The organism is Bradyrhizobium cajani (genome assembly GCF_009759665.1).
Taxonomy (GTDB): domain Bacteria; phylum Pseudomonadota; class Alphaproteobacteria; order Rhizobiales; family Xanthobacteraceae; genus Bradyrhizobium; species Bradyrhizobium cajani.
The window spans coordinates 115,343-230,685 of the sequence record NZ_WQNE01000006.1 but is presented as its reverse complement, the minus strand read 5'-3'; the positions used below and the strand labels follow the sequence as shown (position 1 = coordinate 230,685).

Annotated in this window: 96 protein-coding genes and 7 pseudogenes (2 of these 103 running past the window's edge); 49 read left to right on the top strand and 54 right to left on the bottom strand. The window is 58.5% G+C overall.

The annotated features are described in order from the left end of the window. The 6 genes from GPL20_RS10825 to GPL20_RS10800 form a co-directional block, all read left to right on the top strand. Window positions 1–557 carry the final stretch of an ABC transporter ATP-binding protein gene (locus GPL20_RS10825; protein ID WP_157329523.1) on the top strand. It extends 622 nt beyond the left edge of the window, so only the last 557 of its 1,179 coding nucleotides appear in the window; its start codon lies beyond the left edge, outside the window; its stop codon occupies window positions 555–557. 98 nt (window positions 558–655) lie between these two features. Beyond that, a complete protein-coding gene (locus tag GPL20_RS10820) occupies window positions 656–1,519 on the top strand; it encodes a carbohydrate ABC transporter permease (RefSeq protein WP_157329572.1) in 864 nt (287 codons plus the stop codon). Beyond that, a complete protein-coding gene (locus tag GPL20_RS10815; RefSeq protein ID WP_157329522.1) occupies window positions 1,516–2,367 on the top strand; it encodes a carbohydrate ABC transporter permease in 852 nt (283 codons plus the stop codon). The genes GPL20_RS10820 and GPL20_RS10815 overlap by 4 nt, the downstream gene beginning before the upstream one ends. Window positions 2,368–2,460: 93 nt before the next feature. Next, entirely contained in the window at window positions 2,461–3,351 is an 891-nt protein-coding gene (locus tag GPL20_RS10810) for a TauD/TfdA dioxygenase family protein (protein WP_157329521.1), read from the top strand. A gap of 43 nt (window positions 3,352–3,394) precedes the next feature. Next, window positions 3,395–3,658 (top strand): hypothetical protein, encoded by a 264-nt coding sequence (locus GPL20_RS10805; protein ID WP_157329520.1) that lies wholly within the window; start codon window positions 3,395–3,397, stop codon window positions 3,656–3,658. Between the two features lie 418 nt (window positions 3,659–4,076). Then, window positions 4,077–4,673: a hypothetical protein gene (locus tag GPL20_RS10800; RefSeq protein ID WP_157329519.1), complete on the top strand. Its 597-nt coding sequence runs from the start codon at window positions 4,077–4,079 to the stop codon at window positions 4,671–4,673. 360 nt (window positions 4,674–5,033) lie between these two features. Here GPL20_RS10800 and GPL20_RS10795 read toward each other — a convergent pair whose 3' ends face one another. From GPL20_RS10795 to GPL20_RS38755, 3 genes are all read right to left on the bottom strand, one after another. Continuing rightward, window positions 5,034–6,224 (bottom strand): extracellular solute-binding protein, encoded by a 1,191-nt coding sequence (locus GPL20_RS10795; RefSeq protein WP_157329518.1) that lies wholly within the window; start codon window positions 6,222–6,224, stop codon window positions 5,034–5,036. A 763-nt stretch (window positions 6,225–6,987) separates the two neighbouring features. Continuing rightward, window positions 6,988–8,532: a carbohydrate porin gene (locus GPL20_RS10790; protein ID WP_246250286.1), complete on the bottom strand. Its 1,545-nt coding sequence runs from the start codon at window positions 8,530–8,532 to the stop codon at window positions 6,988–6,990. Between the two features lie 961 nt (window positions 8,533–9,493). Then, window positions 9,494–9,727: a hypothetical protein gene (locus GPL20_RS38755; protein ID WP_167532973.1), complete on the bottom strand. Its 234-nt coding sequence runs from the start codon at window positions 9,725–9,727 to the stop codon at window positions 9,494–9,496. A gap of 191 nt (window positions 9,728–9,918) precedes the next feature. Between GPL20_RS38755 and GPL20_RS10780 the strand changes: the two are divergent. The 4 genes and pseudogenes from GPL20_RS10780 to GPL20_RS10770 all read left to right on the top strand — a co-directional run. Next, a pseudogene (locus GPL20_RS10780) lies at window positions 9,919–10,188 on the top strand (transposase); the annotation flags it as partial. A gap of 535 nt (window positions 10,189–10,723) precedes the next feature. Continuing rightward, on the top strand, window positions 10,724–11,404 hold the full coding sequence (locus GPL20_RS40385; RefSeq protein WP_347340025.1) for a reverse transcriptase domain-containing protein: 681 nt from the start codon (window positions 10,724–10,726) through the stop codon (window positions 11,402–11,404). Beyond that, window positions 11,304–11,969, top strand: coding sequence for a group II intron maturase-specific domain-containing protein (locus GPL20_RS40380; RefSeq protein ID WP_347340024.1), 666 nt, complete (start codon window positions 11,304–11,306; stop codon window positions 11,967–11,969). Before GPL20_RS40385 ends, GPL20_RS40380 begins: the two co-directional genes overlap by 101 nt. A gap of 67 nt (window positions 11,970–12,036) precedes the next feature. Continuing rightward, window positions 12,037–13,125, top strand: a pseudogene (locus tag GPL20_RS10770) (IS5 family transposase); the annotation flags it as partial. A gap of 123 nt (window positions 13,126–13,248) precedes the next feature. Here the strand turns inward: GPL20_RS10770 and GPL20_RS10765 are convergent. The 14 genes from GPL20_RS10765 to GPL20_RS10700 form a co-directional block, all read right to left on the bottom strand. After that, entirely contained in the window at window positions 13,249–13,764 is a 516-nt protein-coding gene (locus tag GPL20_RS10765; protein ID WP_157329516.1) for a ubiquitination-like system serine protease family protein, read from the bottom strand. 2 nt (window positions 13,765–13,766) lie between these two features. Beyond that, complete coding sequence (locus GPL20_RS10760) at window positions 13,767–15,470, bottom strand: protein kinase family protein (RefSeq protein ID WP_157329515.1); 1,704 nt, start codon at window positions 15,468–15,470, stop codon at window positions 13,767–13,769. 1 nt (window position 15,471) lies between these two features. Beyond that, a complete protein-coding gene (locus tag GPL20_RS10755) occupies window positions 15,472–16,803 on the bottom strand; it encodes a HesA/MoeB/ThiF family protein (RefSeq protein WP_157329514.1) in 1,332 nt (443 codons plus the stop codon). Next, window positions 16,800–17,198, bottom strand: coding sequence for an E2/UBC family protein (locus GPL20_RS10750; protein ID WP_157329513.1), 399 nt, complete (start codon window positions 17,196–17,198; stop codon window positions 16,800–16,802). The genes GPL20_RS10755 and GPL20_RS10750 overlap by 4 nt, the downstream gene beginning before the upstream one ends. Then, window positions 17,198–17,449 carry a multiubiquitin domain-containing protein gene (locus GPL20_RS10745; protein ID WP_157329512.1) on the bottom strand — a complete coding sequence of 84 codons (252 nt, stop codon included), beginning with the start codon at window positions 17,447–17,449 and terminating at the stop codon, window positions 17,198–17,200. The genes GPL20_RS10750 and GPL20_RS10745 overlap by 1 nt, the downstream gene beginning before the upstream one ends. A 35-nt stretch (window positions 17,450–17,484) precedes the next feature. Next, window positions 17,485–18,351 (bottom strand): BrxR family helix-turn-helix transcriptional regulator, encoded by an 867-nt coding sequence (locus GPL20_RS10740; protein ID WP_157329511.1) that lies wholly within the window; start codon window positions 18,349–18,351, stop codon window positions 17,485–17,487. An 805-nt stretch (window positions 18,352–19,156) separates the two neighbouring features. Beyond that, window positions 19,157–19,990: a class I SAM-dependent methyltransferase gene (locus tag GPL20_RS10735; protein ID WP_157329510.1), complete on the bottom strand. Its 834-nt coding sequence runs from the start codon at window positions 19,988–19,990 to the stop codon at window positions 19,157–19,159. A 468-nt stretch (window positions 19,991–20,458) separates the two neighbouring features. Continuing rightward, window positions 20,459–21,373, bottom strand: coding sequence for a branched-chain-amino-acid transaminase (ilvE, locus tag GPL20_RS10730; protein WP_157329509.1), 915 nt, complete (start codon window positions 21,371–21,373; stop codon window positions 20,459–20,461). 39 nt (window positions 21,374–21,412) lie between these two features. Beyond that, window positions 21,413–22,528, bottom strand: a complete 1,116-nt coding sequence (locus GPL20_RS10725; protein WP_157329508.1) for an aminotransferase class I/II-fold pyridoxal phosphate-dependent enzyme — start codon at window positions 22,526–22,528, stop codon at window positions 21,413–21,415. A gap of 482 nt (window positions 22,529–23,010) precedes the next feature. Then, a complete protein-coding gene (locus GPL20_RS10720; RefSeq protein ID WP_157329507.1) occupies window positions 23,011–23,799 on the bottom strand; it encodes a class I SAM-dependent methyltransferase in 789 nt (262 codons plus the stop codon). A gap of 106 nt (window positions 23,800–23,905) precedes the next feature. Beyond that, on the bottom strand, window positions 23,906–24,514 hold the full coding sequence (locus tag GPL20_RS10715) for a CDP-alcohol phosphatidyltransferase family protein (RefSeq protein WP_157329506.1): 609 nt from the start codon (window positions 24,512–24,514) through the stop codon (window positions 23,906–23,908). 7 nt (window positions 24,515–24,521) lie between these two features. Next, complete coding sequence (locus tag GPL20_RS10710) at window positions 24,522–25,304, bottom strand: phosphocholine cytidylyltransferase family protein (RefSeq protein ID WP_157329505.1); 783 nt, start codon at window positions 25,302–25,304, stop codon at window positions 24,522–24,524. Between the two features lie 134 nt (window positions 25,305–25,438). Beyond that, entirely contained in the window at window positions 25,439–26,377 is a 939-nt protein-coding gene (gene aepX / locus GPL20_RS10705) for a phosphoenolpyruvate mutase (RefSeq protein ID WP_157329504.1), read from the bottom strand. Window positions 26,378–26,901: 524 nt separating this feature from the next. Continuing rightward, window positions 26,902–27,132: a hypothetical protein gene (locus GPL20_RS10700; RefSeq protein WP_157329503.1), complete on the bottom strand. Its 231-nt coding sequence runs from the start codon at window positions 27,130–27,132 to the stop codon at window positions 26,902–26,904. Window positions 27,133–28,767: 1,635 nt separating this feature from the next. Between GPL20_RS10700 and GPL20_RS10695 the strand changes: the two genes are divergently transcribed. From GPL20_RS10695 to GPL20_RS10675, 5 genes are read left to right on the top strand one after another with little or no spacing between them, the layout of a single operon-like run. Then, window positions 28,768–29,025 carry a multiubiquitin domain-containing protein gene (locus GPL20_RS10695; RefSeq protein ID WP_157329502.1) on the top strand — a complete coding sequence of 86 codons (258 nt, stop codon included), beginning with the start codon at window positions 28,768–28,770 and terminating at the stop codon, window positions 29,023–29,025. Then, the gene (locus tag GPL20_RS10690; protein WP_157329501.1) at window positions 29,025–29,405 is read left to right on the top strand and encodes an E2/UBC family protein; all 381 of its coding nucleotides are present in this window, start codon (window positions 29,025–29,027) and stop codon (window positions 29,403–29,405) included. The genes GPL20_RS10695 and GPL20_RS10690 overlap by 1 nt, the downstream gene beginning before the upstream one ends. Then, entirely contained in the window at window positions 29,402–30,742 is a 1,341-nt protein-coding gene (locus GPL20_RS10685) for a ThiF family adenylyltransferase (protein WP_157329500.1), read from the top strand. The genes GPL20_RS10690 and GPL20_RS10685 overlap by 4 nt, the downstream gene beginning before the upstream one ends. Beyond that, window positions 30,735–32,210: a hypothetical protein gene (locus GPL20_RS10680; RefSeq protein ID WP_157329499.1), complete on the top strand. Its 1,476-nt coding sequence runs from the start codon at window positions 30,735–30,737 to the stop codon at window positions 32,208–32,210. Before GPL20_RS10685 ends, GPL20_RS10680 begins: the two co-directional genes overlap by 8 nt. After that, window positions 32,207–32,731, top strand: a complete 525-nt coding sequence (locus GPL20_RS10675; protein ID WP_157329498.1) for a ubiquitination-like system serine protease family protein — start codon at window positions 32,207–32,209, stop codon at window positions 32,729–32,731. Before GPL20_RS10680 ends, GPL20_RS10675 begins: the two co-directional genes overlap by 4 nt. 536 nt (window positions 32,732–33,267) lie before the next feature. Here GPL20_RS10675 and GPL20_RS10670 read toward each other — a convergent pair. Then, window positions 33,268–34,095: a Crp/Fnr family transcriptional regulator gene (locus tag GPL20_RS10670; RefSeq protein ID WP_157329497.1), complete on the bottom strand. Its 828-nt coding sequence runs from the start codon at window positions 34,093–34,095 to the stop codon at window positions 33,268–33,270. A 377-nt stretch (window positions 34,096–34,472) separates the two neighbouring features. Further along, on the bottom strand, window positions 34,473–34,949 hold the full coding sequence (locus tag GPL20_RS10665) for an Lrp/AsnC family transcriptional regulator (protein WP_157329496.1): 477 nt from the start codon (window positions 34,947–34,949) through the stop codon (window positions 34,473–34,475). A gap of 681 nt (window positions 34,950–35,630) precedes the next feature. Here GPL20_RS10665 and GPL20_RS10660 point away from each other — a divergent pair. The 3 genes from GPL20_RS10660 to GPL20_RS10650 all read left to right on the top strand — a co-directional run bounded on the left by GPL20_RS10660 (window position 35,631) and on the right by GPL20_RS10650 (window position 39,917). Further along, window positions 35,631–35,846, top strand: coding sequence for a hypothetical protein (locus tag GPL20_RS10660; protein ID WP_205751155.1), 216 nt, complete (start codon window positions 35,631–35,633; stop codon window positions 35,844–35,846). 1,003 nt (window positions 35,847–36,849) lie between these two features. Continuing rightward, the gene (locus tag GPL20_RS10655; protein WP_157329495.1) at window positions 36,850–38,970 is read left to right on the top strand and encodes a prolyl oligopeptidase family serine peptidase; all 2,121 of its coding nucleotides are present in this window, start codon (window positions 36,850–36,852) and stop codon (window positions 38,968–38,970) included. Window positions 38,971–39,710: 740 nt separating this feature from the next. Further along, a complete protein-coding gene (locus GPL20_RS10650) occupies window positions 39,711–39,917 on the top strand; it encodes a cold-shock protein (protein WP_208639263.1) in 207 nt (68 codons plus the stop codon). A gap of 1,318 nt (window positions 39,918–41,235) precedes the next feature. Here GPL20_RS10650 and GPL20_RS10645 read toward each other — a convergent pair. Both GPL20_RS10645 and GPL20_RS10640 read right to left on the bottom strand, forming a co-directional pair. Continuing rightward, window positions 41,236–41,802, bottom strand: coding sequence for a type II toxin-antitoxin system VapC family toxin (locus GPL20_RS10645; protein ID WP_254125164.1), 567 nt, complete (start codon window positions 41,800–41,802; stop codon window positions 41,236–41,238). A 1-nt stretch (window position 41,803) separates the two neighbouring features. Further along, window positions 41,804–42,028, bottom strand: coding sequence for a hypothetical protein (locus GPL20_RS10640; RefSeq protein WP_126261388.1), 225 nt, complete (start codon window positions 42,026–42,028; stop codon window positions 41,804–41,806). Between the two features lie 251 nt (window positions 42,029–42,279). On the opposite strand from GPL20_RS10640, the gene GPL20_RS39935 reads away from it, so the two are divergent. Continuing rightward, complete coding sequence (locus tag GPL20_RS39935) at window positions 42,280–42,411, top strand: hypothetical protein (RefSeq protein WP_256557367.1); 132 nt, start codon at window positions 42,280–42,282, stop codon at window positions 42,409–42,411. Window positions 42,412–42,506: 95 nt separating this feature from the next. Here GPL20_RS39935 and GPL20_RS10635 read toward each other — a convergent pair whose 3' ends face one another. Beyond that, window positions 42,507–43,547, bottom strand: a complete 1,041-nt coding sequence (locus tag GPL20_RS10635) for an MATE family efflux transporter (protein ID WP_347340028.1) — start codon at window positions 43,545–43,547, stop codon at window positions 42,507–42,509. 83 nt (window positions 43,548–43,630) lie between these two features. Here GPL20_RS10635 and GPL20_RS10630 point away from each other — a divergent pair, with 83 nt between their 5' ends. From GPL20_RS10630 to GPL20_RS10615, 4 genes are all read left to right on the top strand, one after another. Further along, entirely contained in the window at window positions 43,631–43,870 is a 240-nt protein-coding gene (locus GPL20_RS10630) for a hypothetical protein (RefSeq protein ID WP_157329494.1), read from the top strand. Between the two features lie 505 nt (window positions 43,871–44,375). Further along, on the top strand, window positions 44,376–44,621 hold the full coding sequence (locus tag GPL20_RS10625; RefSeq protein WP_157329493.1) for a hypothetical protein: 246 nt from the start codon (window positions 44,376–44,378) through the stop codon (window positions 44,619–44,621). 1,169 nt (window positions 44,622–45,790) lie between these two features. Then, complete coding sequence (locus GPL20_RS10620; RefSeq protein WP_157329492.1) at window positions 45,791–47,089, top strand: glycoside hydrolase family 28 protein; 1,299 nt, start codon at window positions 45,791–45,793, stop codon at window positions 47,087–47,089. Window positions 47,090–47,342: 253 nt separating this feature from the next. Next, window positions 47,343–48,344, top strand: coding sequence for a pectinesterase family protein (locus GPL20_RS10615; RefSeq protein WP_157329491.1), 1,002 nt, complete (start codon window positions 47,343–47,345; stop codon window positions 48,342–48,344). A gap of 800 nt (window positions 48,345–49,144) precedes the next feature. Here the strand turns inward: GPL20_RS10615 and GPL20_RS10610 are convergent. The 3 genes from GPL20_RS10610 to GPL20_RS39405 all read right to left on the bottom strand — a co-directional run bounded on the left by GPL20_RS10610 (window position 49,145) and on the right by GPL20_RS39405 (window position 51,982). Beyond that, window positions 49,145–49,762 carry a J domain-containing protein gene (locus GPL20_RS10610; protein WP_157329490.1) on the bottom strand — a complete coding sequence of 206 codons (618 nt, stop codon included), beginning with the start codon at window positions 49,760–49,762 and terminating at the stop codon, window positions 49,145–49,147. A gap of 664 nt (window positions 49,763–50,426) precedes the next feature. Then, window positions 50,427–51,659, bottom strand: a complete 1,233-nt coding sequence (locus GPL20_RS10605; RefSeq protein WP_246250281.1) for an NEL-type E3 ubiquitin ligase domain-containing protein — start codon at window positions 51,657–51,659, stop codon at window positions 50,427–50,429. Then, a complete protein-coding gene (locus GPL20_RS39405; protein WP_246250278.1) occupies window positions 51,656–51,982 on the bottom strand; it encodes a hypothetical protein in 327 nt (108 codons plus the stop codon). Before GPL20_RS39405 ends, GPL20_RS10605 begins: the two co-directional genes overlap by 4 nt. A gap of 665 nt (window positions 51,983–52,647) precedes the next feature. On the opposite strand from GPL20_RS39405, the gene nopM reads away from it, so the two are divergent. From nopM to GPL20_RS10580, 6 genes and pseudogenes are all read left to right on the top strand, one after another. Next, a complete protein-coding gene (gene nopM / locus GPL20_RS10600; RefSeq protein ID WP_205751154.1) occupies window positions 52,648–54,393 on the top strand; it encodes a T3SS effector NEL-type E3 ubiquitin ligase NopM in 1,746 nt (581 codons plus the stop codon). A gap of 1,084 nt (window positions 54,394–55,477) precedes the next feature. Then, on the top strand, window positions 55,478–55,831 hold the full coding sequence (locus GPL20_RS39400) for a hypothetical protein (RefSeq protein ID WP_246250275.1): 354 nt from the start codon (window positions 55,478–55,480) through the stop codon (window positions 55,829–55,831). A 1,622-nt stretch (window positions 55,832–57,453) separates the two neighbouring features. Further along, window positions 57,454–58,590 carry a nodulation factor fucose acetyltransferase NolL gene (gene nolL / locus GPL20_RS10590; protein ID WP_157329488.1) on the top strand — a complete coding sequence of 379 codons (1,137 nt, stop codon included), beginning with the start codon at window positions 57,454–57,456 and terminating at the stop codon, window positions 58,588–58,590. A gap of 359 nt (window positions 58,591–58,949) precedes the next feature. Next, window positions 58,950–59,155: pseudogene (locus tag GPL20_RS39395) on the top strand (IS481 family transposase); the annotation flags it as partial. A gap of 115 nt (window positions 59,156–59,270) precedes the next feature. Beyond that, window positions 59,271–60,083, top strand: coding sequence for a hypothetical protein (locus GPL20_RS10585; RefSeq protein WP_157329487.1), 813 nt, complete (start codon window positions 59,271–59,273; stop codon window positions 60,081–60,083). Window positions 60,084–60,109: 26 nt separating this feature from the next. Beyond that, on the top strand, window positions 60,110–61,624 hold the full coding sequence (locus GPL20_RS10580; RefSeq protein WP_254125166.1) for an ISNCY family transposase: 1,515 nt from the start codon (window positions 60,110–60,112) through the stop codon (window positions 61,622–61,624). A gap of 581 nt (window positions 61,625–62,205) precedes the next feature. Here the strand turns inward: GPL20_RS10580 and istB are convergent. Together istB and istA are read right to left on the bottom strand one after the other, a co-directional pair. After that, a pseudogene (istB, locus tag GPL20_RS10575) lies at window positions 62,206–62,948 on the bottom strand (IS21-like element helper ATPase IstB). 11 nt (window positions 62,949–62,959) lie between these two features. Beyond that, a pseudogene (istA, locus tag GPL20_RS10570) lies at window positions 62,960–64,116 on the bottom strand (IS21 family transposase). Window positions 64,117–64,270: 154 nt separating this feature from the next. Here istA and GPL20_RS38750 point away from each other — a divergent pair. Further along, on the top strand, window positions 64,271–64,492 hold the full coding sequence (locus GPL20_RS38750; RefSeq protein WP_167532972.1) for a hypothetical protein: 222 nt from the start codon (window positions 64,271–64,273) through the stop codon (window positions 64,490–64,492). 326 nt (window positions 64,493–64,818) lie between these two features. On the opposite strand, the gene GPL20_RS39390 is transcribed toward GPL20_RS38750, so the two are convergent. Then, window positions 64,819–65,262: a YopT-type cysteine protease domain-containing protein gene (locus GPL20_RS39390; protein ID WP_246250270.1), complete on the bottom strand. Its 444-nt coding sequence runs from the start codon at window positions 65,260–65,262 to the stop codon at window positions 64,819–64,821. 260 nt (window positions 65,263–65,522) lie between these two features. Between GPL20_RS39390 and GPL20_RS39160 the strand changes: the two genes are divergently transcribed. Both GPL20_RS39160 and GPL20_RS39155 read left to right on the top strand, forming a co-directional pair. After that, window positions 65,523–66,011, top strand: coding sequence for an IS5 family transposase (locus GPL20_RS39160; RefSeq protein WP_205751153.1), 489 nt, complete (start codon window positions 65,523–65,525; stop codon window positions 66,009–66,011). Further along, a complete protein-coding gene (locus tag GPL20_RS39155) occupies window positions 65,998–66,303 on the top strand; it encodes a transposase (RefSeq protein ID WP_205751152.1) in 306 nt (101 codons plus the stop codon). Before GPL20_RS39160 ends, GPL20_RS39155 begins: the two co-directional genes overlap by 14 nt. 476 nt (window positions 66,304–66,779) lie before the next feature. On the opposite strand, the gene GPL20_RS39385 is transcribed toward GPL20_RS39155, so the two are convergent. The 6 genes from GPL20_RS39385 to GPL20_RS10525 all read right to left on the bottom strand — a co-directional run bounded on the left by GPL20_RS39385 (window position 66,780) and on the right by GPL20_RS10525 (window position 70,375). Next, the gene (locus tag GPL20_RS39385; RefSeq protein WP_254125170.1) at window positions 66,780–67,058 is read right to left on the bottom strand and encodes a DNA -binding domain-containing protein; all 279 of its coding nucleotides are present in this window, start codon (window positions 67,056–67,058) and stop codon (window positions 66,780–66,782) included. A gap of 669 nt (window positions 67,059–67,727) precedes the next feature. After that, window positions 67,728–68,084, bottom strand: coding sequence for a ubiquitination-like system serine protease family protein (locus GPL20_RS10545; RefSeq protein WP_157329485.1), 357 nt, complete (start codon window positions 68,082–68,084; stop codon window positions 67,728–67,730). Next, a complete protein-coding gene (locus GPL20_RS10540; protein WP_157329484.1) occupies window positions 68,081–69,460 on the bottom strand; it encodes a HesA/MoeB/ThiF family protein in 1,380 nt (459 codons plus the stop codon). Before GPL20_RS10540 ends, GPL20_RS10545 begins: the two co-directional genes overlap by 4 nt. Continuing rightward, window positions 69,460–69,855, bottom strand: coding sequence for an E2/UBC family protein (locus tag GPL20_RS10535; protein ID WP_157329483.1), 396 nt, complete (start codon window positions 69,853–69,855; stop codon window positions 69,460–69,462). Before GPL20_RS10535 ends, GPL20_RS10540 begins: the two co-directional genes overlap by 1 nt. Continuing rightward, on the bottom strand, window positions 69,842–70,162 hold the full coding sequence (locus GPL20_RS10530) for a hypothetical protein (protein ID WP_157329482.1): 321 nt from the start codon (window positions 70,160–70,162) through the stop codon (window positions 69,842–69,844). Before GPL20_RS10530 ends, GPL20_RS10535 begins: the two co-directional genes overlap by 14 nt. Before the next feature lie 18 nt (window positions 70,163–70,180). Then, window positions 70,181–70,375, bottom strand: a complete 195-nt coding sequence (locus GPL20_RS10525; RefSeq protein WP_254125172.1) for a DUF2188 domain-containing protein — start codon at window positions 70,373–70,375, stop codon at window positions 70,181–70,183. Window positions 70,376–70,414: 39 nt separating this feature from the next. On the opposite strand from GPL20_RS10525, the gene GPL20_RS10520 reads away from it, so the two are divergent. Both GPL20_RS10520 and GPL20_RS10515 read left to right on the top strand, forming a co-directional pair. Continuing rightward, window positions 70,415–70,891 (top strand): helix-turn-helix domain-containing protein, encoded by a 477-nt coding sequence (locus tag GPL20_RS10520; RefSeq protein ID WP_246250264.1) that lies wholly within the window; start codon window positions 70,415–70,417, stop codon window positions 70,889–70,891. Next, entirely contained in the window at window positions 70,888–71,781 is an 894-nt protein-coding gene (locus GPL20_RS10515) for an ImmA/IrrE family metallo-endopeptidase (RefSeq protein ID WP_157329481.1), read from the top strand. The genes GPL20_RS10520 and GPL20_RS10515 overlap by 4 nt, the downstream gene beginning before the upstream one ends. Window positions 71,782–72,565: 784 nt before the next feature. Here GPL20_RS10515 and GPL20_RS10510 read toward each other — a convergent pair. Beyond that, on the bottom strand, window positions 72,566–72,862 hold the full coding sequence (locus GPL20_RS10510; protein ID WP_157329480.1) for a restriction endonuclease subunit S: 297 nt from the start codon (window positions 72,860–72,862) through the stop codon (window positions 72,566–72,568). Between the two features lie 113 nt (window positions 72,863–72,975). On the opposite strand from GPL20_RS10510, the gene GPL20_RS10505 reads away from it, so the two are divergent. Continuing rightward, complete coding sequence (locus tag GPL20_RS10505; RefSeq protein ID WP_157329479.1) at window positions 72,976–73,299, top strand: hypothetical protein; 324 nt, start codon at window positions 72,976–72,978, stop codon at window positions 73,297–73,299. A 509-nt stretch (window positions 73,300–73,808) separates the two neighbouring features. Further along, the gene (locus GPL20_RS10500) at window positions 73,809–75,038 is read left to right on the top strand and encodes an ATP-binding protein (protein WP_254125174.1); all 1,230 of its coding nucleotides are present in this window, start codon (window positions 73,809–73,811) and stop codon (window positions 75,036–75,038) included. Between the two features lie 489 nt (window positions 75,039–75,527). Here GPL20_RS10500 and GPL20_RS10495 read toward each other — a convergent pair whose 3' ends face one another. Further along, window positions 75,528–76,847: a type II toxin-antitoxin system HipA family toxin gene (locus GPL20_RS10495; protein WP_157329478.1), complete on the bottom strand. Its 1,320-nt coding sequence runs from the start codon at window positions 76,845–76,847 to the stop codon at window positions 75,528–75,530. After that, the gene (locus GPL20_RS10490; RefSeq protein ID WP_129144881.1) at window positions 76,847–77,098 is read right to left on the bottom strand and encodes a helix-turn-helix domain-containing protein; all 252 of its coding nucleotides are present in this window, start codon (window positions 77,096–77,098) and stop codon (window positions 76,847–76,849) included. Before GPL20_RS10490 ends, GPL20_RS10495 begins: the two co-directional genes overlap by 1 nt. Window positions 77,099–77,560: 462 nt before the next feature. Here GPL20_RS10490 and GPL20_RS10485 point away from each other — a divergent pair, with 462 nt between their 5' ends. The 5 genes from GPL20_RS10485 to GPL20_RS10465 all read left to right on the top strand — a co-directional run bounded on the left by GPL20_RS10485 (window position 77,561) and on the right by GPL20_RS10465 (window position 85,086). Then, complete coding sequence (locus tag GPL20_RS10485) at window positions 77,561–79,090, top strand: Wadjet anti-phage system protein JetA family protein (protein WP_246250262.1); 1,530 nt, start codon at window positions 77,561–77,563, stop codon at window positions 79,088–79,090. Continuing rightward, window positions 79,080–79,718: a DUF4194 domain-containing protein gene (locus tag GPL20_RS10480; protein ID WP_309143213.1), complete on the top strand. Its 639-nt coding sequence runs from the start codon at window positions 79,080–79,082 to the stop codon at window positions 79,716–79,718. Before GPL20_RS10485 ends, GPL20_RS10480 begins: the two co-directional genes overlap by 11 nt. Continuing rightward, complete coding sequence (locus tag GPL20_RS10475; protein WP_157329476.1) at window positions 79,715–83,149, top strand: SbcC/MukB-like Walker B domain-containing protein; 3,435 nt, start codon at window positions 79,715–79,717, stop codon at window positions 83,147–83,149. The genes GPL20_RS10480 and GPL20_RS10475 overlap by 4 nt, the downstream gene beginning before the upstream one ends. Window positions 83,150–83,151: 2 nt before the next feature. Then, window positions 83,152–84,321: a Wadjet anti-phage system protein JetD domain-containing protein gene (locus GPL20_RS10470; protein ID WP_157329475.1), complete on the top strand. Its 1,170-nt coding sequence runs from the start codon at window positions 83,152–83,154 to the stop codon at window positions 84,319–84,321. A gap of 231 nt (window positions 84,322–84,552) precedes the next feature. Next, window positions 84,553–85,086: a hypothetical protein gene (locus GPL20_RS10465; protein ID WP_205751150.1), complete on the top strand. Its 534-nt coding sequence runs from the start codon at window positions 84,553–84,555 to the stop codon at window positions 85,084–85,086. A 602-nt stretch (window positions 85,087–85,688) separates the two neighbouring features. Here GPL20_RS10465 and GPL20_RS10460 read toward each other — a convergent pair. From GPL20_RS10460 to GPL20_RS10445, 4 genes are all read right to left on the bottom strand, one after another. Beyond that, window positions 85,689–86,306 (bottom strand): PIN domain-containing protein, encoded by a 618-nt coding sequence (locus tag GPL20_RS10460; protein WP_157329474.1) that lies wholly within the window; start codon window positions 86,304–86,306, stop codon window positions 85,689–85,691. Next, window positions 86,281–87,459 (bottom strand): helix-turn-helix domain-containing protein, encoded by a 1,179-nt coding sequence (locus GPL20_RS10455; protein ID WP_246250259.1) that lies wholly within the window; start codon window positions 87,457–87,459, stop codon window positions 86,281–86,283. The genes GPL20_RS10460 and GPL20_RS10455 overlap by 26 nt, the downstream gene beginning before the upstream one ends. Further along, entirely contained in the window at window positions 87,456–88,832 is a 1,377-nt protein-coding gene (locus GPL20_RS10450; RefSeq protein WP_157329473.1) for a 7-cyano-7-deazaguanine synthase, read from the bottom strand. Before GPL20_RS10450 ends, GPL20_RS10455 begins: the two co-directional genes overlap by 4 nt. Window positions 88,833–88,905: 73 nt before the next feature. Then, complete coding sequence (locus tag GPL20_RS10445; protein WP_157329472.1) at window positions 88,906–89,382, bottom strand: hypothetical protein; 477 nt, start codon at window positions 89,380–89,382, stop codon at window positions 88,906–88,908. 112 nt (window positions 89,383–89,494) lie between these two features. On the opposite strand from GPL20_RS10445, the gene GPL20_RS10440 reads away from it, so the two are divergent. The 4 genes from GPL20_RS10440 to GPL20_RS10425 all read left to right on the top strand — a co-directional run bounded on the left by GPL20_RS10440 (window position 89,495) and on the right by GPL20_RS10425 (window position 91,933). Then, window positions 89,495–90,295, top strand: coding sequence for a type IV toxin-antitoxin system AbiEi family antitoxin (locus tag GPL20_RS10440; protein ID WP_157329471.1), 801 nt, complete (start codon window positions 89,495–89,497; stop codon window positions 90,293–90,295). 93 nt (window positions 90,296–90,388) lie between these two features. Continuing rightward, window positions 90,389–91,060 (top strand): nucleotidyl transferase AbiEii/AbiGii toxin family protein, encoded by a 672-nt coding sequence (locus GPL20_RS10435; RefSeq protein WP_347340027.1) that lies wholly within the window; start codon window positions 90,389–90,391, stop codon window positions 91,058–91,060. 131 nt (window positions 91,061–91,191) lie between these two features. Further along, window positions 91,192–91,461, top strand: coding sequence for a toll/interleukin-1 receptor domain-containing protein (locus GPL20_RS10430; protein WP_157329470.1), 270 nt, complete (start codon window positions 91,192–91,194; stop codon window positions 91,459–91,461). 13 nt (window positions 91,462–91,474) lie between these two features. Beyond that, complete coding sequence (locus GPL20_RS10425; RefSeq protein ID WP_157329469.1) at window positions 91,475–91,933, top strand: hypothetical protein; 459 nt, start codon at window positions 91,475–91,477, stop codon at window positions 91,931–91,933. A gap of 492 nt (window positions 91,934–92,425) precedes the next feature. Here GPL20_RS10425 and GPL20_RS40115 read toward each other — a convergent pair whose 3' ends face one another. After that, window positions 92,426–92,617, bottom strand: coding sequence for a DNA methyltransferase (locus tag GPL20_RS40115; protein ID WP_347340023.1), 192 nt, complete (start codon window positions 92,615–92,617; stop codon window positions 92,426–92,428). Here GPL20_RS40115 and GPL20_RS40255 point away from each other — a divergent pair. After that, a pseudogene (locus GPL20_RS40255) lies at window positions 92,557–92,751 on the top strand (hypothetical protein); the annotation flags it as partial. The gene GPL20_RS40115 and the pseudogene GPL20_RS40255 overlap by 61 nt on opposite strands. A 222-nt stretch (window positions 92,752–92,973) precedes the next feature. Here the strand turns inward: GPL20_RS40255 and GPL20_RS10415 are convergent. Further along, window positions 92,974–94,377: a carbohydrate porin gene (locus GPL20_RS10415; protein ID WP_254125176.1), complete on the bottom strand. Its 1,404-nt coding sequence runs from the start codon at window positions 94,375–94,377 to the stop codon at window positions 92,974–92,976. Between the two features lie 1,096 nt (window positions 94,378–95,473). Between GPL20_RS10415 and GPL20_RS10410 the strand changes: the two genes are divergently transcribed. Beyond that, on the top strand, window positions 95,474–96,181 hold the full coding sequence (locus tag GPL20_RS10410) for a hypothetical protein (RefSeq protein ID WP_246250256.1): 708 nt from the start codon (window positions 95,474–95,476) through the stop codon (window positions 96,179–96,181). 399 nt (window positions 96,182–96,580) lie between these two features. Here GPL20_RS10410 and hemN read toward each other — a convergent pair whose 3' ends face one another. The 3 genes from hemN to GPL20_RS10395 form a co-directional block, all read right to left on the bottom strand. After that, window positions 96,581–97,918, bottom strand: coding sequence for an oxygen-independent coproporphyrinogen III oxidase (hemN, locus tag GPL20_RS10405; protein WP_157329468.1), 1,338 nt, complete (start codon window positions 97,916–97,918; stop codon window positions 96,581–96,583). Between the two features lie 1,805 nt (window positions 97,919–99,723). Then, window positions 99,724–100,440 carry a sulfite exporter TauE/SafE family protein gene (locus GPL20_RS10400; protein WP_157329467.1) on the bottom strand — a complete coding sequence of 239 codons (717 nt, stop codon included), beginning with the start codon at window positions 100,438–100,440 and terminating at the stop codon, window positions 99,724–99,726. A gap of 706 nt (window positions 100,441–101,146) precedes the next feature. After that, entirely contained in the window at window positions 101,147–101,446 is a 300-nt protein-coding gene (locus GPL20_RS10395; protein ID WP_157329466.1) for a hypothetical protein, read from the bottom strand. A 183-nt stretch (window positions 101,447–101,629) separates the two neighbouring features. Between GPL20_RS10395 and GPL20_RS10390 the strand changes: the two genes are divergently transcribed. Next, window positions 101,630–102,355, top strand: coding sequence for a LuxR family transcriptional regulator (locus GPL20_RS10390; RefSeq protein WP_157329564.1), 726 nt, complete (start codon window positions 101,630–101,632; stop codon window positions 102,353–102,355). 363 nt (window positions 102,356–102,718) lie between these two features. Here the strand turns inward: GPL20_RS10390 and GPL20_RS10385 are convergent, their stop codons facing one another. The 8 genes and pseudogenes from GPL20_RS10385 to nodD1 all read right to left on the bottom strand — a co-directional run bounded on the left by GPL20_RS10385 (window position 102,719) and on the right by nodD1 (window position 114,714). Beyond that, a complete protein-coding gene (locus tag GPL20_RS10385; protein ID WP_157329465.1) occupies window positions 102,719–103,444 on the bottom strand; it encodes an outer membrane protein in 726 nt (241 codons plus the stop codon). Between the two features lie 883 nt (window positions 103,445–104,327). Further along, complete coding sequence (locus tag GPL20_RS10380) at window positions 104,328–104,573, bottom strand: hypothetical protein (RefSeq protein WP_100235599.1); 246 nt, start codon at window positions 104,571–104,573, stop codon at window positions 104,328–104,330. A gap of 663 nt (window positions 104,574–105,236) precedes the next feature. After that, a complete protein-coding gene (locus tag GPL20_RS10375) occupies window positions 105,237–105,608 on the bottom strand; it encodes a NolY (protein ID WP_100235578.1) in 372 nt (123 codons plus the stop codon). 1,996 nt (window positions 105,609–107,604) lie between these two features. Continuing rightward, window positions 107,605–108,631: pseudogene (locus GPL20_RS10370) on the bottom strand (LLM class flavin-dependent oxidoreductase). Window positions 108,632–109,109: 478 nt separating this feature from the next. Beyond that, on the bottom strand, window positions 109,110–110,219 hold the full coding sequence (locus tag GPL20_RS10365) for a branched-chain amino acid ABC transporter substrate-binding protein (RefSeq protein ID WP_157329464.1): 1,110 nt from the start codon (window positions 110,217–110,219) through the stop codon (window positions 109,110–109,112). A 305-nt stretch (window positions 110,220–110,524) separates the two neighbouring features. Next, the gene (locus GPL20_RS10360) at window positions 110,525–111,238 is read right to left on the bottom strand and encodes a MerR family transcriptional regulator (RefSeq protein WP_157329562.1); all 714 of its coding nucleotides are present in this window, start codon (window positions 111,236–111,238) and stop codon (window positions 110,525–110,527) included. A gap of 897 nt (window positions 111,239–112,135) precedes the next feature. Then, window positions 112,136–113,128, bottom strand: coding sequence for a transcriptional regulator NodD2 (gene nodD2, locus GPL20_RS10350; RefSeq protein ID WP_157329462.1), 993 nt, complete (start codon window positions 113,126–113,128; stop codon window positions 112,136–112,138). 641 nt (window positions 113,129–113,769) lie between these two features. Beyond that, window positions 113,770–114,714: a transcriptional regulator NodD1 gene (nodD1, locus tag GPL20_RS10345; protein ID WP_157329461.1), complete on the bottom strand. Its 945-nt coding sequence runs from the start codon at window positions 114,712–114,714 to the stop codon at window positions 113,770–113,772. Window positions 114,715–115,117: 403 nt separating this feature from the next. Here nodD1 and GPL20_RS39380 point away from each other — a divergent pair, with 403 nt between their 5' ends. Further along, a protein-coding gene (locus GPL20_RS39380; protein WP_246250250.1) for a hypothetical protein crosses the window boundary here: on the top strand, window positions 115,118–115,343 show its 5' portion. It continues 104 nt past the right edge of the window; the window shows 226 of its 330 coding nt (coding positions 1–226); it begins with the start codon at window positions 115,118–115,120; its stop codon lies off the right edge, out of view.

Here is a 115,343-nt window from a genome sequence, read left to right as displayed (position 1 = left end):
TGACGCATGATCAGGCCGAGGCCATGACCCTTTCGGACCGAGTGGCGGTGATGCTCGACGGTGAGTTGTTGCAGGTTGCACCACCACAAAGCATCTATTCCGATCCAGACAATCGCCGCGTTGCCGAATTCATCGGGTCGCCCAAGATCAACCTGCTTGATGGCGTGATGCGCGAACGCGGCCTGATCGACGTGGCTGGTTCGACGATCCCGATCGAAGCCGATGCGCTGGCAGGCACGCCGCTCTTGCTCGGCATCCGTCCGGAGGCTCTTTATTTCGTAGCCCACGCCGGCCAGGGAGTGCTGACGGGTTCGGTGCGAATGGTCGAGCACATGGGATCAGATCTCTTCGTACATCTCGATCTTGCCGGCATCGATCAGCCGTTGATCGCAAGGCTGCTGCCCGAGCGGGCGCCGCATATCGCGCCCGGCCAGATCTTGCATGTCGGCGCGAGACCGGATCGCATTCTTCTGTTTACACGGGATGGACGGCGCTTACGGCGGGAAGCGGATCCTGTTTGCAGACACGTCGCTCCGTTCCGCGAGGCGGTGGGATGAGCGAGCCTCGTGCTTTTTCCAACGCTTATAATCGGTGCTTAACGCGGCGTGCAGCGTCATGTCTTGGGGTCTCTCTGGCCCGTCGGCAAGCCTTTGTGATGGCACTCGTAGGATACGGGCTGGCTGGCCCTGCGGTCTTCTTTCTGCTGGTGCTGTTCTTGCTGCCGGTTGTTGGCGTGTTTTTCATCGCGCTGACCGATTGGCAGCTCGGGGCGGGCTCTTTATCCTTCATCGGCCTCGCCAACTACCGCGAGGCGTTCGCGGACGCCACCTTTAGGGCCTCCGTCGCAAACACCGCTGTCTATGTTCTGATCGTCGTGCCGGGTACGTTGCTTGGCGGCCTTACCGTTGCACTTCTAATCGAAGGCGGAAAATCCTGCCGCTCGTTCTATCGGGCCGTCCATTTCCTGCCGTTTATGGCGACGGTCACGAGTATGGCCATTGTCTGGGAGGCGCTGCTGCATCCCACGATAGGCCTTGTGAACCAGATGTTGGTCGCCGTCGGCCTTCCGGCCGCTAACTGGCTGCGCAATGAAAATACCGTCCTCCCAGTGTTGGGCGCTATCGGGATTTGGCAAAATCTCGGCTATGCGATGGTTTTGTTTCTCGCGGGGCTCAAAAGCATCCCACGAGATCTCTACGATGCAGCCGACGTCGATGGTGCCGACTTATGGATTGACCGGCTGCGCACCGTCACTCTGCCCTTGCTCGGGCCGGTCTCGATGTTCGTTGTCATTGTCGTGGCACTGCGGGCCTTGGAATGCTTCGACGCGGTGAAGGTACTGACGCAGGGCGGCCCTGGAGACGCCTCCGAAGTACTGCTCTACACGCTCTATCGAGAGAGTTTTGAGTATCTGCGCACCGGATATGGCGCCGCCATCGCCGTCGTCTTTCTCGCCATGGTCGGAACTCTCACGCTGATCAACGCCATCGTCATGGATAGAAAGGTGCATTACCAATGAGCGCGGTTGCTTCCGTCAAAGGCTTTTCCGCGCTTGCCCGGATTCTTCGCCATGTCGTGTTACTCGTCACGGGAGCGTTGATACTCATTCCCTTCCTGTGGATGATCTCACTCTCGATCAAAGCGCCGGGCGAGATATTCCACGCGTCCTTCTCCGTTTGGCCCGTGCAATTCTACGGCATCGAAAACTATGAAAAAGCACTGTCTGAAGCGCCGCTGCTCCGCTACATGGGCAACGGCCTGATGGTATGCGGTCTGATCCTGGCGCTGCAAATTCTCCTCTGCGCTCCTTGCGCCTACGCGCTTGCAAAACTGCGATTTTTCGGTCGCGACCTCGTTTTCGGCATGGTGCTTGCCGGTCTGATCCTCCCGCACCAAGTGCTTTCGCTGCCGCTATTCATCCTCGGGTACAAGCTCGCCATCCTCAACACTTACGCCGCGCTGATTCTTCCTTATGTCGTCTCACCCTTCGGCATCTTTCTGTTTCGGCAGTTTTTCAAGACCATTCCGGATGACGTCGTGCACGCTGCCCGTCTCGACGGTCTCTCTGAACTCGCTATCGTCTGGAAGGTCATGGTGCCAATGGCACTACCGGCTGTCATCGCCTTTGCAATCTTCTCGGTGGTCGGGCACTGGAATGACCTGTTCTGGCCACTGATCGCCGTACGTGATCAGTCTCTGATGCCGCCGCCGCTGGGTATTCTGGTCTTCAAGAACGAGGAGGCCGGCAGCGACTACGGTCCTCTGATGGCCGCATCCACTCTTGTGGTCCTCCCGCTCACCATCGCCTTCCTTGCAGCCCAACGTTGGTTTGTCGAGGGACTGACCGGAGGGGCCGTCAAACAATAGGCGAGCCGAGGCGATCGAAAGTCTCCTCTCGTCGCATGCACAGGCATTGCCCGAGCAAGCGCTGGAATGGTTATAGTTGGAAAAGGAACTCCGATGTTCACAATAACAAAGCTTTCTTCTGCGATCGGCGCGGATGTCGCCAACGTTGATCTCCGCAGATTGGCGGAATCGAAAGACGCCGCCGTTGTCGCTGCGCTTCGCGAAGCGCTTGAAACGCACCTTTTGCTTCGCTTTCGTGGTCAGCATCTGTCACCAAGCGAATTCGTCAGGCTTGCGTCAGCCTTCGGCCATACAAAGACGCTGAAGCGCGCCGCAGCGTCAAATAGCGCGCATTTGCCTGGCCATCCTGAAATAAAGGTCGTCTCGAACGTAGCGAATGATGATGGCCGCCCGATCGGTGACGGTGGTTCCTCTGAGAATTACTGGCACACCGATGGCACCTATCTGCCACAGCCGGTCAAGTTGACGTTCTTGTACGGACGCGAGTCGCCCAGGACAAATCCGCCGAAGACATTTTTCATGAACCTCTCCGATGTCCATGATCGCCTGCCTCGCTGCTTGACATCCTATCTGAGCCGACTGAGTTGCATCCATTATTCGCAGTATAACTTCGCTCCTGAATATGCCGAGCAAATTGCAACACTCCCCGTAGGGGCCGATCGTCGGCATATAGGGCCCAGCTTTCCGCTCGTGCGCCTCAATCCCCATAGTGGAAGACCATCCTTGTATCTCCCGCGCCAGCGACAATGCGTTATCGAAGGCTTGACGAGCGCAGAGAGTGAGAAGCTCTCTGACCTGCTATGGACATACGTCGAAGCCTATAACGATACATGGGGCGAGGTGATAGGTGTCGATGATCTCTTCGTTTTCGATAACAGTTACACGCTTCATAGACGTGAGGCGTTCGACTCTCGAGAACGGCGTGTCCTGTGGCATATCACGACGCAGGGCGAACCTCCGATTCCGTATGCGTCGGCGTCCTAATGGGTCGCGAGAGTCCAGTGATAGCAGAAAGAGTCGCGGCACAGTGAAGGTGAGCGGTGCCATCCGGCCTGTACGCTTCATCTATGCCCGCGAAGACGAGCATACCTTCGGTCCGAGACCCCAAAACTGGCGCGCCGTTTTCCGGACCACAAGTCGCGCCATCATTGGAGAAGTTGGTGGTTGCCTGTTCGCCGACAATTTCAGAGCCCGCCCCAAGATCGGCGGCCGCGCTATTTTCGAACGAGCTGTTTATGAATGGCGGCACGTTTCCTGCGGTGGTATTTTGGCGCCCGCCGACCGGCACTAACCCAACCGTCGTTTTCTTGCCTGGCGGTGGCCATCTAGCCCGGGTCGCATATGGCCACCCGGGCGCGGATCCACGGGACTTCCTCGACTTCTGGCTGCGAGAGGCCGGATGGGGGCTTCTCGCGGTCTCCTATCCCAGTGATCATCCCATCTTTCCCCGCCTCTATCCCGAGATGACCGTGAGCGACTGGGGGGCGTCGGTGACCGCGATCACCCTTAGCCTTTTGGCCCCGTGTCCGGCGCCACGGCGGGTCGTTGTAGCCGGCTGGAGCATGGCGGGACGGGTTGCCCGCTCAGTCTGTCGAGGGCTCTCCCGGGGCGGTTTGCCGCCGATCGGCTTTATCTCGCTCGCTGCGAGCGCTCCGTTTCCCGGCCTAGTGCCCGTCTTCGAGAGGGGCGAGCCGGTGACGGAGGCGGGCTTGTGGGATCTCTCGGCCGATGCGCCTGGTCTACCAACGCGTCACGCAAATTGGTGTGTTGAACTTGCTGCCCAATCGGCCGACAACGACCGCGTGGTCATCCCCGAAGATGTCTATCAACGCGACTATCGTGTAAATACCCCGCTTCTGCTGCGCGGAGAGCCGCAATATCTGCGATCGCGCAGCGCGGTCGTCTCGGTTGCAGAAGTGACGGACGAACTTGGCACTTTCGATTTTGGTTCCCATCCGCTGACGGGTGTAATAGCGCCGACGCGGCCTTCTGATGCGCGCCACGCGCTGACCGATTCACTCACCTGGGGTTTCCTGAACGCACAGCACGTCTTCGAGCGCTACGTTAGCGGATGCCCCGGTCTTTCCACTTTCCCTCCCCAGCTTTGGGAGCAGTTGCGGTTGCTCATGTTAGATTTGCCACGCCGCCTGACGCGGACTGTATCAGGCGGTCATTTCTTCTTCGTAGGTGAGCGCGGCGCCAAAGCAACAACACGTCATCTGACAAATCTCGCAACTGAAATGGCATTCCTGCAGGCCGAAGTCTCGGCCATCGTCTGCAATCAACCGGCACCACCAACAAAATAGAATGACAGCCTTCAGCCGTTCCCAAGCACTCACTCACTGGATTCATACACATTTCTGATAATGCCCGCGCGCTTCACCAGGCGTCGCTCAAGCTGGTCCGCCAGCACGAGCTGGCCCTCTGGTCGCTCGACTAGTTCGATCACAGTCGGGCCCGCTACCGACGCAATTCAAACATGGTTGACGATCTTTCGATCGTATTGGGGCGGAAGGGACGAGGTGCTCGTCTCCTCACACCAAGCCGGGCGCCGAGGTTAATGGGCGTCAAACGAAGGACTGTGGCGTGCTGCTGGTACACGCCGTCCACAAAAAAGATCAGATAGGCGGTACAAGCGCCCCAGGGAGGCGCGCCTGTACACGTCATCACTTCTTCAGAATGAGCTTGCGTGCCTCCTTGGCCGCGTCATCGAGCGCCGCTTGCGGCGAGAGTTTACTGCCCAACACCAGTTGCATCTTGTCCACGATCATCGCCGCGGCCTTCGTGCTGTTCTCGCCGGGAAATGCATACCAAGCCACCAGATTACTGAGTTGCCCCAGCGGAACGATGTAGTTCGGCTTTTCCCGATAAAGCTTCTGTAGCTGTGGATCCGACAGCGCGGCCGTGTTGATTGGTGTATAGCCGGTCATTGCCGCCATGATCGCCTGCGCCCGCGGGCTTGCGGCGAACTTGATGTATTTCCAGGCCGCTTCCTGCCGAGCGGGGTCCTTGGTTAGCATCATCATTCCGTTGCCGGCGGCCAAGGTCTTGCCGTCGTGAGCCAAGGGGATCGGCGTCATCGTAAGCATGAAATGCTGATCGGTTTGCTGTTCGAAATCTGTGAGAAGGCTGCTGGACGTCAAGTAGATACCAATCTTGCCGCCGACAAAGGACTGACGGGCGTTGTCACGCGATAAGTCCATCATACCCGAATCTGCGGCGCGCGCTACGGTTGCCATAGCGGCAAGCCCTTGCCGCTGATCGAAGGCGATATCGTCCTCGCCCTTGGTCATCATCCTGCCGCCATGCGCAAAAAGCAGTGTTTCAAAGCCCCACGCGCCATTCGCATTATAGTCCATGTAGAACCCGCTGACGTTCGGCTCCAGCTTTGAGATCTTCTTTGCCAAATCGAAAATGCCGTCCCAGGTCGTGGGGAGCTTGGCAGGGTCGGCGCCAGCGCGGGCGAGAAGGGCATTATTGTAGAACAGCACTGGCGTCGTTAGCGAATAAGGGACGGCATAAGCTTTGTCGCCGGGCGATCCGATGTTTCGGATGGCATCGGCAACACCCTGCTGGATCCAATCCGGTTCGGCCGAGATAAAGCGGTCGATCGGTACGGCAAGGCCACGATCGGCCAGCAGCCGTATATAATTTAGGCCCTGGTGCGAGACGTCGGGCGCATCGTTGATCAATTGGGCGCGCAAGGTACTTTGCAATAGTTCGTCGTAGCTCTTCGCCGTTTCGAACTTGATTGTTATCTCCGGGTGCACTTTCGTGAATTCAGCCGCGATTGCATTGTACATCGCGGAAAAATTGGCCGGCGAATAGCTCACGCGCAGTTCCAGCGCGTAAACCATGCTCGGCCTCGCTATACCAGTCGAAATCAGCGAGAACAAAGCCACCGCAAGCAGACGTCCCATCATTAGTCTCCAATCGAAAGAATTCAGCCAGCAAGCGTCCTCAACCGGCCGCTCGTCGCGCGGGGTATGTGTTTCTGCGGCATTTGCGCCGGTCAGCAGTGAACCAAGGAGCAGACGCCAGGCTTGAGCGTTTCCGATCGCTCGGCTGTCAACGACGCGTTGCCATTGGCCCTCCACATCTCATTACAACAATCAATTCTTTGGCCTCTCGAACGCGCTCGCGAACGACTTCAAGAGGTGGATAGCGACATGCAGATGACATACATCGAAAAATCATATAAGAAACGCGCAACATCTGAACATAGCGTGCTCTTGGCTTGCGTGATGATCATCGAATTGCGATTGTCGGCGGAAACAAGGGGGGACACGTCCGCGCGTAGCAAGGTCTGGTACATTGAGAGAGCGGCCAAGCCGTGGCTAGTCGGCTTGAGTGCCCGGCAAGAATTGCAGGAGTTCAGCTCGTCTCCGAAAGCAGAGGTCGCAAATACCCGCCGCGCGACCCGCTCGTTGGGGTGCTGTAAGCTAGGATCAGGCGTCGACCAAACCAATCAACTGCGAGGGGAGGCCTTTGGCGTCGCCCTCGCTTACGCTGAGATTAACTTCGTACGCATCACCGGCTCGCCCAGTCCTCCCGGGACTCTACGATTTCAGCTTATCCACTCTTGAGCGGCCTACATCACGTATAACGCGAGCTACTCCGCTAGAAGAATATCGATGTAGACGCTGAGAAATTCAGGGCATGGCCGATTTGGGGCGTATATGTGATGCTTGTCGGGTGATCGATATATGTCAGCCCCAAGCTCGCGTATATTCCGGGGCCAAGATGCGCAGTATATGTTCCGGAGATTGCTTTCGCGTCGCGATGAACGAGATTTCCTTTAGCCGCCGCAGCATCAACAGCAAATTTGCTCCAAACCGTGTCGGTAGCAACAAGCGAGATTTGATCACTGGGCCGGCTATCAAAGAGTCCCTTCGCGTAAAGCCGTAGCTCATAATACCGAGTAACCCTATTGAGGTCAGGCGGAGCGCCCATAACCGAGAATCCACCATAGATGCCACGCGATGCGGCGTCAGGGACATGGCTCTGCCAGAGTTGCCTGTCCGCAGCGACGTAATAGAGGCTATTCTCGTCAGCTCTCGGTTGGGTTGGATACGCCAAGTTCGTGTAGTGGCTGTTGTTGAAGCCAACACCCGCCCGCAACCACGTCTCGGGTAAACCGGGAGCCGCGCTGTTGCGATACCCGCTCTCGTCAAGCAACAGAATGCCCGCGTTCGCCGTACTCCAGTTTAAGCCCGTTGAGTTTGCAGATATATGCGCAAACACCCCGTCTGGACTGGTAGAGCGTTGGAATGATACCTTGTTATACAGCCGGTCATCGAAATGGTAGGTGAGGTTGAGAGTAGGTGTCGGGGCGGGCGCGAAGTTCATCCCTCCTTGATAAAGCACATTCGATGAGGGGCCGAAGACGTTCGCTCCTGGGTTCCCTCCGACCACCGTGCCGGCTAACTCATATGAGTTCATGAGGTAGCCGACTTTGAGCTCGAGCTTCCGATCGAAAAAGGTTTGGTAGTAGGCGATCGTGTTGATTCCCCATCTATCCGGGCCTCCGGGCTGCCATGTCCAAGATTGTTGCTCGGTTCCAACAATGATCTGGCCGTCCGGAATCCCATACCGGCTGAGATCATGAGTCACCATCATGTAATTTAGGGTATAGAATGTCGGATTCTGTCCGCTATATAGTTGGTTTGCGATCGTGCTCCTGGCTGCATTCGGCAGCAGGTTGTTAACGTAGGTATTTTGCGTCCAAGCAATGTATCCGATCCCAATCTCTGCCAGCGCGGATCTGATGCCTCCTTTGTCCTGAACCAAAGTATCGGCTGGACCAGGTAAGTTGACCTCCAATCCCTTTATGCGCAGGTTTTCGAACTTTGCAAAATGGTCGTCCTGGTGCCTGATAGCTGCGGCTGCGCGAGCGCCAGGACGCACTGTTCGTTTTTCAGCAGGATCATTCCCAAGTTGGATCACCTTCTTCTTTTGAAGGTTCCTCTTGGTGATCTCGCTCGGAGTGTCGCTTTTCTGATTAGGTATATTGGTCGTTTGTGCCAGCGCCGCTCCGGAAACAAAAACAGCTGCCAAGATACATGCAGCCGATAGCTTCGCTTTTCGAATGGTTCGGAAGCAGAACGCATGTCCTGATGCCGAGTAGGGCGGTTTTGTCTGATCATTTTGTACATCGTTGTTCATCTTAACGCGCATAGAATCCCCCAGACGCGGTTTGAGCCGTTGCGCGCTGTGTTTGGCATCGCGACCGCAACTGGAGGATGACAGGCATCGGATAATTCGATGTGAGTGCCTGTAAGATGCGATGGCGCTAACTGTTGGGGATGCTATTGCGAGGGTGTGCCCGTGCGACTGCGGAACGAGATCACTCTACATGCGGGCGGACTGTCCAAGTTATCGTGCGGAGGCAATCTGAGTGTGGTCAAGTGAAGGACACCCGGATTGGAAGGTTGTCCAGGGCGGGTCATGGCCTTTGGGATTATTCGACAGTGCATTCGAAGCTTAGTGCGGTATGACCTCGGCCGGAATGATGCACATTTGATCAGGCGTATATATTCGGACGTCTGCTCAGTGCCTCAGCCGCTTGTGGCGACAATAGAAACGGCTGTCGCGCAATCGGACAAGTGCAGCCGCGCCTCGGTCGGATGTGCAACCGCCTTGCGCTGGACCGTGGTATCGACGACCACCCCTTCCAGGTCCTTGGGACCGATGAGGCCGGTCTTGTGCGCCAGTTTAGACAGCCATCGAATGGACAATCTGGTTTGGGTGGCGGATTTACGGTTGGCGTGGCATCCGCGATCTTTGGCGGCGGCAGCGGTTGACCGAGCTGCTTGCCGTTGTAACAAATGCCGCAGGTCTGCCTCCAGCCTAACAGCGAACCGGGAGCGGGAGGACCGCGCTTTGTGGCAGTATCAAATGCACCGCTATTGTAAATCGTGTGATCGAAGGATAGTACGTCGAGTTATTGGGATAAGCCTGCATCGGCCATCCAGTGATGACGCCGCTGTTGAAGTAAAAGGTGTACGCAGCGCTTAAATAACTGGAGCCGCTATTGAAGCCGGCTATTCCAGATGCGTTCAAATACGACCAAGACGTAATGAGCGGATTCCATCCGTTCACCGTTTCGGAGTAAATTGAGGGAACATCAAACGGAACTCAGCAAGGTCCTCACCGGTCGCGCTGGCCGGCCCTGGAATTGCTGAGCCGGTGATTGAACCGTCGACGCAGGGCGGGCGCCATAGTTGAAATGCGACTGGCATTCGGTGACGGCTCCAAGCCGGCCGACGTACTTATAGGTCAGCGCCAAGGCGGGGTGCGCGTTGGCGATGCCAGCGAGGAGAAGAGCAAAAAGGCTGGAAAGGAGCGAAAAGCGTTTCATGGCTTTTCCTCCGTGGCTATTTCGTTGTCCGTGAACAAGCCTCCAAGCAGTTGATTGGGAGTCTGTTTTCCGGTTGCGGCGGCGTTTGAGATTGCAGGGGATTGAGGCTTCACAGCCCAAAACCCTGCAATTTCGATTTTGGATTTCCCTGCCGCTGCGAACCGTGATTTTGTGCTGCGTCGGAGGGACCGATGCGACCAAAGAAGCACAGGACGACAGGCTCGAACGATCTGTTCCGGTCCCGGCTGGACCAGATCATCAACATGCGACACGAGCTGGTTCTGCTCGCCGGCAGGGTCGATTGGGACTGGATCGACGGCGAGATCGCGCCGCTCTACAGCGACAACGGCAGGCCGGGTATCGCGACCCGCTTCATGATCGGATTGCTGCTGCTCAAGCACATCTACGGCCTGTCCGATGAGGGGGTGTGCGAGCGCTGGGTCCACGATCCGTACTTCCGTGTGCCTCGTAGCCGGTGCGTATCTGCCGGCACAACTGTGTTGAAGATGGGAGTTGGCCTCCCGGAGCCGGCCTGCAGGGGCAGGCTTCAAACCACTCCAGGCTGCTGCGTTTAAGAGACGCGGTGGTGAGCGCTGGGGAAAAAGGCGGCGGGATACGCCGTCAGGTGAGTGATGAGAAGATGAGCGCAAGCGAACCGCCGATGACGCATCGAAATGGGTCCAGACGCTGTCAAAACGGGCATGGGGATAGTGATGATCGGAAGAGTGTGGGCGACACCTGCTTACGGTCCACGCGGCAGCCGGTGTATAGGCGGCATGATCTCATCACAGGCTTCAATCCGGAACGAGGGAACCTGGTTCGGGGTGTCAAGGGGAATCCGCAAGTGGCGCACACCACGAGGGAGAACACCAATACCCGAGACAGGGACGGAGCAGCTCGTAGTAGCGCTGAAGTGGCTGTAATGGCTGTGGAGCGAAGGGGCTGCGTTACTCTGTCCGACATCAGACGCCAACCGGCTTTGTCGGGAGGAGCGTCATGACGCCGGACAAACCGTTGCCGATCACCAAGCGTATGGTCTGGGAGGCCTACCAGCTGGTGGCAGGGAATGGAAAAGCGGCGGGCGTCGATGGCCAGAGCCTGGATGAATTCGCGCAGGACCTTGGGAATAACCTCTACAAGCTGTGGAATCGCATGGCGTCGGGAAGCTATCTCCCACCTGCGGTCAAGCGCGTGGAGATTCCCAAAGCCAACGGCGGCATCCGTCCTCTGGGCATTCCGACGGTCGGGGACCGCGTCGCACAGATGGTGGTCAAGCAGTATCTGGAACCGGGGTTGGATCGAGTGTTTGATCCCAACTCCTACGGCTATCGGCCGGGCAAATCAGCGCATCAGGCGATCGAGCAAACGCGTAAGCGGTGCTGGGACTATGACTGGGCTTTGGATCTCGACATCAAAGGCTTTTTCGACACGATCGATCATGCCCTTCTGGTGAGAGCGCTTCGGAAGCACTGTCAGGAGCCCTGGGTTTTGCTGTACGTCGAGCGATGGCTGAAGGCTCCGGTGGAGATGCGATGGGACTATCCAGAAACGGGAGGCCGGAACACCGCAAGGTGGAGTGGTAAGCCCGCTGCTGGCGAATCTTTTTCTGCACTACGCCTTCGATGCGTGGATGCGTCGGACGTTTCCGAGCATTCCGTTCGAGCGCTATGCCGATGATGCAATCTGCCACTGCCGGACACGGCAGGAAGCAGAACATCTGAAGCCTGCGCTAGAAAAGAGATTTGCCGACTGTCATCTGACACTGCACCCGCAAAAGACCCAAGTGGTTTATTGCAGGGACAGCAATCGACGTGGGACACATCCGCAGATCCACTTCACCTTCCTTGGCTTCACCTTCCAACCCCGCAGGGCGAAGAATCGCTGGGGAAAGCTCTTCACACGCTTCCTTCCCGCAGTTGGCCCGCAGGCGCTCAAACGCATGCGGGAGCGGATAAGGAGCTGGCGCTTGCCACAGCACGCGCCGCTTCCGTTGACTGATATAGCCCGAATACTCAATCCGATCCTTCAAGGGTGGTGGCAGTATTATGGGCGTTTCTATCCAACGGAGATGTGGAAGCTGTTCACGTACTTTGACGAACGTCTCGGAGTGTGGCTCCGGCGGAAGTACAAGTCGCTCAAAAGGCACCGGGGACGGAGCTTGCGGCGGCTGAACAGCATTGCGAAGCGCAATCCCTCATTCTTCGTCCACTGGGCGCGCCTTGGTCACGCAACGGTTGGGTGACAAGAGCCGGATGATGCGAGAGTATCACGTCCGGTTCTGTGAGGGGCTGAGGGTGAAACTCCCTCGGCCCACTCGACAGTTCTTCACCGGCGAAGAGTTTTTCCAGCACGTTTTCCCGCATGAGCGCTCAGACCTGAGCCACTGGCGCAAGCGGCTCGGCGACAGGCTGGAGCGGTTGTTGGCCGAGAGCCTTCGGGTGGCGCACGCGAGCGGTGCGTTGCGCAGCCAGGACCTCAAGCGGGTCACGGTCGACACGACCGTCCAACCGAAGGCTATCAGCTTTCCGACCGACGCCAAGCTGCTGCATGCAGCGATCCGCGGGTTGAACCGCCTGGCGAGGAAGCACGGGGTCAGGCTCCGGCAATCCTATGTTCGCGTGGCCAAAAGCGCGGCAATGATGGCGGGCCGCTACGCTCATGCCAAACAATTCAACCGGCATCAGCGACAGCTGCGCCTTCTGCGCAGCCGGCTGGGCCGGATCATCCGCGACATTCGCCGCAAGACCGAGGGCCAGGACGCACTGGAGGAGGCATTCGCCCTGCCGCTGAGCCGAGCCACCCAGATCCGCTCGCAGCAGCAGCGCCAGCGCGGCTGGAAGTTGTATTCCTTCCATGCTCCGGAGGTCGAGTGCATCGGCAAGGGCGCAAGGCCGCCGCGCCCTATGAGTTCGGCGTGAAGGCCTCCATCGTCACCAACAACCAAAGAGCTCCCGGCGGCTTGTTCGTGCTCCACGCCTGCTCGCTTCCGGACAACCCCTACGACGGTCACACCCTTCGCGACGTCATCGAGCGCACCGAGCGCCTCACCGGCTGCCCGATCGAACGGGCCTATGTCGACAAGGGATATCGCGGCCACGACACACGAAATCCCCGCCGCGTCTTCATCTCGGCCAGAAGCGCGGCGTCTTCGGCGTCATCAAGCGCGAGCTACGCCGCCGTTCCGCCATCGAGCCCATCATCGGACACATGAAGAACGAAGGTCACCTTGGCCGCTGCTATCTCAAAGGCCGCGCCGGAGATGCCGCTAACGTTTCCTCTCGGCCGTTGGCCACAACCTCCGCCGTGTCCTGGCTTGGCTCAAAGACCTTTTGTCCCTCTTCCTGCTCTCACTCTGGCCAACGCTTAACTGTCCAGTTCAGCCCAATTCGGCTTATTAACGATCCAATATTTCGAGGTCGGCCACGGCTTGCAGCGGTGTTCGCAAGAATGGCGCGCCGATTGCCTGCGAAACGAGAGGCTGGAAAAGCGTCACGGTGGTCGGCGATAACATTCCAATTAGACTAACGCCGCCGAAAGCGACCTTTCGAGAGATCCGACCCTTCGATGGCCTTGCCGTTTCGGCAAAGCTTTCGGCAACATCGTAAAACATCCCATGGCACGCTGCCGGCAATTCGATCGGAGATCTCTTCGATCGACTGTTCACGAGCGGAAAGCGTTTCGAGCACCCGGTCGCGCAGTTCGGACTCACCGAGTTCTTCCTCGTCGAGCCACCAATCGTCGCCTCGCGGGCCAAACAAGAGGATTTTATTGCGCAAAATAATGAAATGACTCTTGCAGTCGGTATCGCGCCATACGGATGGATAAACGCTTGCTCCCTTCGGAGATTCGTATAGACGCCAAGCTGGACCAGTGCGTCGGTCTAGATTCACCGGCAGCTCAGAACCGCACCCGCACGGGCACAGCATGATTAGCCAACGCGGGCCTTTGCGATCCACAATGACAGCTTCTCCCGGCTGCTTGAGATGAGCGCTGGCTTCGGCGCGGGAGGGTACTCTGACTTTGATGCTGAAATTCATGATCACTGTCCCGCATCCCCCGATTGGTGCTTATGCTTGCCGGCTGTCGCCGCTGTAGTCTTGGCCATCGCCCGCAGAAGCTTTTGACCAAAAAAGAATGCTATTGCTCTCGACATGTTCGGTTCGTTCGCGTCGAGATCGACGTGCGGGTTGCAGCCCTTACGGACCAGGCATAGGGCCAGTGTGAGCGCGTATTGTCCGGGCTGTTGTTCAGCTGACCAGCTCAACGTCCGGATTTGATTCACCGCATTATAGAACCATTCTGCGGGATCGCCGGGCCTACAGAAGGTCGTCTGACCTCTCTTAAGAGCGCTTTCTTCATAGAGTGGCTCAATCAACTGCACGAGTTCCGTAAGCGCAAGTTTCCCTTTCTTCAGGTCCTCGATGAATCCTTCGACCAGAAGGCCTCCTTCCAGGGACGCGGGGTCATAGGTGAGTGGGTAGTGCTGTTCCAACTTCTCAAAATCAATGAGGATTGCATCACCGTGTCGGATGAGAACGTTGGTGGCGTGCATGTCGCCGTGTGCCGGCGCAACTTTCGGCGCCGTGTTGCCGAGGTCAACGAATATCTCTTTCAAGGCTTCGATGCTAGTATCAGCACCTAGCTTTTGAACTAGCGGTATCCGCCCGGTGGGCAATTCTATCAGTTGGCTTTGACCCTCGACCTGCCACTTGTCCTCAAAAAAGGCGCTCAAGGTCCGTTTCTCGTCGATGTAGTCTTGTTTCCTCCATCCTCCCAACGTCTTATCGAACAGGTTCGCAATGGCATGACCACAGCGCCCACCCCGCGCGCACGCGATCAGGGACTCTGAACCGTCGACGAAATCGCCCACGAGAATTCCTAGAGTTGATCCAAGATTGCAGCGATCCCGCCGCAAGCGGGGCCCTAGGTGGAAAGGCACATACTCAAATATGTGGCCGCAATATTTGTCGTACTCATCAATGATCTTTTTACGCGGGCCGATTTTCACGAAAAACAGATGGGGATAAGGGCCGGTTGAGCCGGGCTGCACTAACCCGGCTTCCGCTGATGCGTAAGCTTTGAAGACCGGTGCTCCGGACATACCCCCGTCAAGCAATGTCAGCCGAAGTTCCGAGCAATTCCAGAACGCTCGTTTGAGCAAAATCAGGCGCTCGGAGTGGCCATCAGAGCCAAACCGGTCGAGGAGAACTTTTTCGTCAAAGACCAAAGCGGTTTTTGGCGATGAACTTGCAGGACGATCACAGACCAAAGCTGCGATATCCACCCAAGACGACGCCGTGTCGAAAAGGTAGACGCAGGGCAGGAGAAAGCCTCGTTCTCTCTCGCGATCACTTTTAGGTATGGTCTGCCACTCGTCCGAGCGAAGATTGGCAACGGGAATTTTGCTTTCCAGCAGCGCATTCACGACCAGCTTACGCGGTGCATCCGTTTGGTGCTTATCAGCAGCGAGACGAATGTAGACCCTAACATCGTAGTCCAGCAGGCAAGGGACAAACGAACCTAACTGTCGAGGCAAGGCGTTAATCTTGTTGCCGTCCTGGGTCCAGATCACAGCATCTAATTGTGCAGCGTATGCGGGATCACCAAGCTTGGCCGGGGTCGATGGCTCGCACTGAAAGCTGCGGTCGCGGAACTTGTCCAAATCTTCTTTGGACGGCACCTCCCCGACGAAAGCGATTTTCGCGCGCGGCCGACCTTCAGGCGAAAATTCGCGTATCGCCATTTCAATCGTCCCGCGTAAACAAATCTTGCGAATCGCCGCGCGCGAGAACGCCTCGCGAGGAGCATACATAGCAATTCGGGTTGCTGGTGAACGAAACGGCCCGCAATGACGGGAGCCGGACGTCATAGATGAGATGCCTTGCCGCGCTTGGAACACCGACCATCATGGCTAAGAACATCGTGATCGCCATTGAGGTCACGGTGCCGTTGATTGAGATGACGGCGGGCGCCGGCTCATGCGCTCCTTGAATGTATTGGTCCCGGCTTCGCTCCTCGGCGTTCATCATGTCTCGTCGGACTTCTTCAGAATCTAGGAGCCCGCAGCAGGTGAAGCAGGGCAGCCTTGGAGCGAGGGCTTGGACACGGCCATGTACGCCCGCGATCTGACCAGCTCTGGCGGTGATGATGGAGCCCATATCAACGCAGGGAATTAGGTATTGATACGCAATCTGCTGAATTACCGCGCGGCTCCCATGGGAATCTGTACATGAGAAGATAAAATCTGCAGCCCGGAGCTCACGAGCAATCGCCGTTCGTGTCACATCGCCGATGATGCTCTTACACGCCGCGCCCGGCGTGATGCCTGCGACCATTTCAGCAGCCACGTCTGTCTTGAAACGGTTGACATCACCTATGCGAGAGCCAGCCACGCGGTTCAGATTCGTTGTTTCGATGCGATCGGGATCGATGAGGATGAACTTGCGCACCCCCAGATGTGCCAACTGTTCTGCAGCAATGGAGCCTGTGCCGCCGAGACCCACTATGGCAACGGTAAGTGATTCAAGATATTTTTGGCCAGCGGAGCCCAGTGCCCTGACCTGACGGTCAAATTTCAACGACGGGGGGCCTGACCCATCCGCGTCGTCGAAAAGCACTTGCAATTGAGGGCCGACCGACACGACGCGCATTGGAGTCTTTTCGCCTAGCCGACGTGCGCACCAGCCGCCAGCGCTGACGACTACCGCGCCGTGGACCGTATCAGGCGCCCGCACGGACAAGAAACGGGCCAGATGTGCCTCACCATCATCGTCTATCTTAGAGAATTCCGGCGGAGCGGAGCCGGGATGTGAGTGAACAAAGACGGCCGAAAGATTTTGGCTGGCGGCTCTTTTGCCGATCTGCGCAATATACTCCGGTTTGAGCTGCGCACTGATGAGCGACCGATCCGAATAATTTTCATCGGCAGGGAAATCGAGGCTGGATACGACAAGACGGTCCATGCCCGGCCAGGCAACGCGGGATGCCAGCATGACAGCGCAGCGTTCCGTCTCTCTGCCCACAAGCTCACCGATAATTCGGCTGGCATCTTTGTCCTGAAACCTGAGCTCCATCATCGAGGCGGGTCCAGTCGCTGAAGGATTACTCGAAAGAACTGCTCCAGCCGGTCGCGGTTGGGGTCCCATGTCTGCAGGTGCCACGAAAACCACGTCAGTGGGCGCCCCGGATTGGTATCGTAGGGCAATGGAGTTCCTTCGTTCGCATTCTGCGGAATCGCGCCATTGGGGAGCCGTAATGGCGGCGAAACCCAGAAGCAGTCGGGTCTTGCGGCGGGATAGCCCGGAGGTGCGATGAAGAGAACGTCGACCTTTCTAACGCTCCAGCCGTCGGGCAGATCGACCCCTTTAACCGTAATGAGGTAAGACGCATCGGCGCGGCGCTGAATTTCAGCCTCCTGCCGCTTGAATTCCTGAAGGTATTCCTTCAGTTGCTGGAATTGCTCGCCGATCATCAGAGTCCAAATGTCGCTGGCGGGACAGCGAAAAAGTGCTTCACGCGTTCAGTGATTCCCACAGCTTCTCCGTCGCCTACCCCCTTATCCGGCTTGTCACCTTCTTCTTCGAGGAAGAGCTGATAATTGGGGGCGACATTGGCGATCGCCTTTATCTCCGCCCCGGTAAGCGCGGTCTTGGCATTTTCGTGGCGAATCGCGTCCACGTAGAATACGTGCAGTTTTTTGTCGGATTTCTCTGCTTCAGACATATCATGCTCCTTCTAAGTGTTGTGCTTGTGATGCGTCATACGTCGTCCCTTGAACCTTCAAACTGAGCGCGGTTGGCCCATACGATCGGTTGAGGCTCTTGCGGCGATTCGATCCGCAGATGGCGCACAAAGTATGAAACCAGCGAGCGGCGGATCGTCTTGGAAAGCCGTCCATCCTGCATACCGAAGTCGGCAATGACTGAATCGCGCTGGCTCGGGGTCAGATTCGGATTGGGCTCAATCTCGATCACGACAAAAGTCTGCCAGTCCGTATCGTCCTGCGGATTCACACTGCTAACACGGCGTCCGTGAACGCGCTGGAATCTCGTCAGGACGAAATCGCGAAATCGAGAAGTTCCGTGACACCATGCGCGGGCATGCCAACGAGAACCGTCAAAGGCCAAAGAGTGCGGAGCAATCCACTGGCGAGTCGGATCGGGAGTGCGTATCGATTGGTATGTGACGTCTATCTCCGTGCCATCGCGGATCGCCCAAAGAATTGGCAACAGCATCTCAATGCGCACACGGCGGACTGGGAGGGTCACGACATCACAGGAGGGGCGAGTTCCGACAAAGCTGCCTGATCGGGAAATCGTCCCGATGGCGAGGCCCTGAATCTCGTTCAAATAAGTCTGGGTATCGGGCGCGAGAAAAAGCGGCCTAAAATGCTCGGTCGCGCGATAGACCTTTTCGTGACGATCATACTCCATGTTGTGTTTGGCCAAATCAAGGTACTTTGCGAAATCCAGCGACGCCTGTTGAACCGAGATGTTGAAATATTCGGCGACCTCACCGCGGTTGATTTTGCCGTCCCACAAGAGACGAAATTCAATGAATTCCAGTCGCCGGTCTTGTCCCCATGGCCGGGACTTGGGGACAGCCTCTATGGCCAGATCAGTCATGTGCCTGCTTGGTAGGTCGTTTAATACGATCCATCATAAAACACGACGCGTTTGGTATCAAGGAATTCTCGATTTGATCTGCTAAATGCGCCGGCTGCGCCGAGCCCTGAATCGGTGCATTGCTCGTAAGTTATTGAAAACATGCCGATATGGGGTCACACCTTTTAGACATCGTTCTGCTTACCGTCCACGTCGGGGTCCCGATCTCGTCTTCGTCGCGGGCTCGGATCGGACGGTGAATCGTCCGCATTGCGTTCTTTGTTGGTTCGTTGCGCTCTGTGATTGCGCTCCGGTTTCTCCGACCGCTCGCGGGTGCGCTTGCGCCGTTGGATCGTGATCTCGGCTTCAGGCGAGGGTCCTGAACCGCACCAAAACGCGCGACGGGCGCGCCCACCTAAGAGCGGCTAACATAGCGGCGGCGCGCGACCGGCACCGTTCGCACTAAAGCATCGGGGCCACGCTCATGGAGCAGCCGTTGTCCGCATGTTGGTGATCCCGCGAGAAGAGATCAATGCCAGGGAAGCTCGTCGCCGGCTTGGTCGGTTGCCAGCTTGTCCTGACGGGGCGACAAAGACAATCGTGAGTCGCTTTCTTCTCTGCGCGCGATTAGGCGGGGTCGCAGACAGTCCAGACCCATTCCCGCGTCAGTAGCGCGAGCCAGATACACCTCCTCTAGGGATCGGTCGACGAGCATCTGCACCGATCGCACGCAGCTGCTGCGGCTCACGCAAGAGCCCGGCACGACCGGCATCGAGCCTGGATGTGAGCCAAAGCGGGGACTTCTCGCTAGTCAGAGTAAAGCAAGTTAGCGCTTCCCCAGTGGTTGCTCCTGAGGTCGGGCTCTGCTCAAAACGAGATCGGTCAGCCAGTCAACAATGACATAACCTGACGCGTCCTGGTACCGGTCTAGGAGGGCGTCAAGTTCCTTGGCGATCGTTGCGGCGCCAGACCTAGCGATCGCCATCCTTAAATGTCCTGATTGACAGTAGCCCCGAAACTGCACTGCAGTCGTCGTCTGGCGCCATTCGAGCTTGTAGCGCTCCACAGACACCAGATCGTGCCTCGAACGGAGTTCCGCTTCGAAATCAGCTTTCCCATAACTGCCCCAGAAATCAGAGTAGTGGTCTCGGCGAAATCCAGGGATGTAGCGCTCTTGAAGGCTGACGAAATCATCGAGAAATGCGCTTTCTTCGTGCCTATGCTTGTTCTGTAGGAGCAGCAATGTTCCTGAAGGCTTCAGCACCCGTGCAGCCTCTTGGTAGAATAGAGGCCGATCGAACCAGTTGGCCGCCGTTGCTGCCGTCACGAGTTCACATGAACGATCCGGGAGCGGAAGCATCTCAGCAAACCCGGCGAGGACGTCGAGGCCACGAAACGCTGCGGATCGCTCCTTGGCAACGGCGGCCATATCGCAGTTTGGCTCAATACAGGTTAGGCGCGCAATGCTCGGAACCGACGCCATTAGCTGTCTGCTGAAAATCCCCGTACCCGCGCCCACGTCTGCGGCCGACCGCAGTGGCGCGAGTGCCGAGTGATAGTCCGTGAGGATATCAAAGACCGCGTGAGGATACCTCGGCCTATACTCGTCGTAGTTCAGAGCGGCGCCGTTATAGAGCTGCCATGTCACCCGTTCATTCATAGCGATCCTCGAGCGGAGAATTAAACAAAGGAGAGCGGCGTTCCATCGCCCGGATGGAAGCCGGGCGGGAGTAGCTTCGAATCCGACTGATTGCGGGATGGCTCCTGCACGTTCAGGCCGACGAAGACCCAAAGGGTACCCCGAATGCGGACGAATTCATCAAATCTGCGATCAATCACGCCGTCTATCGTATCAAGCAGCGCTGAAGACGCAGACTATAAATACCAGTAGGTGAAGAGCGAGAGGGCAGGTGCGCACCCATTCCGGATTGCGCAGTGGTGCCAATAGCGCCGCTCGCGATTGGCGGCGGGCCCTTTCGGAGATTCGCGACCGCACCAGCATCCGCGGCGCGTTAAGGAATTAGGATTGTCATTCCGGCAGTTGTAGAACCGCAATAATTCGACAATGACGCATCATTGACTACGGCTAGCGGCTGAGGTGAGGTCATCCCGCTTGCATCCATGTCTTTCAAAAGACAGGAGTTCGCCATGACTCGTGCGCGGTATTCGTTCCGGTGGCGATCGCTCGGTAGATCGCGATGAGCTGCCGTGTGATCGCTCCGGGTTGACCACTCCCTACCACCATGCGGTCGATCGAAGTCACAGGAGTGATTTCGGCACCGGTGCCGCAGTAGAACACCTCCTGGGCGAGGATAAGTTCCGTCCGATCGACATCGCGCTCGACGGTATCCACCCCAAGATACTCACGTGCTAACTGAATAACGGTCTGACGCGTGATCGATTCCAGTATGTCGTTGGTTCCGCTTGGCGTGATCAACTGACCATCGCGAACCATGAAAACGCACATTGCTGGCGCCTCGGCCAGTTTTCCTCTTGAGTTAAGGAGAAAAGCGATATCGTATCCATCGAGTTGGGCCTGCATCATAGCCAATCGTGAGTTGTGATAGTTTGCATTGCATTTGATGCGGGCGGGCATGACGTTGTCCGGCATTCGCATCCAAGAACTGATCTGAGCAGAAGCGCCTTCGACGGATTGTCTAGTGGCCTCGCGGGGAAAGGCCGTAATCGCAGACCCTACGGGTCCTTTTGCCCCCAACTCGCCAAGCCCATCAATGAAAGCCATCATCCGAATATGCACCGTCGTGCGAAATGCATTTGCACGGCAGAGGTGAACGAGTGCCACGATCAGCTTATCACTGGAGATCGGCTGATCGAACCTCATTGCCTTTTGTGAGAAGGCATATCGCTCGAGGTGCTCTGCAACACGGAAGAGGTACAATTGCTGGACGTTCTCGTTCCAATAGCCGCGTATTCCTTCGAACACACCAATGCCATACTTTGCCACGGGCGAGAATACATGCACCCTGGCTGCATCCCATGGGACAATTTGGCCATTGAGATACGCAAATTCTGGCGCCAACATCTTTGCCTACACCGATTGTGAGTTACCATGATCCGCGAGTTAAGTCCGACTGAGGAGTAAGGCCGCTAGAACACCCAGTCCACGTCGGAGGTCCTCGTGGGTTGACGGAGCGATCAGCGATGCTCTGATGTTGTGCTCGACGTTGACGCCAAGTGTCGCAAACACTCGCGGATGTCTCAGGATTACGCCCTTCGTGTGAGCCGCTTGGATGAATGGCTCTGCTGTCCACGGAGATGGCAAGTCGATCCAGACGTGCAAGGACGATTTGTTCGTGCGCATCACCCCTAGATGCCCAAGCATCTCCTGCGCAATGTCTTGCCGGGCCGCGATTTCCTTGGATATCTGTCCGACAATGTGACTTGCGGCACCACTTTCAATCAGGTGAGTGATAATGGCCGCCGATAACCCCGGTACAAACCAACTCGAGACGCTTGGTATTGGTCGAAGAAGATCGGCCAGGCCGCCGTCCGACGGCGCAATAAGATACGCAGTCCTCAATCCGATGCCCAAGCATTTTGAGACGCTCATCAGGTACCAAGTGAGATCAGGAGCGATCGAAGCGAGCGGAGGGGGCGCGTTGCTGGCTATAAGGCCATGCACGTCATCTTCGATAATGGGAAGAGCGTACTTGCGGGCCACGCGAGCGATCCTCTGTCTGCGCTCAAGCGACATCATCGAAGTCGTCGGATTGTGACCTGTCGGGTTGATGTAAACGGCCGCCAAATTGTGAGCTTTGCATAATGCCTCAAGGGAATCGTCACGCATGCCGTCATCGTCTATGTCAACGGGAAGAACGCTAATCCGGCCCAGCATTGCGAGTTGGCCGATCGCTGCATAAGTCAGCCTTTCCGCGGCAATCGCAGCTCCTTGGGGAGCTAGTCGCGAGAACAGGACCATTAGCGTGTTCTGAGTGCCGCCTGTCATCAGTAAGCGGTTAGAATTAGGGCGCGCACCGAGCCGGTTCCTCAACCAATCGGCAGCAGCTTGTTTGTCTCGTGCACTCCCGTGGAAGCGATGGCGTTGTATTGTGCTGGTAAGGTCCGGTGCGCGCGCCGCCGCAGTGAGGCTTCTTTCGACATGTTCGCGGAAAGCTGGCACGTGAGGAGCCCATGTTCGCGTCATATCAATCGGCGCCGTCGTTTCACCACCAGACATTTCAACTCTCCTCGGGCGACCGGTACCGCATTACATCAAAGCTGTGGCTGTTGGCCGGTTCTCCGCCGGCAAGGGTTAGAAGCGAGGTCGGGTGCGACTTCTCACCATGCGGTTGATTGCGGAATCGACGGTTCCGCTCCCTCCTGCCCCAAATGCCGCGTTCCCTGGCCAGCTGCAGCTGCTCTGTGACCAGCAGCATGCCTGTAAGACTGATCAGAGCCGGACGTAGCTGGGATTCGTTCGATGACCCCGCCGAGAGCCGCGGGCAGTGACGAGCTCCATCAGCAAAAGCATGGGAAATCTGCTGGCCAGTAGGAGCCGCTGCATAGAAGATGCTCTGCCGCTCAGAATGGCTATCACCGCACGCCGCGAATGAACGAGATCGGAGATCAAGGGTGCACCTCCGGGCGATTGAAGCTCGGCACAATCTAAGCTCCGCAGGATCCGATTGCGTGAAGAACAATTTCCGCTGCATTTCGCCCTTAGTACCGGCCGGCGTATAGGATATCTAAATGGCATCTTTCAATAAACATGTCAGCCGGCGACAGTTTGTGGAGTAGAGAGCGCAACTGTTCGTCGAATTCATCTCTTCTGTGCGTTAGTACACCTGGACAGGCTTTTGATGTGGAATACATGTATTGGACGAGTTTCTCGGAAGTCCACGATACCATGTAAGGGATGTGGCTTCCTGTGATGTTCGAAAACGTCGATTGGCGCAGAACAGCTTCGTGGTCCACACGCAATTCACGGCGCTTATCGCCACGTCCGGCGGGAAAATAGCCTCCCCACCAAGTGTGCACGAAGTCCCAGATCCTGTTCCACCAATCACTCGGTGTGGTCTCGTCGCGAACTCTTGTGATGATCGCTACCTTGCCGGACGAAAGCAGGCGACGATCAAGCGTCTCCAGAACGAGCGAGCGGTCCATCCAGTGAAAAGCACTCGCGATCGTGGCCCCTTGGTAGCCGGTCAAGCCCAGATCCATCTCCTCGGCGGTGCTTTCAATCACTGAAATGTTGAGGAGGCCGCGTTCAGATGAAAGTCGGTCGGCCTCGCCGAGCATGGCGCGATTTGGATCGACGCAGTCCACATGTGTCACGCTGGGAGCAAGTCCAAGTCCGATCTGTCCGGTACCACATCCAAGATCAAGTACTCGACTGTCAGGTGTTAGAAAAAGATGCTCGCTAAGCGATCTGAAGAGTTCGTGCGGGTACTCAGGTTGATAGCGAGCATAGTAAAACGCTGCTCCCTCAAAGATGCTGCTTGCTAACATCCAGCCCTCCTTTCGGCTGCTTAAGCGCCCAAAACCGGCATCTGACGTCTCTCGGCCAATTGCGAAGATCTAGAGCTCCGTACCCATGCGACCTGCGCCCCGCTGGTTAGCTTAGACTTCGCAATCCCAGAGCCGATGAAGCGATGACGGAAAATATCGAGAGTGCGACGTACATGGTCATATTGGGCGCTGCGATACGGATCGGCGCGACGTGTAGTGCTGCGAGTAGGATGAAAGTGCTGAGCGTGACGGGTACGAAAAACTCATCTGAAACCAACGGTCGAGCAAGGAAAATGATCGCCATCACAGGGATGTCGTATGATAATGGGAGCCCTAGAAAACGGCCGTCGCGTAAGCGGCCGAAGTTGTCGAAGTAGCTGAGCCTAATTGCTCCCGCAGCAAGGAGGGCGGTCGCGGTGACTAGGGCAAAACCCGAGGCTCCGCTGAGTTGGATTAGGATTGCCGCCGGCAAGACGGCTCCGTAGATGAGGTCAGCAAACCCGTCGAGGCTCTTTCCCATCTTGGCAACATCTGGGTGGCGATTTTTCGTGTGAGCTGCCACTATCCCGTCGAGGTGGTCGGACAGGACTGCCCAAAGTGCTGTCGCTATCGACAGCTCGAGGCGATTGGACAGGGCAAGAAAGAAACTGACGGATGAAAAGAGAAGGCCGCCAGTCGTTATGGCGTTCGCCGGATCCCAGAGGTACTTGAGCATCGAAAGTTCACCTTTTGCGAGGCATGCCTGGACCTTGCACTCCCGTGAAAAGTCGCTCTGCGATTTGCAGATCTTCAGCGGTGTCGATTTCGTACCATCTGACATGGTCGCACCGCGTAGTGGCGAGCTGCAGGCCGCGCCGTTCAACAAGGTACGAAAGAAGCTCCTCAGTGTAGGCCTGGGTCGCTCCGGACCCTATGATCTGGTCCAGCGCTGGAACAATCGTCGCCTTGAGGGTCGGAGCTGAAAGTCGCAATAGGTTCATCGTTTTGAAAAGCCGTGGCCCACTCGCCGCCAGGTTTGCTCCGGTTTGCCTCATACGGAACTCAGAGATGAGGCCGCGATCCGTCAGCAGGACTGCCGAACCTTCCATCGATTCTTCGAAGGGAACGATTGCTGCCGCGTCGGTCACCTGGCTGTGCAGCAGATCTCGCAGTACGTCCTCCTCGAAGAACACATCGCCCTCGAGGAGAAAGCAATCTCCGGAAAGCAGCGCGTCACGCGCGAGCCACAATGAATAGGCGCTTCCGGTGTGGTCGAAAGCCGATGATTCCACATAGTTGATCGCAAGCGTGCCGAAGCGATGCCCGCAGGCGTATTGAATAGCATGCTTGCGATAACCGACCACGAGCGTCACCTCTTCGACGCCGACGGCTTCCAGATTTCGGAGCGCGTTGTAGAGAATCGGCGTGCCGTTGACTTCGACCAAGGGCTTCGGCCGGAGGTCCGTCAGCGGTCGAAGGCGAGAGCCGACTCCGGCAGCGAGAATGATTGCTTTCTTGATAGTCATTTGATCGCGGCAGCCGCCGAGGTATAGGTGGTTCGTCCAAAGCGTCAGTCTATTCGACGCACATCTGGCAGTAGTTAGAGCAGCAAGCGTAGCCATTGTGGGCCTAAACCGCCTGACTTGGACCGTGAATGACCCTAATGCTGCAGTTTGTTAGGCTGGAGGTACCGCGCTTCAGCCTCGGCGAGTTCATCGTAGCTGAACAGTTCAAACAGATCTTCGAGGGGGATGATATCCGGCTCGATGGCCGCAACGTTCTCTTCAGCGAAGATGCGGCCGCAGACCCGACGCATTGCGGCGGCCGCCGCTCGCATGGAGTGATTGGCCCAAATGACCGTCGAGATGTCGACGCGACGATACTCGCAGGTCGGTGTCCGATAGTATTTCGTTGGAACGATCACGACCGGCAACCTGTTCTGCCAAGCATCTGCGAACGAAAGGATTTCGTCTGCGGAGCTGCTTCGGGAGTGAATCAGGATCGCATCGGCTCCGGCTTCCTGGTATGCGTGAGCGCGTGCGATTGCTTCGTGCATTCCGTGGCCGGCGATTAATGCTTCGATCCGGGCCACAAGGACGAGCTCGTTCGCAACTGTGTCCTTCACGGCGCGCAAGCGTCCACAGAATTCGTCAACGTCCGCGAGGGGGTGACGGTCGCCAACAAACGAGTTTAGCTTCGGAAAGCAGCTGTCTTCCAGCGCAACACCCGCCGCGCCGCGCTCACGGAGCTTGCGAGCGAGCAGGCGGGCATTGTTGAAGTTCCCGAAGCCGCCATCGCCGTCGACAAGGACCGGAAGTCGGCTTGAATCCACGATCCGCTCAACGGCGTCGACAAGATGGCTCCACGATGCTTCGTTTGCATCGCGGTAACCTAAAGAGCAGGCAATCGACAGACCGGAAGCCCACAGGCCCTTGAAACCTGCTCGCTCGGCAATTGCGGCGGACAGACCGTCGTGCGCTTCCATGAGAAAGGAGAGTGCGCTGCTGCAGCAAACCTCAGCACGCAGAGTATCAGCTCGAGTGAGATCGAGGGGTTGTTCATACCCATCAGCGAGGAGAGATGGTGAATGATCCTGCATACGAAATCCGTGCTCCGGGGCCGACGTTATCCCACTTCGAGCGTGACACGTTTCTGGCATCTTGATCAATTGAGAGAACTGGTAGGTGAGATCATGGACGTCTCGCTGCGGATGAAATGGCGTTAAGCCTGCGAACGCATTCCAGCTCAAGATTAGACAGATGCAGATGAACCGACGAATTCATTGAGTTGCGCTCTCTTTTCCGTTGTGAACTGGTCCACATAGGAAGGTCGCGGGCGCGTCCTGGATCTCTCCTCTTGTGTCGTCGTACGGAACGACTCAGGACGGCTCATGTTCAGCTGTATTACGATGTAACCCGCATCGGGCGGAAGCAATGATCGGCGAATGATTGTCGTCCGACACAGGCTGCCAAGAAAGCCTTTGGGCTGCCTAGTTGAATGCTTGAAGTGGGCACGCTGAAGAAATCGGCTGGCCGCAGTTGGACTTGCGACGATGAACGAGTGCCCCCGGCTTCGAGTGGGTAGCAGGTGCAGAAGAACGATCACATTGTTATGTTCTGCAGTTCACGGGCTGGCAATATCAAGCTCGATCTCACGCGTCACTTCGATGATGCTCTCTGGATGGCGTCCGTTCTTGAATAGAGCGTATTTCAGAGCTTCAGCGCGGTTGATAAAAAGCCCGCCAAAGGCGCCCTGTTGTTCACGGGCAACCCAGTTGCCGGCCCGATTTTTACCGACGAACACAATCGGCGGAGCGCAGTCACTTGAATGGGAGGCGAGGACCTGAATCATCATGTCCTTTCGGTGAGATGACAGCCCACATTCATGTGGAACAATCCATTTTGGAGGGCTCCGGCTAGGGACCGTAAAGCGATTGTTGAGCTTTCGTGCTACTCACATCGCGGCATTCGACAACCAGCATCTACGACTTCAAAGTGTGGCTATTGGCCCTCAGTCGGCTGTGGCCTTCGCTGGTGGCAAGTATTCATCAACCTGGAAGGATTAGCTCAAACGGGAACGGAATTCTCCTATCAGATCTGAGAAGAGAAAAGAGATTCCGCGACGATGCGCTGTCCAAGCGCGCCAGCGGCGAAAAGTACCGTGTGTGGGGCCAGGCGATGCGGTCGATACTTAGGGGGCTTTAATACGTCCTCACCACTCCGGCTGTTTGCAGGTCTTCATTGATTCGGAAGCGAGGATGTTCACCTTCGGCGCATAGTTGATTACGGCCGGCAACGCTGTCGCGAGATACGCGGTCGGGCAAGCGTCTGTCCTTCGGATTCCGACAGCTGCTAGTATGCAAGATGAGTGACGATACGCTCGTTCCCTGATCCACTGCCGTCACTCGCGTGCTTCGCGGGATTCCGCCGTCCCGCATCCTCATCGGCGCAAACTGGGTGGCAGAACGATGATCTTGTCACGCTCCGCTTTCCGAAACGGCGCGGCTTGCTAAGTTGGTCGATCGACACGTAAATCTCGCATCACGTCAAGCGTTCTGTGAAGCCGGAATTCTGCTCAATCAAGGCGGTGCACGCGTTGAATCTGCGGCCGTGAGCGCTAGCCTGAAAGAAGCTTACCCCTCTTTCGGAGGTAAGCATCGGGCTGGCCGGCCGTCGAGTGCTGCGTCCGTTCACGGTCTCTGACGATCGAAATCACCGGCGCCGGCTGCATACGACGGGTAGTCCGGCGCGGCGCTCGCGGAGGTCAGCTTCGCAACCAACGAGACAGTCATATGGAGTGTCGGTCCAGAGCAGGAGCTGGCAGTCCGTTTTTACGCATGGAGAACAATCACGCTCTCAATCCGCTGATCCGGGCCCGCGCTTTCCTTGTCCAATCGGAAGAATGCGAAACACTCTTGCCATGTGCGCGCGCCACACCCCGATCTCTGCGGTAGTCGAAAAGTCGCCTCTCCGGAGGTGCGCAACGTCAGTCCTATGTCTACCGAAGACGTTGGACCTTGGATGCGGCTGCCGCTTCGCCAGTTTGGGCTGCAACCGAGGCCGCCTCTCCAGACGCGGGTGCGCCGTGCCTTTCGAATGAGCCCGGGAACGCGGACAGATGCATGCACTGTGGGGAAGTGAACGTTCTAGCCGCAGCGCGTTTTGGAGGTAGGCCCAGTTTCTTCGGCTTCAGGTGCAAGCCACTCGGGCAGCGTAGCCTTGGATGTCGGGAAAACCGTCGCCGCGTCCGATTCGCGCCCGCCATGAGAGCTGACGCCGGCCGGCGCCGCAAGGGCGCGGATCCTGTGCCCTTCAGTCTCTCTCGTGCGCCGTTCGGCGTCGATCAGTCGCATTTCGAAGGAAATCACCGATCCTGTTCGTATAACAACGGCCTTATACGCGGGCCGGGAGCCCGCATTGTGTGATTTGTGGGAACTCGCATATCCGGCTGGGAAGCCGCGCCTGGATGCGAGATAATAGAGGCGAACAGATGAGTGACAAGCAGAACGGACACCATGAGACGTACTTCTTCTTTGTCGGCGGCAAGAAGTACGAGACCGACCAGCCGGCACTGACAGGGCTGCAAATTAAGGCGCGCGTTGCCGAGTGGGATTCCTCTCATGATCTCGTTCTCGAAGGGCACGGAAACGATCCCGATCGCGTTATCGGAGATGACGAACGGGTCTCGTTAGACAAGGACAAAGGTCCGCTTCGCTTCTCGTCGGCCCCGAAGGCGAACTTCGGCTGATGGGCGCCGCTGAAGTCCAGATCGAGGATCTGCGTCGGCGCTGGCCGGATGTGCGTACGCAAGAACTGCCGAGCGGCGCAATCCTGGTGACGATCGGTTCGATCTCGCTGCCGCCCGGCTGGAGCAGGGCTGCGACTTCGATCCGTTTTCTGGTTCCGACCGGCTACCCCTTTGCCGCACCCGATTGCTTCTGGGCGGACAACGATCTGTTGCTCGAGGGTGGACGCATGCCGTGCAGTGCCGGCAACAACAACATGATCCCGGAGGCCGCGGAGCCTGGACTCTGGTTCTCTTGGCATGTCCAAGCATGGAATCCCAACCGCGACACGCTCTCAAGCTGGATGAACGCCATCGCCGATCGCCTGAGGCGACTGCAATGAGCGGACTGCGTTTCGCCTGGCCGGCGTATCGCAAGGCCTCGGCCGACCTGCTGGCCTCAGCGCCACTCGAGAGCTGCGGGGTAGCCTATTCGGTGCACGATCCGCGCACCGACACATGGTTGGTGGACGATGTAGAGAGCGTCGCCCATTCGGCTTACGAGCATCGCGATGAGGTGTCGGCAACGCTTCGACCTGCATTCATTGTCGAAGTCGCCAACCGTGCCCGCGCGCTGGGACGAAGCGTCGTGTTGGTGCATACCCATCCGTTCGAACAGAGCCAGCCGCGATTCTCCGCAGTCGACGACAGGGGCGAGGTCGCATTGGCGGGCTATCTGCGTCGCCGGGTGCCTAAAGGCGAACACCTGGCGCTCGTATTAAGTCAGGCGGGCTGCCGAGCCCGGCGGATCGGCACGGCGCAGGAGGTGCCGGTCTGGCAGATCGGCGAGCGACTAGTCCTCGTGTCGTCTGCCAAATCCACCGAAGGCAGCGATGTGCGATATGATCGGCAGGTGCGCGCCTTCGGTGCCGATGGTCAGCGGGTAATCTCGTCACTGAAGGTGGGTGTCGTCGGGGTCGGTGGTACAGGGTCAGTGCTGCTCCACCAGCTTACTCGACTTGGCGTTCGCGATTTCGTGCTGATCGATCCTGACGTGGTCGAAACCACGAACCTCAACCGCTTGGCCGGAGCTGGTCCCAGTGACGTGGGCACGAGCAAGATCGCTGTCGCGGAAAGGGAGATACTCGCGTGCTCGTCGACCTCGCGGGTGCGGGGACTGAGAGCCGATGTAGTCGATGCGAACATCGCGGCGGAGCTTGTCGGTCTCGACTTCGTCTTCCTCTGCACTGATTCCCATGCGAGCAGAGCAGTGGTCTGCCAGGTTGCCTACCAATACCTGGTGCCCACAATCGATATGGGCACGAGCATTACCGTCCGGGAGGGTTCAGTCACCCACATCAGCGGGCGTGTGCAGATGTTGGCTCCTGAGTTGCCATGTCTGACATGTACAGGCGCGCTAGACGGAAATCAGATCCGACGCGAGATGATGAGTCCGGAACGCCGTGCGTCCGATCCCTATCTGGTGGGGGACTGCGAGCCTCAACCGGCCGTCATGTCAATCAACACGACGATGGCGTCGCTGGCGGCCACCATGTTCATGGCTGCCGTGACCTCGATGCCCGGCCAGGCTCGCTTCCAGCTTTATGAGGGTGTCAGAGGCGCGGTGCGACCGACGCAGGCGAGAAGAGTCGAGGATTGCGTCGTCTGTTCGCGTCGCGGCGCTCTCGCCAAAGGGCCCTCGTGGCCTCTTCCGGTCCGGCCGAGGGCGAACAATGGCTAAGGCGCGACCCGAAGTGCTGTGGTTCGGTACGCCACCGCCGCCCGAAATCCAGCGGGAGTTCGTGCAACGGAACCTGCACCTGCTGTGCTGCGCCTCCGCGGATGGCGTGGATACCTCAAAAGCCTGCGCCGCTGTGTTTCAGTTCGGCTCCGACATGCCGGAAGACGTAGTGAGGACCGCCGACGCCCATGTGAGAACCCTAATCGACAGCGGTTTGCGCGTCGATCTTATTGCGGACGATGACGAGACCATGGGGCGCGTGCAGGCGTCGGCGAAATCAGTCCTGAATATCGCCGGGGTCGCGGTCCGCACAGATATGCCGTCGCATTCCTTAGCAGAGAAGATCGCAAGGCACGACGCCGGTCAGAGGCCGCGCGCAGACCGCAAGATCGAAGTCGCGGGAGACCGCGAACCCTTGCGCGAAGTCGACAAGATACTCTTTAAGCGTGCATTCGCGCACTGCAGTCGGATTGTGCTGGAGGAACTCACGGGTGGGCTGTCGCAAGCTCGCGTCTTCGCCGTTCACATGACCGTTCATACGTCCAATGCTGGAGCATGGCCGCAGCCCGATTTCGCCAAACTGGATCGACGCGACAAGATCGAGCAAGAATACCGGAACTACCGCGAATACGCCGATAGATATATTCCTTTGGGCCTGAGACCGAATATTCACGATCCGGTATTCGGTGCGGAACGCGGTCTGTTGGTTGGAAGTTTCGTCGACCGATCCGAATCCTTATGGAATTTGGCGCGCCGAAATCTGGCGGCTCGGGCCGTGACGTCGCTGATCGAAGAGACTCTTGGCGGCTGGCGTGATCAAGCATACGGCAAGGATCCGGACGAGGGCTCAGTAGTCCAAGCTACGATCGACGCCGAGATACTGCGTCCTTGCAAGCTGAAGTCGCGGTATGTTGAAGATGCATTTCACTTTGGTATCACGGCGACCCCGGAGATCATTCTTGATCAGTTAGGCAAACTGCGCCAGCGCTACCGCAGTGCGCCGACGCATGGCGATCTCCATGGGGAAAACGTGCGCGTGCGCAACGACCATGCGATTGTTATTGACCTGGCGTCGGTTGTCCGCTCCGCTCCCCTGACGGTGGATCTTGCGGGGTTGGAGACCTGGCTTGCCTTTCAAATGCCACCGGAGTGCAACCCTTGGGTATATGAAGACGCCATTTGGGCGGCTGAGATTGATCGTCTTTACGCACCGGCATCGTTCTTGCATCCCCCCGGGCCTTGTGATCCGACCAGCAAGTTCTGCTGGATGTCCAGCGTGGTCCGACAGCTCAGGCGGATGGGAATCGCAATACAATCGTGTTCCACTGAATATCAGGCTGCGGTCGCCGTGCAACTCCTCAGGCGCTGTCGATGGGATGACGGTCCTGCTGCGGACCGCTTTAGGCGTACAAAAGGATACGCCGTCGCGGCCCAATTGGCGCGCGAGCTGGCGGCGAGGAAGACATGAGCATGGTTGCGAGGAAGGTGAACCTGCTCGGTTTTGCGGAATACCGAGATGAGGGAGAAAAGATGCTTGCCGCTCCCGGCGATGTGGTGGTCATCCAACGAGGCGCGCTGCGCTCGGTCCTGATGCGCTGTCCCGACGGATGCGGCGAAACGCTCGTCGTCAATCTCGATCCACGCGTAGGAAAGTCTTGGAGACTGGATACGCGGACCGACAAGCCGACCCTCTATCCGTCGGTTTGGCGAGACGGAGGATGCGGTAGTCATTTTATAATCTGGCGCGGGCAGCTCCTGTGGTGTGACCGCTTTGAAGAAGGTAACGTCGAGCCGAACTTCGACATCGTCGCGCTCGGGCGGCGCGTTCTGAAGTCGTTGCGAAGACGCGAACTGCGTAGCGCCGAGGAGATCGCTGCTGACCTCGATGAGATTACATGGGAAGTCTCAAGGGCAGGGCAGATGCTCGTGCGACGCAAATTGGCTATTTGTGGATCTGGTAAGCAGAGGGATTGGTTCGCGCTGGCGTAGGCCACAATCAGAATTCCGAGCGTGAGATTACGCCGGGCATTGCCCTTGACTGCTGGCAATCTTCAGAAGGGACATCATCCATGCGCCGCGCACCAATTGACGAAGCTGGCTGGAGGGGCTGCGCCGTGTAAAATATCATGATCAATATACAAGATACGACAGCCCTCGGGTGGTCGGCAGCGGCCGAACTCGTTGGGGCTAAGGCAGCAGGATCTTGCATTTCTCTCAACCTTGACGGGTGTTTCATCTTCCGGCCGCGCTCGCCGACAGCCTCTGCGTCCGCGCGCGGGACGGTCGTCCTGCGTGCCCGCTAATGGCCGGACGCATCGCGCAGCGGGCGACGCGTTAGCGTTGCGACAACCGCAAGCTGACCAGCCCCAGGTATCGCCGACGATCGGCTACCCACCGCCAGCTACAGGGCGCAAGGGGAACGATTGATTGGTGACGGGGTGACCTTTCTCGGGCGAATTGTCTCAACTTCGCGATCACAAGCACCCAGAGACACACAGAACGCCAGTCGCGAGTTGCTAGCTCGTCTATTCTTCGCCGAGAGTGTGGACTGATAAGGAGGCATAGGCAGCTGAGACGAGCTTGTAGCAACAGCATGCTTTCTCTTCGAGCAATTTGTGTTCATCGATCTGCAAGACGCCCCGCATCTTGCGAATCAAACCTTGCTCCTCGAAGCGGATCAAGGTTTCGGTCACCCCAGCGCGGCGCAGTCCCAGCACCGAGGACAGGTAATCGTGGGTGACTGGCAGCACGGGGGAGTCAATCGCTTCACCAGCTAGGCAAATCCAGCTCGCGAGGCGCTGTTCACGATGGTGCCGAACTCCGCACAATCCTGTCTGGACGCACTGAAATGTCAGCGCTTGCACGTACTCGAACAGATGGTCTCTGATCTCGGGATGCACTTTCATGATCCGACGAAGATCCTCGATACGAATTCTGTGCGCGCTTCCCGGAAAGACGACGATAGATTGATGCGTTGAAAGATGTCCTCCCCACAAGAAGGAGGTGCCGACCACGCCCCGATAGCCTATGACTGCCGTTTCGAGCATACTTCCCGCGGCAACAACTCGGAGCGAGACGAGGCCGCTCTCTACAAAATAGACGTGCTCCACCGGCCTTTTTGGCTCTTGCAGAACCATCCGTTCTTTCAAGACGACCGGCTCGAGACACTCCCCTATTGCCGCAAGCTCTTGGATAGAAAGACGCGCCAAGATTACGTTCTTCACAAAGGGCCGTTTTGCAGGATGCACCGGAAGAGGACGAACAGGCTCCGGTCGTGGGCCAGGCAGCTGCCTGACAGCTCTATCTTGAGAGCAGTCAAGCACTTCGAGGATGGCGTGCACGCGATCGGTCATGGTCCCTCTCCCGGCAGGAGGCCTTTGCTTGACCGTAACGAGAACATGATTGCGACTATAGCAACATTTTCATCTTGATTGATGCAACGAGTAGCTCAAGGGCGCCCAAATCCCGCGTTGAGGGGTCTGTCTTTGACGAAATTCGACCAAGCCAATGGAGGCGCTCGCGCCGGCTCGGACTCAACGTGCCACATTCTTGCTCTTGCACCTTGCCCTTAGCGGCACGATTGATTGCGTCCACGGGATTGCCGTATAAGCGGGCGCTATGTGCATCTCTTCTCTATCCCTGACTGAGATCCGAAGAAGCCGCAGGAGAGCGAAACGGTCTGGTCAACATCTCGATTGCGGGCGCGAGACGATTGCCCGCATCGAAGCAATCAATCGTTTGGGGGCAGCTCCACCGGAACAGCAAATCCAACCTTTACGCGATCCAATATGACCATGCTCTTGAAGCCCTTGATATCGCGATTTTCGTAGAAGAAGCGCCGCGTGAACTCCTCGTATTCCTCCATGGACCGCGCGGTAATGTACAGGACGAAGTCGGCATCGCCCGTGACGTAAAACCCGTGGACGACATCAACTGATGATTTGATGGCCTTCTTGAATCTATCGATGATATCGGCGCTTTCCCGCTCCAAGGTCACCAGTGCAAGCACTTGAATAGGTCGTCCGACCGCCCCTGGCGATACAACCGACACGTCGGCTTGGATGATGCCCTCCGAGCGGAGCCTCTTCAACCGTCGTTGGCACGCGGTAGGAGAAAGCCCGGCCATCTCGCCAATCACGTCTGAAGTCAGACGGTTATTCTTTTGCACGATCTCGAGGATGCGGGCATCTATCCGATCGTACTGCATAATCACCTCCGAGCCTGAGACGAATTCCGCCGCGAGATGGCCGCTCTGCGCAGGAAATCCTCGAGGGTGAAAATACGACGAAATCTTCCGTGACAAAGGCCCAACTTGATCAAAGTAGGGATGAGGGGCGTTTCCACTGGCATTCTGCGGCGCGGCAGGCAGCGAAGCCGAAGAGCCGGCCTTTCGGATGAGAGATCTGGCCTTCGTTTTCGACAAAGATGTAAACCAAAGCGAAACCGAAGCGCAATCGAGCCGGGCCTCGTGATAAATGGCGGAAACGGCATCCTGATTTGAGGCCAGCTACTAGCCCCTGACGAGCGCGCGCGAAGGCGCCGTTCTGCCTCTGAGAGGCGAACCCTTGGGGCGACTTCGTCCTCCAGCTCGATAACAGCCGCAACATGGAATCATGACTGCGATGTGCATCAACTGCGGCCGCTCCGGTACAACCTGGATCGCAAATTGCGCGCGGCTTGTTTGGCGCGAGTCAGCCGCGACCAGCACAAGCTGTAGCCTGCTCACAACCCCACCTTGCTGGAGACGCGAAGCACTGTCCTTCGCATTTTCGTGCGGTGATGTTGCTGCTGGTCGGCAGACTATGTCCGTGAGCTGGACAAGAGCCGTGTCACCGTTCCGGCTGATCAGTGCCTTATTATCGGTCGCGGCTGGACCAACGTGGCTCAGATGCCGCAGTACCGGAACCATGCCGAGGCGCTGGCCACCTACAACGAGATCGACCCCGCGGATGTCGCCCTGAAGGAGGCCGCCCGTGCAGACGAGAAGAAGGCCTATGGAGCGCTAGAGGCCCGACTGATGCACACTCAGGACAGGCTCTGGGAGCTGCCGATAGCCACAGCTTCGCTCAGCGGTCGTCCCGAACAAGAGCCCGGTGTCGGGTAGGATTGAGCAGGCGAGGAGCACAGCACGGCAGATTACGCTGTTCTGCAGCAGCACAGAGGAACGAATAGAATTAACGCCGACGCGGTTCTTGCAGGTTGCGCAAGCCTGGATGATGACCGGAAATGAGTGAACGAGCTGCATCAAGGTATCACGGGAGTGATCCATAGTGGAGGGGGCGGTGTGCAGCCAAGGCGTTGTTCCGTACCCGTAAACGACGCTTATGCAAGTGGCGTCGGCATCAGCGAGCTTTTGGTCGTTCCGCGCCGGAAAGGCTGCCCATTGCAATGGAGGCCGCAAGTCTCGTTAGCACAGAGTGGCTCGCACTCGCCTCGCGCCCGCCAGGCTGCTCCGCCAGCAGCGGACATTCTCGATCGACATCTCGCCCCTTCGTCCGGGTGGTACGCCTTTGAAGGACCACGGGCTCGTGCAGCCGATTTCCGCCGGTAGGGTCAGGACTGTTTGAGCCTGACCCTAGCGACAAAAGAACTCCTGATGACAGCTTCGTTTCGTCAACTTATCGAAAGATAGAGCCTGACCCGGCGCTTGAACCCGTCTGGTTAGAGCCTCGAGCTCAAGACGCATTGCTACTAGGAGCCGTAGTCCTTGCTTCTGCCCTTATCGTCTTGAGTGCAATCCCCTGGGAAAGGCGCTGCTCTTTGTCATGATGATCCCCGTCGACAAGTCTGCCAAATATACTCGCTCGAAGGGATCTACACAGGCGGAGCATCCGTTCTTGGTTGCTGAATCCGAAAAGACCGGTGCCATCTGACGGACTGTCCGGTCGACACGTTGTCGGTGTCTGCTTCGCAACCAGTGAAGGGAAGCGGACAATCGTGCTGAAACCGGAGCGGTTGAAACTTGCGACTCTTTAGTCGGCACGCAGCTTGCAGTGAGGGGGCGCGACATAGCGCAAGCCGCGCTGTGTCACGCGCTTGCTTGCTTTCCGCTGCTTCTGATTGACTCGGGGCGAGCCTGGCCGCTGGACGTCAGCCGGAGCAAATCCATGAAGTCATCACTCCTGTTCGCCACGCTGATGTCGATTGCCTGCTTGATCTCCACGACGCTTTCACAGGAGCGAACCGATGCGGCACTCACTGATGATCCATTCCGTTGGCTCGAGGAGATCGAAGGGCCAGCCGTAGTGGCTTGGGTTCGCGCCGAGAACGAGAAGACGCTCGGGGTGCTTCAGTCGGATCCTCGCTATCGGCACTTCTACGAACAGGCGCTTTCCATCCTGCAGAAGGATCGGATCGCAGATATTCAATTGGAAGGGCGCGGTTTGGAGCATTTCTGGCAAGACGAGAACCAGGTGCGCGGCGTCTGGCGGCGCACCACGCGTGAGAGCGATCGTGGCCAGGACCCAAAGTGGGAAGCCATCCTCGACGTGGACGCCTTGGCCGTCGCCGAGAATAGAAATTGGGTCTTTCGAGGTGCCAGCTGCCTTCCGCCTGAAGAGCGCCTCTGCCTAATTAGTCTTTCCGATGGCGGCAAGGAGGCCGTGTCCATGCGGGAGTTCGATCGCACCGCGAAGACCTTCGTTGCGGACGGCTTTAGGCTCCCGGAGGGCAAGCAGGACGTCAGCTGGGTCGATCGTGACACACTGCTTGTTGCACGGGACTGGGGCGAGGGGACTTTGACGCAAGCCGGCTACCCCTTTGTGGTGAAGGAGCTCAAACGCGCTCAGTCGCTCAGTGAGGCTCGCGAGATCTATCGTGGGGAGCCCACCGACAGTGAGACGCAGTCCCTCGTGCTTCGTGACAGCGAGCGTCATATTCATGCGACCGGCGCGGTCCGCGCAATCAGCTCTTTCGAGTCCGAATATGTGGTCTTCCGCCCCGATGGGCCCGTCAAGCTCAATCTGCCGAAGAAGGCCGAGATCGTCGCGCTCGCGTGCGGCCGCCTGCTTGTAAAACTTGACGAGGACTGGACGCCGTCCGAGGACACCCGCTTTAGGGCCGGCTCGGTGATCTCGTATGACCTCGACGAATGGAAGCAGGATCCGCTGCGCGCCAAAGCCTCGCTTGTCTTTCAACCTGGACCCCGCCAAGCCCTGAGCGAGTTAACCGCCACAAAGAAATTCTTGATCCTGACGATCCTTGAGAACGTTCAGAGCAAAGCGTTCGTCTATAAGTACGCTCAGGGAGCTTGGTCCGCGACGCCCATACCGCTGCCGGAACATACAGGTGTCAGCCTGTCAGTTACCTACGACGAAGCGGATCGGGTCAAGTTTACCGTCTCGAGCTATCTCGGACCAACTTCAGTCTGGTATTTTGATGCGGAAAGCAAAAGACTTGAGGAATTGAAGAAGACACCGTCTGCCTTCGATGCGTCCAAGCACGTCGTGGAGCAGCTCGAAGCCACTTCGCGTGATGGCACGTCAATTCCCTATTTTCTGGTGCGACCCAAGAACGCAAGGTTTGACGGCGCAATTCCGACACTTCTTCATGGCTATGGCGGTTTCCAGGTTCCGCTTCTGCCCTCTGATCTGGGACCAGGTGGGCGGCTCTGGCTCAAACAGGGCAATGCCTATGTCGTTGCGAACCTGCGCGGGGGCGGCGAGTTTGGCCCACAATGGCATCAAGCCGCCCAGGGGGCAACGAAGCAGACGACATGGGATGATTTCCTTGCCGTTGCCGAGGACCTGATCCGCCGCAAGATCACGAGTCCACGCCGGCTTGGAGTAATTGGCGGCAGCCAGGGTGGCCTCCTCGTTGGCGCGGCAATCACCCAACGTCCCGAGCTCTTCAACGCGGCGATCATCGAGGTGCCGCTGCTTGACATGCTTCGATACACCAAGCTGGGCGCGGGCGCCTCCTGGGTCGGCGAGTACGGTGACCCCGCCATTGCCGAGCAGCGTGCGTGGATCGAAAGCTACTCGCCCTACCAGAAGCTGGTGGCGGGAAAAACCTATCCCGTTCCCTTCATTCTTACCTCCACCAAGGACGACCATGTGCATCCAGCACACGGCCGCAAGGCTGCCGCGAAGCTCGCCGCGCTGGGTCAACCTTACCTGTATTACGAGAACATCGACGGGGGACACAGCGCCGCGGCCAATCTCACGGAACACGCGCGTCAACTGGCGCTTGAATACACCTATGCATGGAGGCGGCTTTGTTCTGAGTAAACTTCCGTCAACGGGCTGATCGAAGCAGATCAAATCGAGACGGTTATCTCAACGCCTACACATTGCTTCGGTGAATTCATCGGACCCGGGCGAGAGGCTGGTGAGCCGCCGGCGGCGCGACGAAGTTCGTCACATGCGCAACTTACCGGTTTGAACAGGCTCCGCTGTTGTCGAGCGGATTTGCCCATTCGCCCGAATACAACAGGACGCAGCGGATAACTTGCCAAATGGGCTTCCTTGAGGATTGTCTCGGCAGGCCCTGTTCGTCGACAAGGCGCGACGTGCGGGCGACCTGAAGACGAACAGCCAAAGCGCAGCCATGCGAGCGTCTTCGTGCCTGAGAAAACATTTCAGGCATCTTCATGCAGGCATGCTCGGATTGACATTCCTGCTCCAGGCTGCGCAAGGAGTTCGCGGCCGGCCTGTCGTTCAAGGTCGATGAAAACCATCCGCCGGCTCTGGATGAGCGCGGCATGTTCGAGGCTACGCAACTGTTCTGTAAGCCGGTGGTGCGCGACGAGTGAAGCGAATATCAAAACGTCATCTGAGCTGAAGCCTTGCGGCGAAAATGTCGTCGACGTCAGGATTTTTGTCGCTTGCACGATGCGGCGCAGCTAGACTACGCCATACAGAAAACAAGCACGTGATCAGCGGAGCGATTTTGGGCATCTCTTGCCGACCGTCTTGATGATGGGGAGACTCTTCGCTAGATCACAATGGTTCACTATGGAGATGCCGCCGTGGCAATGGGTATTGTGAAGTGGTTTAATCCGACCAAAGGTTATGGATTCATCAGGCCTGAGGACGGAAGTCCCGATGTCTTCGTGCACATCAGTGCCGTCGAAAAGGCCGGTTACACCACGCTCGAAGAGGGGGCCCGGGTAAGTTATGAGCTCAAGGCCGGGCGTTCGGGTAAGACCTCAGCTGAGGATCTCCGGGTGGGCTGATCCGACCCGCCTCCGGACACTGCTCTACAAAGTGTGTTCTCGCACCTGTCCGGCGATGCCTGTCACGGCGCGCCGGGCATTCGGCCTTGCGACCGTCTCTTCTGCGCATGGGGCTGTCGCGTAAACCGCTTGAGAGCTTCGATCTTCTGGGACCATCGACCAATCGCTGCAGCCAGAGTCACGGCTCTACCAGCCAGGTCGCAGTGCCGCTGTGGCAACGTATTTCGGCCAGCTAGCCACGTCGAGCCGTACGCTCGTGAACAGTCGGGAAAAAGTCGCGCACGCCTCGAGCCCATGAAGCGGTTGGCGGAACAGGGGCCGGATCCCGGCGGACTTTGTGTTTGGCGATGCTCTTGGCCGGGAAATACGCAAGAGGGGCGGCAATTCCTGTCTGGGCTCGAAGGCAGACCAGGACGGCACCGCTACTCCGGCAACCTTTTGCGAGAAGCTGACGGGCTTCGCTCCTGGCTGAAAGAAACGGCCAATTGTTGCATTTGGTCTTGCCCGTCGGAGCTACTATTGTCCTCAATTAGTTCAGACCACTGGCCGGCAGCGTACCGGAGGAAGTGCTGATGGACAATCCACGCGCGCCGTAGTGCCCGATGACGCGGTGAGCCGGTCGGTTCAGTTTAAGACGAGCTCCTCGCCTTCGCGAAGCACTGGGGCTTCCGTCTTGCACCTGCGCGCAGTAGCGGGGCACACGAAGGGGAAGAGGGAGAATGGCGTCGAATAGGTGAAGAAGAACGCGATCGCGGCGCGCCGAGCTGTAGAACTCAAGATGCTTTGAGGTCGCATGATGGTGACAGCCTCTCGCTGGACAGAGCGTGTAGATGCGGACCCTCACGAGACCAGCCTTCGTGTCTATGATCATCGCTTCGAGCTCGAAGGCTTCGCCTATGATTAGCGCACAGAGATCTTCGCTGAATTCCTCGCGCAAGCCATGTTCCGGCCCAATCTCGGCGCAACGTACCTTTACCTCTGCAACGCGATCGGCTGGCATCAAGGCGATTCCGCGTTCCTTCTTTTCGCGGGCAACTCAGCGCAGACGGATAGTCTTTAGGTAAGGATCTCACCAGTTCCTTGTCCAGCTTGTTGATGAGGTCCCGAAATGGAGGTCCTGCTTATCGGGCTGAACACAATAGGCTGTTCGAACCCGTCGAGACCGCCGTGCTGCTACCCCAAAGCCGGGGGGGGCTGTGCGCATCGATCGCGGCTGGCGCCGTGCAATTCGGAAAGTTCATGCTGAACCCTCGGAACCGAAGCTCGGAGGTGTCGGAAAGCGAAGGTCATCAAAATCTTTCTCAAACATTAATGAAGATCATTTCGAACGATAGAACAGCACGCGTCCAGCTGGTATCAGCTGGAGTAGAATATCACAGTCGCCGACATTCGCAGTCAGGATGACCAGGCCGAGCTTTTGCCCCTGCAGGAACAGCACGCAATCCTGAAGCGCGCGCAACTTGCCGTCCTTTTCATATCCCTGGAGGCGGCAGAGGATCCCTGATAGCAGCGCGGCTCGTCCCAGCACGTCTATGTCCGGCGCAAAGATCCGATGCGGCGGCATCGCTTTGATCTGCTTCCCGATCACATCGACGACAGAAGCGGTTCTCGCGTCGGAAGGATTGAGCGTGCCGACCGTGTGCATCAACTCCTGGATCGCGACAGTCGAATGATTGACTTGTCGCTGCGTGATCAGGTCGTCCAGGATCGGAGGCGAACGATCTTGCATTTGATCAATATAGACGCAGGTATCGAGCAGTAGCCCCTGTCCGGCGGTCAGGCCGACGCTGACGAACGGAAGTTCATCGTCGCTGCGCCGTGCCAGCGTGTCTTCCGGATTGAACCGCGCCCAAGCTCGCGCCGCATCAAAGTCGAATTCCGCCACGTTAGAAACCGAGCTTTAACGCTGGGTCGACCTTGCCCCGAGACTTCTTGAACGCTTCTGCGAAGTTGTCCTCGAGTGCGACCGTCGCCAACGCAAACTCGATCAACTCCGTATCCGCCTCGATGCCCGTCTGGTGCTTGGCCTGTCGGACCAAGGCAGGACTCACCCGGCCACCGATGCGGCTGCCTTTTTCACTCAAAAGGCCAGATCGTTCCGCCGCAAGCATGACCGCTTCAAATCGTGCCTTGCTCCCGACAAGCCCGCTGGTCGCCAGCTCACGCTTAAAGGTTTGTGTCAGTACCGAGCCACCCTTGGATGCAGTTCTTCTCCGTTTCGCCCGGAGGGGCGTGGGCTTGCTAGTCGATCTTTTTGCCATAGAACTTTACCCGTTTGTTGAACAATAATTGAATTTGACTAACATAGTCCTTCGGCTGCTTCGACAAGGCGTCTGATTGCTACGCCGGCCTCGAGGACCAAGTGGACTATCATTGGAAGGAGTTGCTGGCCGCAGCTGCGCTGTCGATGCTGCTGTCGAACTCGCGCGCGCACAAGGAGGAAGGCTCCGCGATTTGGTTCAGCTGGCAATCAGGGGCACGCCCGATCACCTAGCGCCTCATGTTTTGACGCGGCTCGCCGCAGCGAGATCGTCCCCTATGTCGTCCATCCGCTGCCGGTTCGCGAGCCGCACAGGATCGCCGGGATCGTTATGAGCCCGCAGCGTCCGCTCGACGTCGAGCGGACGCTAAGGATCTGCTTCGCTCGAGGGGCATTAGGGGGATTTCCTGCCGATCGTCGTCGATCTCCTCTTCAATGACCCCAGTTGATATTGGGAGCAGGAGCAGCATGGCGGCAGCACCTACTCGCCTGATGCTGGACAGATCGTTGCGGCCGAGTGCGTGTCCGACGCGTACGCTCACCGCCATCCCGATGCAGAATGGAATCATGAACAGGGCCGTTGCGACCTGGAAGGCAATCTGATAGGCGGCAACGGCCGTGGTGCTGATCACACCCATCAGAAGCGCCGTCGCAGAAAAAAGGCCCGATTCCATGAAAATGGCAACCGAAACCGGCGTCCCGATCACGATGAGCTGGCGCATCGATGGCCAATCGAACCGCCACAGATATCGGAGCACCTGGTAGTCGCGAAACGGGCGACACTGTGTGACGAACCAAATCCCGGCAAGGAAAGTCGCACCGTTCACGAGGCTGGTCGCAAGGCCGGCTCCGAACAAGTCAAGTTGCGGCAAGCCGAATTGGCCGGTGATCAACAGATAGGCCAGCAGTGCATTGGTCGGGATGGCGGCGAGCGTGATCCACAAGGCTGGCGTTGGACAGTTGACCGCCGCCATGAAACTGCGGATCGCCAGGAACCACAATGCCGGCAAGATGCCCGAGGCTAGCCCGAACAGATATTGTTGAGCTTGCCGCGCGATGGCTGGTTCGTAGCCGAGCGCAAGCACAATTTGCTCGCCCTGCAGCGGCAAAACCATGATCGGCGCCCAGAGAACGATTGCAACCCCATAGCCCCATGCGCACCGAGCGCCGTACCAGAGCTCCGTCCGCCGCGCCACATGCTTGGCCGCGAGCGGACCCACCGCCGAGATCACACCGGCTGCGAAGGTCACGCCGACCGACAAGATCATGCCGGCAAGCGCGGCTGCCGCCAAGGCCTCAGTGCCGATATGGCCGATCCAGGCGAGATCCGTCGCCATCATCGCGATCTGTCCGAGCCGCGTAAGCGCGATAGGGGTGGAGAGTGTTGCAGGTGCGGCGAGTTCGTCGGTGAGTTGACGGCCAGCTACCCATTTCGCCAGCCGACGAGGCCGCGATGCGAGCGGTTTCTTCTGCTGTCTTCCTCATGAACACGCTGCCCCGGATTGCGCGCTTCAGCTATCCTTCTGCCCTCGCTGACACGATCTTATCGCTGCGTCGCGTTCGCATCATCAGTGCCATGGCCAGCGATAGCATGTTCTCACAGAACAACCCACCGCTCAAAAATGTTGAGAGCATTCTGGTCGACGTCCGCAAAATCTCCTCTCTATATTGGCCGCTGCTATCACCGTCATGATTGCGACTTTAGCTGTCTCGTTCAAGACGTCGTTTGTTTCAAGCCCGACAACAGCACCGCCTCCCACGAGGTGCTGCGGGAAAACCGACGTCGTCTCTTCATAAAAACGCTCGAGCGGCATTGGCGTGCCGGTTGCTTTAATATGTGACGAAGCCACTTGTGACCATGATGCTCGTTCAGCATCCGGTTGAGGTATTCAGATGAACTTGCCCGCTTGACCGATGGCAGAGGTCTCCTGATGCGCTTTCCAAACCGTGCGCCTGCGTCGCGAACTCTGCCATCTTCGGATCGCGCCCCGGTTTGCCGGGCAGAATCTGATTGTCTTGTAAAGGGCTCGAGACGAATGGCGGTCCTCAACAAGATGGTGCACACCAGGGTGAAGGCGTTGTACCTCAGGACGCTTGTTTGCGTCAGTTTTGGCCGGCGGCTCAAGCGCCGGGCATCTGCGAGATACCGAGCCTGGGTTCGTGAAGCTAAGCGGCGGCCTTAAATCGGTGCTTTGCAGATGGTCAATGAGCTGATGCAGGACGATTGGGATCCTGAGAAAATACTCAGGCAACAGGACGAGCTCAAGGTCAAGCTGCTTCGCGCCCAATCGGTTGTCGCCGAATGTAAGGCAGGATTGGCGGATCTGGAGGGAAGGCTTGAGCGTCGAGCGGTCTCGTCGTCAATCGATGAAGGCCAGCGCAACTCTGCGGCAAACAATTCAATACGTAACGCACGACCGCCCCAAATGGCGAAGCGTCGATGATCCTGTTGACCAGGTGCTGCCGTGGCGTTTTCGAGTCGATCATGGGACCGCTGAAAGCTGCCGCCGCGCACGGTAGCGGCGAAAGGATTTGTCACGGGCTTGGCGAAGATCTCGAGACGCATGGTGTTGCGAGCGCGGCGGGCGAACTGGACAACTGGTTGCGGCACTGCCGATAGGCTAGGCTTTTTGGTTGATCGCGGTGCAGGGGATGCGCGCAGAGTAGCACCACATACGGGACGTATCGCCGCGTCTTTGGCTAGAGTTGCCCTGTTTCGGGGGCTGCTCACGTAAATGTCCTGAATCGAATGCCAAAGAGCTCTCCACCTTGAGCCAGCCAGTTCGCTCGTTTTGTCCGTCTTCAAGGCGCTTAAATTACCGGTAGACCTGTCTGGAGGGTGCGCGAGGGGGCGCATCCAATGACACGGTCGTCTGTTATGCCCGTGGGGCAAGGCATGCGAGTCACGGGCGGTCCTGACCGCGCGGAAGACGAGAGAGGGCGGACAACGGCGGTCGCCTAAGTTCGTGAGAACCCAGGAAGAGGGTTCCCGATGCGAATGCCGTCCAGTGCCGGCCGTAGCTTCGTCAGCTTCTCGAAAGCTTCTCCGAATACGGATAATTCTGGACGGAGGCTGGCATGGACTCGTAGCTCAATCGAAGCGAAGCGGATCGCCTTGGACAAAGTTTAGCTCCAGCGGCGATGAACAGTCCATGTCCCTAACCTCGCGGGCGCTCGATCTCGATCTTGCCGCCGTGAAAGCCGATCCGGCCGCGCGTTCGTCCAACGACGTGTCGCTACACGTCTTGCGGCGCGCCTTCCAGGCTGAACGGCAGCTTCGGTGTCGGGTGACCCTGTGGGCCGCTGTTAGTTCTTGGCACGCGGGTCTTTGATCGAACGTCGATGCGACCGAGCGTACGGAGTGACGCGCGGTTGACATGCCGCAAATCGGGCCGGTCGGCGCTTAAACTCTGTGAGGACGCTGAGAAGCTGTTTGGATTTTGGACGAATAGGCAAGGTGCTACGGCGCGATCGCACGGTGGAGGCCTCTGCTGCGTCTTATAAATGTCATCTTGCGCGGGCCAGTGACGCGCGCGACGGCTCGATCGAGCCAGCGCTCAATACAAGACAACGCACGCGGCAAGGATGCGTGTGACAAAGCACGAGCAGGTCGATGATAAAGCGTTTTCGCAACTGGATCCTATTGTCCATACTCACCTCCATGATTGTCTGCTCCGCCGTAAAAGCGCAAGACCGCCGAACTATCGTCGAACCTGTTGCACCTGATACGGTCTGCGATCGCCCTGTGCCTTCCGGCAGGAACGATACAGTTAGCCTTCAGGACGCCATTGAACATTGCCCCTCTGGGGCTGCAGTCTATCTCGGGCGCGGCGAGTTTCACTCAGGTCCACTCGAGATGAAATCGGGCGTGACCTTATGGGTCGGACGCGGTGCGACGCTGATCGCCATTCCCGAACCTGCCGCTTACGACAAGGGCCTCGGACAATGTGGTCGCATCGCGGAAAAGGGCGACGGCTGCCGGCCATTCATCAGCTTTTCTAAAACGCGCGGCGGCGGCATCTACGGAGAGGGCGTCATCGATGGTCAGGGCGGGGCAATGATTGGCGGCGGCGCGGAAAGCTGGTGGCAGCTAGCCCGCCGCGCCCAAGCCCTGGGCGGCAACCAGAACGCCCCGCGATTGATCCAGATCGACCATGCACAGGACATCACGTTCTCTGGTGTCACGTTGCGCAACGCTCCCAATTTTCATGTCGCGCTGAGCCGGGTCGAAGGTGCCACGTTTTGGGGCCTCACGATCGATACACCGGCGGATGCCCGCAACACCGACGGCATCGATCTTGGCGCGAGTCAGGATGTGACCGTCACCCACAGCTTGATCCGTACGGGTGACGACAACGTCGCAATCAAGGCCGGCGATAGTGGCTCAAGCAGCCATATCTCGATCATTGATAATTATTTTGGCTGGGGGCATGGCATGTCGATCGGCAGTGAGGTGAATTCCGGGGCCAGAGACATATTGGTGCGTAATCTGACGCTGGATGGTACGACCTCTGGCCTGCGCATCAAGAGCGATGTTAGTCGAGGCGGTCTGGTCGAGGGCGTGACTTATGAGTACGTGTGCCTGAGGGGCAACAAGTGGCCGGTGGCTTTCGATACAAAGTATGATCCGCGCGCACAAGGCACGAGGATTCCGGTCTATCGGCAAATCGTTCTCCGTCATGTGCATGGCGACACCGGTGTGTTGCTGATGCGCGGCCTGGACGAGCGGCATGCACTTGACGTGACACTCGAAGATGTCCGATTTGCCAATTCCGCAACTTGGCAACTTGAACATGCGAACGTCACCGCAAAACATTTCGACGTATCACCGCCGCTGCCCGGACGAGCTGCAGAACCGCTGCTGCGCGGATCGGAGGTATGCTCCAGGGCTTTCCGCGACGGCAATCGGTAAGGACGTCACCCGGTGCCGAACTCGGCTGCTGAGTTCCGCATCTGGGGCCAGATGACCGGTGCTGACGAAGGTCAGCCTCATGCCCCGAGTTGGTTGCAACTGTCCGATGGTTTGCAGGGCCGCGAATGAAGGTGACGTGCAGGTTCTGATTCGACGCGAAAAATGTGTTGACCATGCGCGGCGGCTATCCCGCGGCGCTATCTTACATCGGCTGCGTCGACGGTGCCGCGAACTCAACGAAGAGTGAGATCACATGCGAGTTTTGGTGCCGTCTGCGCTTCTGGCCGGATGTTTCTTCATCTCGGCAGCGTACGCTCAGCCAGTATCGGTGTCGCATGCCGGAAATGCAGACTATCACTCCGTGCAGCGAGCCGTCGACGCGTTGCCGGCGGAAGGCGGAAATGTCCGGATCGCGCCGGGCATCTATCGCGAGAAGGTCAAAATCTCCAAATCCGGTATTCATATCGAAGGGACTGGCAGGAAGCCGGAGGATACGGTCATTGTATATGGCGACGGCGCGCTCAATGTAGGAGGAACCGCCCGTTCGGCCACGCTGGATGCCGCGGGCGATGACTTGCGGCTCGAGAATCTGACCATCCAGAACGACTACGCCCTCAATCCGGCCAATCCACCCTCGCAGGCGGTAGCGCTGTCCGTTACCGGAGACAGGGACGTCGTTACCCGAGTCCGCCTGCTCGGTGCCCAGGACACGCTGTTTGCCGGTAAGGGACCAAATGGCAGAATGTCACGACAATACTTCTCGAACTGCTACATCGAAGGGCATGTCGATTTCATATTTGGCAACGCCAAGGCCTGGTTCAGGCAATGTGAGTTGCACGGCATCGCAAATCAAGCGGTCATCTATACGGCTCAAAGCAAGGCAGCGCCGGATGAGGACAGTGGCTATGTTTTTGATCATTGCAGGCTAACTGCCGACCCTGCTGCGGGCTATATCGCACTTGGCCGCCCTTGGCGCCCCTACGCCACAGTGGTCTTCCTGGCGGCCAAGATAGATGCCCCCGTGATCGCGAAAGGGTGGCGCGAATGGACGCCCGGCAAGACCGATACGTTGAGGACAAGCTATTATGCTGAATACCGATCCTTCGGCGTCGGGGCCAACCCCTCCGCCCGCGAGCCTCACTCCCATCAAATGACAGATCGCGAAGCTGCAAGATGGTCGCTGAGCGTGTTCTTCGGAGGAGCCACAGATTGGCTGCCAAGTGAACCATATCGATGGACGACAAAGCAACGGTGACGAGACGACAGCGATCGTCGGATGAATGACGGGGGAGTGCGGTTATCACGGCGGCGTGGGCTGCGACCGACATCGCGCTTGGCACCAAATTTGCGGCTAATCGAAACTCACCAGACGGTTACTCACGAACAGGGAAACGCGCAACTGCGTGCGATAGCCGTGTGCTTGATGAACGCGTTGCGCGGTGTGGAAGGCGTCAAGTTCACGATGCTTGCCTTGCCTCGCGGCGACGGCAGAGCTCTTGAGATAGGTGGGTGGCGCGGGGCGGTACAGCCCTGGCTATGTCAGAACCGGCCGTGAACCCCGCGATCCGTCGGGCTCTCGTGATCGATCGTTGATCCGGCGCCACCGAGCGAATAGGCTGGACCGGTCGCTTCTGCGCCGAAACCCTTCCCATACAGCCAACGAGTGTCCCCAGAAATGTTTGTACTTTCGTGTTGCCTCTCGAACAACGGAGGGATCGATCGTGCGCACCTCCTGTTGGAGCTTCGAAGTGGAACCGGCGGTAGTAGCGACTGAGCGGTCAGGAGTGGAGCCGTTTGGCATTTCCACGAACTCACCGCCGGGCCGATGCAGCCGTCAGGTCCACAGGATCTTGCCGCATCCCGTTTTCCGGCCCTTCTTCCTGACCGCTGCGCGGAACGAAGCGAGCCGGTCATCGTGTCGATTGTCCGCCATGGTCGCCCGCAAGCGTTAGCCAGGGAAGTCAAATTCCCCGCGTAGCCAGAGCAAAGCTTTGGATGGTTCCGTCCTCCAGTTCCGATGCGCCGTTGAGGCCCGCTGAGATGTTCGGGCTAGCGCTAGCGCACCACGGTCTTGAGGTACTGGTAGGCCTTGATGATCTCGACCAGGCGATCCTCCGTGGAGCGGTCGCCGCCATTGGCATCGGGATGGTGCTTCTTGACCAACGCCTTGTACTTCGCCTTGATATCGCCGAGCGTCGCATTGGCATTCAGGCCCATCACCTGCAACGCGTTGCCCTCGACATTGAAAATCTTGCGCGCCTCAGGCTCGGCCTTCGCGCGGTGGCGGGTACCGGCGCGTCCGTTCAGCTCGACGAGCGTGCAGAGGGCATACCAGTCGTCCTCGAAATTGGCAGTGCTGCCGGTCATTTTGTGTGCGCTGATGCTCTCGCCCATCTTCCAAGTGGGACGATGGCCGGTCAGCGCGTCCCTCTCGTAGCGAGCGACCGCTTCCGCGTCCATTCCCGAGAAGAAATTGTAGGACTGATTGTATCGGCGAACATGGTCGATGCAGAAGTGCCAATAGGCGCGCGCATTGTCGCGGCCCTTGGGCGCGGGATGGGTAGCCTTGTTCTTGCAGCCAGGCCATTCGCATAGCGCCGCGGGCTTGCGCTCCTGCGCCTCCTGCTTATTGATGCGAATGGAGTCGAAGATTTCGGATGTGTCGATCAACATGACCTAGCTCCGTTGGCGGAGCGGCAGTTAACAGAGCCGCTTCTATGCTAGAGACTTAGTTTGGACGGCAAGTCGGGTCTGACTCGGCCTTTGCGTCTAGTTCGTGGCATGATGTAGCGGGCACTTCCCAGCAATTGACATGCCAGGTCGCGAAGTTGATTCAGACCATCATCTCTTTGAGATTTCAGATCGACACAATCGAAATTTGCTGTCGGGTTCTGCACATGGAGGTCTTAAATGGCACGGGGGGAGTACGTTCAAAAGCCAAGCGAAGGCACTGCTCGGCGGCAACGACGAAGGCGAGCGACGTCTTCTGAATCTTCTTTCGAGGCTTTGAAGGTCTTCCGTCTTGCGTAGCGAAACAGAGGGCGCATTGCCTCGATTTGAAAGGCATTCGGAGCCGCTCCTTCACGGATCAACGCAAGTCACAACGTCTGTCCGCCGCTGACGAAGCGCCTGCTCACCAGCCCTCCCGCAACAGCCTCGCTTCAGGATTTCTTAGTCCAGAGTCTCGTCGGCCCTCACTGAAGGTTGGTCTCGACAATATCCGAGACGATCAGAGCTGCCCGTCTGGCAAAGCACCGGCGGGCTGAGACAAAGATCCGGGTTGAGGACAAGCTAGGAGTGACCAGGCCGGAGCTGCTCTAATACGGCAGAGGCCACTTCATAGGGTGAGGCCGTTCTCATTGAGCACCTTATCTCTGAGAGCCCCCTTGATCTCACGGGCGATCTCTTTGCGAACTGCGGCACCCAACTCTAGCTTGGCATCTTCGACAAGGTCAGCTTCGCCCCCGATCAAACCTTTGTCGGTGAGCTGTTGCTGCAGCCGGCTGTCGAACTCCGTCCCCATTGCAGCAAGGAGCTGGTCGTGCGCCCTGGTGTGGTCTTCGGGTGCGATGCGACTCATAACGTCGTCCCAGGGTTGCCAGTCCACCGCCAAATAGTCGGCGAATTCCGCCGCCTCTCGGTTGCGCACGGATGTCTCCGCGCTGTCAACGTCAGCGTCGGTCAGACCGGAAACCTCAAAGAAGCGCATGTTCGGGGCGACGTGTTGCAGTCCCAGCCGCTTGCGGAGCTTATTTTGATAAGCAAGAGAGACCTCAATGGCGTCGATGTCTTCGACGTTGTTGCCCGAGCCTAGCGCGTGAACTTTCTCGCGCGCAATTCTGTCCAGCGCGTCCAGGCGGAACATGACCCGCCCCAGATCGATGAGATCGGGAAGCCGGCCCTTGTTGTTATAGGCGCCGTTCTCGACCTCTGCGATGAGGCGTGCGGTCTGCATGCCGTTCCAGGTCAAAGTTCTGCGATCCTCGCAGCTCTGGTTGGCGTCCAGGACCAGTTGGAAGTAGCGCTTACGCAATTCCGGGTTTTTCGCCACTTGGCGCAGATCATTGGCCACCGACTGCCGGAATTCTTCGTTGCCAGAGTTCACGGAGTCGAACAGTTTGCCAAGGAAGAGCGCGTATTCTCGGGCGCCCGGCTCTTCAGCGACGCTCTGCCAAGCGGCCAGCACCTCTCGATCACCTTCCTGTGGATTTCCCCGGAGCCAGTTTGCGACTGCTTCAATGAGAGCATCGGCCTGTTCATCGTCTGTCTCGGACAATTCACTTTCGTCATTGCGCGAATGGTAGACGGTCGGACCGGCATAGCCCTCGGCGCTTAGGATTGTATCCAGGTTCGCGAGCACCTGCTCGGGCAGCGGATTTTCAGTCAGAATTATTCTGCCATCGGTGCCCAACTGCGTCAGGAGGTCCTCGGGCAGACTCGTCAACTGGTTTTGGCTCGCGTCGAGAAACTCCAGTGAAGCAGGGAGTGCCTCCGGCAAACGTGTTAGTTGGTTTTCGCTGACGTCGAGAAATCGAAGCGTGGCAGGAAGGACCTCCGGCAGATTGGTCAACTGATTGTGGCCGGCGTAGAGATTGGCAGGCTTGTAAGGGACAGCGATCCAAGATCCAGTGTAGTGGTCTCACCGAGAGTGTTTACTCGGCGCACCGCTTCTTCCCGATCCTCGAGCGGGCCTACCTCCGGTTCAGCAGCCCAAATCTCAAGCACCTCATCTCCGGCGCCCTCGATATGGGCGGAATCTCCGGGGTTTTCTGCGGAGCCTGCGACGACCGCGTTCCACTGCGCCGCGTCTTCGTGTTGCCCGTCCTGCTGTCCGGAAGACACAGAAGGGATGCCACCGTTGCGCTGAATATGTCCTGTCTCAAATGGATCCATCCCACCCTCCCCACGAAATTGAGCGCAATCAGCCCACGGTGACAATGCCCTAGGACCCTTAGCTTTCGATAAGCTGACAAACTGTCGCCGTAAGTGGCATCGGTCGCAACGAAGCTGGCATGACCTTGGATGCAGGATTTGATCGGTCGATCCCCGGACCGTAAGATATTTTCCGCTGACGCGTTTCCGCGCATAACAACGCAGCCGCGGCTCAAGTATAAAGCCCGCGCGTGGCGACGGTGCCTTTCTCCAACTTCCTGCGAAGCAAGAGCGCACGCGCTTCAACGCCCAACGTCCGCGTCGGTCCTCTCTCGTGCCAAGACAATCGCTGCCGTGCTGGTATTTGCCGTTAGTGGCGAGCCCAACGATCTGGGTGTTTTTGCAGCGACACCCGTCAGCTGATCGACAGGTGGGCCTGCTAAGGGCGGGGGCTGCCACCGTTGACGGATCTCCGGACTTATCTGACCAACGAGATGGCAGAGTGCGGGCAGCAGTATCGATCTATTGTCCAGGTTGGGCTCGTATCGGCCTGTGTCGAAGAGGTACTGGACGGCAGTCGCGGCCCGCGCGCTCAGACCTTCGAATGATCATTTGCTCTGCGGACCTAGCTGCTTCCCGGCCTTGGGAAGCGGGGGGTAGTCTTTGTTCTGACGATGGAGAAATTGATGAACACGGGACAGGCACAGTGGAGTGCAGGGTCTTCCTCGGCGCTTTCTGAAGACGCGGAGCAGGAAAGCTACCTCGGCGGCTTCAATCGTGCCGTGGCCAATTTGGTCGAAACCCTGACTGGGTATCGGACCCCAGCCTCCGCGCGCGCGCAGATTTTGGACAATTGGGTTGCCGAGGAGGGACAGGGCGAAGCCGAGAATAGGCGACAGGGGCGCAGACGAATCAGGAATTCGGATAGCACAGGCTCGCGCTCGCTGGATTTGTCCTCGCTCTCGCTGACCGCTCTGCCCGCCGCCCTGCCGCCAAGGTTGCTCGAGCTGCGCGCCAGGCACAACGAGCTAAGCAGCCTGCCTGCTATGTTCCCACCCGGTCTCCAGCATCTTTTCATTAGCCATAATCGCTTGACCATTTTGTCGGATGATCTTCCGGCGACCCTCACTGAGCTGGAGGTCGCTGACAACAGCTTGACCAGCCTGCCGGCAAACCTTCCGGCCGGGCTCCAGATCCTGAACGCAAACGACAACCGGCTCACCAGCCTGCCGGACGCTCTTCCGGGCGGGCTCACCTCGCTTGCGGTCAGTGGCAATCAGCTGACCGAGCTCCCCGCATCCCTCCCTTCGTGGCTCATTGAACTCAATGTCAGCGGCAATCAGTTGGCCAACCTCCCCGACCCTCTTCCGAGCACGCTCCAATCACTCAATGTCAGCGGTAACCGGCTGACCAGCCTGCCTGAAAGCCTTTTAGATGCTCTTGTGCCGAACAATAGCCTCTACTACCCGCATCTGGAGAGCCTCGAATTGGGGGATAACGCGCTGCCTGACGACATCCTCGCTCATCTGGCGGCGGCTGAAGCGCCACCGCAGCTTGCGCAGCAATCCATGCATGAGGCTGCCGCACACTGGCTCGCAGACGATGTGGCCCCGCTGACCGAATGGCAGCACTTTGCGGATGAGCCCGGCGCCCAAGACTACGCACAGTTCCTGGAGAGGCTACGAGGCACCGTGAACTACGGCAATAACGAGTTTCGACAGGCAGTGGCTGATGATCTGCGGCATGCGGCCGCCAATCCGACATTGCGCGAGCAGTTCTTTGCGCAGGCTTCCGAAGCCAACACGAGCTGCGAGGATCGCGTTACCTTGCAATGGAATGGTATGCAGACCGCGCGCATCAACGCTGACGTCAAGGACGGGTTATATGACGATCGGCTTGGCGATCTGATTCAGCGCGGCCGCGTCGCCTTCCGCTTGGAGGCGTTGGACGAGATCGCGCGCGACAGGATCAATTCGCTCGCCAGCGGCAACCCGAACGTAGACGACATCGAAGTCTACCTGGCCTATCAACATCGGCTGCGCGAGGCGCTGGAGCTCAGTCATCTCGCCCCTGACATGCGCTTCCTGGCGGTCTCTCACGTAAGCGAGGATGATGCGACGGCGGCGCTCGACCTGATCCGGGAGCGGGAAGCAAGCCAGTTCACCAACTACATGGCTAGCCGCTGGCAACCCTGGGAGACGGTGCTGGAGCGCATCGCTCCGGGCGAACATGCAGCGATGGGAGACCGGGTGGTCGAAGCCATGGGCGAAGAGTTTCAAACCCGCTTGGATCAGCGACTGGCCGAGCATGGTCTTCTAGGCGATTCAGATGCCCAGCGGGTGCTCGGAGCCCAAGTCCGAAACGAGATCGCTGGCGGGATCAAAGGCGAGGTCATGCACCGTGTGCTCGCAGAGCGCGGCCTCGAACTATGAGGTTCCCAAACCGCCGCAGCGATATCGATTATTGCTCTGTGGCGGTACCTAAAGATCGATCGTGAAGGCTCGCCCATCGCTGCCAAGGTGCTTTTGCGCCTTAAATGCGCTGCCGTCGATGAGGGTCTTTCGGCCTTGCCGAGTGACGAAAATTCCCGCGTGCCAGGCAAGGGGTATCTACGTCCAATCGAAGGCGCTTCGGGACGAGAACTCCTCGGTCGAAAAGTTGTCGAGGACGCGCAGCGGTGAAATCGTCGGTTGCGGAGGCGCTGCCGCAGCCAGCCAGCTCGGTTTGGCGAGGCAGCTAACTGTTCGGGCGAGGATGCTTGAATTCGGCGCACGATCGACAGGCGATCCCTTGTTACGTCCGTCGACGAATTTCGTCCGCTCGAACTGGAGGCGGAAGAGGTGGGGCAAAATTGGAGCGATCTCCCGTCCTGTCATCACGCGGGTGCCGATGCGAGGCCGGTCTCGCGCGCAGCAATATCCTGATCTCGTCATCTTCTCGAAAGGTTGCGGCTACAACAATCGAGAATCTGCTTCTTGCTGAACGAGCTGCTATCTGGCCGTAATCCGAGCCCTACGGGTTGCTGCATCTGTATAAACATGAGGAGAGCAGGATGGACCCGATTGACCCATTCTTCCATTCAGGAGCCTGGATGCGGGAGTACCCGCCCCGCAGGGGCGAACTGAGCAGCGAGCAGACAGCCCAAGCGAGCAGGGTGACTTTGAAGGGCGGCTGCAGGACTTGAATCTCGATCCGTCTGATGAAAGCAAGTCAACTTCACCTGATCCGGCCCCCCAAGAAATGGTCGAGCAGTCCGGCGGGAGGATTTCGGCGGTTCGATGCGGGTGCCGCCGCAACCCGCTTTTAGGGAGAGTGCGCTAGGCGGCACGCGCCGGAGCGTCGACATTCCCAGCTTTCCGCTTCCCGCTGCGGCGCGAGTGCCGCAGTCCAGTTTGCGAGATGATCTGCTCAGCAGCGCACGTTACAGCTTTCCGGACGCAGAGTCTGCCGCCTCCGCCAAGAGCGGAAAAAGCCGCGGATTGTGGTCACGCTTCAAGTCGGGAATCGGCAAGTCCCTTGGCGGGAGCAGCAGCGGAAAGTCTTCGCGCAACGCGCGGCAATCTGACGTTTCTTCGACGAATTTGCGAAATTGATTACGCCAGGCAGCCCGGCCGGACGCGCGGGCTCTCTGCGGCCGATGAGGAACTCATTGAAGATTTCCGAAACAAGGCGGCGGGTAATCTCAGCGACGGCACCATCAAGAATGCGGCAGCCGATTTGCGCCATTTGAGCGCGCGCCTGAGCGACGCCGGCAGGCCGTCGATCGCCGATCGAATTCGCCGCGAATTTGAAAACGCGCAGCTGGAAAATCCCGATGTGGAAAACCACCAGTTAGAAGCTGAGCTCGATGAGAACGTCGATGACGCATGATAGACAGACCGTCGGCCGACTTTCCACCCCTGGGCTCGCCGAGGATGTCGAGGAGTACAAGCACGAGACCGGGGACAGCAAGATCAACTCTGATCTGGTCAGGCTTGGGCTCTTCCAGCAAATCCTTGAGGCGAACAGGGCACTGGGATTGCCGCCTCCTGAGGACCCGGGTCAGCCTTCTGCGGAAGCTGCTCGGCAGGCCCACTCGCCACAGGAGCTTCCCGCAACGCCAGCCACGCCGAGCGCGGGAGCTTGGGATTGGCTTGGAGAGCAATGCACGGATCTGGCTCATCGATGCCGGCGCCGCAAAGCGGATGGCGGGCCGGGTCGTCCCAGCTGCTTCCCGCAACGCCTGCGACGCCGAGCGCGGGAGCCTGGGATTGGCTCGGCGACCAAATCCACGAACCTGCCTCACCAGCGCCGGCGCCGCACTGGGCAGCGCAAGCTCATCTGCCGCTCGAGCTTCCTGCCACTCCAGCCACCCCGAGCCACGGAGCCTGGGCTTGGCTTGGGCAACAGATGCAAGAACCCGCATCGCCTTCCTCCGTGAGGCCTCGATCGTCAAACATCTACGGCGGTCTCGGCTCCTTTGTTGATCTGGATCCACCCACACCCCACGACTTGCGTGACGATGCGCGCTCCGCGCCAGCACCTGAATTCACGGCCGCCTCGCCGTTCGCAGGACCGCTGGGGGCGACTTCGGAGCTGCGGGACATTGGAGCGATCGTTGGCGCCAACTGGCGCCACGGCTCCCAGGCGGCTTCAGACGTGCTGATGTATTGGGCAACATCAATCTGCTGCCAAACCAGTTCGGGCCAAGTCAGTTCACGATCAATGGGGAGCGCTAATCGGCGACATTTGGATCGCGCGCTCGCAGGGATATTCGCCTGATCCATCACCCGCACGCCGGTGGAATGAACGAAGCCGGGCCATCCCGGCCGTTGCATCGCCCACTGCCAATCGTAAGCGCAAGGCCAGCCGGGGAAGGTCCAGTCGATCTTGGCTATCTTATCCGGGGCGGCTGGGAGCATAGGGAGCGGTTCCTGCCGCCTTACCTTACCTCGTGCGCGTTTTGGAAGGCGAGCGCCTCATATCCTGATCGTGGCTGAAGAGGTAGCAGGCAATCTCAGTCTATCGGCGGGGCAGCTCGCGTGAGCTAGCGCTGCAGATCGAACGCATTCGTAGTCGACGAAGCACTGCGCGGAGCGCACTCGACGGAACAAGGAACAAGAACATGGCTACCAGACAAAGGTTTGCTGACGAAGGCCGCTTCTCCTGATGCGCGGGCCAAATTCCTCCGCGAGCGCGGTACTTCGCAACCTGCATTCGTTTATGTCTTCATGGGCAGTTCAGTTACTGCGCTATGGAAAGTCTCCCCGCGATGCCTTGCAAACACCTCTTCCGCTCGGTGCAAGTGCCCGCCGGATCTTGGAAGCGATTGAAGCAAGGTTGGTGGGAAAAGAAATCGATAAACCATCATATAGCTCGTTTCGCCCTTTCCTTTCGGTATTTATGCCACAGTCGGCTATTGAAGCGTAGACTCTCCGTGGCAATTGTCTCCGCCGTCGTCGGACAGGATTGTCGCGAGCTATGGATTCGGCTGATCGGAAAAGTGTGCCGAGATGTTGATGCTTCATGTAACAGCAAAGATCATGCCTGAGACAGCGCACGATCGCGATCTCGCTTTGGACTTCACCAAAGGAGTGCTCATCATTTTAGTGATCGTCGGTCACCTGATCCAATATATCCTCTACCGAAATGAAGGGTTTTGGGATTCGGCAAGTTTCAAATGGATCTACATGTTCCACATGCCCCTCTTTATGGGAATAAGCGGTTATCTTTCCTGCCGAGCGCTGCTGGAAAAGTCCTTCATGCAAGCCATGGGCGATCGTGCGATGCAGCTCCTGGTGCCTATGCTGTTTTGGTTCTCTCTCCTGGCGACATTAAAGTTGACCGTGTTTCCCCGACTGGCGAGCGCACCAGACAACGCTTTGCAGTTCCTGAATGATTTCGCCGGCACATACTGGTTCGTCTGGGCCGCGTTCATTTGTTTTCTTCTCGCTAAAACTATTTCGATCTTCAGTCATTCGTCACCATGGGCCTTGTTCGTATCGGTCATTCTGGTGGTCCTTGCACCTGTGACCTTTTCCATATTCCCTCTCATAAAGTATACGTACCCGTTTTTCTGCCTGGGATTCTCATTTGCAATGTCGAGAGAACGGTGGACGAGCATAATGCGCTCTTACAGGCCGTTCTTCATTATGTCTGTCACAATCGCGGCTATGATGTGCTTTCCGATCTGGCGCAAGGACACTTATGTCTACAACAATCTCGCTTTGGTCCAGGATTTGCAGTCGGCAAAAAATGTGCTTCTGATGTTTCTTGGCTCCGCAGCTGCCTCAGCGGTGATGATTAAGGTCCTGCTTCGATCCTGGAATATTGGTCGTTCAAATCGGGTGGTCCGCTTTATCGCCGAGAAACTGGGACCCAGCACGCTGGTGCTGTACTTGATCCAGGGTACGGTATTCCGTCTCATGGATTCGATACAGTATGGAGAATCTTGGGACGCCACGATGAGGTCGGCCGCGGCTGCATTTCTCGGGACAATGATTGTTGCTGCCGCGCTAACGGTTCGCTGGGCCGTGCGCGACATTCCTTACCTCTCCCAGCTCGTGCTCGGAGTGCCACCCCGCTCCTTGTCGGGCAGCCAAATCAATCAGGAGACTCTCGCAAACGATCGTAGCTTGCGAAACTTGTGAACCTGCTGTCCATTTATGGCGCCCCAATCTGGGTGCCTCGCCGAAAAATGTTCCAGAAGATTGCGTCTTTGCTCCACGTGATTTGCTTCCTCCGAAAGTGACGGAGTAGGGACAGCGATGAGGCGGCTTTGGATGTCGACGCACGAGATGCTGACAAAGAGTTGTTGGCGAGCGTTACAGATCGTCAGACCTCGCGGAGAATATGTGAATTCTGGAAGGCTTCGCCACCATCAAGGGCTTCCATCGCAAGTACGCCATGAGGTCTTCTGTCAATCGGCTTCCAACTATTGCACGCGGAATGACAGCCGTAACGGTGACTTCGCGCGGCAGTAGTGTGCAGGTCAATAATGCCGGCTCCGCAAGCGACCGTCCAACGCTATCATTATCATCGACACGATCAGCTCGAAGCTCTCATCTCGCCGACTTCATCGCCTACAACTATGCACGGCGGCTAAAGACCCCGAAGGGCCTCACGCCTTACGAGCACATCTGCAAATGCTGGACGTCCGAGCCAGAACGATTCAAACTCAATCCGCTCCAGCGAATGCCGGGACTAAACACCTAACAGGGCAGTTACAATCATTCAGAGTCCTCGTCAGCTTCTCGAAAGCTAAGCCTCGTAGCAAGAACGTGTTTATCCAGGTTCGACGTTAGCTGCTCAGATTTGTCAGGAGAATCGGATGGATGCGTTCAACCACCTCCACGCCGTCGAGGCCCCAGATGTCGAGCGGGCGTACGACGACGAGCTGGGACAGCAGCAGGATTACCAAGCGGGGTTTCAGCAGCACCTGAACGAGTTGCATCCGCACGAGCGCCGGCCCCAGAATTCAAATAACCTCAGCGACCGCGACGTTGTGTCGAACAGAGATGCGGAATTTTTGAGAATGCCGCACGGGCATCGCGTCGGACAAGGCACCTCGCGGTTGCCCTCGGATTCGTCCGCCTTCTCTGGACAAGGCGTCAATCAAGATCTGCTTTTTCCTGGCGCGGATCGGAGTGGCCAGTTGCCAGCCGGCAGTTTCAGTCTGACGGATAGTTGGCACGGCGTGGATGCAGCTGCCGATTGGCCGACGCAAACTTTCGATCAGGAGGAGCATTGGTGGGCGGAGCCCGGTGATGTGGTGCATGAGTGGCCAACGACCGCGGCAATTCCTTGGCAGCAAGATCTCGGAGTATCAATCCTCGGCCGACAGCCTCGGCCGGGCGATGGCAGTGCGACGGACCTTGAGGACCCCGTCCTCAGGCAATCGCGGCTCGACCACGTCTTGGACACCTGGGCCGGCGAGGAGGGGCAGACGCAAGACGAAGACCGCCAAGAGGCCGTAAGACGAATAAGAGCCTGGGCAGAGGTCGGCGACGTCTATGCAGGGCTGGAGCTGCATGATCTGGGCCTGACGACACTGCCTGCCGCCCTTCCGCCCGGGCTCCAGTCGCTCAACGTCGCATTGCCTCACCTTAATTGTTACCGGATGCTAAGCCGTTGCCTCACGTAAATTGCTCCCTTGGAGCGGGGGCGAAGGTGGGGCGGCTAACCATGGCGACGCGGAAGGAACTGACGGCGGCGGCAGGCGCGCGCTATCGGACGTCGGATCGCGCGAAGAAGTCGCGGATATTGGACGAGTTCGTCGACATCACCGGATTCCATCGCAAGCATGCGATGCGGCTTCTTCGAGGTCAGGAAGACGCAGGTCCAGGTCGGCGGGCGCGACGCCGGGTCTATGATGAGGCAGAACACAACGCGCTCGTGCTCCTTTGGGAAGCGTCAGACCGGATCTGCGGGAAGCGGCTGAAGGCGTTAATGCCTGCGCTGATTGAGGCGATGGAACGGCACGGCCACCTCGACCTTGGCCCCGAGATCCGCAACAAACTTTTGGCAATGAGCGCTGCGACGATCGACCGCGCATTGGCGCGGGTCCGAGAAGGATTAGGTCGCAAGCGCCGACGGCACGCGACGCACTCGTTGCGTCGCAGTGTTCCAATACGGACGTCGGCAGATTGGAACGATCCGTCGCCGGGGTTCATCGAGGCTGACCTTGTTGCGCATAGCGGTCCATCGGCGCGCGGCAGCTTCATCCAGACCCTCGTGCTCACTGACATTGCTACCGGCTGGACGGAGTGCGCTCCTCTGATCGTGCGCGAACAAACGCTGTTGAGCACCGTGTTGACGGAATTGCGCAAACAATTGCCCTTTGCGCTGGTCGGCCTCGATACGGACAATGATACGGTGTTCATGAATGAGACGCTGAAAGCCTACTGCGATGCGGCCAACATCGTCTTCACGCGTTGCCGGCCCTACCGGAAGAACGACCAGGCGTTCGTCGAGCAGAAGAACGGCGCCGTCGTGCGCAGGATGGTCGGCTATCGTCGGTTCGAGGGCCTGGAAGCGGCCAAGCTGCTGGCTGAACTCTATCGATCGGCGCGGCTGTTCGTGAACTTCTTCCAACCCTCGTTCAAACTGATGATCAAGCAGCGCGACGGTGCTCGTGTGCGCAAGACATACAGCGCGCCGGCAACGCCACACCAGCGCTCGGCCGCCGACGCCCGCACGCCCGACACGGTTCGCCACCATCTCCAAGAAATCTATGCCGCTCTCGACCCGGTCGCGTTGTTGCGCGACATCCGCGGCGCGCAGGAACGCCTCGCGGCGCTCGCGGATACCCAGCCAATCGCCCATCCTGCTGCGGCATCGCCATCGATCGATCTCTTCCTGGCAAGCCTACGAACCGCCTGGAAGGACGGAGCTATGCGACCGACGGATCGGCCAATCGTGAAAGCGAAAAGAGGCCGGCGGCGTCCCGATCCGCTCATCCGGGCAACGCTAGATTTGCGAAAATGGTTTGAAGCCGAGCCTTGGCGGACCGGTAGCGAACTGCTCTCCCGGTTGCAGGCGGAATATCCTGGAGCCTATCCGAACAAGCTTCTTCGAACGCTTCAACGTCGGCTAAAATCCTGGCGCAGCGAGAAAGCGAACGCGTTGTTGTTCGTTCCTACGGAGGAGACGCTGCTGGGGCATGAGGTCACAACAACCCAATGATGTGGCAGGCGCCAGCGGAGGAGGCCGGGCGCTCCGAAACCCCGGCCATCTCCGCACCCGGCCTCCTCCTCAACCCAAGCCGGGAGCAAAATAAATGAGGCAACCGATCACACTCGGGAGCATCGATAGGTGAGGCAATACGAGGTCTCACCTTGATCGCCGCCGCCCACGCCGCAGCGCCTTACGACCATAACGATCCTCCTTTGCGTCGTCCGGGACCTGGCGGATGCGAAAATCGGGCAGGCGATCCATAACCACATCTGTCAGACCGGCGCCCCCAATCATGTAAACTGCCGACGTCTTTCGCTTAACGCCCAGGGAGAGTGCCGATTCCGACGAAGTCGCCCGTGTACCGATATGAAGTCGCTCGGCGATTCCGAGACGATGTCGCCCACCTTTCCGATTTGATCTCGCCCGGTGACGAGGCGTTCTGGCCGGCTGGTTCTCTGGCATCGGTCAAGCCGCGTGGTCAATCTGGAATCGCGACTTCAACCTGTTTTTCTTCTTCTGCGGTTGCTGTGGGCATGTGGGCAACGCCTGGCGTTGTCCAAGTGAAGCGGCATGTCCACAGCGTTACGGGCTCAGGTCTTTCGGGCGGATTGCCGAGTTCGGCGCAGGCTCTCGCCGGTGAGATCGAGCCGATGAGCATTGTGGACGAGGCGATCGAGCACGGCGTCGGCGTAGGTGGGATCTCCAATGAGCAGATGCCACTGGTCCACGGGGAGCTGGCTTGTGACGATGGTGGAACGGTGACCGTAGCGATCTTCGAGGATTTCCAGGAGGTCATGACGGGCGCCGGCATCGAGCGGTTCGAGCCCCAATCATCGAGGATCAGCAGATCGACACGGCCGAGGCCGCGCAATAGGCGTGGATGGCGGCCGTCGCCGCGGGCAAGTGCCAGATCATCGAACAGCCGCGGAACACGTTGATAGAGCACGGAGCGATTGTCACGGCAGGCCTTGTGGCCGAGCGCCGAGGCGAGCCAGCTCTTGCCGACGCCGGCCGGGCCGCAGATCAGCAGGTTGGCATGGTCGTCGATCCAGCGTCCCTCGACAAGCTTGGCAAACAGTGGGCGGTCGAGGCCGCGCGGTGTGCGGTAGTCAATGTCCTCGACGCACGCCTGCTGGCGCAGCTTGGCGTAGCGCAGGCGAGTGGCGAGCCGTTTGTCGTGCCGCAGCGAGGCTTCACGTTCGAGCAGCAGAGCAAGCCATTCGGCGTGACCGAGGCTGCCAGCCTCACCGGCAGCTTCGATGTCGGCGAAGGCCTTGGCCATGCAGTGGAGGCCAAGGGCGTTGAGGCGGTCGAGGGTCGGATGGGTGAGCAAAGGATGGTCTCCTAATTGTAGTAGCGCGGTCCGCGGATGTTGGCATGCAGGATCGGCGCATCGTCCGCGGAGCGCTGGTGAGCAGGACGCCGATCGAGATTGTTGGCGAGGATCGACTTGACCGAGCCATAGGTGCGCGCGCCGATGTCGATCGCCCGCACAGCCGCCGCGTCCAGCCGTTCGCGCCCATAGGAGGCGGCGAGCCTGAGGATGCCGAGGCAGGCGCGGAAGCCTTGCGGCGCGTCACGCCGAGCCGTCGGATCGGCCGCTCCTCGTTGAGCCTGGTGAGCAACTCGCCGATCGCTGCGTTGACCTCCGCGAGGCTGTAGAAGACGCGGTGGCGCAGGCGGCCGAGCAGCCAGCGCTCGATGATGAGGACGGCCTGCTCGACCTTGGCCTCATCGCGCGGCTTGCGCGGTCGCGCCGGCAAGACGGCCGTGCCGTAATGCGCGGCCATCTCGCATAGGTGCGATCGATCTGCGGGTCGTAGAGGCTCGCCTTGATGACTGCGACTTTGGTGTTGTCAGGCACCAAGAGCGCCGGGACGCCGCCGATCGCCGCGAAGGCGCCAACATGGGCGCTAATCCAGTCGGCGAGCCCCTGCGTCCACGTCGCCTGCGCGTAGGTGAAGCTCGGCGCCGAGCACGGCGACGAAGATCTGCGCCGTCCTCCGCTCGCCGGTGAGGCGGTCGACCACCACCGGTACGCCGTCGCCCGCGTAGTTGACAAACAGCTTGTCGCCGGCCACGTGCGCCTGGCGCATCGTCACCGACAGGCGTCCCTCCCAGGCGCGGTAAAGCTCGCAGAAGCGCGAGTACCGGTATCCGCCGGACTCGGCGCCGACGTATTCCTCCCACAGGATCGACAGCGTCACGTGCTTGCGCTTGAGCTCGCGGTGCACCGCCGCCCAGTCGGGCTCGGCGATGCGGCGATGACCCTGCCGGTTACCGTTGCCGGTCTTGGCGAACAGGCGGGCCTCCAGGGCCGTGTCCGTGAGTTCGTCGGGCAACGGCCAGCTCAGGCCTGCGGCCTCGAACCGCCGGATGGTCAGGCGCACGGTCGAGGGCGCCGCGCCCATCCGCCGAGCAATCTCGCGGCTCGGCAGCCCAGCCGCCTTCATCCTGATCACATCGCGCACACGGCGCATCGCAAGCCTCTCCGTCGGCATCCAGGGTCCCCCTTCGCAAAGCCGAAAGGACGGACCCTATGGGAGCCAGAAGAGGCGTCGTCACCCGGGCGACATCATCCCGGAATGGTGGGCGACATCATCTCGGAATGGGTGGGCGACTTCAAATCGGAAAGGTGGGCGAGATCATCTCGGAATGCTGGGCGACATCGAGCGGAATCCGCATGCTGAGTTCTTCCGCTCGACGATCTGGATCGCATCGCAAACGCGGAGCCTGCCCGATCCCCGGCTGCTTGTGAGGGGCACATCCTGGCTGAACCCTTATCGATGCCTCGGTTTTACGTGCTTCGAACGAAAGCTGATGTCGTGGAAAGTCATGCCTTGCGCACAGTCGGTCTGGATCAAGCGCGCGGTTTGATAGCGGACGGCATGGATTGTCGCCGCAGCAATTGTTTCTTGGCGGCGTCAGTTGAGAGAGAAACCGCAGGCGGTTATTCCGAAACAGAATTACAATTTGTGCCGGCTGTCATGGATAGCGGGGGGCCGGCGCCCCGACCGCCGGCCGACGTATCGTGCCTTCACAGGAGGCGCCAATCACCACCGGCCTGAAGGCCCAACTCACTGCATCCTTTGCGTCGTGATTGTCGATAAATGCTGCCCGTCGGCTTCCTGTAGCGATTGGCGAGGCTTTGTAACAATGAAGCCATCTGGTCCGGATCTGATCGAACAGTAAATTCTCCATAGTTAGGGTCGAAAACCGTGGTTCCTTCCATTCGAGGCCGACGTCGCGATCGTGTGTGCGCCGCCTTCGGCGAAATACAAGCTGAGCAAATGGTTCGATCCATCTTCGTTGATTTCGTTCACCATGCGCTTGACGTTCGAAGACTTGCCGAATGCGAATCTCTTCTCTTCTCCAGCCGGTTCCAAGCCTGCGTCCTCCAAAATGGTATTTTGTGCCTGAAGGTCGGCCTGAGAAGATCCTGCTCCCCTGCTCCGCAACTGATCCTTGAGATTTTGATATTGCTGCTGCCGTTCAGCCGCTGAGGCGTGCGTTTGCGATCCGGGCGTGAGCGCACTCATTCGGGTTGATGGGCTGTTGTTAAGATGGCGGAACCACTCCGCAGTCAGCCCAACGCAGATGCCGTCCACATTCGCATCACGCAGGTCGGCTGTTCTGTATTCAAACAAGGAGGTGGCCGGACTCTCTGGAAAGGATGTACTGGGGTCGGAGGCGCTAGAAGTGTGAACGTTTGCATCCGAGGTATGTGGCTTGCTGCAGCAGGCCCCCATCTTGTCAGGCAACTCCCCCGGTTGTGAGCTCCACTGAGGCGCGAGACCTGCAAGTGTTTCCGTAAAGCTGCCGCTATCAACCGACTGACTCGGTTCGTCAGCTTGTCTAGAACCTATCTCAAAATTGAAGATCAGACTCGATCGGCTATAAAGGGAAGATGATTCGACTGGCGGACGGACAATGGGAGCGCATTCGGAAGCACTTTCCGGAAGAGCACATTGCTGATGGACGGCCGGGCCGGAAGCCTATTGCGGCACGCCAGGTTCTGGAAGCCGTTCTTTGGATTCTGAATACCGGCGCGCAGTGGCACATGCTGCCGCAGTGCTATCCGAACTATAAGACCGTGCATCGTCGTTTTCAGAGTTGGTGTCGCAGTGAAGTGTTGCGACGCATTTTGACCGATATCGCCAACGAACTTCGCGATAAAGGCGCGCTCGATGAGGAAGAGTGTTTCATCGACGCAACCTTTGCGATGGCCAAAGGCGGCGGCGCAGAGATCGGCCCGACGAGACGTGGAAAAGGTCTTAAAATCATGGCGATTGTGGATCGCCATGGCTTGCCGCTTTCGGTGAGCACCCATGCTGCGAACCATCACGAGGTGCGCTTGGGTGCAGCTCTGCTTCGATTTCTACATGATCGAGGCTAAACCAGAGCACCTGATCGGCGATCGCGCCTATGACAGCGATGCGCTCGACGAAGAGCTGCGGTCACAGGGCATCGAGATGATCGCGCCACATCGTTCAAATCGGGTGAGGTCGCTGACCCAAGACGGCCGCAGGCTTCGTCGTTATGCGCGACGCTGGCTGGTTGAACGCTTCTTCGCCTGGATACAAATGGCGACGGCGTTTGCTGGTCCGATGGGAGTTCTATCCGCAGAATTTTCTCGGCTTCGTCCAGCTCGCTTGCCTGCTGATCTTGTTCCGACAATTTTGAGATAGGTTCTAGTCTCTACGCATCAATTCGGGCTGTTTAGGCCCTGCTGCGAGGATACCCAGACAAGCTGATGGCGAGCTGACGGGCAGCTGTTGTCCGGCTTAGAAAGCGTTCCGTTGTCGGACTTCTGACAATGTCTGATGCGGCGCGGCGTAGCGCTGTGGCAGAGCCTCCCGCGGGTCGCCGGCGTCGGTCGCGAACTCGGCCTGCCGTTCCACCAGCCGACGCTGCTCCCGTGGTGGTGCCCGCCACGAGCTGTGCGCCCCCTGAGAACAAATGGTCCGCGACGCCGTTGGAACGATAGCTGGTGCTGGCGTCACCAGAGATCACGCGATAGGCATTCTCATCCTTGCTACGTCGCCGGGTAGAGGACAGTGATGGCTCTTCTGATTGGGCCCAATTGTTCGAGCTCGGCCCATTAAAGTCCAATAAGCCGACAAATCGGCTTGATCGGTCATGTGCCGCGACTTAGTCCACCCGTCTAACTCGGAGCACTACTGCGGAGAAGCTGCCGATAACCGTCATCTGCTATCCACTGTGCCCTGGCGAGATGGCTGTCATAAGCGCGACGAGCTCGATTCCATTCGCAGGCTGGATCAATGTGAAGAACAACGCGCGTGACCTCACGCCAATCTCCACCCTCAGCATCCGCGTCAAGCAGCCGCCAGTATGTAGCTAAATGCTCCTCGTCATAGGCAGTCAGGCTCGCACCCGATGGTGCGACGTCATCGACGGTCAAATCGAGCAGCGGTTCGCGCACTAAAGTCTCCGAGAAGCGTCTGAGCAACGAAGTTGATCGTCGCGGTGGCGAAGACGCAGTATTCTGCGATTGTGGAATAGTTTTGGTGATGCCTGGGCCGCATCTCGTGATTCGCTTTACGCAACGACATCTGAATCGTCTCGGTGTTGGGCCCTTGTACTGCATTTGTGGCCGACTTGGCATGCCGTCAATCATGAGCTACTGCGCGCGCTCGGGTTCCCGCAAGTTCAATAAGTACCTGGCCGCAGCTTCCACGCTGAAGCTTCCTTCGAGCGGCCAGCGTGGCCCGATAGCTGTCCAGATTACTGCATCTGCGTTCCTCGTCTTTCCCCAACTAGCAATTTCATGTGCAGCCGCTTTGTGTCGCTCGAGCGCGGTGCCGCTGAACGTCCATCGTTGATGTCCGCGTAACCAATGCCCTTCGCAGATGGCGCACCTTCACGAACACGGAGGTTCTCAATTGCATCCTCAAGCGTTTCGCACGCGCTCTGGATAGACCGGGTCCTGATCGGAACGCCATTGGCCTCGTCGATGACGAGCGTCAGGCGTTTGTTATTCGAACTCGATCGGCAGCGTTGGGCCATCGAGCGACCAGTCGCCGACAGTTTTCAGTTCATCCGGACGCCAGATCAGGGAGCCCCATCCGAGAATCAGGATTTGAGCCATTTGCTACACCCAGATGATCTTTCCGTCCCTGATCCAGAAGTGAGCACCGCATTTTTCAGCAGGCACCCAAAGCGAGGGATGGAAACTAGGCTTCCCGTTTGCGACAGAGAATCGCCAGACGGGATTGCGGGATTTCATCAGGTTCACGTCGATTGTGTCGCCGCACCCGCATGGGCATTGCAGGATCGCCCATTTCGCGGGATCGCCCACGATGTAAAGAGTGCGCCCCAGCTTATCCGGAAGCTCCGACCGGCTGCCGACATGGACAATCGTCGAAATCTCGTGGCGTCGGTGAGACCAAGGCCGCAGACTCCAGAGATAGAGCCAAAAATTCCAAAACCACGTAATCAGATTCTTCATTCGGTGCGCCAAGTCGTGTCGAGGAAGGGACGAACGTCGCCCCGGCCCCAATGATAGCTGTCCGCGCAAAAGCAATCATGCTGCGATGCGATGTTGTTTGTGCGTATCCGAGTTTGATCGATGAGGAAGATGACCTCGGTGCTTTCCCGGTCCGGGCCCATGAAGCCGGTCAGGCGATGCAGAAACTCTGTCACGGCGCCGGCGGCAATCGTGGTCGTGAACGCGACCACAGCCGGTGCCGGGTCGCCGAGCTCCGGCAGGTAGCCTTCGTCTTCCAGCGCCTTTGCGCCTTCGGGATCCGTCTCACACTTCGCCTGCGCCGCAACGCGTTCAGCGGAGATACGGCCACGGCAATGCAGGCAGGCCGCGCCGTTCATCAGGGTCGTGACGCGCCCCTGAATGGATCGAATGACACCGTCTTCCGAATCGATCTTCACCCCCATGTCGAAGACCGGAACGTAGTAGTAAATGGCGAAGGAATTCAGCAAAGAACGCCCAAGCTCGTCGTCGGTGCAGCCCATGACGATGTCGCACTCGCGGAATCTCTTCAGCGCAGACTGATATGAGACCGGTTTGTCGATCAGCTCAATCTTAGTGCCAAGCCCGATATCGGCGGCCAGCCGTTGCGCGATCTTGATCTTCGCAAGGGTGTCATCAACGACGCGAGAGCCGTAGACCCGGTTGACGTTCGATGACTCGAACGTCTCGCCATCGGAAATCATGATCGTCCCGACGCCGAGCCGGATGAGCTGTTCAAGGACGCATGAGCCGGTGCCGCCGACGCCAACGATGCCGACGCGCAGGCGCGACAGAAGCCGCTGGATGTCCGGGCCGAACGCACGGACCTGGCGGTCGAAGAACGAGGGCACCTCCACCGTGCCGGACTTCGGGAACCAAAAGCGGGCGCGCCGTCCGATGATGCGGATGCGCTCGATATCTACGGTCGATCCATCCGGAAGCCACACGCGGGCGCTGGAGAAGCCCTGCCGGGTCAGCACGAGAGAGGCATGAACGCCCTGCGTCCGGATGCGTGTATACGCGGTCCTGAACAGCTTCTCTTCCTCGATGTAGTCCTGATCGGAATGGTCGAGATAGCCGTTCGCGTGGGAGTGGGCGAAGATCAGACAGGACTTCTCGTCGTTCGCGCGCTTCATCGCGCGGATGTAGGCAAGGGGCGCGATCTTCATGTGCACGGGCGACTGCTCGATGATGTCGTCGCCGGTTACCGGGATGCACGCGCGCACAAGCAGCCTGGTCTCGTTGTCGGTCTGGGAAATTCTACAGATGAGAAATGCGGCCTGTTCGTCGGTGCTGGCCGCCAGATGCGCTTCGAGCGCTTCGTAATCCTTTTCGAGAAACGTGACGGAGTAGCGCATCAGCGGCCTTTCGCCAGCTCCGTCTTCACGGTCGTCATGTAGCTGCGCAGATTATCGACGCCGGGACGCCATTTGCCGTCCGCGATGTGCCGCGACCAGCGCTGCCAGTTGCGCCCGCCGTGCTGTTCGTGCACGTCGGCCTTCACGGGGATGCCGCCATTCGGCAAGAACACGTCCGGAAAAGTCCAGAACATGTCGAGCTTCGCGTTCGGGTAGCCGCTCGGAACGATGATCAGCAGATCGGCGTTCTGCGGCTTGTAACGCGGCAGCGGGAAGTTCCGGATTACGACGTGAACCTGCTGGCCGACGCGTTCGATTGTGTGGTCGTAGCCGGCGGCGGACAGAAAATCCCTGTCGGCCTCCGGCAACAACTCTTCGACATCAGTGACCGTCACGGCGCGCCCCCGGATTGAGCGAGGACTGGGCGGTGTAGAAGTGATCGCCATTCTTCAGCACGACCTGCGTCGCATTGTTGGCGATCTGCTCATCGTCACCCTGGCCGTGCGCTTCACGCCACAGATCGTAACCGGCGGCAACATGGCCGAGCAGGTACAGCGCTGCGCCCGTTGTCGGGCTCGGCGACTTGTACTGCTTCTTGTCGATGTGGATGGTTACCTCGTCGTTGCCGCCACCATGACCCGGGTTGCCGCCGCCCTGGCCGGGATTGCCGCCACCACCATGTTCTTCATTTCCATTCGCCATTTTCACTTCTCCTGCTCGTTAGTGTTTCTTGTCGCGCGGCGGGAACGAATCCCGGCCCGGGGCAACGGTGTCCGAGTCGCGCCACTTACCGTCGCGGCCCTGGATGCGCACTTCGCCGCCGCCGAGGTCACGGACCGTGGACTTGGCCTGCTGCTCGGCGCGGCTCTGCTTGTGGTGCACGCTCTCCGGTGCGGCGACGCCGCTCTTCTTCACGGCCAGTCATCGCCGTGCCGGACGACGAACCGATCGTTTTTGGACATCATCAAACTCCGTTGTCAGGGCTTGCGCCTTGCGATTCCGCCATGGCATGATTGCCACGACCGCCATGATCATGACTTGGATTGGCGAAACCGTCAAGTTCCATATGCCGAAATCGCCATGCCAACCAGCGAACCTATTGATATCTTTAAAGAACGCCTCAAGGCTGCCCGCGCGTTGCGGGGGTTGAATCAGGCCGAACTGGCCGCCAAAGCGGGCCTGCCGCCTGCTTCCGTGTCCCATTTTGAATCGGGTCCGCGAAAGCCATCCTTCGACAATCTGAAAGCACTGGCGACCGCGCTCGACGTCACGACGGACTACTTGTTGGGACGAGCCGATACGCCCGAAGCGTCGGCAGCGACGGTTGGTCGCCTGCATCGTGATCTGGGGAAGCTCACCGAGCAGGACCTGAAGCTTGCGACTGAGTTCGTCGATCTGCTGGTGAAGCGGGGCATCAAAGAAGGCGAATGACACGGAAACCTGGCCCCGCACGTCGCAGTCTGGCCGAAGCAGCGGCAAGTTCGGTGCTGCGCCAGATGAAGATTGACGGCCTGTGGGTTGACCCGGAAGCAATCGCCGCCAGCAAGGACATCGTCGTGAAAGCGAAGCCGGACACCGCCTCCGGCGTATCCGGCATGCTGATCAAAGCCGGTGACAATTTCGGCATCATGTACGCAACGCACATCCCGAGCCGGGGCTTTCAGAGATTCAGCATCAGCCACGAGCTGGGCCATTATTGCATCGAAGGCCATCCGGAAGCGCTGCTCGCAACCGGCGTGCATCAATCGCACGCAGGATTCGTTTCAGGTGATCCATTTGAGCAGGAAGCGGATTATTTCGCCGCCGCGCTGCTGATGCCGGAACTCCCGTTCAAGAAGGCAATCGCGGATCACGATCCCGGCCTGGCCTGCGTCGAGTCTCTTTGCAAGGCGTGCGAGACATCGCTGACCGCCACAGCGATCCGCTACAGCGCCCTCACGTCAGACGGCATCGCCGTCTTGTCCACCACCGGCGACGAAATCGACTGGTGTTTCATGTCGGATGGGATCAAGCAGGCGAAAGGCTTGAGCTGGCCCCGGAAGGGCACGCCTGTGCCAGCCGGTACAGTCACAGCGCGATTCAACGGAGACCCCGACAATGTAACCTCAGGCCGACGTGAGTCTGATGAAGGGCGCCTGAACGACTGGCTGGGCGGAGATCGTATCTACCGTGTGACGGAAGAAGTGGTTGGTCTTGGCCAGTACGGTCGGACGCTCACGATCCTTACCTGCAAAAACCTGAGCCTACGTGCCGAAGCCGACGAAACGGAAGACGACGAAGATGCGCTCATCGAGAGCTGGACTCCGCGATTTAGACGGTAGGCCTCATCGCTTCAGCGCCACAGGAAGCAGCAGACACGATGCGCAATTAGGCTGCCGCTACGTCGACCTGATCAGCTATGACTGAACGTTTCCCCTTGAAGGCGCGATCCAGAACCGCAGGCAATACAGCCTTGAGACCCTCTGCCGTGATCTGTTGAAGCTGTTGAGCCTTGGTCGCGCGATTCTAGAACAAGTCGAGTTTGCGGACCAGCTCCTGCTGCTCCGACAGAGTTATGAGAGGAAAGGGAATGGCCATCACCGTGCCTTGCGAGATTTTCTTCATGGTAGGACTGGTGCCTTTCGCTTCGCGGCGTATGTAATCCCGTACCAAGGCACTTTGTAGCCAATGCCAAACGAACCTTGCGTCCGCCTTCGCAGGATCCAGCGGGTTTCATAATAAGGTCCGGGTAAATGCATGGCTCGGTGAGCCCGCTGCAAATCGCTGCATGGCCAACGAGCTCGGGCGTGTTACTGCGTGTGATCAGAAGGTCGCCTTTCTTAATCCAATATGAAGCATCTTCATCGACTGAGAGGGCTGTGCGCTTAATGGTCTGCGCATTGAATTGCCAACCGGTCACCGCAGACAATGTGAGCACAGCTGTGCCTCGCTCGTCGTTGTCACAGACTGGTGACCACCCATTCTTGGGCTTACTTAAGAGAACATCATCCAAGAGACCATCTGCCGCAATATCTTCAAAGAACAGCGTTCGTGCACTAATGCGAAGTGCGGTCAACTCACGTACGGCCTGATCACGCAACGCTTCAGCTTTGTGAAGTTGTGACGCTACACGCTCAAGGCGGCTATCGCTCGCTGCATGTCGATTTCGGGCAAAGCCATTTCTAACTGAAGAAACTTTGGAGGGTTGAGTGTGAGTTTTGATAACGCCGCCGATCCCGTAGACATCGAACGCGCTTGCTCCCAGACCTCTGGATGACGAAAATACCAGCCGAGGTACCGTTCGTCGACCTGGGTTCGATCCAGTTCATAAGTCGGAAATTTATCAGAGACGAACATCCCGTCTAATTCAGCCGGGACGACTCCGAACGTACCTTTCCAGGCAAATAGCTTATTGTAGATCACGTCGCCTTGCTTAACGACAAAATGGCTCTACTGCGTTTGGCAGGAGTGTTTCGACGGCAACGCTTGAGCCTCGCCCACATCAAATGAAGAATGTTGCTTAGTTGGATTACAAAATGCATGTCTCGACATCATTATCGCTAAGTTCAAATGCAGTCCGCGACGCCGAGTTTGCGTCGATATGTGGCTTTAACGACGAACACCTTCAGACCAAGCTGATCGAGCGTTGCGACCGCGATTCCGTCCCGCTTGTCGTGATTACCACCACGTCCGCCCGGACCTTCCTGGGCGGCGGACGCTGCCGGCGCTACCTCGCGATCGAGGAGGGGACGATGGGCGCGCGCGCCTACATGCACGACGTGCCCAACGGGTTCGACGTAGATCAACCGATCTGGCGGCTCGATCGCTTCCTCAATGAGATGACAGGAGTTTCCGCGTGAGCATTCTGAATTTTTGCGGACGCAGAAGCGCTGGGCGGCGTCCAATCGGTCGACACGACCACGGTGATCGTCCACGTCGATGATGTCGAGGCGCTGCGGGCGCTGCAGGTGAACCGGCTGGTTGCGCTCCAGAGCAGCCTTCCCGGCCATAAGTTAATTGGTGTGATCCAAAAGATCATCCGTACCGCGCTCGGTGAAGCGAAGATCGCCGATGTCGAGCTAGGCGAGGCCGCGCATCCCGAAGTCAATCTGGTTCGGATTATGTTGATCGGCACGCTGCTCGATCGGGACGGACCGCGCGCCAATGTCTTCCGCCGCACGCTTGAGACCGTCCCGGAGATCGATGCCTGCTGCTTCGCTCTCGAAGGCGAGCGCCTTACGCGCTTCATGGGGGTGATTTCGGAGGTGACCGGCGGCGCGCAGCGCCTGTCGCTTGGCGCCTATAGCTCGATCCCAACGCTCAGGCGTTCGTCAATGGCAATAGGTTGTTCCAGCGTCATGCGCTCATCGTGGGCAGCACCGGCTCGGGCAAGTCGTGGACGACCGCGCGCCTGCTCGAGCAAATCGCCGAGCTCGACAGCGCCAATGCCATCGTGTTCGACATGCACGGAGAATATGCGTCGATGGCTGGCGACGGTTTCGTCCATCTTCGCGTCGCAGGCCCAAGCGACATCGAAGCGGGGAAGGGGCTGAACGATGGTGTGCTGCATTTGCCCTATTGGCTCATGAGCTACGAGGCGCTTGTCTCGATGTTTGTTGACCGCTCCGATCAGAACGCCCCAAACCAGGCCATGATCATGTCGCGTACCGTCGTTGACGCCAAGACGGGCTTCCTGAAAGCCGGCGGTCATGTCGAGGTGCTCGCCAACTTCACGATCGACAGTCCGGTGCCTTTCAGGATGGAAACCGTGCTAGGCGAGCTCAACCGGCTCAACGCCGAGATGGTACCGGGAGCCAAGGCGGGCACTGAGAAGCAGGGCGATTTCCACGGCAAGCTCAGCCGTCTAATCCAGCGCCTCGAGGGCAAACGCACCGATCGACGCCTCGGCTTCCTATTCCCTGCGTCCGGCGTGGCGGACAGCTATGATTGGCTCGATCGCGCAGTTGAGCTGCTGCTCGGTGGCAGGGCGGCCAAAGGCGGCCACGGTGGCGTCAAGATCATCGACTTCTCTGAAGTTCCATCCGACATTTTGCCGCTGATCGTCGGCATGGTCGCGCGCATGGCCTTCCACGTGCAGCAGTGGAGCACGCAGGGGCTTCGCCATCCGGTGGCCCTGTTCTGTGACGAGGCGCATCTTTATATTCCACAGGATCCGACTTCGGGCGCCGCGGAGAATGCGATCGCTACCTTCGAGCGCATCGCCAAGGAGGGGCGGAAATATGGCGTCGGGCTGGTGGTGATCAGCCAGCGCCCCGCCGAAGTGAACCGCACGGTTGCCAGCCAGTGCAACAATCTCATCGCGATGCGGCTGACCAACGGTGACGACCAAGCTGTCGTGCGACGGCTGCTGCCCGACAGCCTCGGCGGCTTCGGCGACCTGCTTCCGGTCCTCGACACGGGCGAAGCACTCGTCGTTGGCGATGCGATTCTACTGCCCACGCGTATCCGCATTGCCAAACCGATAAACGAACCGCTTAGCGGCACGATCCAGTTCTGGGATCGTTGGGCCGACCCAGCGGCTGCGGCGACGCTCGACAAGGCTGTCGAGAGCTGGCGCCGTCAGACGCTTGTCAAATAGTTGTCTTCCGGCAAGCCTCTTCCGTATCACCATGCTGGGCGCGACGCTGCAGAAACTGATCCGGAGGGTGATCCTGCCTGCTTGCCACCATTTTTATGCACTCGTCTTGGCAGTGCGTCCGCTACGTGGTGCTGATGCCGTCCGAGATGGTTGGGGCGAAGGCAAATCTTGGCTGTCTCATCATCAACAGTCGGTACACGTTCCTGATGCCTCAGATGTAGGGCATCATCAGCATCACGATGATCGGACTTGCTTTCAACGCCGTTCTAGAGGCGTTGGAGCGGCCTCATGCGGTGAAGGCGCCGGGCACGAATTGAGTGCGGCGGTGGCTGATTGGGCTCCTTCGATGAAGGCCGCCTTGAAAGATGGGACGCGGAGAGCAACTTCTTTCATCAAGGCGACACATAGCAAATATGATCCCGAGATCTTGGCCGCAACGCCAGCTCGGTCAGAAAAGCCTACCTACGCGCCGCGCCGACTGGCCGCGGATCATTCACTACTCTTGAGACCAGCCAGCGAATTCACACGGCGCTTCGCGCCATCAGCAATCGATATGGCCATCTTCTCCGGAAATCCTTTTGGAAGCGCATTCAGCACCTGATCTATGGCTTTTGCGGCTGTATCGCCGAGCTGCTGGAAGACAGCCTTGACTGTTTTGTCGGATAGACCGCAGCTCTTAGCAGTCTGCACGAAATGTCGGCCGAGAACCGTGTGGACGACGTAATGCCGGTTGCTACCGATCGCCATGGCCAGCTTCATTTGGTTTTGGCTGATCTGTCCAGCGTCCAGGCTCGGTTGGGTCGAGATGATGTCGTAAAGCGGGGCAAGATGAAAACGTCCGCCCGGCGCCAAATGAATGCTAAAATTCTTCGCATGGCCATCGGTGGCGGCAAGCAGCCAGAACACGATCTGCGCCTTGAAGAAAATGGCCCGGTCGTCCTCAGGCGTATCGCTGCCCTTGAGGAAATCCGAGATTTTGCGGATGCCAGGTCCGCCGTCGGATTCATACTTGCGCGCGGGCGGAACCGATAGTGCTTGGCAGCAGTCTTCCTGCGGCAGCCGCAACAGCCGGCCGTCGCGCGTCCAGATGCGATCGAACCGCTCAACTGCGAGCACGCGGCGCCCGGCGAAATCGATGATGCTTGATTTGGCGACCGGCAAGCCGAGTGCGGCAACCAGCTCGAGGCACAGATGCTCGTTTTCAACGCTGCTGGTCAGGTCGATTCCGTTCGGCAACTTCCCGATCTGCGGCTTGATGATGTGCGTAGTTGCGGTCGTGCCATGAGGAACGTACCACTTGTCTTTCCAATAAAGCAGCGCTGTCTTTTCCTGCGCACCGGCCAGAGAAATACGGAAATCCTGGTCGGGGCCGATGCCGAGTGGATTGCTGGCAAGATTGCCGAGAATGGCTGCAATCTCCTGATCGCTGGCGGCACGGCCATCAATAGCGCCAGCGGCTCCGGGCGCGGCACCATCGGGCAGGAACTGCAGCGCACCAATGCAGTCGCGGCCGATGGCGGAGAGCAGGCTGTAAGCGTCGGGGCCGTCAGCATGCGCACGTTCAGCGACGCGTTGGCGAATGTCGTCATTGTCGGGCAGAAGATTGTCAAAGACAGCGACGACTGGATCGCCAATATAACGATCCTCGCGCAGAGGCAGCGACACCGAAACAGGGATGGCATTTTCCCACGCGAGCCACTGCCTGTCGTACTGGAAATCGATTGCGCCGCTGCTCTCGCGTCGCAGCCGGCCGACCAGCCGCGTGTTGAGGTAAACATTGAGCGGCGCCCGGGCAGGACGACGCGCCATCAAAAGAGATCCTCAATCGCTTCAGCCGTTAATTTGGTGCGCGGCCGGATGACGAGCTCGAGGTCGAGCCCGGCCAACGCATCCATCAGGATGCGCAGCTGCGTTGCAGGTTCGCCGGCCTCGAGCTTCGAGACTGTCGCTTGACGCGCATGCATCTTCTCACCCAGGTCACGCTGGGTAAGCTTCTTCTGCCGCCGGAAGCGTCTGATTCCAGCGCCAACTTGTTGCGGGGTGCGGGCGATCGTATCCATCAAATCACGATACGCGAGTGCGTATATAACGTCAATATGCGCGTTCGCGAATATCTATTAATTATGCGCTTTCGCGTATATTTAGGCTTAATACGCAATTGCGTATGAATAGAGAGTATAGACTCGGCGATGATGGAAAAATGCTTCATAGTTTTGGCGAAGTGGTAACAAAACGGTTGTATCTCTCGCGCCGGCAACTCCTTGTCTGGGAAGAGTTACACAAATAGATTTAATGACTTGAGGCCGGCTTGTTCCGTTATCTAAAGACCCGGACACCAAACTCCGATCCGACTTTTGGAGCCTCGACAGCGATTGAGCTGGAAAGCTATATTAGAACATACTAAGAACGAATCGATCTTCCGGTTGTATTTTCAAGACCCACTCTCAATAACAATGTTGTCCGGCACATCATGCGTTTAGCGTCGCTATCTCAGCATGAAGTCGGGCCCAGGAGCCGCGTCATTGACCTTGTTCCGCCATTTGCATGACGACGCGTTTTTGGCCTTCTCGCGCGATCACAAGCACCTGTACGCGGCCTGTCTGCTCGATCTGCACGAACGCTTCTTTTCAGGCGCACCGTCGTTTCCGACCCCGCAGCAGGTCGTCCATGCCATCTACGATGTCATGCGCGCCAACCCCGCCCTCTGGAACGAGGGCGATGATTTCGGCAGCCTTCCGGAATTGATCTCCGCGGGACGCCGCCGGATCCGCAAGGCCGACGTCGCGCTCGCTTCCGAGAAGGGCGACAAGGCGCTCGGTCTTGCCCGACAACTGTACGCTAGGCTGCTCGCCTGGGGATGGCTCGAAGAGGAGGAATACGGGCTTCGCGTTACCGTGGACATGGCTATGGGACCGCTGCTCGTGATCCAGCGGCTCGCGAGCCTCAACAAGGATCTCTCGCAGCGATTCGGCGGCTTGATCGTGCAAATCCGCCTCAACCTGGAGGCCGTTGAAAAACTGAGGCCCGAGATCACCGACCGCAAGCAGCGCGAAGCCGCGCTCGCCGTCCGCGAGGCGCGCAATCAGGCCGATCAGTTCACTAAGAGCCTGCGGGCCATTCTCGCCGACCTGAAGCGCGTCCGGCGGACCGTCATGGAGTCGAAAACAGTCGCTACCCGGCTGGAAGCCTTTTTCGAGGAGTTCGTCGACCAGCTCCTGCTGAAGGATTTCGAGTCCATTCTCACCGTCAACCATCCGTACCGCTTCCGCGACGCCATCGTCGATCTCGCGCGGAGGATCTCCTACACCCCGCAAACCATGCAGGTCCTCGCAGAGGAGTACACAGCTTCCAGCATGGCAGCCGATATCGAGGACGGTCGAATGGCCGCGGCCGACGACCTGCTGGCCATCGAAAGCGTCTTCGATCAGATCGGGGAGATGTTCGATAGGATCGAGGCCTTCCGCAGGCAGCTCGAAGCCCGGGTCCGCAACACCATTAAGTACGCCGAGCGGGGCGGGCAGGGACTGGTCGGCCGGGCCGGCGACTTGGTGCGGCGCCTGGATGCCCTACTGCGGGACGGCAGACACCACAAGGCAACTATCGAATGGAGCATCGAGCCGCTGTGGTCCCCCTGGTCGGAGCACCATCAGGCCCCGGCCAGGCAGCCGCGCCGTCCCGTCGAAGCAAGGGAGCTCGCCGAGCCGCCATCGGACCCGCTGTACGAACTGCGCAAGAAGCTCCGCCTCGAGTACATCGCTCGCATCGCGCCCCGGCCCGAGGATGTCAGACGATTCCTCGAGGGCCAGGTGCCGCCCTTCGCGACCAGGGAAGCCCGCTTCATGGAAATCGAGACCGTGGACGACTTTCTCGCCTTCGATTGCGCCCGCCGATATGCGTTGACAGGCGAGGTTCCGGCGCAGGTCGCGGCCGGGTTCGATCTTGAGCCGCGCCCAGACACGCCGCCGCACGACAGCCAATGGCTTCGGTGCGCGAACTTCGTGGTCAGGCGATCCGGCCACTTCCGGAAAGCAGAGGCAGCCCGTGCTCAGTGAGTTCGAAAACATCGAGCGATCCTTCGGCGCGGAAAAGGCAGCTGACCTCCGCAAAGCGCTGCACTTCCTGCTACGGCGGCAGTTCGTGTTCGCGGGAGATCCCCGGACTGGGACAGTCTACAACATGATCATGGATGGCCGCTTCCGCGACGTGGTCGACGGCTTCTTCGATAGTTGCGGATACCGCGTCCATCGCGATCCGGAAGCGCAATGGGCGGGCATCGTCGCCATGGACGAGGATGTGCCGCTGCCTCGAATGAAGCTCGACGAAACCATCGTCATGCTGGTGCTGGCGGCGTACTGGCAGCAAGAGGTGAACGTCGGAGCGGTCGAGGACCGGGCCGTCGTTGTCGCCACCTTGAACGACCTGTTCGATCGCTACCGTGAGATGGCGCAACATGGCGGCGGAGGCGCGATCTCGGCCGCCCGTTTCCGTGACGTCCTGCGCGAGGCGGCCCAGCGCAACCTGGTTGAGATCGGGGACTTCGACGACGAGCAGCAGGACTGCGAGATCAGGATCCGCCCGATGATCAAGCTGATCAGTGGCGGCGATGCCCTCCAACGGCTTGAGCGCTACGTCCGTAGCGAGGAGGCGCGGTTTCCGCAGCCCGCAGGAGATGAGGCATGATGGAGCTGCGACACCTCACGATGGTGAACTGGCACCTGTTCGACATCGCCGACATCGACGTGATAGGACACGTCGGGGTCCTGGGCGAGAACCGGTCCGGCAAATCGACAATCCTCGACATGGCACAGGTCGTTCTCACCGGCGGGAGCCGGCGGTTCTTGCGCCTGAACGCGGTCGCCGGCGACAGCGGAAAATCGCGCAGCGGCTCGAAGCGCAGCGTCGTCGATTACTGCCTTGGGACGCTCGGGGAAGATCAGCGCCGGCGCGACGAGGCGCGCACCTACGTGGCGCTAGGCTTCGAAGACAAAGAAGGCGATCGACCGCCGGTCACGATCGGCATGGCGCTTGAGGCGCGCAAGTCCGACAGCAGGGAGACCGTACTGGCACTGTTCGTCGCCGTTGGTACCGTTCTGAGCTCCAAGGACTTCATCGAGCAGCGCGGAAAGTCGCAATTCCCGGCGCCGTGGGAGGACGTGCGCGCCCGGATCGTCGCAGCGGTCGGCGAAGGCAACTTCGTCAATCATCGCGACCGGGCGAGCGACTACGTCCGCGAGTACATGCGCCATCTTCTGCCGCATTCGCCCTATGGCGAGCAGAACGCCAGCGCCCTTCAGAAATCAATCGTCAACGCGATGACGCTCGACCACAACCAGACGGCCACGCAGTTCGTGCGGAACTACATCCTCGAAGACAGCCCCATCGGCATCAAGGAGCTGCGCGAGTCGATCCAGACATACCGCAACATCAGCGAAACCATCAGAAAGATGCGCCTCAGGCTCGAAGCCCTGAGGGCGCTTCGGGTCGTCCTCGGCACTCTTGAAGAAGCGCACGAGACCAAGTTCAGGGAGGAGTGGATCGCAAAACGCGCGACTTGGCTCGCGGCGCGCGCGATAAACCTGGACTTCAAGACCAAGCGGCGTACCGAGATGGCGCGCCGGGACGCCGCAGCAAAAGAACTCGATTTCATCGACGACGACGTCAAGGCCATCGATAACGAGATCGAGCGCCTCACGGCCGCGATCGCCGAGCACGATGCCAAGACCGGCAGAAAGTCCCTGCAGCAGACCGCCGATGCGGCCGGGCAGGCGGCGCACCGCGCCTCGGCGGACTTCAAGGCTCGTCTGGAGAACATCCGCCGCCTGGAGCCGCTCCGCCCGATGTGCGTGGACGGTTTCGAGGACTTCGTTCCTGCCCTTGAGCGTCTTCTGACCGCCACCGCCGGGGCCGACATCGGGCGCGTCTCCGACGAGCTCTCCGCGGCCGAGAAGTCCTTCGCGGCAAGCGGCCAGGAATGGCTGCCGAAGATCGACGAAGCGCGCCAAAGGATCATCGCGGAGCTTTCCGGGCTCCGAGGCCGCCGCGACGAGGTGCTCGAACGGATTCGACAGCACGCCGCCGGAGGGGCTCGGGCCTATCTCGGCGATGACACTGAACTCCTCTGCCGCAGGCTGCGGCAGAGCGGAATGGTCCCGCGCGTGCTCTGCGAGATCATCGAAGTCGCCGAACCCGAGTGGGTGGGAGCCGCCGAGGCGCTCCTCGGCCGCGACCGAGAAGCCGTGTTCGTGGACAGAGGGGATATCAGCGCCGCCACGTCGATCTTCAAGGAAGGTCGCCGCGAGTTTCGCCATGCATCGCTAGTGAGTCTAAACAAGCTCGAGCAGTTCAGGGCCAAGCCGGAGCGCGGTACTTTCCCCTCGATCTTCCGGAGCCAGGATCCGGACGCGATGGCCTTCATCATGCGCCGCTACGGCACGGTCCGCCTCGCGGATACGCTCGACCAGTTCAACAGGCCGGGGCGGGCTATCATGAAGGACGGCCTCTACGACGACGGACTCGTAAGGACCCATCGCTGGATCGAAGCCTCGCAGCACAAGATTGGAAAGGCGGCCCAGGCGAACGCCCTGCGCTCCCTGCAGGATCAGGCCGAGGAACTGGATCGGCTCCAAACGGAAAAGAGCAAGGAGGCCCAGGCGGCAGAGCAGGCCTTTGCCGCTCTGAAGAACATCTGCGAGGAGCGTGACGATCTGAAGGCCAGCGCCGCTGCCTTCGCAGCCGCGCAGACCGAGATCGCCGAAGCCCAGGCGAGGCTCGAAGCGCTTGACGGGGCGGGCGACGGCGGACTTCGCGACAAGAAACGAGCGCAGCAGAAGCTGAAGGAGAAGAGGCTCGACGAGCGAAAGATCCAGCAGAAGGCGTTCGGCGAGCATGACGGTGAGGTCAGATCGGCAGAGAGGAGGCTCGGAGAGGGCGAAAACGTACCCGGCTCCGAGCTTAACCTGCGGGTCGCCCGGTCGATCTATCGCAAGACCTTCCCGCTCTACTCCGCCGCAAAGGGTAGGATCGTGTACCGCGAGCGCCTCAATGCCGCAGCTCAAAAGGGCTTCGCGGAGAAACACCGCGCCATCGCGGACAGGGCACTAAAGGATGCGGACGCCTCCGACGCAGAGCGCGCCCGCATCGAGCGGCGGGTCCGCGAGCTCCTCTACGATTACTTCGACCAGTTCGGGATGAGCTCGCAAGTCGGCGCGGAGAGCGAGCCGCTGAGAGAGGTAAAGCCCTGGATGGAGCAGCTCATCGCGGATATCGAATCCAACGAGCTGCGCCAGTACGAACGGCAGGCTCGGGAAGCGGCGGAAAAGGCCTCCACCCTGCTGCGCGGCGAGTTCATCAACGCGCTCACGGCCCGGATCGGCAAGATGGAGCGGGAGCTGCAATCGTTGAACCGCAGTCTCTACGCACATCCCTTCCACAACGAGCGTTATTCATTCCACCGCACCCAGGTCGTGGAGTTCCAGCCCATCTTGAAGATCATTGAGATCGCCAAGACGTCCCCGGAGGCGCTCGACATGTTGTTCCGGGGCGACGTGCCCGACGACTTTCCGCACAAGGATACGATCGTCGCACTCGAGGCGCTGCTTGAGGACTCCGACAAGGATTTCACCCAGTTCGAGGACTACCGGAATTTTTACACCTTCGAGATTCACATGGAGGATGTCGCCACCGGCCGCTCGACGCGCTGGGAGCAGCGGCGCGGGACCGGGTCTGGCGCCGAACAGCAGGTGCCTATCTACGTCGCCATCGGCGCTTCGCTGGCCGCCGTCTACGGCAGTGCGGAGCGTCGTGCCGGCAAGCCCGCCGGTTTCGCCCTGGCCATGTTCGATGAGGCCTTCTCCAAGATGGACGGCAAGAACCAGCGGCAGATGATGAGCTTCTACAAAAACCTCGGCCTGCAGTTCGTGATCGCGGCGCCGTTCGAGAAGCGGGTCGCCGTGCTCGAGCACATGGACACGATCGTGGAGGTGGACCGGATCGGCGAGCAATCCAGGGCGACCGTGGTGGAACTGAAAGAGAAGGCCAAGCGCGAGCTGATGGCCATCGATCCGGACCTGATGTCCGAAGATGAGCTCGCCACCCGTCTGGCCGCCGAGTAGCTATGGCGCGACGTTTCACGGACGCTAACCGGCTCCTGAATGACCTGCTCGATCGCTTCGAGGCCGGGGCCGCAAGCCCAATCGCCCACGCCGACTATGCCGCTTTCTCGTCGGTCGTCGCGGCGGACGCTTTTCTGAACCAGATCAGGAGAGCCGAAAGTGCCGGCGCGGTGTCCATTGGCTGGGGGCGCGGCGCCAAACGAGACCAAGTGGCGCACATGCGGTTGGCCTCGGCGGAGATCTTATACCGATATCTCGGCCGCACCCCGGCGTCACGCATCGCGGAGGACGCCGCCGCGCGGCTTGTAGCCGGAGTGGCGCTGCACGAGTCCCTGAAGAACACCGGCTCTCAAATCGCAGAGGTGTGGGCGCGGGGTAAGACGTGGCACGGATTCGGTTCGTCCGACGTCGACACGCTGCGCCACGCATTCGTTCTCGCGCAGGCGATCCTCGATAACAAGCATCTGGACGTCGACTACAAAACTTTCTCGCGACGTACGGTGGGGCACAGCAAGATACTCGAACGCATTGAGGGTGCCGTGGTCCGGCTTTTGAGCGGCATAATGGACTTTCCACCTGGCGCCCGTCCCCGCGAGGCACTGCGAGCGATCGGACTGGAGCGCTTCGCGCCTCCGCTGCTGATCGCGGGCAAGATCGACCTCGACGGAGCCGATCTTTCCAGCATATCTCCGCACTATCTCGGAATCGCTCCCAAGGAAGCAGATCGCATCCGCTTCCGGGAGCCACCGGCCTACGTTCTGACGATCGAAAACTTCGCAAGCTTCAACCGGCACATCGCCGAGGCGGACCCCGGCCGATTAGGAACGACCATGTATGTCGGCGGGTACCCCTCGCTTGCCACGCAGCAGGCGCTGCGGACGATCGCAGGATTGGTATCCGAACAGACGCCGATCTTTCATTGGTCGGACATCGATCCGGACGGCACCTGGATCTTCCACACCATCGAGCGCGCCGTCCACCGACCGATCCGTCCCCACCTCATGAGCGTCGAAGTTGCCGAGCGCTTGGGGCGAGTGCCGTTCAAAAAATCGGCACCCGCTCGGTGTCCACCGGACTCCGGTATCGCCGCTTTGGCAGCGTACCTGGCGGAAGATGGAGCCAAGACGCTCGAGCAGGAAGAACTCGATCCAGTCCTGCCAGAGCTTCATTAGAAAATGCGCGCGGATCAACGCGGTGTCGATCCGGATGGCCAAGCCGTCGTGCAGGTGAGGTCGTGCTCGCGCTTAATCGGGTCCCGACACTGCGCTACAAGCCTTGCGGTCCCTCAGTCAAAGACTGAGCCCGATTGAAGTGAGCAACTGAAGTCTGCCGGCACTGCATTGCGTGCGGTGCAACTCTCCCACGACCGGCAGAAGCTGCGCAGTGTCGCCAAGGAACTTGCCATGGAGTTCGGGCTGCCTTTGCCTGACCGTCTTGCGCAGGACCGGGGCGCGGAGCGCCAGCGCAAGAAGGAGCAGACCCTCGCCGAGAAAGCCCAGTATGATGAAACCGGGATCGACCCGGTGCAGCTCCGGGCGGAGATCACGGAGGCCTACCGCAGGTCGGACAGTGCGGAAGCGTTCCAGGCGGCGCTGAAGGAGAAGGGGTACGTCTTATCGACGGGTGACCGGCGCGCGTACGTGGTAGTCGACCGTTTTGGCAAGGTGCACAGCCTTGCGCGCCAGATCGAGGGCGTCAGGACGCGCGATCTCAATAAGAAGCTCTTATCCATCGAGCAACAAGTTGCCGGGGTCGACGAAGCCAAAGCCGGGATCAGGCAGCGCGACGCCGCCGCGAAATTGCGGATCGACCAGCGGGTCGCTCGCGGCATGGCGGAGCGGTCGGCCAAGTTATCGGCCCTGCACCGAGCCCGGCGGCAAAAGCTCGACGTTCGCGCGCAGGAGCTGGCGACCATACATGCAGCCGAGCGCATGTGAGGCAATGCCTTACGTTCGCCATCCGAGCGCGTTGTCATCGTCGACGAGCTGATTACGGAACTGCGTGACAAGCACAATGGCTGGGACAACTTCCATCATGAGCCGCCAGTAGCTGCGCAGCTCTATTCTTATGTTCCGGACCAGCAATCGATCTTCGACAACCTCGCGCAACGACTTTTCAAGACCGTTCTCATGTGCCGAATCGGCAGAGGCGTCTCGTACTGCGGAGGCTTGTCACCCGGCGGTAGGGGGGTTACGACGCAATACTATCGCTCGCGGGCGACAGGTTCGCAGCGCATGTGATGGTAGCGTTGTCGGACTTTGAGGTTCGCGCGCAGCTTGGCAGGACACTGTGCCGCACGCATGCAAAAACTGCGCTTACCCTAGTGAGGGCAACAGTGATCAATCAATGCCTGCAAGAATGCCTCGATTACTTGATTGCAAACATCGAGGCCAACCCCGGATGTGCCATGGCTCCGAATTCAAAAAGTTGTCGGCTGGTCACATTAATTGGAACTAACGTTTGCGCGCGGCGGCTTCTTAATCCTGCTCTGGCGCTTAGGAATATCACTGCCATCTTGGTCGTGTTGGCCAGAACGTCGTCAGACGGTAGCTGCTCGCGCCGTCTTGGGCAGGCTGCTGCATAATGCCGCCCGCTCCGGGTCGATCATCGTGCGAAGTCGTTCCAGATGCTCAGAGGGCACATGCATGCGAGCGCCGTTCAAAGCGCTCAACAATGCGTCAGCTTGCGCCTGGACACCGATAGCCAATGCAATGGCGTCATGCATCAGAAACTCTACGGTGCACGCGACGAGGAGCCCTGGATATTGGCTCGCGCATAGGGATCTTGCCTTGCGCTCGTCTATGAGCGCGATCCCGGAAATCTCTTTCGCATAAGCGATGGTTGCGGCTTCACCGTCGTCAAGTGTCTGCCTGGCAGAACCGTCGATAAGGCTTTCATAAACCGCCATACCCGGACCGCTAAGAGGAGCGCGGCGTATGAGGCCTGCGTCAATCAGCTCAAGAAGCTGTTCGTGATCCCTATAGCCCTTCTGAGATCCCGCTTTTAGCTCAGCCGCGGCGTTCTCCGTGATCGAAAACGGGTTAGGCACAGCCTTCACTATATCTGCAGCGCGAGCCGTGGCGTTCAAATTGATCATAACGCTGGCATCGGCAACTAAACCCACGCGGCGATTAGTGAGGAAGCTTGACAAGCTCATTGGCTTCGCTTTCCTCTTTTTCCGCGCCCTCCAGAAGCTCTCTTACCTCGTGGCGATTTAGTTGCAGCAACCGGGCAAGTTGTCCTTCGCTATAGATATCCTTCTTCCACGCCTCGCGGGCGAGAAGGGCGAGACGCGGCGGGACCAAGCCCTGCGCCCGGGCGGTATAGACCCTTTTGTCAGGCAACTCGCCAAGCACCTGACGGACTTGATCGTCCGTAATCCCGCCATTAGCGACAAACCAATCCCAGGTACCCTCGCGGGCGAGTTTCAGTTCCTCCAATCGGCGCACCATAGCTTCACGCGACACGCCCGAAGTGTGGGCAAGAAGGATGATGTGGCGGCGCGTGAGGTGAGATTGACCCGCGGTCATTTCCGCGAATTGTTGACGCACAACCCGTGCCGGCGTGATGAAAGAACGCTGAAAAGCGTTGGCATAACGTTCTTCCCTCGACGCGAAACGCTCGTCATCCGTCAGCACTTCGGGCTGACGGCGGGTCGAAATAAGATGCGCGGTCTCATGCACTCCTGACTGCAGCAGCCGCTCAGGGGGATGATTCGCATTCAGAAGAATACATGCGCCCGCGGTCTCATCATAAGCAAAGAGGCCCGATACCTTGCCGTTGAGGGGCCGCACGTAGACGCGGACGCCGAGCTGTAAATCCAAGATGGAAACAATATCGGTGATTGGGCCGGGTCCCAGGCCGAGCCAATCGCGCAGCTCTTGCGCATCCTGCTCCGCCTGCGCTCGGATATCGCCCGGCAGGATTGGCCGCTCGGGAGGATAATTGCGCGTACGGACGACGCCCAGGGCATTCTCAAGCTCCACTTCGGCGCGGACGAGGTCGTTTAGGAGGCGCGTTGCAGCTTCTACCGCATCATCGCTGCTTTCCTGCAACTTTCGGAACCGAGGCACCATATCAAGATGCACCGCCTCACGCCGCAAGAGAGCGTTCGCGGAAGTCCGATAAGCGATAGCGAGCTTTTGCAGCTCATCCATCTGGACGCGGCGCTTTCCCTGTTCGATCGCAACAAGGGTGGTACGCACAACTCCAATCTGGGCGGCGGCATCGACCTGCGTCAGCTTCGCGTTCTCACGCGCTAGCCGCAGGCGCTCGCCGACTTCCTTGTCCGTTAGTCTTTCGCCGCTCATTGACTCGCCCGCGTCCATTTCCTGATGAACGAGTTTTCTCCCAACCCGTCCAAAAAGTTGCTCCATTCCGCAGCATGCCGTTCGAGCATGCCGATAATCTTGTCCTCGGCGTCTGCGGTCGAAATTCCGAGTGCCATCCCTGTCAAAATGGCGTGCCGCTGGACAGCGGGACGCGCATTTGCCCCCGCCATGTCCGCCATATGATCGAGGTGAAGTGTACCCGCGATCGCATATTGCTCGAAAGCGCGACTGTTCCGCGTAAAGTCAGGGTGAATCGCGGCATCGAGCGACGGCGCACGCAGATCCGTGCAGATATAGATTCCATCCTCTTCGCGCAATCCGGCGGCGTGTACACTCATGCGGCGCAGCATGCAGGCCGCGCATATGCCGCACTGTAAATGTTTGTGATCGAGCGCGCTCCAGCGCACATCTCTCCAGCAAGATCGCGTCGTTTTCCACGTCTCGCTTTCTGGCAGCGTAGTGAATTCGCGCAGCGTCTCGCCCTTCGTGTTCCAAAGACGCGGAAACACAAACTCCACCGGATTTTTTAGCAATGCCGCGAGGAAGCGGGCCATCCGCTTTGTGAAGAGAGGATGATTTCGGTAATCCGGGTAGGCGTGACTGACGGTTACCAGAGCAGGACCGATTGAACCCTGGCCGCTCTCCGGCACCAGAATTTGCCGGGCATCGGCGAGGTAAGCGGCAAGACCGCTGATCAGCGCGAATTTGAAGCCACGGGTCCGGGCGCTTGATTCGCGATTGCTCGTCTTGATCTTCTTGAATCTGTAAGGAACTCTCGCGAAAGGCTGCGGCTGACCGTCGATAGTGGTTTTGTCGGCAGCTTTGGAGCCGACGCGGACGCGGACGAGTTTGTCGCCGAGCGTTTTGCCTGCGAGGCCCGCAACAGCCAGGGAATCCATGCCTTCGCTATATGCGATCACGGCCTCGGTCGGGCGCGGGAACGGTAGGCATTCCTGAATTGGAGCCGCGACAGATTTGGACCGCTGTACAAATTCAAGCGTCCAGAAGTCACCCGTGAGGAAACCGAGCGCGTCATGCAGCGCATTGGAAACTAGAGGATCACTCCAGCGAAGGGGATCATGCACGGGAATTCGCAGGGTGATGCGCCGCGCCCAGCCGCGTGAAGGACGCTTGACTGAGAGATCAGAAAATTCAATAGAGGCGGAAACGACCATTGCATCGTAGATCACGGTTTCCCAGCGGGCGAACGCGTAGGACCTTAGCGCCTCGATGCTGAATTCGAGATTTTGGTCGAGATTAAACGCGATGCGTCCTTTGCGCGGCTTGCGGCCTCCTTCGACTATATCGATCGATTTCTCGCTGATCGTCGCGTTGTATGCCGTCACGGTCATAGGGGCGGCCCTTCATCAACGCCCGACTGGCGCGGTAACGTGACGGAGCGCGGCGATGGCGGGGTCGCGGGTGCTAGAAGGTCTCGCGCGATAGCGCCGCAGTCGAGCTGTTGGCTGGCGCGTCCAGTCTCGTCCGCACGTATCCGGCGCTGCGGGACGTGGCTTCGCGCTGGTAATGCTCCTCGATCCCGCGGAGGGCATTGCGCGTCGTATCTTGAAGCGCGTTCTGCAAAGCTGCGTGAGTGCCTGCTTCTCCCGTCAAACCAGAAGCGGCGGCGGCAATGGCGCAGTCGATAACGCGAGTGGCGGCCGCCGAACGGTGAGCCTGCCGTAATGCGTCCAGGCGCTCGATGCGCAATTCAGGAAACAGGGTGTCGCCGCCCATAATATCGCGGATTTCTTTGATGGGGGCCGAGAGGATTTCCTTCTTCAGCGCATGGGGCAGCGCCTCCGAAACTTGGTCCGGCGAGAATGCGGCCTTCGCCGATCGCTCGGCGAGGTCCTTCCAATGCCGCCGCATGCGCAGGCTTTTATGTGGTCCATCACTCATTGGCTCATCTCCAGTGTCATGATTGTAATAAAAAAATACTGACAATGTCAAATTTATGGAACTTTTGATGAGATCATTTGCGTAGGGTATCGAAAAATGATACTTTACGCATATGATTTCGGAAAGCCGCCTCTCTGCCCGGGACTACCTGACGCGACTCGCTGCCAGCGGGCGCTATCATTTTGAGTCTGGCGACGCGCAAAAGGCGCTTGGCGTCTCACCGGCAGCGGCGAAGCTGGCTTTAAACCGTCTTGCCAAGCGGCGCCTGATCGCCTCTCCGGCCCGGGGCTTCTACGTTATCATCCCGCCCGAATATCAATCCCTAGGATCTCTGCCCGCGGACCAATTTATCCCCGCCCTCATGAAAAGGCTGGGGCTGACGTACTACGCCGGGCTGTTAACGGCAGCTCAGTATCACGGCGCTGCTCACCAACGACCCCAGGAATTCCAGGTAATGCTGGCAAAAAGCCGCCGCCCGCTCGTGAGTGGCGCGGTGCGGGTCGCCTTTTTCGTCCGAAAGGACATTGCCGCGATCCCTACCCAAAGCTTTAACACTCCGCGCGGCCCCGTGCTGGTCTCCACCCCGGAGGCGACGGCTGTCGATCTTGTCGGCTACCCCAGCCACATCGGGGGGCTCGATCAGGCCGCAACTGTCCTCGGAGAACTGGCGGAAACTATAAACTCTGAGAAGCTCGTAACGGCGGCTCAAACGGCACCGATGCCGTGGGCGCAGCGCCTCGGTTATCTCCTGACGAAGGCGGGTGCGGGCGATAAGGCAGAACTTCTCAAATCTTATGTCCGGCAGCATGCGCGGCAGACGGCGGTGCTTTCGCCGACTGCGCCTCACGATGAGGCCGCCCGTGAGGATGACTGGAAGCTGATCGTCAATGCCGAAGTGGAGCCAGAGCTATGATTCCACGCGACTACATTTCGGAATGGCGAGCTCACGCGCCCTGGGTGCAGGATATCCAGGTAGAGCAGGACCTTGTAAAGGGCGCTTGTTGAGATATTCACGCATCCTGTCCTGTCCAAGGCTCTCGCCTTTCGCGGCGGCACGGCCCTTTACAAGCTCTACATCACGCCCGCCGCCCGGTATTCAGAGGATATCGACCTGGTGCAGGTCCGCGCAGGGCCAGCTGGCGCGGTCATGGAGGCGTTGCGTTCCGTCCTCGATCCGTGGCTCGGAACGCCCCGCTGGAAGCAGACCGAAGGCCGCGTAACTTTCGTGTACCGCTTTGCTTCCGAGGATACGCCGCCAATCAATATGAGGCTCAAAGTCGAAACCAGCACCCGCGAGCATTTTGCCGTCCACGGTTTCAAGCAAGTGCCGTTTAGCGTCAGTTCTCGCTGGTTCGAAGGCAAATGCGATATCTCGACTTACGAGCTTGATGAATTGCTGGGCACCAAGCTCCGCGCCCTCTATCAGCGCAAGAAAGGCCGTGACCTGTTTGATCTTGCGGTCGCCCTCAAACAGGATGGTGTTGATCCGGACCGTATCGTGAAGACCTTTGCGACCTACATGGATCACGGCGGACATAACATCACTCGCGCCCTATTCGAACAGAATATGCATCAGAAGATGACCGATGCTCAGTTTACCGCCGATATAAGCCCGCTACTGGCAACCGGATATCTTGGGATATCAACCAAGCGTCCGACGAGATTGCAGCGGCATTGATTGAAAAGTTGCCGGGAGATCCCTGGAGGGGCGGGACATGAAGCACAAGGCCGTAGACCAAACGACCCAAGCCATTTGAAATTCGTGCATTTGCGCACCCATCCACAAACCAGAACTCCGTGGAGAGCAACTTGAGTAAATCAATTTTTATCAGTCCCGCCGTGAGAGACAAAGACCTCGTAAAGGAAATTGTCGAACTTATCGAGGAAGGGATGGGGGTGCCGGAAACCGAAATCTTCTGTTCGTCCTTGGATGGCTATGGCATCCCCAACGGCCAAAACTTCGTGACGTACATTAAGGGTCAATTGCTCAGTCCGAAGGTTGTCGTCCTCGTTCTCACGCCAGCATATTTCGAAAGTAAATTTTGTATCGCCGCAAACAAACCTTTTAATTGCCACTGAAGGAAGCTCCGATGTGCATATTCTAAAACGCGCATTTCAGCTCTTGCGGCCAGAGATCGCGGATTTTTTCCGATTCATTGACGTAAGCGAGCGCCATCCGTTTTCTGGAACAGGCAGTTTGGTTAAGTTTGCAGAAGGCCTCGCGAAAATAGACGTTCAAAACCGAACCGTCTTTGTCCTGGATAACGACGAAGGATTGAGCGCTTTCCGAAAGATTCAGGCGCTTGCGCTTCCAATCAACATGCGAGTCACGGTCCTACCATCGCTCAAGGAGTTTGGATTGTTTCCTACCACTGGTCTCGGGGGCGCGGCGCTGGCTGATATAAATGGCCGCGCCGCTTCCATAGAATGCTACCTCGATTTGCACGTCGGCGGTCTTCCTGCGCCTCTGGTCCAATGGACAAACTACAAAGATACGGGAACATATCAGGGGGCCTCCAAGAGAGGAGCGCTGCAGCAAGGCGTTTTATAACAACGCCTGTCGAGGGGGTTCATACGATACGTCAAAGCTTTCCAAGGTTCTCGACTCCATCGTCGCCGTTTGCACAACGATGGCGGGAGACCTATGCACAAACGAGGATAAGTAAGAGCCGCGTTCCAAATTATATGGAAATAGCAATGACATACGAGTTCCCAGTTTCATCCTCTCGGGCGCGGCTGGAGCATAGGGAGCGATTCCTGCCGTCTTAGCTCGTGCGCGTTTTGGAAGGCGAGCGCATCATGCCCAGCCCGGGCGGCCGTCGAGATCCGCGGAGTACCTTACAGGGGCGAGTTGGTGGAAAGCGAAGGACGCCAGCGCGTTCGCGTCTACCCCGAACCTCGGTAGAGAAAGCAAGTTGGCTGCAATTCCAAATGCTCCGCGGGCAGCTCGCGCGAGGCGTTCTATCACGCGGCGCTTGACCGGCCATGCACCCAATCGATGCAGATCGCATAGGTGGGGCGTGAGTACGGACTCCGTTTCATGCTATGCTTCAAGTTCGATGCCGACACCTGATCGGCCAGCACGTCGCGCAACCACCAGCGTCGAACCAGACCCGCAGAACGGGTCTAGCAGAATTGCGTCCAGTGGGCAGAACGCTTCTATTAAGCGACTGCAAGATACTGATTGGCTTCTGCGTCGGGTCGGACCTCGTCGGCTCGACGACGCTCTCCACACGTATGGACCCGGAGGACCTACGCGAGATCATGTCGGCCTCAGAGATGCGTCACTGTCGGGTCAGGCGCTTTGGGAGCTTCGTAGCGAAATACATGGGCGACGGGGTGCTCGTTTACTTTGGGTACCCTTCCGCACTTGCCAAGCTCGCTCTTGAGAACTCTGCTCTGCGTCGGATGCGACGTGCCCGTGCACGAAAGCGGACTCTCGCCGTTCCTAAAGCTCCTCTGGTTATTCATCATCAAGCAGTCGCCGAAGCTCCCAACGGGCTCGTCTGACGCCGGTCCCCTCCAAGAAGATCGCGAAGCTGAAGTCCCATGCGGCTCGAGAAGGTGGAACCAAAATGGCACTTGCGATGATCAGAGGAATATCAACGTAGATACCAACAGATTGAGCGCGTGTTCCGTTTGGGGCGTGTGCGTGATGCTTGTGGGGGTATGAATGTATGATAATCCAACGCCTGCATATATTCCCGGAGCAAGACGGGCGGTATATGTTCCGGTGATTGCCGTGGTATCACGATGCGCAAGCTGGCCTTTAGCCAGAGCAGCATCCACCGCAAATTTGCTCCAGCTCGTCTTGCTAGCAACGAGTGCAATCAGATCACTGGGCCGGCTATCAAAGGGGCCTTTCGCATAAAGACGAAGCTCGCAATATTGGCTGATCCTGTTGAGGTCAGGCGGAGCTCCCATGATGGAGAAGCCGCCATAGATGCCGCGAGACGGCAACCCAAGGGCGTCGCTCTGCCAGAGCTGCCTGTCCGCAGCGATGTAGTGAAAATGATTCCCAGTCTCCCTTTGTTGCTTAGGGGCCGTCAAATTCGTGTAGCGGCTATTGTTGAAACCAACGCCCGCCCGCAGCCACGTGTCGGGTACGCCGGGAGCCGCCTTGCTCTTGTAGCCGGCTTCGTCAACGAGAAGGATGCCTGCATTGGCCGTGCTCCAGTTCAGGCCGGTGGGATTCTCGATTATGTGGGCATAGGCACCATCTGGGCTGATTGAGCGCTGGACGGAGACCTTGTTGTACAAGCGATCGTCAAAATTGTACTTCAAATTGACCGCCGGCGTCGGCGCAGCATTGGTGCTCATCCCTGCCTGGAACAAGGCAGACATGTTCGATCCTGTAATCCCTCCGAACAATGTGCCGGTGAACTCATTTTGGTTTCTGAGGTAGCCAAGCTTGAGTTCTAGCGTCCTGTCGAAGAATGTCTGATAATAGGCGAGCGTATTGATTCCCACTCGATCTGGTCCCGGGCGATCCCACGTCCAGTATTGCTGCTCGGCTCCTACGACAATCTGTCCGTCGGCAATGCCAAACCGGCTGAGATCGTAGGTGACGATCATGAGGTTTACCGACGCGAAGGTCGGATTCTGGCCCATATAGAGCTGGTTTGCGATAGTGCTTCTGGCCGCATTCGGCAGCTGGTTGTTTACAAAGCTGTTGTGTGTCCAGCCGATGTAGCCGATGCCGACATCTGCCAGCGCCGATCTAACGCCGTCCTTGTCCTGATCAATCGTGTCCGCAGGGCCAGGTATGTTGAACCACAACCCGTTTTCACGCAGCTTGTCGTACCTTTCGAAGGGATCGATCGTCTTTTGCGGTCTCGTCTGAGCACGCCTGCCCGCATTGCCGCGCCTCTCGAAAGGCACTCCGGGACCTGCTGCTGGCGCCGGGGCAGGAGGGCGGATTGCCTGATGAACCAGGTCGAGCGGGAGCTTTGCGGCCCGATCGGAAGTGTTTCCTTTCTTGCCGGTCTGATCCACAGGGTGGTTACTAGGATCAGGTCCGCTCGCGGTTTGGGCCAGGACGGAATTGCCGACCAGACAAGCCGCTAGCGAAAATGCGATAACGAGCCCAGATCGCTTTCCCCTTGGTCTGAAATTGAAAGAAAGTGCTGCCGCAGCCGAGTATGTCCGACGCGAGCTCGTCGCAAGAAGGCAATCACGCATGGCGTACTTCGGGTCCATGTCTGCCGGCCATGATTAAATTGGACTGCGGCCTGATTGGCCCACAGTGAGCTCCCGGCGTTTTCGCGTCCGAGGGCGAGAGAGACGAGCCAGAACACGATCCATCCGAAGAGAGTCACTCAGGCTTGCTGAACCTCTCAGTTCGCGGCGCGATGATGATCTGGTCCGAAACTCTGCTGGTGCATAACGCCGGTGCGCCGAGGGCCAGAGGACGGGGCTGGCTCGGCAAATGCTCACGACGAGCGCGCGGGGGCTTGCTGTCCCGGCCGCCGAACATTGCGAATGTCCGCCCTGCTCACTGTGAGTGGAGCGAGTCTGGCGCTGTCGCGCATCTGCATCGAAGGCGGCTTTCTGAACTAAACGGCAGCCTCCGGAAAGCAAGGCTCGCCGTGCAAGAGGCTTGCATTCACGACGCGCTTTAGCGATATGGTTGTCAGCGAAACACGAGACAATCGCCAGGCTTGAAGTTGCGCGCGCGGCAACCTCACCACAACATCCAACGCGATCGGCGCGGAGACCGCAGGAATCAGCCATCGAGCAGCTTTGGCGTGTATCGGCGAACAGTTGCTGGCTGCCGTGAGCGCGGCAAAACCTGTCTTGCATCCGAATCCTTGACGTGTGCGGCGTTTGTTGGTCACCCTTGCCACGTCTCCGTCATCTCGAACAATCTGCCGGAATTGGTAGTTGACCAGGTACGGTGTTTGCCATTCCAATCGACCATTGCCGTGGTCTCGCCGCCGTGAGGGGGCTCCATCGAACACACTGCAGGAATGAGTGAACGATTTGCATTCGTGCCGTGGGAAAGAAAATCTCCAGAGTTCTTCTGAATGGTGAAAAAATGCTGCGCCTTCGCCGGCGAAGATGAGTACCGTTGCTTGCTGGTGACGCTATCATGGAGAACGCGCGCAAATTGTCGCGTTGCGTTGCTCAAGAAGTAGCGTTTCATAGGAGCAGGGCAGCCGATCGGGAACTCGGCAAGATTGACTATTGTCGACGCTGGCAGCTCCTGGAGCGCGTGAGCATCGCGGCCTATCGCGTCGACAAAACAAGCCTGCTGGAATGGGATCTTGGGCGAGGGACAATGGACTTGATTGATCAAGCGGCCGCTTCAGACTTGCGGCCGCTCTTGCGCGGTCCGTCAAGACGGATTCTCCCGGTTGTGGTGCTCCCGCTTGTCCTCGTCAGCTCGTGTGCTGCTGGCGTCTGGCTTTGGGCTAACCTTGAAGCGGTTGTCGAGAAGCCGGAAGCCCGGGACGTCGCTTCAACGATGAGCCTGTCACTGGAAGACAGGGCAGCCTTGTTTGAGATAAACTGGGCACAGCAGAAAACTGGCGACGAGATCGCAGTACTCAACAGCCGGATCAATGCCCTGCGGGATGACCTCAAAGGGATCCTGGATCAGATCACCATGCTGACTTCGCGGATCGATTCGCTGCAGAGTTTAACACCTGTCCCTTCTGCTGCGTCCGAGCCACCTTTGTCGCCAGCCCGGGCTGCTTCGAGCGTCGCCAGGAAACGCTTCGGGCGGTCCAAACCACAGGGGCCTGTTTCCGTCGGAGGCGCGCCAGTGATCGCCGGACCGAAGACAGCCGAGCCTTGAGGTCTAAGACGCTGCAGGCGTGGTCAACTGTGCTCGATGAGGTGGACCGTAGCTTCGCAAAGCTGCCTGCGGCCGTAAAATACACGAAGCTTGTGCGGGCGCCCTCGTCTCCAGCGGCATGTGGCTGAGGCTGTCACTATCATCGAGCGCACTCCAGGACAGGTGGCGCAGCGCATTTTCCGCATGATCGAGCCGTGGCCCTGAACGGCGGAATCCGCTGCGCCTTTCCCTTAAATCAGCTCTCTTCTATTCAGCCCCGCCACTTTTTGAGATCATATCTGAAAGGTCGTGTCATCACACCGCGGCTGCATCGTCGAAATCTGGCGTGTCTGCCCGAGGCGCTTCTTCGGATCGCTCCTCGCGAAGAGCGTAGAGGTTGGGATCTGCTCACATGGTGGCTTAGTTAATAGGAATGCGGTCGAGATAAGTGTCGAACGCGGCAGCAACAGCGCGAATGACAAACCGGTGCTTCTGCTTGACTCGAATGAATCCCTCTTCAACCTCCACTATCCCGTCTTCTGCGAGCATTCCCAGGCGGTCGGCCGAAGCGAGAAGAGGAATCGGATCAAATCCGTGAGCAGCACAGATCGCTGGTACGTCGGCCTGCAAATCGCACATCAGACGCTCGATGATTGCGGCGCGGAGGCGATCTTCGGCGGTGAGACAGTAGCCTTTTGAGGTTGCCAGACGGCCAGCCTGAATGTGTTGGTGATAGGAAGCGGTTTCGATCTCGTTCTGGACGTAACCGTCATGCAGACGGCCGATGGCTGACGGACCTAAGCCGATCAGGGCTTTGCGGGTATCAGCCGAATAACCCAAGGAGTTGCGGCGCAGCCGACCAGCTTTCTGCGCCTGCGCGAGCTCGTCATTGGGCAGGGCGAAATGGTCGAGCCCGATCTGGCAGTAGCCGGCCGAGACCAGCGTGTCTGCAATAGCCGCGGCTTGCTCACCGCGGGCGACATTATCTGGCAGCGCCGTCTCGTCGATCTGGCGCTGACGTTTCATATAGGAGGGGACGTGAGCATAGCCGAAAACCGCAAGCCGGTCTGGCCGCATGGCCAGAGCCGTCCGCGCGGAGTCCACGCAAGACCGCACCGTCTGATGGGGCAGTCCGAAGAGAAGGTCGAAATTGATGCGGCTTATGCCATGCTGGCGTAGACTTTCGACGACCGAAGCTGTGAGCTCCTCGCTCTGCACGCGGTTGACCGACCTTTGAACCACCGGATCGAAGCTTTGCACGCCGATGCTCGCGCGGCTGATCCCGGCCGCTTGTAACGTTTCGACCATCTCGGCCGTGACTCCGCGCGGATCGATTTCTATCGCGATGGTAGCTGATTTACTGAATGCAAAGCAGCGGCGCAGGAGTTCCATCAAAGTGAGAAAATCGCGCGGTGCAATGGTGGTCGGCGTCCCGCCGCCGAAATGCACGTCGCTCACCGGCAGAGCGCACGGCACTTGCTCTGTGACCAAGCCGATCTCGTCCCGCACTGCTGCCAAGTAATTGCCGACCGGTCGCTCGCCGCGAGTGAGGCTTGTAGGGAAGCCGCAATACCAACATATAGAGCGACAGAACGGAACGTGGATGTAGAGCGATACGGGCTCCTGGGGCGGCAGCCGCCTCAGCCATGTCTCACAAGTCTTGGCACCGACCATCGCGGAGAAATCCGGTACGGTTGGATAGATGGTGTACCAAGGCAGTTGAGCATCGCAATACTTGTTAAGGAGGGAGGTCTGCAAGGCTTAACTTTCCCATACTCGAACAGCATGAAGCTGACCAACGCCCTCTCTTGTGTCTTTGCGTTATGTCAAACTCGGCTAGTGGTTTCTGAGATCTAGTCCGGTTTTCACGCAGCTTAGGCGCAGAGCAGGGAGTGAGAGCCGCTCGTTGGCGCTTACCTGGACGTTTAGGTATGAATTTTCTCGGGCGTGCACGGTTGCAGCGGCTAGTCGTGCCCGACGAGCCGGCGCGAACGATCAATCGCTGATCCGAGGACACTTCGGTTCGCATTTGCTGGTCGCCATTTATTTTTGCGACGAAAACATGGTTGTAGGTCCCACCAGGAGCAGCTGAGCTTCCCTGGATCTTCAAACCGGAAGAAAAAGCCGATTTGGTTGCTCGCAGAGTTCAACGGATGCCTCCCGTTCAAAGCCGGCGCGCCACGGAAGATGAGTTGGTTGCCAGATGAGAGCGCGAGGAGTGCAATCGCACAACGTGACGCGACGTGCGATTCAAGTCCTTTAGCGCAGGCGAAGAAAACGAGTTTTGATCTCTAGTATCGAACGCATAAGCCTCACTTCCGCCACGCTGGTTGTCTCATTGCCACAAGCATCATCACGGATGTACTGATGATGTTGGGGCGACCCCAGCGCACTTTCAGCCCCCGGCGAAGTGCGTCGGGGCGCCTTGGTTCGGCGGCGTCTCGTCGCTGTCTAATGTAGCTCACCAACTCACAATGGAGCTATCGGTCCTTCGCCAGATCCCGCATATCTATTCCGTTAGCCTTCCTTGGCGTCGCATTAATGCGATCGCAGTCAGTTTCACATACTGCTTGGTCAGGCGTCGACCATCCCGTTACTATGTTCTCGATGCTTCGAGCTGGAGCCGTCTATGCAGGAGCCGGCTGGGAGATCTTGCGCCTGTTCATTGCATGAAATTAGCCCTCGCATCCTGCTATTTCACTCCATTCACATTGGATCGAGGAAGTTGGTAGGCCCCAATCAAACCTGGAGCTCGTCTCCCGGAAATGAGAGCTGAGCCTAGCCAGGCAACAAGGAGATTGCGGCCAAACAGCGTGATCAGTCGAAAGTGGGCGCCCCACCAACTTCTTGTACAACGCCGAAGGCATCGAACTCATCCGGGACCGGTAAAAGGATGACTATTGTGGCGCGGATGATTTCAAAGGCTGCACGCGCGACATTTTGACGGCTTCGTGGCCGTGGCGGCTGATCGCCGCGCCTTCGCATCCATGCCATCTCGAATTTGCCTGCGACTTTTTGGCGCTCAGCACATCACCTTCCCTGACATTCTCCATGAGAACGTAACCGACACACGCGCGGGAAAGGAATTGCGCGGCGTTGCAGTTCTACATTGAAGTAGATCTTCCAGGCTCCCCACTGCTCTTGAGAAAGTCGAAGACGCCCCCTGGCGCGATCCGCAGGTTAGCGTGGTCGTGCCCGATCTCGCCCATCAGATGCTCTTCTTCCTCCGTTACTGCGCCCTAGATTAGCGGGCCGCGCAAGCCATAGACGAGATCAAGGTAGGCCTCATCCCGCTCGCGCGCCCGGCCAACATTGAGCCTCCCGCCAAATTGAAAGCGCGAACGGGATGTGACTGGGTACGGACCGCTCGGCTCATAAGAATCAGCTGGGATGCACGAGGTGATCCGCCCCATCGCCGCTCGGCCCGACAGCTTTTCGTGGTCGCGTCGGCGGCTTTCAGAGTTAGGCAAGGCGCGCGGACCAGAACTTAAGCTGCGGCCTCTATCATGTTCTGACCGTGCTGGACCTCCTGCCGATCTCACGAAAGATGGGTGTTGAGACTTTCAAGTGAGAACCAATTGGATGCCGGCAACGACCAGAACCGCCACGAGGATAAATCTGATGCCTGCCGGGTTCAGGCAGTTCAGGCTGACTACCGTTCCAGCGACCGCACCCGCCAGCGCAGAGATAGCGTAAAGAGCCAAATCCGGAGAGGGAAATTGGCCGCTGAAAAGAGCTCCGACGAAGCCAACTGTGGAATTGGCCAGAATAAAAGCGGGTGATAACGCGACGGCCTGCTTCGGTGATGCCCAATTCAGTGTGATGAGCGTCGGCGCGAGAAACACTCCGCCGCCCACGCCGGTCAGGCCGGAAACCAGGCCAAGGGTTGCGCCAATGCTCACGCTTGCCGTGAGTGGAGTTTCGCAAAGACGATCGGCAGCTCGTCCCCGCTGCATGATCATCACTGCACTCGCCAGAAGAAGAACGAGCCCCGTCAGCGTCTTGTACGTGTGGTCCTCGAGCACAATCAAGCCACCGGCAAGCGACGCTGGCACCGACGAAAAGAGAAGCGGGCGCAGGATTGCCCAGTCAACGACCTTGTTGCGGTTGAAGAGCCACGTAGAATAAGTCGCGACGACAATGTTGAGAGCAAGTGCCGTCGGGCGCATCTCAGTCGATGACATACCAAAAAATGCCATTAGCGAGACGAATGCAGTCCCACCAGCCTGGCCAACGCTCGCATAGAGCAGTGAGATGATCGCGAAGAGCAGAGAAGCCATGCTTCACCGACCCTGGCGACGATCTTCGCCGTTTTCCACCGAGCCCATCATGATTCGTGCATCAGGTGCGATCTAACTGTGTTTCTGCTTGGGGACGGATCTAAGCGCCCGCCGGAATCGCTGGCGGGAGGTGCAGTCAGTTCAATTTCCTTAACGGGTGCCATGTTTGGACCGTCCCATCAATTGCCGAACTTGGCACTTGACTGGGCTGGAATAGGGCTGCGTTTGGCCCCTAAGGGAGCGGCACTCGAGGAGGCCGCCGAGGTGAGCTGCATTTCTTGCTGTAGCTCACCTCGCGCCGCGCCTGGCAATGGTGTTGTCGCCTTTCTTCCGCATGTCATAAATGCTTCGAGATTCCTACGTCGCAACCAAACGTGTGCGTTCGAAGCCCTTCTTCGACGTTTGATTTTGGTGAAATCAACAGTTGGTATGACACTTGCTGGTTTGGCGCGGGTCCTCTCCCTGCTGGAGAAGCGCATGCAAAGTGTCCTTCGCATCAAGCAGATCTCGCCGTTACGAGTATCTCTCGTTGCGCCTTTAAGATGGCCCCTTTCTGCACGTTCGGTCAGTTTGCGCCAAGCCTGCCGGACGGAGTCGATGAGACGCCGTACAATGATGCGAGGCGTATGGCTTTTGCGCCGCCTGTTTCGTGTTGCTCATCGATCGCGTCGCCGGCGCCGTCGCACGGCGGAGAACCGGCGAACGGTTAGCGATGGCATCTCTCAAGATTGGGAAAAGAAATGACTCTCCCGTTGTCTTCGTCTCCAAGCAGAGAATGGATGCTGAGACGCTCGTCGAGTCCCGAGCGCCCAAGCCGCTCGAGCTTAGTGGTATCGCGCAGATCAGAGCCCAGGATCTCGTCGTGCTCGGCCTCGAGACAAACCAAACCGATGAGGGCGATGATCTCCGATCTGGCCAGTGCGCTATCGGCGAACTGGACCGATCGCTTCCGCTCAGCCTCAGAGGCAGGGATGATGGCGCTATCTCCGGTTTTTGATGCGATCATGCCGGCGCATTCGGCGGCAAGGCAACGAATTCGCCGAATGGCGCCCGGCACAGCGCGAGCGCTCAGACTGCACGAATAACTCACCCTCGAGTTCAGCTCATGGACTGGAATTTGGCTCCGCCGGAAGCAAGCGCAATCGAACACGATGACCGGGAACTCGATCGTCGAGCTGAAGCACCCCTCATGGACCTCTTTAGCTTTACCGAATGCGCGAACCAGACTCATTCACTCAGAGCGCTTTTCGAGCTTCTTGTAGGCTGTGCCACAAAGGAAGGCTTCAGTGAAGTCGCATACGGCGCTCTCAACTTCGTTGAGCCACTTCGGCTGACGGAGTATCCACCCCCGACAGTGGCTGTGAAGTGGCCGCCAGACTGGTGCGATCGATACTTCAAACGCAAATACCATACTATCGATCCGGTGGTTCGGCGGACGCCGATGCTTACGCGGCCGTTTTTGTGGGATCAACTCGCCGACCACTATCAGCTTCGACCGGACGAAAGACGCGTACTCGACGAGGCGAGAGAGGCGGGGCTGAAGCATGGCATGAGCGTGCCGTTGTTTGGGCCGTTGGGTCGGATATCTGTGGTGTCGTTTGCATCTGCGTTCGACGATGCTGATCCTCAGGACCGCATCGGTCATCTCAAGGCGCTGGCTTGGCAGTTTCACACCGCCTATGGCGACATCGCTCGTCCCTGCGATCATGGTTGCGAAAGAAAAGTTGCACTATCGCAGCGGGAGATCAGTTGCATGCGGTGGGTGGCAGAGGGGAAATCGTCATGGGAAATTGGGAAGATCCTGGGAATCAGCTACAATACAGTCAACTTTCATGTCAAGAACGCGATGCGCAAGCTGGATGCGACCAGCCGAATTCAAGCGGTCGCTATAGCTATTCGCCTCAATGTTCTTTGAATTTGACAACGGGGCACTAGTCTAACCGCCAAGTCGTGAGCTTGCAGCTTCTAGCATGTTGAGCATGGCATCTTCGGCGAGCTCGGAGATACGACGCTCCTTGGAGCAAGTCCGCGATCTCACGCTGCGTGAGGTTGTTGGACTTCACGAGGTCGATGAATTGTCGAATCGACTGACGTGTTCCTCCGGCGTGTTGGCGGCATCTCGGCTAACTCTAGCCAGGCTCTGGATCCATTACTCGGACGAGCCGAGTCCGCCCCTGGTGCTTCGGAACTGGATTGGGGCCGGCAGGGAAAGGAGCAACTGAGGAAAGAACCCCGACCGGCGGTCGGGGTTCCGATTCACCCAAAGGCGTGAAGATCTCTATTTGGCAAAGGGGGAGCCAAACTTGTAGTTGAGACGTGCCGTGATGAGATCGATGTCCTGGTGGGCGCGGTCCGTGCCGAGCAACCCTGGGAAGCTTATGTTGCTGCGCTGCATGAACAAGTGGTTATACTCGACGCCAGCTGACCAGGTCGGCGTGAGGCTGACTTCGGCACCGGCCCCCAGCACGCCACCCCAACGCACATCATTGCTGTTGGCAAGCTCGGTGCCAGAAGCTACCGAATTGAGGAGATAGTTGTTGCTGGTCACCGCAGCACCACCCTTTCCATAAAGTAGGACGGCATTGAACGCGTAGCCGATATGTCCCGTGAGTAGACCGAATGCGTCTGTCGTGGTGCCAACGGTGTTTGCCGGAAAGGCGGTGCTGACATTGGAGCCGCTGAAGTCGGCCCAGTTGCCCTGACCTTCGATGCCGTAGACCATGTTGAAGATCTGCCAACGATAGCCAATCTGGCCGCCAATGGTCCCACCAGTCGAATTATGGCAGCCCTCGGGAGTGACGCCATTGAAATCCCAGCAATTGTGGCTCGTTCCCCAACCACCATTGACACCGATATAGTAGCCGGACCAGTCGATAATCGGGGCTGCGACCGGCAGCAGTGGCGCCTTGACCTTGACGGGCTGTCCGGCCAAGTCCGTGCCGAATGAGGGAGCGGCGGCGCCGAGTGCGCCAATGCTTGCAGTCAGAATCAGAATCTTTTTCATTCGAGTGTCGTTTCCTTTCGGTGCCCCCGGCGTCGTGCCTTTAACAATATGAACGCGAATTGCTGTAACCGCCGCACAACATGTCTTCGAAAGAAATGGGTCCAATCGCACGCCGCGTCAGATTGTGGAGCGCGCAACGTGCCATGCACTGCCTCGACCGAAATGCTGGGCCTGACACTGGTCGCTTCGCGCAGATGCTTCTTCGAATACGGTCCGTTCGTGAAGACCTGTGACGGGACGCCGCGCTGCGAGCTGTTTGGCTCCCTCTGTCGCTGACTAGCGACCAAGCCAGGCTGAACCAACACGTCACGTGCATGCTCGCTATTCAGAGAGTTCGGTAAATGAGGACCGCCGATTGAAGGACGCGACTTGTGCGCTCAACCTCATTCTCCCGTCAGCACCGTCGTGCTGCCGCTTGCAATCGTGAGCGATGCGGCGATGATCGATATCAGGCCTGGATCGCTTTTGACCCAGGACCTATCGCACGTGCAGCACGATGATCCTCAAGCTCGACCTCGATCGACGGGTGTCAAGGAGCCGATGCGGCTGTGCCTGATGAGGCTCTTGCTTGAGCTTGCGCAAGCTCGTGCCGAGCCAAAAGTCAGGAGAGGAAACGGTATGGCTTTTCCTGCCGTCGGCGATTATTAGCTCGGCTGTCCCGTCTCGTCGCCGACTTGCTCTGCGTTCGAGGTGATTGGTCTGTGGTCACCAGAAGAGCTGCAAAGGCGACAGTCCTCGTGAACGTGCTCGTCTTCAGCGGGGCTGAACATGAGTGGATTAAGGTCAGCACCACCACGCTCTGCCCCGGTTGTTTTGCCGCCGCATAAGGACCCTCAAGGACTTTGACAAGCCAAACTCATGTGACGGTAGAGGTTCAAGCGCCCTATTGCGCGGTCGACGGCGCCAGTTCAGCCCGCAAGCTGCGTATCGCCTCGTTAGCCAGATTCAAAGTATTCCGTTCGCCCTTCTTTATCGAAGACTCAAGAAAAGTGCACAACCGGCTATAGAGGATCGTCTTGCGATTATGCGCCAGCAACGGATCCTTCTCCACAAAGCGCCAGGCCTTATCAAAGGCTGCGCTTACGATAGCATCTTGCATTTGCACTTGCTCGGATAACAACTGATCCATCTCAACACTCCACCACGTCCTGATACAAGGAAGTACCTTCGCAAAAGCAAACCGAGAGTCTGTGGCTTGTCCCAGCAAATAAGATATCAGAGCCGCAGTACGCTCGGACATCGAGCTGCTCTCGGTGCTTCGACGAATTTATAGATGTTTGTTGAAGTTCAGATGACCCCGAATGTTGTATTTCCGGGCCCATTCGAATAATTCTGAAGCGGTTGAGACGAACTCGCGTTTCACGGCTGCGTTGCCGAAGTGCTCTTGTTACTCGGTATCGGTCAATAATTGTGGCTCTTCTTCCTGCAATTGGAAGATCGGCGCCATGCCAGTCACGACTAAAGCCGCATATCGATGAAAATAGATCGTTCCGCTCCTTTCGCAGTCTCTAGTTTCTGGAAGCATGTGGCGTTTTCCCGTCACTGCTTGTTTGCTTTCTGACATGTGTCCGCGTGACGTCGTCCTTTGCTCGACCCTGCGCGGCCTCCTGCTCTCGGTGCAGGCTCCAGCTTTCGAGCATCGCGACGATCAGTCGTGACATGGAAAAGCCAGCGGTACCGGCGCGATTACGGGCGGTTAGCCATAAACGCCAACTCGTCGATCCCTGGTGCGTACGGCCGTAGCAGTCCGCCCAGCGATAAACGTTCGATAAGCGCGCCATCAACTGAAATCTCAGTCCGCTGCTGCACGTGACAGAATTAGTTTCGCGATCTTCATTCGATTGGCGGGGGTTCGGAGCACTGCCGGCAATGCCGCCACGGCCTGATCGAGAAGGCGTCCCAAAACCTGAAGGTCTTCTGGGTAGTAAACGCCACGGTCTCGCGACAGTCGCGTCGTTTGCCGGTCGCCGGCGCGGGTTCTCGTATCGCCGAGCCGGCCGAGCTCCAGTTCCGCCGTAATCATCTGATTTGTGAGTGCATTTAGCAGTCGGACCGCTTCGAGCTCGTTCCCCTCTTCGCGTATGAGGGCGGCCACGATGTCGAGTTGCAGGTCGATGCGATGCTCGAGGTCCTCTGAGCGTGAATTGGAAGGGTCAAGTTCCACGGTGTTGCTCCAAAGTAGTTGAATGCAGGCAGCAGGCTGAGAACGGTTGTGTCGTGCTTTCCCGTTCGCGGGACGGCAGACGGGCGTTAGAACGAATGGCTGCTGCACAAGGCAAGGTGCGCACGCACGGTCGCCGAAGGGTGAGGGTGGCAGCAAGTGCCGCGAAAGGGCCGCAAAGGCGGAAACGACTATAGAACGCTGGGAACTGCGTTGTAGATGGCCCGTCATTTGATTCGACGGCCGAGCCGGTACAGCGCGACGGACAGCGACAGTGACTCCAGCCAGTGGGGACACCACTGATGACGGCAGGTCGAGAGAAGTGCGGCCCGAACTGCTGCGGGATTGCTTGCCGCCTGTCATAGCGATCCAGACATAACCTGAGGCCTCGCGAGGCAGAGTGCCATAAAGAGCGCTTGGCGCTGGACGAAGCTGTTGCTGAAGGCACGCCGTCAACTGGTCCAGACCGGCCTCCTCATTATGCCAGAAAATTAAGTCCCAGCCCATGCCAGGCAACTCAGAAATAACATCCGCCACATACGTCTGCGGTTTCTCTCTCCATTCGTTGACAGGCGATGCCTGGTCCGACGAGGGTGCGGATGGGCTCCTGGAAGGTGGGGGCGCTAAGAGACAAGACCGGCAGATCGCGTATCTCCACCCCTCGTTCCGATGGTGATGTAAGGATTTCTGAGAAGGGATAACCGCGCCGGGATATGGTCGAACAGCGCCAGCGCATAGAATGAGATGGGGTAGCGTCAGTCTGTAGGAAATGGGTGTGGAAGCCGCCTGCCGACGAAGACTGAGGACGCGAGCAGAGTGAGACACCACGGTCACACGGCGTACAGGGGCGGGCAGCAAGATCGCTAGGTTGGTCTCATCACACCGATCGACATCATTGCCTCGTCCTGGCCGGAGGATATGCGGCTTGCACGTAGCGTGGTCAGATAGCTGACCGCACTGCTTTGTTTGAAGCCCGCGACAGCGTCGGATTGTCGGCGGCGCCCGCCTGGTCAGGGCAAATAGTCCAGCCCGCACCGTCGTAGAGGGCAGTTCGCCTGCCCCAATGCTATGCAGCGCACGCATTTACCTTGACCAACCGATGTGCGTGAGAGTCGATTTTCTTGGAGGGCCTTAGTATGATTGCAAAAGGGGAGGCGCCAGCGCGATAAGTTACGCGCCCGACGTTGGGATTAGCCACCCGACCCCATTTACGCCGCACGTGCGTCGATTCCAAAGATTGATGGATCTCGTTGGCGATGCAGCCGCGAGAACCTTGAATCTGCCTGCGACTATGCTGAAAGCAAAAAGGGTCCATTGCTCACACGACATTCGTGATATGTGCTTTCCGGAAAACCGGCGATCGACTTATGGGGTATTTGTCTGAAATTGGTAAAATCGAAAGTGTTGATGGGATGCATCCAGTTCGTGGATCGCGCACGCGCGTAATCGTTCTCTTACCTCGAAAGCGAGTTAGTGTTTCCCGCCGTCTTGCTGCGGTGATCTTATGGGCACTTTAGGCGAGCCTGCTGATTCGTCGATGACGGGGTGGCCATGATGGAGAAGACAGAAAGGTCGCAGCTCTGATCGCTGGCGAATACCTCTAAATTGGACGCCAGATGTCACGAAGATGCCAGAAACACCCCTCGATCCCATAAGCCGAAGACAGGGTCATGGAGTCTCGTCGGCGACTATCCGACCAGCTCCGGCCTCCCGCAGATGCAGGATGCGCCTGAGCAATCGCGGGCCTTCATTGAAAAGGCCCGCGAGATCGAAGCGAACGAAGAGCGTTCGGCCGCGGATGAGTTGATAAAGCGGTTCGCAAACGCTCGCTAAGCCAAAGCTCGCCCCCAAATAGGGGCGCCAGCCGGTCAGATATCGCGGCCATTGAGGCTGACGGTCGCCTTCGCCCCGGGCAAACGACCACCAAAATCGCGACCAGCTTCGGTTAACCTCAGTGCGTCGGTCTACTTGCCACGCATACGATCCCCCAATGCAGACATTATCCGTCAAAGCTATCGAGAATTTCAGCTTTGATTGCGGTTGCGGTGTACAGGGAAATCTCCAGCGGAAGGTCTCCGAATGCAAGCTGGCAAAGCAAGTAGTTGGCACCTGCCACTTCCATCTGCTGAAGAAGAAGCTGTCGGACGGAAGCCAGCGTTCCAACGACGCACAATTCGCTCTCAAGTGCTGCATCGAAGGTCAGCGGAAGGGCGGACGGTGTCGGAATGGCGTTAAGCTCGTAAAGGAACTTAAAGTTCTCCAGCCGTCGCCGATACGCAGTTTCGGGCGTCGTATGAGCGTCCTGATCAGACTTCGCAATCACGACCATGCGGGCCAGCCCGAGAAAGGGCTCGCGGCCGTGTGCGGCTGTATTGTGGGCTCGATGGGATCGGTAGGCATCCGTAACGTTCCGGACAACACAGGCGGGACCTATGCACGGCAGATTGGCGCCATTTGCCGCGGCCCACTGCGCCGTCTCAGCCCGATTGCTCGCGATCCAGATAGGCGGATATGGACGTTGATGAGGCCTCAACATTAGGGGTACTTCGCTGAACTCGAAGTAGTGCCCTGATAAGATAGCGTATGTCCCTTCAGCGCAATATTCAGGATTTCACTGGCCTCCGTATAACGGCTTGGTGCAGCGTCGGCAGTGATGCCGAAATAACCCCATTCAATCGGCTGGGAGCCGCGGCCTATCCCGACCTCAAGCCTGCCGCCGCTCAATTGGTCAAGCATGCAGATCTCATCGAATGCGCGTAATGGATGATAAAGTTTGAGCAACAGGACGAGCGGACCAAAGTGTAATCGCCGGGTGCGCTGTGCGACGCTCGAAAGAAACAGGTTCGGCGAGGGCCCTCTGCCGTGAGGTGTGCAGTGGTGTTCGGCCAGGTGATAAGCGTAGAAACCGAGCGAGTCGCAGGCCTCGGTCAGCTTGAGACGATCTTCATATTGTCGTGCGGCTCTCGGCCGTCGTCATCCAAATGGTCGAAAATACCGCACCTTAGTCTTGGAAGGCCACTCTTCACTCGATTAATCTCCGATGATGGGGCAGATGGCGAGGCCCGATTGCTTCATACCGTCGCGCTCAAAGAGGTCTCGTTCGTCGTTTGACCACTTAGGCCGTTTCTCTTGGCGTGGATCTGAGCTTGCACTATGTGAGTGGATCACGAGAATGCGCAAATGGCGGTCCGGTCGCACCATTGACAGACGTTCCCGAAGCGCCTCCACAGCGAGCATGTGCTCGACCAGAAGCATCGTTAGCCCGCTTCAGAGGTCCTGTGCCTTGCGTGCCAGACCAGCTCGGCACGGCTCTATTTGTCTATCATCGGACGTAGCGTCTCCGTCAGGTCGACATCGGCTAGCTCTGCGAACGCTGCAACGAACGCGAAAAACGCTCCGAAAGCTGCAAGTATAAGAGAGCTTGCGAGTATCGCTGCTCCAACGACCTGGGTGCGTCCCATCAGCCGTTTCACTTTGGATCTGGGGAGGCGGCGACGCCGCCAATCAGTTCTGCTCGACAGTTTCAACACGGCCGTCTCGCCAGCGGTAAACCAGAAAGCCAGGAGCCGCATTGTCTCCCTTTCTATCGAACCGGACTGGGCCAATCACGGTATCGGTCGGCCGTGAACGAAGTGCGCTAGCTACGCGCACAGCATTGAAAGAACCGGTCCGGTTCACCGCCTCTGCCCATGCTTGCACGGCTGCATAGGCGTAAAGCGTGTAGCCTTCAGCGGACAGGTTGGAAGCTTTGAGTTCGGCCACCACGCCGGCCGCATTGGCATTCCTGGCGGGGTCCGGCATGAAGGTAAACAACGTGCCATTTCCGGCGTTGCCTGTAATGGCCCAGAATTCAGAGGTCATCAAAGGATCGTTCGCCATGACCATAAGGTCCGCTCTTGCTTCTGACGCCTGGCGTATAAACAATCCGATTTCGGTATGATAACCGCCGATATAGGCGACGCGCACTCGTTCCTTCTTCATCCTTGAGACCAGCGCCCTGTAATCCTTTTCGCCGGCTACATAGCTTTGGCGAATGACTTGTTCACCGAATCTCCGAAGCTGTGCTTCAACGACGTCGGCGATACCCTTGCCTGCGGTGCTCTTGTCGTCGAGCACTGCGATCTTGTCGTTAGGGAAGGTCCGGTGAATATACTCTGCGGCAACGATGCCTTGTTGGTCGTCGCGGCCGCAGATACGAAAGACAGTCTCAAGGCCTCGTTCTGTTAGCTGAGGATTTGACGAGCCTGGTGACACCTGAATAATGCCTGCTTCGGCGTAGATCTCGGAGGCCGGGATCGACGCAGAAGAACAAAAATGGCCAACGACCAACCGGGTCCGCTCTGTTGTGAGCTTATTCGCGACTGCGACAGCTTGCTTCGGGTCGCACGCGTCGTCGGCGACAGTCAATATCACCTTGGTATCGAGAAATAGGCCAGAAGCGTTCAACGCCTCGACTGCCGCAGCTGCACCATCGCGCATTTGTGCGCCGAACGCAGCGCTGCTTCCGCTCATTGGGCCAGCCACGGCAATATTGACGTCGGAGCCGCGCGCAACAGAGGCGAGGGCGCAGAAGAGAAGCGCTGCACTCGCAGCAGACGCGCAACGATTTAACATTGTAGAGCTCCTAATGTTCACCTGAAGAGTAACCGCCAGCAGCTGTGATCAGACATGTCGACACGTTGAGATTGTCTGTCAAAGCGAAGCTTGTGTTGGTCGGCCAGATTGGCGACCACGGTAGAACTTACAATTTGACGTTAGGTGCGTTTCAAGGCCGTTTTGAAGGAGCCTCGATGGTGCGTCAGGGAGCGCGGATCGACGAGGTGACGACGACTGTCCGGCTCAGTCCATAAAACTGTTGGCCCGCATCAGAGCCGACGATCGCCTATCGGCAATGCCGTGCGGAGCCGGCCAGGAGGACGTCAGTACGGCTGATCCTCCAACCCGCCAAGGGCCAGATCGAGATATTGCATGAGGCAGGGATCCCAACCAGCCAGACTACGGGGGGCGCTTAATCGTGCAAGTACCTTCAGGATCGTCGAAACGCGTGAATCGGCGCCAGCGATTTCGCCGATCAGCAAGCGCGCTGCGACTGCGACAGCTTTTGCCCGCTCGCTGCAAGGATGGTCGCCTCGATCCATACAATCACGCAGGTCGTCACGGATCCGCCGCCACCGCTCCTCGCGATCTGCAGCTAACTTGCAGGTGCATCGGGACGTCTGATTATGCGTCTCGACCCGCGACATGGCATTGAGGGTGGCAGGCAGCTCATCCACACTTACCTGGATATCACTGTCGATGGTCATGTTGCGCAAGCGATCTCGCAGCAGAGTTGTTCGAGCGACTTGAAGTTCTATCCGCTCTAAATGTTTGCGCAGAAGATCGGTAAGTGAGGTCGTGCCCTCCATAGCTTTACGGATCTCGACAAGTGAGAAGCCAAGCTCACGTAGCGCACGAATCTGGTGAACCCGTTGCACGCTTTCGCGGTCGTACATCCGGTGGCCGCCGTCAGTACGCTCTGAAGCTGCTAGGAGCCCGGTGTGTTCATAGTGATGCAGCGTGCGTACCGTTACTCCGGTCGCCTCTGCAAGTTCGCCAATGCGCCATCGACGCCTTCGTGGTATAGCTTTGCTCATGTTGTTCATTTCAAAGCCTACAACCTGACGTCACGTGTGATTCAAGCTATTTCAAAGCTCTAGCTGGATCGTCTTCCATTCCAGCGCGAGACTGGTGACTATCCTCAGAATGGCGGGGGATCAACCCTGAGGGGAAATGGTGATCAACAAGTTCGTCAGGCATGCCAGTTGAGCCTCGCCAGCCGCTGTACGCTCCAGGATGAGTTTGGCGATTGCTGTGCGATTTTCCGGACTTCGCATCGATGGGGGTAGCGCGGTGATCGCACTATCATAAAGGCGTCCCAGGACGGAAAGCTCTTCCGGATCGAACACGCCGCTGCATTGCTCCAACGTTCAGCTCCTTGTTTGTCATTGCGTCATGGCAGCGCTCGTCAACACGTTTGGCTGCGATAGGGCCAAAAGAAGTCAGACCCGCGGCGCGGAGCGACGAAGATGCGATGTACTCCCATGTGATGCGACAGGGCAACATGCGTGCGCGATGCTTGCCTCGACGACGCAAGAGATCGTGGTCATGTGCATGATCGATGACCATCACGCTCACGGTGCGTGATGGTACGGCTTCCGAAGAAGCTGAAGCGTCTCCGCTCTTCGGAAGCCGCTACTGATTCGGAGAGTTGACGAGGGCAGCCCAGCCCCGGTTCTGCTGTATCGACGCAGGTGCGCCCGGCGGCCGGGTGCAACGTACGTCCCTGTCTCAAAAACCAGGCCAACAGTCTGACCCGCCGCTCGCACGTCGAGCCCATTGCCAACGTGCGAAAGACCTACACAACGTCGTCATGATAGCCGTCTTTTGCGACGATCTTGATAGAGCGACCATGAATTCGAGCGAGGCGAGCCAAAACTGTATGCGTTGAGACATTCGTTGAGATATGAGGTTCGCAGATCTTGCGAGCGTCCTCACGACAACGGCGGGACAGATCGTGCGAAATCTCCGGCAGTATCAGCCCGTTCCGAAGTGCAGATGATGGAGGCCTCTTGCCCAGTTGCCATGCGGGTAGCTTCTTGCAACAATATCTCTCGCATCCACAGGCTTTCCGGGTCGCTATTGTGAAGCACGGGCCATTGAACCGCCTCAGTGAAGGCGGGGAACGGCTGCGGGAGCTCCGCAATGCGAAGGGGCACCGTTCTTTGGAAATGCTTTACGAGCCCTAATGGCATCGTCCCTATGCGGTTGGTACCTACCAGCAGGGGCGGGATCATGCTGAAGCTCTGCACGAGAATGTCGATGCGCCGATTGAGACCGAGATCGAGTAAAAGGGATTCTTCGACCGGCGTCTTGCGCGCACCTTTGACCTTAACCGCAACGTGGCCCATCGACATATATCGATCAAATGTAAGCCCCCGTAGTAGTTGGCTGTTCGTGCAGCAACCTACGCAGACGAGTCTCTCCTCGAATAGGGCCGCCCTGGGGTGCGCGCCGGACATGAATAATTCCGGCAAGATAACAAAATCGACTTCGCCGCGGCGAAGAAGCTCATCGTGCTCATCGGTGAGCGCGACCAGTTCGAAGCTGACGGCCGGTGCTTCTCGCGCGACGCGCTCCACGACATTTCGGAAGAATACGACTGTTATAAAGTCAGAAAGGCCGATCCTGAATCGCCGGTTCGATCGAGCTGGATCGAACACGTCCCGCGCGATAATTGAAAGATCGATGTGCGTTAGAGCCTCGCGTACAGGGGCTGCGAGTCCTTCCGCGCGTGAGGTCGGGACAAGTTCCCGCCCCCTCATCCCAAACAGCTCATCACGGAAGTAGGAGCGCAGCCGGGCAACGGCTGCGCTCATGGCCGGCTGACTAAGATTCACCTTGCGAGCCGCTGCGCTGAGGTTGCGCTCGGTCATTAGAGCATCCAGCGCGACGAGAAGATTTAGATCCAGACCTTTGAAACGCATGTCCTCTTATCCGGCATGAGCGTAGTTGCGGCGCATACAACGAGCGGTGACGGCTGCGTCTGGAGAGGTCCTATAGGCTCGCCCGAATGGAATCGTTTCCATCCTTCGATCGCGAAAAGGACGCTCGTGAAATGAGCGCAACAATGGAGAGCAAGACGGTAGGCCGACCCGCAGCGGCCGGAATCCGTCAGGAGTTCCGAAGTTGATCGGTCTGGCCGCTTCCAGCGAGCCACGCAGCAGGACGCGGTCGGTTGGTTAATGGCAGATCAACCCAGTGTCCGGCCAGTGCCGTGAGTTCGCCAAAGCGCCCAGTCGAGGGCCGCGTAGCGCACCGTTAGTCACGGCGGCCAACCTACAACCTGACGCAGTGTGCGGTTCAAGCGATTTTATGGGGCGAGCCAAACATTATCGTATTGGAGGAGACGTGTTGTGCCGCGATAGCGTCGGGCGCCGCCTGTTTGCGGTGCAAGCGCACCAAACCTCACCTGCGAGGTCACCACGCTCACACTCGGCAAGTATTCGCAGCCGATCGCCCGTCGCTGGCAGCTTGACCTCAGAGACGTTGAAGTGACGAAAGCGGCCGAGCAGGTCGAAGGACTGTTAGCGTGTTTGGAACGTGCCGAGAGTGGCTTACGGTGAGCCTAGCAGCGCCTGCGAGTTGGACGCTCCTGATGCCCAGATGCCATGTTGGATGCTTCATCCAGCAATATCCGCCGCATCCAAATGCTCGCCGGATCGGTATTGTGGAACGCAGGCCACTGCACAGCCTCTGTGAATGTGGGCAGGGGGAGCGGCGGTTCGATGATCCGCAGTGGCATCCGCTTTTCGAAGTGTTTGGCGAGTCGTAAAGGCATTGTGCCGATACGGCCTGTGTCTAACAATATGGGCGGAATCAGGCTAAAGCCCTGCACAACTATCTCAATGCGTCTCTTGACGCCGTGCTCAAGCAAGAACCATTCTTCGAGGTTTGGTCTGAGAGCCCGTCCGAACTTCGCCGTAACGTGCCCCATCGAAATGTATTTCTCGAATGTCAGCTGCCGCGTGAGCTGCTTGTTCTCGCGGCATCCCACGCATACGAGGGTCTCGTCGAACAGCGTCGCCTTAGGATGCGCGCTCGACATGAACAGCTCCGGCAGAATGAGAAAGTCCACCTCGCCCCGGCGCAGCAGCTCATCGGGTTCATCGGAAAATGGCAGCAATTCGAAGCGTACCGCGGGAGCTTCCTGTGCAATACGGTCGACAATTTTGCGAAGAAAGACGATCGTCATGAAATCGGAGAGAATGAACCTGAAGCGTCGGCTCGACTGAGTAGGGTCGAACGCGTCCCGCGATATGATCGAGAGCTGGATGTGCAGCAGGGCCTCGCGAACCGGACCAGCAAGCGCCTCGGCGCCAGGTGTCGGGACGAGCTCGCGACCTCTCATGGTAAATAGTTCATCGCGAAAATAGGTGCGCAGCCGCGCGATCGCAGCGCTCATAGCGGGCTGGCTCAGGTGAATTTTGCGCGCCGCAGCTGTGAGGTTGCGCTCCGTCATCAGAGCATCGAGGGCAACGAGAAGGTTTAGATCAAGTCCCTTGAACCGCATGTTGTAAGTCTATCCATCGTGTGGATGTGTTCCATCGGAACTATCGATTTTACCAAGTTGCGGGAAGTTGGATAGCAAACATAAGTTTGCAAAATTAATGAGGCATACCACGATGGCTGCTGCTCGCTCACGCTGGCTCAGAGAGAAGCTCCTGGACGTGCGAGCAGCCGGCGCATCCGCTTCGAGGGCGGCTATGGGCACGCCATGCGAGCCGCGTCGCTTCTTCTCGGTACGAAGCTCGTTCGATCGAGACGCCAGGCAGATCTCCATAAACCTTGGTATGCGTGTTTCATCCGTTTCCATATTGGAGGTTTACCCGCGTACACTTGAGAGCGCGCTCGGTCGCATTCTAATGTCCCCTCCAGGTTGCTCGCTTGTCCACCGCATTCAGGGCGTGTCGAATATGCATAAGAACCCGTGTGATCTGATGCCACTCGGTTGCGCCCTCGATGAGGCGCCGCGCATCGAAGGCCTGCCCGCAGACGTCAAAACGTCGACAGAGATGCTAGACGAGGCGGAAAAGCTCCGTGGTGCAGACAGGTTCTGGCTAGCCCAATCGCCTCGTCGGCATCTTCCGGGATATCTCGCGCAGGGCATTGGCCGGATGACGAGTGCGAACCATGAGATCG

Coding starts and splice junctions, on each gene's coding strand:
- GPL20_RS10820 (WP_157329572.1), top strand. CDS start 656: ATGGCACTCGTAGGATACGGGCTGGCTGGCCCTGCGGTCTTCTTTCTG.
- GPL20_RS10815 (WP_157329522.1), top strand. CDS start 1,516: ATGAGCGCGGTTGCTTCCGTCAAAGGCTTTTCCGCGCTTGCCCGGATT.
- GPL20_RS10810 (WP_157329521.1), top strand. CDS start 2,461: ATGTTCACAATAACAAAGCTTTCTTCTGCGATCGGCGCGGATGTCGCC.
- GPL20_RS10795 (WP_157329518.1), bottom strand. CDS start 6,224: ATGGTTTACGCGCTGGAACTGCGCGTGAGCTATTCGCCGGCCAATTTT.
- GPL20_RS10790 (WP_246250286.1), bottom strand. CDS start 8,532: ATGAACAACGATGTACAAAATGATCAGACAAAACCGCCCTACTCGGCA.
- GPL20_RS38755 (WP_167532973.1), bottom strand. CDS start 9,727: ATGAAACGCTTTTCGCTCCTTTCCAGCCTTTTTGCTCTTCTCCTCGCT.
- GPL20_RS40385 (WP_347340025.1), top strand. CDS start 10,724: ATGACGCCGGACAAACCGTTGCCGATCACCAAGCGTATGGTCTGGGAG.
- GPL20_RS10765 (WP_157329516.1), bottom strand. CDS start 13,764: ATGAATTTCAGCATCAAAGTCAGAGTACCCTCCCGCGCCGAAGCCAGC.
- GPL20_RS10760 (WP_157329515.1), bottom strand. CDS start 15,470: ATGGCGATACGCGAATTTTCGCCTGAAGGTCGGCCGCGCGCGAAAATC.
- GPL20_RS10755 (WP_157329514.1), bottom strand. CDS start 16,803: ATGATGGAGCTCAGGTTTCAGGACAAAGATGCCAGCCGAATTATCGGT.
- GPL20_RS10750 (WP_157329513.1), bottom strand. CDS start 17,198: ATGATCGGCGAGCAATTCCAGCAACTGAAGGAATACCTTCAGGAATTC.
- GPL20_RS10745 (WP_157329512.1), bottom strand. CDS start 17,449: ATGTCTGAAGCAGAGAAATCCGACAAAAAACTGCACGTATTCTACGTG.
- GPL20_RS10740 (WP_157329511.1), bottom strand. CDS start 18,351: ATGACTGATCTGGCCATAGAGGCTGTCCCCAAGTCCCGGCCATGGGGA.
- GPL20_RS10735 (WP_157329510.1), bottom strand. CDS start 19,990: ATGAATGAACGGGTGACATGGCAGCTCTATAACGGCGCCGCTCTGAAC.
- ilvE (WP_157329509.1), bottom strand. CDS start 21,373: ATGTTGGCGCCAGAATTTGCGTATCTCAATGGCCAAATTGTCCCATGG.
- GPL20_RS10725 (WP_157329508.1), bottom strand. CDS start 22,528: ATGTCTGGTGGTGAAACGACGGCGCCGATTGATATGACGCGAACATGG.
- GPL20_RS10720 (WP_157329507.1), bottom strand. CDS start 23,799: ATGTTAGCAAGCAGCATCTTTGAGGGAGCAGCGTTTTACTATGCTCGC.
- GPL20_RS10715 (WP_157329506.1), bottom strand. CDS start 24,514: ATGCTCAAGTACCTCTGGGATCCGGCGAACGCCATAACGACTGGCGGC.
- GPL20_RS10710 (WP_157329505.1), bottom strand. CDS start 25,304: ATGACTATCAAGAAAGCAATCATTCTCGCTGCCGGAGTCGGCTCTCGC.
- aepX (WP_157329504.1), bottom strand. CDS start 26,377: ATGCAGGATCATTCACCATCTCTCCTCGCTGATGGGTATGAACAACCC.
- GPL20_RS10700 (WP_157329503.1), bottom strand. CDS start 27,132: ATGATGATTCAGGTCCTCGCCTCCCATTCAAGTGACTGCGCTCCGCCG.
- GPL20_RS10695 (WP_157329502.1), top strand. CDS start 28,768: ATGAGTGACAAGCAGAACGGACACCATGAGACGTACTTCTTCTTTGTC.
- GPL20_RS10690 (WP_157329501.1), top strand. CDS start 29,025: ATGGGCGCCGCTGAAGTCCAGATCGAGGATCTGCGTCGGCGCTGGCCG.
- GPL20_RS10685 (WP_157329500.1), top strand. CDS start 29,402: ATGAGCGGACTGCGTTTCGCCTGGCCGGCGTATCGCAAGGCCTCGGCC.
- GPL20_RS10680 (WP_157329499.1), top strand. CDS start 30,735: ATGGCTAAGGCGCGACCCGAAGTGCTGTGGTTCGGTACGCCACCGCCG.
- GPL20_RS10675 (WP_157329498.1), top strand. CDS start 32,207: ATGAGCATGGTTGCGAGGAAGGTGAACCTGCTCGGTTTTGCGGAATAC.
- GPL20_RS10670 (WP_157329497.1), bottom strand. CDS start 34,095: ATGACCGATCGCGTGCACGCCATCCTCGAAGTGCTTGACTGCTCTCAA.
- GPL20_RS10665 (WP_157329496.1), bottom strand. CDS start 34,949: ATGCAGTACGATCGGATAGATGCCCGCATCCTCGAGATCGTGCAAAAG.
- GPL20_RS10660 (WP_205751155.1), top strand. CDS start 35,631: ATGCCGCAGTACCGGAACCATGCCGAGGCGCTGGCCACCTACAACGAG.
- GPL20_RS10655 (WP_157329495.1), top strand. CDS start 36,850: ATGAAGTCATCACTCCTGTTCGCCACGCTGATGTCGATTGCCTGCTTG.
- GPL20_RS10640 (WP_126261388.1), bottom strand. CDS start 42,028: ATGCTTGCGGCGGAACGATCTGGCCTTTTGAGTGAAAAAGGCAGCCGC.
- GPL20_RS10630 (WP_157329494.1), top strand. CDS start 43,631: ATGCGAGCGGTTTCTTCTGCTGTCTTCCTCATGAACACGCTGCCCCGG.
- GPL20_RS10625 (WP_157329493.1), top strand. CDS start 44,376: ATGGTCAATGAGCTGATGCAGGACGATTGGGATCCTGAGAAAATACTC.
- GPL20_RS10620 (WP_157329492.1), top strand. CDS start 45,791: ATGATAAAGCGTTTTCGCAACTGGATCCTATTGTCCATACTCACCTCC.
- GPL20_RS10615 (WP_157329491.1), top strand. CDS start 47,343: ATGCGAGTTTTGGTGCCGTCTGCGCTTCTGGCCGGATGTTTCTTCATC.
- GPL20_RS10610 (WP_157329490.1), bottom strand. CDS start 49,762: ATGTTGATCGACACATCCGAAATCTTCGACTCCATTCGCATCAATAAG.
- GPL20_RS39405 (WP_246250278.1), bottom strand. CDS start 51,982: ATGGATCCATTTGAGACAGGACATATTCAGCGCAACGGTGGCATCCCT.
- nopM (WP_205751154.1), top strand. CDS start 52,648: ATGAACACGGGACAGGCACAGTGGAGTGCAGGGTCTTCCTCGGCGCTT.
- nolL (WP_157329488.1), top strand. CDS start 57,454: ATGTTGATGCTTCATGTAACAGCAAAGATCATGCCTGAGACAGCGCAC.
- GPL20_RS10585 (WP_157329487.1), top strand. CDS start 59,271: ATGGATGCGTTCAACCACCTCCACGCCGTCGAGGCCCCAGATGTCGAG.
- GPL20_RS38750 (WP_167532972.1), top strand. CDS start 64,271: ATGCTGGGCGACATCGAGCGGAATCCGCATGCTGAGTTCTTCCGCTCG.
- GPL20_RS39160 (WP_205751153.1), top strand. CDS start 65,523: ATGATTCGACTGGCGGACGGACAATGGGAGCGCATTCGGAAGCACTTT.
- GPL20_RS39155 (WP_205751152.1), top strand. CDS start 65,998: ATGATCGAGGCTAAACCAGAGCACCTGATCGGCGATCGCGCCTATGAC.
- GPL20_RS10545 (WP_157329485.1), bottom strand. CDS start 68,084: ATGAAGAATCTGATTACGTGGTTTTGGAATTTTTGGCTCTATCTCTGG.
- GPL20_RS10540 (WP_157329484.1), bottom strand. CDS start 69,460: ATGCGCTACTCCGTCACGTTTCTCGAAAAGGATTACGAAGCGCTCGAA.
- GPL20_RS10530 (WP_157329482.1), bottom strand. CDS start 70,162: ATGGCGAATGGAAATGAAGAACATGGTGGTGGCGGCAATCCCGGCCAG.
- GPL20_RS10515 (WP_157329481.1), top strand. CDS start 70,888: ATGACACGGAAACCTGGCCCCGCACGTCGCAGTCTGGCCGAAGCAGCG.
- GPL20_RS10505 (WP_157329479.1), top strand. CDS start 72,976: ATGCATGTCTCGACATCATTATCGCTAAGTTCAAATGCAGTCCGCGAC.
- GPL20_RS10495 (WP_157329478.1), bottom strand. CDS start 76,847: ATGGCGCGTCGTCCTGCCCGGGCGCCGCTCAATGTTTACCTCAACACG.
- GPL20_RS10490 (WP_129144881.1), bottom strand. CDS start 77,098: ATGGATACGATCGCCCGCACCCCGCAACAAGTTGGCGCTGGAATCAGA.
- GPL20_RS10475 (WP_157329476.1), top strand. CDS start 79,715: ATGATGGAGCTGCGACACCTCACGATGGTGAACTGGCACCTGTTCGAC.
- GPL20_RS10470 (WP_157329475.1), top strand. CDS start 83,152: ATGGCGCGACGTTTCACGGACGCTAACCGGCTCCTGAATGACCTGCTC.
- GPL20_RS10465 (WP_205751150.1), top strand. CDS start 84,553: ATGGAGTTCGGGCTGCCTTTGCCTGACCGTCTTGCGCAGGACCGGGGC.
- GPL20_RS10460 (WP_157329474.1), bottom strand. CDS start 86,306: ATGAGCTTGTCAAGCTTCCTCACTAATCGCCGCGTGGGTTTAGTTGCC.
- GPL20_RS10455 (WP_246250259.1), bottom strand. CDS start 87,459: ATGAGCGGCGAAAGACTAACGGACAAGGAAGTCGGCGAGCGCCTGCGG.
- GPL20_RS10450 (WP_157329473.1), bottom strand. CDS start 88,832: ATGACCGTGACGGCATACAACGCGACGATCAGCGAGAAATCGATCGAT.
- GPL20_RS10445 (WP_157329472.1), bottom strand. CDS start 89,382: ATGAGTGATGGACCACATAAAAGCCTGCGCATGCGGCGGCATTGGAAG.
- GPL20_RS10440 (WP_157329471.1), top strand. CDS start 89,495: ATGATTTCGGAAAGCCGCCTCTCTGCCCGGGACTACCTGACGCGACTC.
- GPL20_RS10410 (WP_246250256.1), top strand. CDS start 95,474: ATGGAGAACGCGCGCAAATTGTCGCGTTGCGTTGCTCAAGAAGTAGCG.
- GPL20_RS10400 (WP_157329467.1), bottom strand. CDS start 100,440: ATGGCTTCTCTGCTCTTCGCGATCATCTCACTGCTCTATGCGAGCGTT.
- GPL20_RS10395 (WP_157329466.1), bottom strand. CDS start 101,446: ATGATCGCATCAAAAACCGGAGATAGCGCCATCATCCCTGCCTCTGAG.
- GPL20_RS10390 (WP_157329564.1), top strand. CDS start 101,630: ATGGACCTCTTTAGCTTTACCGAATGCGCGAACCAGACTCATTCACTC.
- GPL20_RS10385 (WP_157329465.1), bottom strand. CDS start 103,444: ATGAAAAAGATTCTGATTCTGACTGCAAGCATTGGCGCACTCGGCGCC.
- GPL20_RS10380 (WP_100235599.1), bottom strand. CDS start 104,573: ATGGATCAGTTGTTATCCGAGCAAGTGCAAATGCAAGATGCTATCGTA.
- GPL20_RS10365 (WP_157329464.1), bottom strand. CDS start 110,219: ATGTTAAATCGTTGCGCGTCTGCTGCGAGTGCAGCGCTTCTCTTCTGC.
- GPL20_RS10360 (WP_157329562.1), bottom strand. CDS start 111,238: ATGAGCAAAGCTATACCACGAAGGCGTCGATGGCGCATTGGCGAACTT.
- nodD2 (WP_157329462.1), bottom strand. CDS start 113,128: ATGCGTTTCAAAGGTCTGGATCTAAATCTTCTCGTCGCGCTGGATGCT.
- nodD1 (WP_157329461.1), bottom strand. CDS start 114,714: ATGCGGTTCAAGGGACTTGATCTAAACCTTCTCGTTGCCCTCGATGCT.